At 69.9% G+C, this 114172-nt stretch carries 101 protein-coding genes, 3 tRNA genes, 1 pseudogene and 1 riboswitch (2 of these 106 only partly in view); of the genes and pseudogenes, 47 read left to right on the top strand and 58 right to left on the bottom strand.

Features of this window, described 5'->3' with window-relative positions:
• The 3 genes from ACIQ6Y_RS13725 to pknB form a co-directional block, all read left to right on the top strand.
• Positions 1 to 261, top strand: the final stretch of a protein-coding gene (locus tag ACIQ6Y_RS13725) for an FtsW/RodA/SpoVE family cell cycle protein (protein WP_404037054.1). It extends 1176 nt beyond the left edge of the window; 261 of the gene's 1437 nt are visible here — the last part of the coding sequence; its start codon lies off the left edge, out of view; the stop codon is at positions 259 to 261.
• Entirely contained in the window at positions 258 to 1730 is a 1473-nt protein-coding gene (locus ACIQ6Y_RS13720) for a peptidoglycan D,D-transpeptidase FtsI family protein (RefSeq protein ID WP_404037051.1), read from the top strand. The genes ACIQ6Y_RS13725 and ACIQ6Y_RS13720 overlap by 4 nt, the downstream gene beginning before the upstream one ends.
• 170 nt (positions 1731 to 1900) lie before the next feature.
• On the top strand, positions 1901 to 3907 hold the full coding sequence (pknB, locus tag ACIQ6Y_RS13715) for a Stk1 family PASTA domain-containing Ser/Thr kinase (RefSeq protein ID WP_404037048.1): 2007 nt from the start codon (positions 1901 to 1903) through the stop codon (positions 3905 to 3907).
• 71 nt (positions 3908 to 3978) lie between these two features.
• On the opposite strand, the gene ACIQ6Y_RS13710 is transcribed toward pknB, so the two are convergent.
• From ACIQ6Y_RS13710 to ACIQ6Y_RS13685, 6 genes and pseudogenes are all read right to left on the bottom strand, one after another.
• Positions 3979 to 4746, bottom strand: a complete 768-nt coding sequence (locus ACIQ6Y_RS13710) for a class E sortase (RefSeq protein WP_404037045.1) — start codon at positions 4744 to 4746, stop codon at positions 3979 to 3981.
• 13 nt (positions 4747 to 4759) lie between these two features.
• The gene (locus ACIQ6Y_RS13705; protein WP_404038315.1) at positions 4760 to 5881 is read right to left on the bottom strand and encodes a class E sortase; all 1122 of its coding nucleotides are present in this window, start codon (positions 5879 to 5881) and stop codon (positions 4760 to 4762) included.
• Positions 5800 to 6438, bottom strand: a complete 639-nt coding sequence (locus tag ACIQ6Y_RS13700) for an aminodeoxychorismate/anthranilate synthase component II (protein WP_404037042.1) — start codon at positions 6436 to 6438, stop codon at positions 5800 to 5802. Before ACIQ6Y_RS13700 ends, ACIQ6Y_RS13705 begins: the two co-directional genes overlap by 82 nt.
• Positions 6435 to 6633, bottom strand: a pseudogene (locus ACIQ6Y_RS13695) (hypothetical protein). The gene ACIQ6Y_RS13700 and the pseudogene ACIQ6Y_RS13695 overlap by 4 nt, the downstream one beginning before the upstream one ends.
• Positions 6634 to 6648: 15 nt before the next feature.
• Positions 6649 to 7320, bottom strand: coding sequence for a class E sortase (locus tag ACIQ6Y_RS13690; RefSeq protein WP_404037039.1), 672 nt, complete (start codon positions 7318 to 7320; stop codon positions 6649 to 6651).
• Positions 7321 to 7345: 25 nt separating this feature from the next.
• On the bottom strand, positions 7346 to 8149 hold the full coding sequence (locus tag ACIQ6Y_RS13685; protein ID WP_404037037.1) for a DUF881 domain-containing protein: 804 nt from the start codon (positions 8147 to 8149) through the stop codon (positions 7346 to 7348).
• Between the two features lie 152 nt (positions 8150 to 8301).
• On the opposite strand from ACIQ6Y_RS13685, the gene crgA reads away from it, so the two are divergent.
• A complete protein-coding gene (crgA, locus tag ACIQ6Y_RS13680) occupies positions 8302 to 8556 on the top strand; it encodes a cell division protein CrgA (protein WP_404037034.1) in 255 nt (84 codons plus the stop codon).
• A 269-nt stretch (positions 8557 to 8825) separates the two neighbouring features.
• On the opposite strand, the gene ACIQ6Y_RS13675 is transcribed toward crgA, so the two are convergent.
• Together ACIQ6Y_RS13675 and ACIQ6Y_RS13670 are read right to left on the bottom strand one after the other, a co-directional pair.
• Positions 8826 to 9704, bottom strand: a complete 879-nt coding sequence (locus ACIQ6Y_RS13675) for a rhomboid family intramembrane serine protease (RefSeq protein ID WP_404037031.1) — start codon at positions 9702 to 9704, stop codon at positions 8826 to 8828.
• A 134-nt stretch (positions 9705 to 9838) separates the two neighbouring features.
• The gene (locus ACIQ6Y_RS13670) at positions 9839 to 10363 is read right to left on the bottom strand and encodes a peptidylprolyl isomerase (protein ID WP_404037029.1); all 525 of its coding nucleotides are present in this window, start codon (positions 10361 to 10363) and stop codon (positions 9839 to 9841) included.
• Positions 10364 to 10633: 270 nt separating this feature from the next.
• Here ACIQ6Y_RS13670 and ACIQ6Y_RS13665 point away from each other — a divergent pair, with 270 nt between their 5' ends.
• Positions 10634 to 11329 carry a DUF5324 family protein gene (locus ACIQ6Y_RS13665; RefSeq protein ID WP_404037026.1) on the top strand — a complete coding sequence of 232 codons (696 nt, stop codon included), beginning with the start codon at positions 10634 to 10636 and terminating at the stop codon, positions 11327 to 11329.
• A gap of 104 nt (positions 11330 to 11433) precedes the next feature.
• Here the strand turns inward: ACIQ6Y_RS13665 and ACIQ6Y_RS13660 are convergent.
• A tRNA-Ala gene (locus ACIQ6Y_RS13660) sits at positions 11434 to 11506 on the bottom strand.
• A gap of 180 nt (positions 11507 to 11686) precedes the next feature.
• On the opposite strand from ACIQ6Y_RS13660, the gene ACIQ6Y_RS13655 reads away from it, so the two are divergent.
• Together ACIQ6Y_RS13655 and ACIQ6Y_RS13650 are read left to right on the top strand one after the other, a co-directional pair.
• A complete protein-coding gene (locus ACIQ6Y_RS13655) occupies positions 11687 to 12235 on the top strand; it encodes a helix-turn-helix domain-containing protein (protein WP_404037024.1) in 549 nt (182 codons plus the stop codon).
• Between the two features lie 225 nt (positions 12236 to 12460).
• Positions 12461 to 13966 carry a serine/threonine-protein kinase gene (locus tag ACIQ6Y_RS13650; RefSeq protein WP_404037022.1) on the top strand — a complete coding sequence of 502 codons (1506 nt, stop codon included), beginning with the start codon at positions 12461 to 12463 and terminating at the stop codon, positions 13964 to 13966.
• 61 nt (positions 13967 to 14027) lie between these two features.
• On the opposite strand, the gene ACIQ6Y_RS13645 is transcribed toward ACIQ6Y_RS13650, so the two are convergent.
• Together ACIQ6Y_RS13645 and ACIQ6Y_RS13640 are read right to left on the bottom strand one after the other, a co-directional pair.
• Positions 14028 to 15425, bottom strand: coding sequence for a hypothetical protein (locus tag ACIQ6Y_RS13645; RefSeq protein WP_404037020.1), 1398 nt, complete (start codon positions 15423 to 15425; stop codon positions 14028 to 14030).
• 102 nt (positions 15426 to 15527) lie between these two features.
• On the bottom strand, positions 15528 to 15656 hold the full coding sequence (locus ACIQ6Y_RS13640) for a DLW-39 family protein (RefSeq protein WP_003999697.1): 129 nt from the start codon (positions 15654 to 15656) through the stop codon (positions 15528 to 15530).
• A 338-nt stretch (positions 15657 to 15994) separates the two neighbouring features.
• Between ACIQ6Y_RS13640 and ACIQ6Y_RS13635 the strand changes: the two genes are divergently transcribed.
• The 3 genes from ACIQ6Y_RS13635 to ACIQ6Y_RS13625 all read left to right on the top strand — a co-directional run bounded on the left by ACIQ6Y_RS13635 (position 15995) and on the right by ACIQ6Y_RS13625 (position 18063).
• Complete coding sequence (locus ACIQ6Y_RS13635) at positions 15995 to 16555, top strand: DUF6344 domain-containing protein (protein WP_404037018.1); 561 nt, start codon at positions 15995 to 15997, stop codon at positions 16553 to 16555.
• A gap of 142 nt (positions 16556 to 16697) precedes the next feature.
• Positions 16698 to 17306, top strand: coding sequence for a UTRA domain-containing protein (locus ACIQ6Y_RS13630; RefSeq protein ID WP_404037016.1), 609 nt, complete (start codon positions 16698 to 16700; stop codon positions 17304 to 17306).
• 7 nt (positions 17307 to 17313) lie between these two features.
• On the top strand, positions 17314 to 18063 hold the full coding sequence (locus tag ACIQ6Y_RS13625) for a glycosyltransferase family 2 protein (RefSeq protein WP_404037013.1): 750 nt from the start codon (positions 17314 to 17316) through the stop codon (positions 18061 to 18063).
• 13 nt (positions 18064 to 18076) lie between these two features.
• Here the strand turns inward: ACIQ6Y_RS13625 and ACIQ6Y_RS13620 are convergent, their stop codons facing one another.
• The 12 genes from ACIQ6Y_RS13620 to dnaA form a co-directional block, all read right to left on the bottom strand.
• Complete coding sequence (locus ACIQ6Y_RS13620) at positions 18077 to 18265, bottom strand: ferredoxin (protein WP_404037011.1); 189 nt, start codon at positions 18263 to 18265, stop codon at positions 18077 to 18079.
• 23 nt (positions 18266 to 18288) lie between these two features.
• On the bottom strand, positions 18289 to 18768 hold the full coding sequence (locus tag ACIQ6Y_RS13615) for a hypothetical protein (protein ID WP_404037008.1): 480 nt from the start codon (positions 18766 to 18768) through the stop codon (positions 18289 to 18291).
• 192 nt (positions 18769 to 18960) lie between these two features.
• Entirely contained in the window at positions 18961 to 23001 is a 4041-nt protein-coding gene (locus ACIQ6Y_RS13610) for an AAA family ATPase (protein ID WP_404037006.1), read from the bottom strand.
• Positions 23002 to 23348: 347 nt separating this feature from the next.
• Positions 23349 to 23422: transfer RNA gene (locus ACIQ6Y_RS13605), tRNA-Ile, on the bottom strand.
• A gap of 111 nt (positions 23423 to 23533) precedes the next feature.
• Entirely contained in the window at positions 23534 to 24205 is a 672-nt protein-coding gene (locus tag ACIQ6Y_RS13600; protein ID WP_404037003.1) for a DUF3566 domain-containing protein, read from the bottom strand.
• An 18-nt stretch (positions 24206 to 24223) separates the two neighbouring features.
• Positions 24224 to 26818 (bottom strand): DNA gyrase subunit A, encoded by a 2595-nt coding sequence (gene gyrA, locus ACIQ6Y_RS13595; RefSeq protein ID WP_404037000.1) that lies wholly within the window; start codon positions 26816 to 26818, stop codon positions 24224 to 24226.
• Positions 26819 to 26860: 42 nt separating this feature from the next.
• Positions 26861 to 28933, bottom strand: coding sequence for a DNA topoisomerase (ATP-hydrolyzing) subunit B (gene gyrB / locus ACIQ6Y_RS13590; RefSeq protein WP_404036997.1), 2073 nt, complete (start codon positions 28931 to 28933; stop codon positions 26861 to 26863).
• Between the two features lie 428 nt (positions 28934 to 29361).
• Entirely contained in the window at positions 29362 to 29892 is a 531-nt protein-coding gene (locus ACIQ6Y_RS13585) for a DUF721 domain-containing protein (protein WP_404036994.1), read from the bottom strand.
• A complete protein-coding gene (gene recF / locus ACIQ6Y_RS13580) occupies positions 29889 to 31010 on the bottom strand; it encodes a DNA replication/repair protein RecF (RefSeq protein WP_404036991.1) in 1122 nt (373 codons plus the stop codon). The genes ACIQ6Y_RS13585 and recF overlap by 4 nt, the downstream gene beginning before the upstream one ends.
• Positions 31011 to 31070: 60 nt before the next feature.
• Positions 31071 to 31946 (bottom strand): phosphogluconate dehydrogenase (NAD(+)-dependent, decarboxylating), encoded by an 876-nt coding sequence (gnd, locus tag ACIQ6Y_RS13575; protein WP_404036988.1) that lies wholly within the window; start codon positions 31944 to 31946, stop codon positions 31071 to 31073.
• Between the two features lie 187 nt (positions 31947 to 32133).
• Positions 32134 to 33264 (bottom strand): DNA polymerase III subunit beta, encoded by a 1131-nt coding sequence (gene dnaN / locus ACIQ6Y_RS13570; protein ID WP_404036985.1) that lies wholly within the window; start codon positions 33262 to 33264, stop codon positions 32134 to 32136.
• A gap of 881 nt (positions 33265 to 34145) precedes the next feature.
• Positions 34146 to 36068, bottom strand: a complete 1923-nt coding sequence (gene dnaA, locus ACIQ6Y_RS13565) for a chromosomal replication initiator protein DnaA (protein ID WP_404036982.1) — start codon at positions 36066 to 36068, stop codon at positions 34146 to 34148.
• 398 nt (positions 36069 to 36466) lie between these two features.
• Between dnaA and rpmH the strand changes: the two genes are divergently transcribed.
• The 9 genes from rpmH (at position 36467) to ACIQ6Y_RS13520 (ending at position 43310) form a co-directional block, all read left to right on the top strand.
• On the top strand, positions 36467 to 36604 hold the full coding sequence (gene rpmH / locus ACIQ6Y_RS13560; protein WP_016644655.1) for a 50S ribosomal protein L34: 138 nt from the start codon (positions 36467 to 36469) through the stop codon (positions 36602 to 36604).
• A 21-nt stretch (positions 36605 to 36625) separates the two neighbouring features.
• Positions 36626 to 36997 (top strand): ribonuclease P protein component, encoded by a 372-nt coding sequence (gene rnpA, locus ACIQ6Y_RS13555; RefSeq protein ID WP_404036979.1) that lies wholly within the window; start codon positions 36626 to 36628, stop codon positions 36995 to 36997.
• Positions 36994 to 37365, top strand: a complete 372-nt coding sequence (yidD, locus tag ACIQ6Y_RS13550) for a membrane protein insertion efficiency factor YidD (RefSeq protein ID WP_404036976.1) — start codon at positions 36994 to 36996, stop codon at positions 37363 to 37365. The genes rnpA and yidD overlap by 4 nt, the downstream gene beginning before the upstream one ends.
• A 3-nt stretch (positions 37366 to 37368) precedes the next feature.
• On the top strand, positions 37369 to 38658 hold the full coding sequence (gene yidC, locus ACIQ6Y_RS13545) for a membrane protein insertase YidC (RefSeq protein WP_404036973.1): 1290 nt from the start codon (positions 37369 to 37371) through the stop codon (positions 38656 to 38658).
• Between the two features lie 15 nt (positions 38659 to 38673).
• Positions 38674 to 39186, top strand: coding sequence for a protein jag (locus ACIQ6Y_RS13540; protein ID WP_404036970.1), 513 nt, complete (start codon positions 38674 to 38676; stop codon positions 39184 to 39186).
• Positions 39187 to 39313: 127 nt separating this feature from the next.
• Positions 39314 to 40030 (top strand): 16S rRNA (guanine(527)-N(7))-methyltransferase RsmG, encoded by a 717-nt coding sequence (gene rsmG, locus ACIQ6Y_RS13535; protein ID WP_404036967.1) that lies wholly within the window; start codon positions 39314 to 39316, stop codon positions 40028 to 40030.
• A 312-nt stretch (positions 40031 to 40342) separates the two neighbouring features.
• The gene (locus ACIQ6Y_RS13530; protein ID WP_404038312.1) at positions 40343 to 41416 is read left to right on the top strand and encodes a ParA family protein; all 1074 of its coding nucleotides are present in this window, start codon (positions 40343 to 40345) and stop codon (positions 41414 to 41416) included.
• Positions 41413 to 42513 (top strand): ParB/RepB/Spo0J family partition protein, encoded by a 1101-nt coding sequence (locus ACIQ6Y_RS13525; RefSeq protein ID WP_404036965.1) that lies wholly within the window; start codon positions 41413 to 41415, stop codon positions 42511 to 42513. The genes ACIQ6Y_RS13530 and ACIQ6Y_RS13525 overlap by 4 nt, the downstream gene beginning before the upstream one ends.
• A gap of 179 nt (positions 42514 to 42692) precedes the next feature.
• Complete coding sequence (locus tag ACIQ6Y_RS13520) at positions 42693 to 43310, top strand: GNAT family N-acetyltransferase (protein ID WP_404036962.1); 618 nt, start codon at positions 42693 to 42695, stop codon at positions 43308 to 43310.
• A gap of 76 nt (positions 43311 to 43386) precedes the next feature.
• Here ACIQ6Y_RS13520 and trxA read toward each other — a convergent pair whose 3' ends face one another.
• The 7 genes from trxA to ACIQ6Y_RS13485 form a co-directional block, all read right to left on the bottom strand.
• The gene (gene trxA, locus ACIQ6Y_RS13515) at positions 43387 to 43719 is read right to left on the bottom strand and encodes a thioredoxin (RefSeq protein WP_404036959.1); all 333 of its coding nucleotides are present in this window, start codon (positions 43717 to 43719) and stop codon (positions 43387 to 43389) included.
• 44 nt (positions 43720 to 43763) lie between these two features.
• Entirely contained in the window at positions 43764 to 44732 is a 969-nt protein-coding gene (gene trxB / locus ACIQ6Y_RS13510) for a thioredoxin-disulfide reductase (protein WP_404036956.1), read from the bottom strand.
• Between the two features lie 157 nt (positions 44733 to 44889).
• Positions 44890 to 45918, bottom strand: coding sequence for a hypothetical protein (locus tag ACIQ6Y_RS13505; protein WP_404036953.1), 1029 nt, complete (start codon positions 45916 to 45918; stop codon positions 44890 to 44892).
• On the bottom strand, positions 45915 to 46634 hold the full coding sequence (sigM, locus tag ACIQ6Y_RS13500; protein WP_404036950.1) for an RNA polymerase sigma factor SigM: 720 nt from the start codon (positions 46632 to 46634) through the stop codon (positions 45915 to 45917). Before sigM ends, ACIQ6Y_RS13505 begins: the two co-directional genes overlap by 4 nt.
• A gap of 18 nt (positions 46635 to 46652) precedes the next feature.
• Positions 46653 to 48347, bottom strand: a complete 1695-nt coding sequence (locus tag ACIQ6Y_RS13495) for a protein kinase family protein (RefSeq protein ID WP_404036946.1) — start codon at positions 48345 to 48347, stop codon at positions 46653 to 46655.
• Between the two features lie 117 nt (positions 48348 to 48464).
• Positions 48465 to 50789, bottom strand: coding sequence for a murein biosynthesis integral membrane protein MurJ (murJ, locus tag ACIQ6Y_RS13490; RefSeq protein WP_404036943.1), 2325 nt, complete (start codon positions 50787 to 50789; stop codon positions 48465 to 48467).
• A 44-nt stretch (positions 50790 to 50833) separates the two neighbouring features.
• Positions 50834 to 53242 carry a DUF6049 family protein gene (locus ACIQ6Y_RS13485; RefSeq protein ID WP_404036940.1) on the bottom strand — a complete coding sequence of 803 codons (2409 nt, stop codon included), beginning with the start codon at positions 53240 to 53242 and terminating at the stop codon, positions 50834 to 50836.
• 331 nt (positions 53243 to 53573) lie between these two features.
• On the opposite strand from ACIQ6Y_RS13485, the gene ACIQ6Y_RS13480 reads away from it, so the two are divergent.
• Entirely contained in the window at positions 53574 to 55019 is a 1446-nt protein-coding gene (locus ACIQ6Y_RS13480; protein WP_404036937.1) for a CCA tRNA nucleotidyltransferase, read from the top strand.
• A gap of 129 nt (positions 55020 to 55148) precedes the next feature.
• Here the strand turns inward: ACIQ6Y_RS13480 and ACIQ6Y_RS13475 are convergent, their stop codons facing one another.
• From ACIQ6Y_RS13475 to ACIQ6Y_RS13460, 4 genes are all read right to left on the bottom strand, one after another.
• Positions 55149 to 55616, bottom strand: coding sequence for a hypothetical protein (locus tag ACIQ6Y_RS13475; RefSeq protein ID WP_404036934.1), 468 nt, complete (start codon positions 55614 to 55616; stop codon positions 55149 to 55151).
• A 124-nt stretch (positions 55617 to 55740) separates the two neighbouring features.
• Entirely contained in the window at positions 55741 to 57003 is a 1263-nt protein-coding gene (locus ACIQ6Y_RS13470) for an MFS transporter (RefSeq protein ID WP_404036931.1), read from the bottom strand.
• 81 nt (positions 57004 to 57084) lie between these two features.
• On the bottom strand, positions 57085 to 58167 hold the full coding sequence (locus ACIQ6Y_RS13465; RefSeq protein ID WP_404036928.1) for an inositol-3-phosphate synthase: 1083 nt from the start codon (positions 58165 to 58167) through the stop codon (positions 57085 to 57087).
• A gap of 47 nt (positions 58168 to 58214) precedes the next feature.
• Entirely contained in the window at positions 58215 to 58898 is a 684-nt protein-coding gene (locus ACIQ6Y_RS13460) for a helix-turn-helix transcriptional regulator (protein ID WP_404036925.1), read from the bottom strand.
• A 385-nt stretch (positions 58899 to 59283) separates the two neighbouring features.
• Here ACIQ6Y_RS13460 and ACIQ6Y_RS13455 point away from each other — a divergent pair, with 385 nt between their 5' ends.
• Both ACIQ6Y_RS13455 and ACIQ6Y_RS13450 read left to right on the top strand, forming a co-directional pair.
• Positions 59284 to 62004, top strand: coding sequence for a transglycosylase domain-containing protein (locus tag ACIQ6Y_RS13455; protein ID WP_404036922.1), 2721 nt, complete (start codon positions 59284 to 59286; stop codon positions 62002 to 62004).
• Positions 62005 to 62154: 150 nt separating this feature from the next.
• Complete coding sequence (locus ACIQ6Y_RS13450) at positions 62155 to 63651, top strand: glycosyltransferase family 87 protein (protein WP_404038309.1); 1497 nt, start codon at positions 62155 to 62157, stop codon at positions 63649 to 63651.
• A 104-nt stretch (positions 63652 to 63755) separates the two neighbouring features.
• On the opposite strand, the gene ACIQ6Y_RS13445 is transcribed toward ACIQ6Y_RS13450, so the two are convergent.
• The 3 genes from ACIQ6Y_RS13445 to ACIQ6Y_RS13435 form a co-directional block, all read right to left on the bottom strand.
• Entirely contained in the window at positions 63756 to 64787 is a 1032-nt protein-coding gene (locus ACIQ6Y_RS13445; protein ID WP_404036919.1) for an alanine racemase, read from the bottom strand.
• A 110-nt stretch (positions 64788 to 64897) separates the two neighbouring features.
• Complete coding sequence (gene femX / locus ACIQ6Y_RS13440) at positions 64898 to 66019, bottom strand: peptidoglycan bridge formation glycyltransferase FemX (RefSeq protein ID WP_404036916.1); 1122 nt, start codon at positions 66017 to 66019, stop codon at positions 64898 to 64900.
• Positions 66020 to 66206: 187 nt separating this feature from the next.
• Positions 66207 to 66518, bottom strand: a complete 312-nt coding sequence (locus ACIQ6Y_RS13435; RefSeq protein WP_404036913.1) for a hypothetical protein — start codon at positions 66516 to 66518, stop codon at positions 66207 to 66209.
• A 265-nt stretch (positions 66519 to 66783) separates the two neighbouring features.
• On the opposite strand from ACIQ6Y_RS13435, the gene rpsF reads away from it, so the two are divergent.
• The 4 genes from rpsF to rplI all read left to right on the top strand — a co-directional run bounded on the left by rpsF (position 66784) and on the right by rplI (position 68496).
• Positions 66784 to 67074, top strand: a complete 291-nt coding sequence (gene rpsF, locus ACIQ6Y_RS13430; RefSeq protein WP_009189556.1) for a 30S ribosomal protein S6 — start codon at positions 66784 to 66786, stop codon at positions 67072 to 67074.
• 77 nt (positions 67075 to 67151) lie between these two features.
• Positions 67152 to 67736 (top strand): single-stranded DNA-binding protein, encoded by a 585-nt coding sequence (locus tag ACIQ6Y_RS13425; RefSeq protein WP_404036909.1) that lies wholly within the window; start codon positions 67152 to 67154, stop codon positions 67734 to 67736.
• A gap of 58 nt (positions 67737 to 67794) precedes the next feature.
• Positions 67795 to 68031, top strand: coding sequence for a 30S ribosomal protein S18 (rpsR, locus tag ACIQ6Y_RS13420; protein WP_003949403.1), 237 nt, complete (start codon positions 67795 to 67797; stop codon positions 68029 to 68031).
• 18 nt (positions 68032 to 68049) lie between these two features.
• Positions 68050 to 68496 carry a 50S ribosomal protein L9 gene (rplI, locus tag ACIQ6Y_RS13415; protein ID WP_386377860.1) on the top strand — a complete coding sequence of 149 codons (447 nt, stop codon included), beginning with the start codon at positions 68050 to 68052 and terminating at the stop codon, positions 68494 to 68496.
• Positions 68497 to 68664: 168 nt separating this feature from the next.
• Here the strand turns inward: rplI and ACIQ6Y_RS13410 are convergent, their stop codons facing one another.
• On the bottom strand, positions 68665 to 70011 hold the full coding sequence (locus ACIQ6Y_RS13410) for an MATE family efflux transporter (protein WP_404036905.1): 1347 nt from the start codon (positions 70009 to 70011) through the stop codon (positions 68665 to 68667).
• Between the two features lie 451 nt (positions 70012 to 70462).
• On the opposite strand from ACIQ6Y_RS13410, the gene dnaB reads away from it, so the two are divergent.
• Both dnaB and ACIQ6Y_RS13400 read left to right on the top strand, forming a co-directional pair.
• Entirely contained in the window at positions 70463 to 71932 is a 1470-nt protein-coding gene (gene dnaB, locus ACIQ6Y_RS13405) for a replicative DNA helicase (RefSeq protein WP_404036902.1), read from the top strand.
• A gap of 58 nt (positions 71933 to 71990) precedes the next feature.
• Positions 71991 to 73376, top strand: coding sequence for a serine hydrolase domain-containing protein (locus ACIQ6Y_RS13400; protein ID WP_404036899.1), 1386 nt, complete (start codon positions 71991 to 71993; stop codon positions 73374 to 73376).
• Between the two features lie 100 nt (positions 73377 to 73476).
• Here ACIQ6Y_RS13400 and ACIQ6Y_RS13395 read toward each other — a convergent pair whose 3' ends face one another.
• Positions 73477 to 73929: a GNAT family N-acetyltransferase gene (locus ACIQ6Y_RS13395; RefSeq protein WP_404036896.1), complete on the bottom strand. Its 453-nt coding sequence runs from the start codon at positions 73927 to 73929 to the stop codon at positions 73477 to 73479.
• Between the two features lie 9 nt (positions 73930 to 73938).
• Positions 73939 to 74397 carry a MarR family winged helix-turn-helix transcriptional regulator gene (locus ACIQ6Y_RS13390; protein WP_404036894.1) on the bottom strand — a complete coding sequence of 153 codons (459 nt, stop codon included), beginning with the start codon at positions 74395 to 74397 and terminating at the stop codon, positions 73939 to 73941.
• A gap of 137 nt (positions 74398 to 74534) precedes the next feature.
• Between ACIQ6Y_RS13390 and ACIQ6Y_RS13385 the strand changes: the two genes are divergently transcribed.
• The gene (locus ACIQ6Y_RS13385) at positions 74535 to 75743 is read left to right on the top strand and encodes an MFS transporter (RefSeq protein ID WP_404036891.1); all 1209 of its coding nucleotides are present in this window, start codon (positions 74535 to 74537) and stop codon (positions 75741 to 75743) included.
• 118 nt (positions 75744 to 75861) lie between these two features.
• Here the strand turns inward: ACIQ6Y_RS13385 and ACIQ6Y_RS13380 are convergent, their stop codons facing one another.
• Positions 75862 to 76728, bottom strand: coding sequence for a GNAT family N-acetyltransferase (locus ACIQ6Y_RS13380; protein ID WP_404036889.1), 867 nt, complete (start codon positions 76726 to 76728; stop codon positions 75862 to 75864).
• 213 nt (positions 76729 to 76941) lie between these two features.
• Between ACIQ6Y_RS13380 and ACIQ6Y_RS13375 the strand changes: the two genes are divergently transcribed.
• The gene (locus ACIQ6Y_RS13375) at positions 76942 to 77574 is read left to right on the top strand and encodes an HAD family hydrolase (RefSeq protein ID WP_404036886.1); all 633 of its coding nucleotides are present in this window, start codon (positions 76942 to 76944) and stop codon (positions 77572 to 77574) included.
• 4 nt (positions 77575 to 77578) lie between these two features.
• On the opposite strand, the gene ACIQ6Y_RS13370 is transcribed toward ACIQ6Y_RS13375, so the two are convergent.
• The 5 genes from ACIQ6Y_RS13370 to ACIQ6Y_RS13350 form a co-directional block, all read right to left on the bottom strand.
• Positions 77579 to 78061: an NUDIX domain-containing protein gene (locus ACIQ6Y_RS13370; protein WP_404036883.1), complete on the bottom strand. Its 483-nt coding sequence runs from the start codon at positions 78059 to 78061 to the stop codon at positions 77579 to 77581.
• Between the two features lie 85 nt (positions 78062 to 78146).
• Positions 78147 to 79052 carry a LysR family transcriptional regulator gene (locus tag ACIQ6Y_RS13365; RefSeq protein ID WP_404036880.1) on the bottom strand — a complete coding sequence of 302 codons (906 nt, stop codon included), beginning with the start codon at positions 79050 to 79052 and terminating at the stop codon, positions 78147 to 78149.
• A gap of 222 nt (positions 79053 to 79274) precedes the next feature.
• A complete protein-coding gene (locus tag ACIQ6Y_RS13360; protein ID WP_404036878.1) occupies positions 79275 to 80408 on the bottom strand; it encodes a cystathionine gamma-lyase in 1134 nt (377 codons plus the stop codon).
• A complete protein-coding gene (locus ACIQ6Y_RS13355) occupies positions 80405 to 80896 on the bottom strand; it encodes a low molecular weight protein-tyrosine-phosphatase (protein WP_404036876.1) in 492 nt (163 codons plus the stop codon). Before ACIQ6Y_RS13355 ends, ACIQ6Y_RS13360 begins: the two co-directional genes overlap by 4 nt.
• A gap of 6 nt (positions 80897 to 80902) precedes the next feature.
• Complete coding sequence (locus tag ACIQ6Y_RS13350; RefSeq protein WP_404036874.1) at positions 80903 to 81280, bottom strand: phage holin family protein; 378 nt, start codon at positions 81278 to 81280, stop codon at positions 80903 to 80905.
• Between the two features lie 57 nt (positions 81281 to 81337).
• Here ACIQ6Y_RS13350 and ACIQ6Y_RS13345 point away from each other — a divergent pair, with 57 nt between their 5' ends.
• From ACIQ6Y_RS13345 to ACIQ6Y_RS13330, 4 genes are all read left to right on the top strand, one after another.
• Entirely contained in the window at positions 81338 to 81655 is a 318-nt protein-coding gene (locus ACIQ6Y_RS13345; RefSeq protein ID WP_404036871.1) for a cupin domain-containing protein, read from the top strand.
• Positions 81656 to 81811: 156 nt separating this feature from the next.
• On the top strand, positions 81812 to 82024 hold the full coding sequence (locus ACIQ6Y_RS13340) for a DUF5326 family protein (protein ID WP_404036868.1): 213 nt from the start codon (positions 81812 to 81814) through the stop codon (positions 82022 to 82024).
• Between the two features lie 369 nt (positions 82025 to 82393).
• Complete coding sequence (locus ACIQ6Y_RS13335; protein WP_404038306.1) at positions 82394 to 83128, top strand: IclR family transcriptional regulator; 735 nt, start codon at positions 82394 to 82396, stop codon at positions 83126 to 83128.
• Positions 83129 to 83224: 96 nt separating this feature from the next.
• Positions 83225 to 83662, top strand: coding sequence for an SsgA family sporulation/cell division regulator (locus tag ACIQ6Y_RS13330; protein WP_404036865.1), 438 nt, complete (start codon positions 83225 to 83227; stop codon positions 83660 to 83662).
• A 151-nt stretch (positions 83663 to 83813) separates the two neighbouring features.
• Here the strand turns inward: ACIQ6Y_RS13330 and ACIQ6Y_RS13325 are convergent, their stop codons facing one another.
• Positions 83814 to 85055 carry a YibE/F family protein gene (locus tag ACIQ6Y_RS13325; RefSeq protein WP_404036862.1) on the bottom strand — a complete coding sequence of 414 codons (1242 nt, stop codon included), beginning with the start codon at positions 85053 to 85055 and terminating at the stop codon, positions 83814 to 83816.
• Between the two features lie 599 nt (positions 85056 to 85654).
• A riboswitch (TPP riboswitch) is annotated at positions 85655 to 85832 on the top strand.
• Here ACIQ6Y_RS13325 and thiC point away from each other — a divergent pair.
• Entirely contained in the window at positions 85825 to 87624 is a 1800-nt protein-coding gene (gene thiC, locus ACIQ6Y_RS13320; protein ID WP_404036859.1) for a phosphomethylpyrimidine synthase ThiC, read from the top strand. It overlaps the preceding riboswitch by 8 nt.
• Before the next feature lie 100 nt (positions 87625 to 87724).
• On the opposite strand, the gene ACIQ6Y_RS13315 is transcribed toward thiC, so the two are convergent.
• The 3 genes from ACIQ6Y_RS13315 to ACIQ6Y_RS13305 all read right to left on the bottom strand — a co-directional run bounded on the left by ACIQ6Y_RS13315 (position 87725) and on the right by ACIQ6Y_RS13305 (position 91192).
• A complete protein-coding gene (locus tag ACIQ6Y_RS13315; protein WP_404036856.1) occupies positions 87725 to 88591 on the bottom strand; it encodes a hypothetical protein in 867 nt (288 codons plus the stop codon).
• A gap of 192 nt (positions 88592 to 88783) precedes the next feature.
• Entirely contained in the window at positions 88784 to 89884 is a 1101-nt protein-coding gene (locus ACIQ6Y_RS13310) for a metallophosphoesterase (protein WP_404036854.1), read from the bottom strand.
• Between the two features lie 195 nt (positions 89885 to 90079).
• Entirely contained in the window at positions 90080 to 91192 is a 1113-nt protein-coding gene (locus tag ACIQ6Y_RS13305; protein ID WP_404036851.1) for a LacI family DNA-binding transcriptional regulator, read from the bottom strand.
• Positions 91193 to 91698: 506 nt separating this feature from the next.
• Here ACIQ6Y_RS13305 and hisC point away from each other — a divergent pair.
• Positions 91699 to 92778, top strand: coding sequence for a histidinol-phosphate transaminase (gene hisC, locus ACIQ6Y_RS13300; RefSeq protein WP_404036848.1), 1080 nt, complete (start codon positions 91699 to 91701; stop codon positions 92776 to 92778).
• A 97-nt stretch (positions 92779 to 92875) separates the two neighbouring features.
• On the opposite strand, the gene ACIQ6Y_RS13295 is transcribed toward hisC, so the two are convergent.
• On the bottom strand, positions 92876 to 93277 hold the full coding sequence (locus tag ACIQ6Y_RS13295) for a cyclophilin-like fold protein (RefSeq protein WP_404036846.1): 402 nt from the start codon (positions 93275 to 93277) through the stop codon (positions 92876 to 92878).
• A gap of 208 nt (positions 93278 to 93485) precedes the next feature.
• Between ACIQ6Y_RS13295 and ACIQ6Y_RS13290 the strand changes: the two genes are divergently transcribed.
• The 4 genes from ACIQ6Y_RS13290 (at position 93486) to ACIQ6Y_RS13275 (ending at position 100818) form a co-directional block, all read left to right on the top strand.
• On the top strand, positions 93486 to 94994 hold the full coding sequence (locus tag ACIQ6Y_RS13290) for a cytochrome ubiquinol oxidase subunit I (RefSeq protein ID WP_404036843.1): 1509 nt from the start codon (positions 93486 to 93488) through the stop codon (positions 94992 to 94994).
• Between the two features lie 20 nt (positions 94995 to 95014).
• The gene (gene cydB / locus ACIQ6Y_RS13285; protein WP_404036841.1) at positions 95015 to 96022 is read left to right on the top strand and encodes a cytochrome d ubiquinol oxidase subunit II; all 1008 of its coding nucleotides are present in this window, start codon (positions 95015 to 95017) and stop codon (positions 96020 to 96022) included.
• Positions 96023 to 96107: 85 nt separating this feature from the next.
• Positions 96108 to 99620, top strand: a complete 3513-nt coding sequence (cydD, locus tag ACIQ6Y_RS13280) for a thiol reductant ABC exporter subunit CydD (protein ID WP_404036838.1) — start codon at positions 96108 to 96110, stop codon at positions 99618 to 99620.
• 136 nt (positions 99621 to 99756) lie between these two features.
• Positions 99757 to 100818 carry a peptidoglycan DD-metalloendopeptidase family protein gene (locus tag ACIQ6Y_RS13275; protein WP_404036835.1) on the top strand — a complete coding sequence of 354 codons (1062 nt, stop codon included), beginning with the start codon at positions 99757 to 99759 and terminating at the stop codon, positions 100816 to 100818.
• Between the two features lie 26 nt (positions 100819 to 100844).
• Here ACIQ6Y_RS13275 and ACIQ6Y_RS13270 read toward each other — a convergent pair whose 3' ends face one another.
• The 5 genes from ACIQ6Y_RS13270 to ACIQ6Y_RS13250 form a co-directional block, all read right to left on the bottom strand.
• Positions 100845 to 101747 (bottom strand): HAD hydrolase family protein, encoded by a 903-nt coding sequence (locus ACIQ6Y_RS13270; protein WP_404038303.1) that lies wholly within the window; start codon positions 101745 to 101747, stop codon positions 100845 to 100847.
• 54 nt (positions 101748 to 101801) lie between these two features.
• Positions 101802 to 102704 carry an LLM class flavin-dependent oxidoreductase gene (locus ACIQ6Y_RS13265; protein ID WP_404036832.1) on the bottom strand — a complete coding sequence of 301 codons (903 nt, stop codon included), beginning with the start codon at positions 102702 to 102704 and terminating at the stop codon, positions 101802 to 101804.
• A gap of 163 nt (positions 102705 to 102867) precedes the next feature.
• Positions 102868 to 103416, bottom strand: a complete 549-nt coding sequence (locus ACIQ6Y_RS13260; protein WP_404036829.1) for an RNA 2'-phosphotransferase — start codon at positions 103414 to 103416, stop codon at positions 102868 to 102870.
• A 198-nt stretch (positions 103417 to 103614) separates the two neighbouring features.
• Positions 103615 to 105372, bottom strand: a complete 1758-nt coding sequence (locus tag ACIQ6Y_RS13255) for an SDR family oxidoreductase (RefSeq protein WP_404036827.1) — start codon at positions 105370 to 105372, stop codon at positions 103615 to 103617.
• Positions 105369 to 106211 (bottom strand): M24 family metallopeptidase, encoded by an 843-nt coding sequence (locus ACIQ6Y_RS13250; protein ID WP_404036824.1) that lies wholly within the window; start codon positions 106209 to 106211, stop codon positions 105369 to 105371. The genes ACIQ6Y_RS13255 and ACIQ6Y_RS13250 overlap by 4 nt, the downstream gene beginning before the upstream one ends.
• A 228-nt stretch (positions 106212 to 106439) precedes the next feature.
• On the opposite strand from ACIQ6Y_RS13250, the gene ACIQ6Y_RS13245 reads away from it, so the two are divergent.
• From ACIQ6Y_RS13245 to ACIQ6Y_RS13215, 7 genes are all read left to right on the top strand, one after another.
• On the top strand, positions 106440 to 107414 hold the full coding sequence (locus ACIQ6Y_RS13245) for an ABC transporter ATP-binding protein (protein ID WP_404038300.1): 975 nt from the start codon (positions 106440 to 106442) through the stop codon (positions 107412 to 107414).
• Positions 107404 to 108318: an ABC transporter permease gene (locus ACIQ6Y_RS13240; RefSeq protein WP_404036821.1), complete on the top strand. Its 915-nt coding sequence runs from the start codon at positions 107404 to 107406 to the stop codon at positions 108316 to 108318. Before ACIQ6Y_RS13245 ends, ACIQ6Y_RS13240 begins: the two co-directional genes overlap by 11 nt.
• On the top strand, positions 108315 to 109226 hold the full coding sequence (locus ACIQ6Y_RS13235) for an ABC transporter ATP-binding protein (protein ID WP_404036817.1): 912 nt from the start codon (positions 108315 to 108317) through the stop codon (positions 109224 to 109226). Before ACIQ6Y_RS13240 ends, ACIQ6Y_RS13235 begins: the two co-directional genes overlap by 4 nt.
• 9 nt (positions 109227 to 109235) lie before the next feature.
• Positions 109236 to 109955 (top strand): ABC transporter permease subunit, encoded by a 720-nt coding sequence (locus ACIQ6Y_RS13230; RefSeq protein WP_404036814.1) that lies wholly within the window; start codon positions 109236 to 109238, stop codon positions 109953 to 109955.
• Positions 109956 to 110059: 104 nt separating this feature from the next.
• A complete protein-coding gene (locus ACIQ6Y_RS13225; RefSeq protein WP_404036811.1) occupies positions 110060 to 110293 on the top strand; it encodes a hypothetical protein in 234 nt (77 codons plus the stop codon).
• A 246-nt stretch (positions 110294 to 110539) separates the two neighbouring features.
• Positions 110540 to 110624: transfer RNA gene (locus ACIQ6Y_RS13220), tRNA-Ser, on the top strand.
• A gap of 279 nt (positions 110625 to 110903) precedes the next feature.
• Entirely contained in the window at positions 110904 to 112250 is a 1347-nt protein-coding gene (locus ACIQ6Y_RS13215) for a delta-60 repeat domain-containing protein (protein WP_404036808.1), read from the top strand.
• 35 nt (positions 112251 to 112285) lie between these two features.
• Here the strand turns inward: ACIQ6Y_RS13215 and ACIQ6Y_RS13210 are convergent, their stop codons facing one another.
• A complete protein-coding gene (locus ACIQ6Y_RS13210) occupies positions 112286 to 113089 on the bottom strand; it encodes an HAD family hydrolase (protein ID WP_404036805.1) in 804 nt (267 codons plus the stop codon).
• Positions 113086 to 114172, bottom strand: the 3' portion of a protein-coding gene (gene serS / locus ACIQ6Y_RS13205) for a serine--tRNA ligase (protein ID WP_404036802.1). 191 nt of this gene lie beyond the right edge of the window; the window shows 1087 of its 1278 coding nt (coding positions 192-1278); its start codon lies off the right edge, out of view — the gene reads right to left on this strand; its stop codon occupies positions 113086 to 113088. Before serS ends, ACIQ6Y_RS13210 begins: the two co-directional genes overlap by 4 nt.

The raw sequence follows: 114172 nt of genomic DNA, 5'->3' as shown, positions 1-114172 counted from the left end.
CGCGACCCCTTCGGCAAGCTGCTCGCCATCGGCCTGTCGGGTGCCTTCGCCCTTCAGGTGTTCGTCGTCGCCGGTGGCGTCATGGGCCTGATCCCGCTGACCGGTATGACGATGCCCTTCCTGGCGTACGGCGGTTCCTCCGTCATCGCCAACTGGGCGCTGATCGGCATCCTGCTCAGGATCAGCGACACCGCGCGCCGCCCGGCGCCGTCCCCCGCCCCCAACCCCGACGCCGAGATGACCCAGGTGGTCCGACCGTGAACAAGCCCCTGCGACGCATCGCGATCTTCTGCGGGCTGCTCATCCTGACCCTGCTGATCCGCGACAACTGGCTGCAGTACGTCAAGGCGGACGACCTGGCCACCGACAGCGAGAACCGCCGCGTCAACATCGCGCGCTACGCGACCCCGCGCGGCAACATCATCGTCGACGGCAAGCCCATCACCGGCTCGGTGGAGAGCAAGTCCGGCGACTACAAGTACAAGCGGACCTGGGTCAACGGCCCCATGTGGGCGCCGGTCACCGGCTACTCCTCGCAGGCGTTCGGCGCCAACCAGCTGGAGAAGCTCCAGGACGGCATCCTCACCGGCACCGACGACCGGCTGTTCTTCCGCAACACCCTCGACATGCTCACGGGCAAGGAGAAGGAGGGCGGCAGCGTCGTCACCACCCTCAACGCGGCCGCGCAGAAGGCCGCCTTCGAGGGACTCGGCGACAAGAAGGGCGCCGTCGCCGCGATCGAGCCGTCCACCGGCAAGATCCTCGCGCTGGTCTCCACGCCGTCGTACGACCCGTCGAAGTTCGCCGGCACCTCCGACGACGACGCCGAGGCGTGGAAGGCCGTCCAGAAGGACAACAACCCCGACGACCCGATGCTGAACCGCGCGCTGCGCGAGACCTACCCGCCGGGCTCCACCTTCAAGGTGGTCACCGCGGCGGCGGCCCTGGAGCACGGCGTGGTCTCCGGCATCGACGAGAAGACCAAGACGCCGGACCCGTACCAGCTGCCGCAGACCACGACCGACCTGACCAACCAGCACGGCGAGTGCAAGAACGCCAGCCTGCGGTACGCGCTCATGGTCTCCTGCAACACCGTCTTCGCGAAGCTCGCCGACTCCGTCGGCAACGAGGGCATGATCGAGCAGGCGGAGAAGTTCGGCTACAACAACAAGGAGCTGGACACCCCCGTCCGCGCCTCGGAGAGCGTCTACCCCGAGGACAACGCGCCGCAGAACGCCATGGACGGCATCGGCCAGGCCTCCAACCGGGCCACCCCGCTGCAGATGGCCATGGTCGTCGCGGCGATCGCCAACGACGGCAAGCTGATGAAGCCGTACATGGTCGACCAGCTCAAGGCCGCCAACCTCGACACCATCGAGACGACCGAGCCCGAGGAGCTGTCCCAGGCCGTCTCGGGCGAGACCGCCCAGAAGCTCCAGGAAATGATGGAGACGGTCGTCAACGACCCGCAGGGCACCGGCGGCAAGGCGAAGATCGACGGCGCCACGGTCGGCGGCAAGACCGGTACCGCCCAGCACGGCCTGAACAACAGCGAGAAGCCGTACGCCTGGTTCGTGTCGTACGCCAAGCTCAGCGACGGCAGCGCACCGGTCGCCGTGGCCGTGGTCGTCGAGGACGGCGCCGCGAACCGTGACGACATCACCGGTGGCGGTCTGGCCGGCCCCATCGCGCGGGATGTGATGCAGGCCGTCATCGACAGCAAGAAGTGACCCCGATCACGTCCCCTTCACATCGGCGCACGTTGCGATACCGGTCCTGTATCGGGTGACGGGCTTGGCCAGGTCGCACAAGGAGAGCCGGGTACGGTAGGGCCCGGACGGCAGCCTCCACCCGCACGGATGTGCGGGTCGGGACCGACGGAGAGGGCTGGTAGGTAGCTATGGAAGAGCCGCGTCGCCTCGGCGGCCGGTACGAGCTGGGCCAGGTGCTCGGCCGTGGTGGCATGGCGGAGGTATACCTCGCGCATGACACCCGCCTCGGCCGCACCGTGGCGGTGAAGACGCTGCGCGCGGACCTCGCGCGCGACCCGTCCTTCCAGGCCCGGTTCCGCCGGGAGGCCCAGTCGGCCGCCTCGCTCAACCATCCCGCGATCGTGGCGGTCTACGACACGGGCGAGGACTACATCGACGGGGTCTCGATCCCGTACATCGTCATGGAGTACGTCGACGGCTCCACGCTGCGTGAGCTGCTGCACAGCGGCCGCAAGCTGCTGCCGGAGCGCTCCCTGGAGATGACCATCGGGATCCTCCAGGCCCTGGAGTACTCGCACCGCAGTGGCATCGTCCACCGTGACATCAAGCCCGCGAACGTCATGCTGACGCGCAACGGCCAGGTCAAGGTGATGGACTTCGGCATCGCCCGCGCCATGGGCGACTCCGGCATGACGATGACCCAGACGTCCGCCGTCATCGGCACCGCCCAGTACCTCTCCCCGGAGCAGGCCAAGGGCGAGCAGGTCGACGCGCGCTCGGACCTCTACTCCACGGGCTGCCTGCTGTACGAGCTGCTGACCGTCCGGCCGCCCTTCGTGGGCGACTCCCCGGTCGCGGTGGCGTACCAGCACGTCCGCGAGGAGGCCCAGCCGCCGTCGGTCTTCGACCCCGAGATCACGCCCGAGATGGACGCGATCGTGCTGAAGGCCCTGACCAAGGACCCCAACTACCGCTACCAGTCGGCCGACGAGATGCGCGCCGACATCGAGGCCTGCCTCGACGGCCAGCCCGTCGCCGCGACGGCCGCCATGGGCGCGGTCGGCTACGGCGGCTACCCCGACGAGCAGCCGACCACGGCCCTGCGCTCCACGGACGCCGGCGCCACCTCGATGCTGCCGCCCATGAACCCGGACGACGGCGGCTTCGGCTACGACGACCGCCCCGACCGGCGCCGCCAGAAGAAGTCCAACACCTCCACGATCCTCCTCGTCCTCGCGGCCGTCCTGGTCCTGGTGGGCGCGATCCTGATCGGGAAGTGGATCTTCAGCGGGGACGGAGTCGGCAACAGCACCGCCAAGGTGCCCAACTTCGTCGGGCTCACCGAGAAGCAGGCCCGGGAACAGGCCGACAACGTCAGCCTCGTGGTGGCCTTCGATCCCAAGCCGTGCGAGGAGATGGCCAAGGGCAAGGTCTGCGAACAGGACCCGAAGCCGAACGCCACGGTCGACAAGGAGTCGACCGTCAACCTCGTCCTGTCGACGGGCGCGCCCAAGGTGGCGGTCCCGAGCGTGACAGGAAAGAGCCTGGACGAGGCGAAGTCGATCCTCGAGGACGACAAGTACAACTTCACCGTCAAGGTGACGTACGAGGAGTCCTCCACGGAGGAGGCGGACACCGTCCTGGAACAGGACCTCGCGCTGGGCGACGAGGTGGAGAAGGGCTCCACCATCACCCTCACGGTCGCCAAGGAGCAGGAGAAGGAGACGGTCCCGGACCTCACCGGCCAAGACTGCAACGCGGCCCTCGCCCAGCTCCAGGCCAACAACCTCACGGGCACCTGCACGAACGTCCCGACCGAGGACGACAGCCAGGTCGGCAAGGTCATCAACACCACGCCGGGACGGGGCGAAGAGGTCGAACCGGGCTCCAGCGTGACGATCAACATCGGTGAGAAGAAGAAGACCGAGGTCCAAGTCCCGGACGTGCGCAACCGCACGGTCGCCGAGGCCAAGCAGATCCTGAACGCCGCGGGCTTCACGAACATCCAGTTCGACGGCGACGCCAGCGACACGGCGTTCGTCATCGACCAGGACCCGAAGCCGGACAAGAAGACCGACGACCCGGCAGGGACGACGATCACCCTGAAGACCGTCAGCTTCGGCCAGAACCAGAACGGCGGCAACGGCAACGGAGGCGACGGCGGCACAGTCGTCTTCGGCGGTACGACGGGCTAGCCCCCGGCCGCACCGGACATGACGGAGCCCCGGCTCCCCTGGAAAGGGGGGCCGGGGCTCCGTACGTGCGGTCAGCCGCGCAGCTCCTTCGGCGGAGTCCGCTCGTCGTTCACCTTCTCCACCCGGACCAGTTCCCCCCACACGACGTACCGGTAGCGGGAGGTGTACACCGGCGTGCAGGTGGTGAGGGTGATGTACTTGCCGGCCTTCTTCCTGCCCGACTCCTTCGGGACCGCCGACAGGACGTCGACGTTGTACTTCGAGGTCTCGGGGAGGGTCGCGAATACCTTGTAGACGTACCAGCGGCTCTTGGTCTCGAAGACGACCGGGTCGCCCACGTCGAGCTTGTCGATGTTGTGGAACTTGGCGCCGTGGCCGTCGCGATGGGCGGCGAGGGTGAAGTTGCCGTTGCGGCCCGACATGGGGAGGGTCGCCTTGACGGGGTCGGTGTAGTAGCCGGCGACGCCGTCGTTGAGGAGCTCGGTCGAGGTGCCCTTCTTGACGAGGATCTCGTGGCTGCTCATCGCGGGGACGTGCAGGAAGCCGATGCCGTCCTTGGTGTCCAGGGTGCGGGGGCCGGTCTGCCGGGACTCGGCCCAGTGGTCGCGGACCTTGTCGCTCTCCTTGTCCGCCTTGCGGTCGGCGAGGACGTTGGTCCACCACAGCGAGTAGACGACGAAGAGGCCGAGGACCAGGCCCGCCGTGATCAGCAGCTCGCCGAAGACGCTGATCGCGGTGGCGATCCGGCCGGGGCCTCGGCGGCGCGGTGCGGAATCGGGAGCGGGGTCCGGCAGGTCCGCGCCGGTGTGCTCTTCGGTGTCGTCGGTGGTCGCTGCCACTGTTCTTCCGCCCTTAACTGACTAGCGCATCGGGCTTGCCCTTGCTGCGCGGCCGTTCCTCGACCATCTTGCCCCAGACGATCATCCGGTACTTGCTGGTGAACTCCGGCGTGCATGTCGTGAGGGTGATGTAACGCCCCGGCCCGGTGAAGCCCGAGCCCTTCGGCACGGGATCGAGGACGCTGACGTTCCCCGGCGAGGTGACCGGCAGGATCGAGGCCATCTTGTAGACGTAGTACGTGTCCTGCGTCTCGACGACGATCGCGTCCCCGGGCTGGAGCCGGTTGATGTACCGGAACGGCTCCCCGTGCGTGTTGCGGTGCCCGGCCAGCCCGAAGTTGCCCGTCTTCGCGCCCGGCATCGCGGTCTTCAGCGGCGCCTCGCCGTAATGCCCCACCATCCCCTTGTCGAGCACCTTCTTGCTGCTGACGCCCTCCGCTATCGGCACCACCACGTCCAGCTCGGGGATGCGCAGGATCGCGAAGCCCTCGCCCGGCTCGAACACGTCCGGCCTGCGCTTGCCGCTGGCCCAGTCGTCCTGGAGGTCCCTGGCCTCGGCGCCGGCCTGCGCGTGGGCGCGGACGTTGGTCCACCACAGCTGGTAGGTGACGAACAGCAGCATCAGCACGCCGGTGGTGATGAACAGTTCGCCGATCACCCGGCTGGCGACGACGGCCGGGCTGGGCTTGCGGGCCCGCGCGAGCCGGCGGGCCTCCACCCGCGAGAGCGGCCGATCGGGCGCCGCCGTCTCCGCCGTCCGCGTGGCGTCGGGCGTCGCTCCGCCGCCGTGACGCCCGTGACGGCGCTTGGCGGCCTTTCTGCGGGCCGCACGGCCACCGGTCGGGGTTCCGCCCGCCCGGGGCGTCTCGGAGGCGCCCAGAGAACCCGGTATGGACTCGCCGGACGCGGCCGGTACCCGCAGCGCCACCGTCTCGTCGTCCCGCCGAGGCTCGTAGGGGGCCTCGTACGACTCCTGGTACGGCTCCTGAGACGGGTACGGCGCATACGGCTCCTGCGCCGGCGCGTACCCCTCCGAGCCGTACCAGTCCGAGGTCACGCCGTGGCCCTGCCCACCACCGGGGCGAGCCCCGCGGACCGCGCCACCGCGCCCTCGTCGCCGCACTCCACCAGCCAGTTGGCCAGCATCCGGTGGCCGTGCTCGGTCAGCACCGACTCGGGATGGAACTGCACGCCCTCCACCGGCAGTTCGCGGTGGCGCAGGCCCATCACGATGCCGTCGCGTGTCCGCGCGGTGACCTCCAGCTCGGCCGGGACGGTGGCGGGCTCGGCGGCCAGGGAGTGGTAGCGGGTCGCGGTGAAGGGCGAGGGCAGACCGGCGAAGACGCCCTTGCCCTCGTGCTCCACCGGCGACGTCTTGCCGTGCAGCAGCTCGGGCGCGCGGTCCACGACACCGCCGTACGCCACCTGCATCGACTGCATGCCCAGGCACACGCCGAAGACGGGGACACCGGTGTCGGCGCAGTGCCGGACCATGTCGATGCAGACGCCGGCCTGCTCGGGGGCGCCGGGGCCGGGCGAGAGCAGGACCCCGTCGAAGCCGTCCTGGGCGTGCGCGGTCGACACCTCGTCGTTGCGCAGCACCTCACACTCGGCGCCCAGCTGGTACAGGTACTGGACCAGGTTGAAGACGAAGCTGTCGTAGTTGTCGACGACGAGAATGCGCGCGCTCAATGGTTGTCCACCGTCACATCGTTGAAGGGAAGCAGCGGTTCGGCCCACGGGAAGACGTACTGGAACAGGACGTAGACCACGGCCAGGACCAGCAGGAGCGAGACCAGCGCCTTCACCCACACGTTGCCCGGCAGATGCCGCCAGATCCAGCCGTACATGCCGTCCCTTCCGTCCGTCCCACGGCACCACGCTCACGCCGCCCGAACCAGATTAACGGCGCAGCGCCTCCGGTTCGCCTTCGTCCACAGGCTGGGTCTCGTCCAGGTGTGCCCAGACGATCAGCCGGTGGCTGTGGCCCCACTCCGGGTCGCAGGTGGTGAGGGTGAGATAGCGGCCGGGACGGTCGTAGCCGGACGCGCGCGGGACGGGGTCGACGACCGCCACATCGGTGGGCACGGTCCGGTAGGGCCCCTGGTCGATCCGGTACGTGAACCAGGTCGTACCGTCGGTCAGCACCACCGCGTCCCCGCGGCGCAGGCGCGGGAAGTCCTTGAAGGGGTCGCCGTGGGTGCGCCGGTGCCCGGCGACGGCGAAGTTCCCCTGCTGCCCGAGCCGCGCGGTGCCCGCGTAATGGCCGAGGCCCTTCTTCAGGGTGCCGGCGGCGGTGCCCTCCAGAACCGGCTTGTTCCACGTGAAACCGAGTCGCGGAACGTACATCACCGCGAAGGGCTGCCCGCTCCTGTACGGCGCCGGCGGCCGGGGGGTCCCGGCGGCGGGGCGCGCCGGCTCCTGGGCCCACCTCTCCTGGAGCCGGTCGATCTGCTCGGCCATCGCGTCGTCGGCCTGGACGCCGGTCCAGAAGAACACGTAGCCGACGAACAGCACGATCAGGGTGCCGACGGTGATGCAGAGCTCGCTGAGGGTCCTGACGACGACGCGCACCGGCGGCTCCAGAGGGGCGTGCGAGTCACTCCACGGGCTTGGCGTAGTGCAGATCCACTGTGCCCGAGTAGCCCGGCAGAGTCACCGTCCCGTTCTCCTCCACTTTCCAGCCGAGACCGTAGACATTGACGTACACCATGTAGTTCTGGATCGCCGGGCTCGCGCTGAGCGCCTTCTGGAGCTTCTCGGGGTCACCCACAGCCGTGATCTTGTACGGCGGTGAGTAGACGCGGCCCTGGAGGATCAGGGTGTTGCCCACGCAGCGCACGGCGCTGGTGGAGATCAGCCGCTGGTCCATGACCTTGATGCCCTCGGCGCCGCCCTGCCACAGCGCGTTCACCACGGCCTGGAGGTCCTGCTGGTGGATGACCAGGTAGTCGGGCTGCGGCTCGGGGTAGCCGGGCAGCTTGGCGGTGGCGTCCGGCGGGGCGTCGTTCAGGGTGACCGTGATGGCCTCGCCCTTGAGCTTCTGGGTGCCGGCGTTCTCCTCCAGGGCGGCGAGCTTGGCGTCCTCGGCCGCGGTGGAGCCGTCGTCGCCCTCGGCGAGGGATTCGACCCGGTCGCGCAGGGCTGCGTTCGACTCGTCCAGTTCGCCGTTCTTGTGGCTGCGTTCCTGGATCAGGTCGGAAAGCTTGAGCAAGGACGTGTCCGTGCGGATATTGGTGCCCTTGGCCGTATTGAAACTGGTGAAGAAAAGCAGGCCCGCGAGAGCGAAGACGGCGACCGTGAGCACGCGCACGGGGCGGAAACCGCCCCTGCGGCCGCCCAGGGGTGCCGTCCCGGGTCCCGTACTGGATCCCGGCTGGGGAGAGTCGGCAGAATTGCTCAACGTACCCTTATCTCCTTCGGCGCCACGGAAGCACTACGCTAACGGACGCCCGGGGGAGCACTCAGATTCGCATCGGCGGACCCTTGTACGCTGCCCCGAGCCCGACCCAGTTCCCTGCGCGGCCACGCAGCGCATCGACAGGAGAGACCCTCGTGCCGAAGTCACGTATCCGCAAGAAGGCCGACTACACGCCGCCGCCCGCCAAGCAGGCACAGGCCATCAAGCTCACCAACCGCGCATGGGTCGCGCCGGTCATGCTGGCCATGTTCCTCATCGGCCTCGCCTGGATCGTCGTCTTCTATGTGACCGACGGATCGCTGCCGCTCGACAGCCTCGACAACTGGAACATCGTCGTCGGCTTCGGGTTCATCGCGGCCGGATTCGGCGTCTCGACGCAGTGGAAGTAACGGCGTCCGGCCGCTGAACACAGCTCTGCCCAGGGCTATCCACTGAGTTATCCACAGCCACTTTCCACATGCTGGGGAAAAGAAAAGACGATCTGTGGATAACCCCTGGGAGGTTGACGCCGGTGTGACGGAACGACCGGCCGAAGCCTCCACTCGAAAACCTGTTCGCCCCCTGCCTGACCTGCGGAAACGCGAGTCAGTGACAGGGGGCACAGTTGTTCGCGCACACTGTGCACAAGCTTGGCGACAGGGTGTGGACAACAGGCCGCTCAGGTGAGCTGGACCGTCCTCAACAGGGTGGCCACGACGAGCACGACCGCGACCAGCGCACAGGCCCCGTACTGCACCAGCGCGCGCCGCTCACGCGGGGCGTGGACCATGGCGTAGGCGATCGCCGTACCGGCCACCAGGCCGCCGATGTGGGCCTGCCAGGAGATGTTGGTCCCCGGGCTGAAGGTGAAGACCAGGTTGATCGCCAGCAGCACCAGCACCGGACGCATGTCGTAGTTCTGCCGGCGCAGCAGCACGGCGAAGGCGCCGAACAGGCCGAAGACGGCGCCGGAGGCCCCGAGCGTGGCGGTGGCCGGGTCCGTCAGCAGATAGGCGAGGGTGCTGCCGGCCAGGCCGGAGAGCAGATAGAGCGTGAGATAGCGGGCCCGGCCGAGCGCGGCCTCCACCTGGCTGCCCAGCAGCCACAGGTTGAGCAGGTTGAAGCCGATGTGCCAGAACTCCTGGTGGGTGAACGTCGAGGTCAGCAGCCGGTACCAGTCGCCCTCCGCGACGCCTTCCGTCGCGATCCAGGGCGCGGGCGGCCAGGCGCCGATCAGCACGAGATCGTTCAGGAGCGATTCCCGCAGGCTCACGGCGACGAACACCGCGAGGTTGATCGCGATCAGGATCTTGGTGATCAGCCGGGTGTCGCCGACGACGGTCGCGCCCGCGATGGTGCGGGGCGCGGCGGCGCGGGCCACCGGTCCGCTGCCGTCGGTGGCGCCCCGGACGCACTCGGGGCACTGGAAGCCCACCGAGGCGCTGATCATGCACTCGGGGCAGATGGGGCGCTCGCAGCGGGTGCAGCGCACGCCGGTCTCGCGGTCCGGGTGGCGGTAGCACACGGGGACCTGCTGTGCGTCCGGCACCTGCTGCATGCGCGTCACCCCGTCCTCGTAGACATCTGCGGAGGCGATTCGTGGACGAAAAGCCCCGCTCATCCCTACGGACGAGCGGGGCGATTGGTTCCCGGCGGGAGAAGACAGGCGAAGCCGGTCGGCGCCGGGGCCGGTCAGCGCTTCTCGACGACGACCGACTCGATGACGACGTCCTGCACCGGGCGGTCGTTGCGGGCGGTGTCGGTGGTCGCGATGGAGTCGACGACCTTCTGGCTCGCCGCGTCGGCGACCTCGCCGAAGATGGTGTGCCGGCGGTTCAGATGCGGCGTCGGGGAGACGGTGATGAAGAACTGCGAGCCGTTGGTGCCCGGACCGGCGTTGGCCATGGCCAGCAGGTAGGGCTTGTTGAAGGAGAGGTCGGGGTGGAACTCGTCCTCGAACTCGTAGCCGGGGCCGCCGACGCCGTTGCCCAGCGGGTCACCGCCCTGGATCATGAAGCCCCTGATGACCCGGTGGAAGACCGTGCCGTTGTAGAGCGGGTCCGACGTCTTCGCACCGGTCTCGGGGTTCGTCCACTCCCGCTGTCCCTGAGCGAGTTCGACGAAGTTCCTGACCGTCTTCGGAGCGTGGTTCGGGAACAGTCGGACCACGATGTCGCCGCGGTTGGTCTTGAGGGTGGCGTAGAGCTGCTCGGCCACGGTGTGCCTTCCGTTGTCTTCCTGTGATCCCCCCGATCCTCGCACGCCGGGCACCCTGCGTCGTACGGCGTGGGTCTTGCGTCGTCCGGTGCGGGTGTTGCCCAGCGCGGCCGGGCAATCCGTGGCATTGTCGACGACAAGCCCTGTTGCTCCCTGTTAGTCCCCTGGACCCGAATGCCCGCCCCCACATGCCGCGAGGCGTGCCGGTAGGCATGATCCGTAAAAGGGTGGAAAGTCGAAATACCGTACGCCACCGAGGAGGAGGATCCCGTGACCCGCATCGACAGCGTGCGCGCCGCGACCGGCTCGGCGAAGGACAGCGTGCTGCACGCCGCGGAAGTGGTGGCGCCCTACGCCGACACCGCCAAGGAAAGGGCCGCGCAGTACGCGCAGGAGGCGCGCCTACGGCTCGCGCCCAAGGTCTCCCAGGCCGCCGGGCAGGCACGTGTGCAGTACGCGTCCCATGTCGCGCCGCTGCTGGCCGAGGCAAGGACGCATGTGCCACCCAAGGTCGACCACGCAGCGCAGGAGGCCGCCGCACGCACGCGTGTCGCCGCGCGGCAGGCCGCCGAATACTCCAGGCCGATGATCGAGCAGGCCGTGGCCGCGGCCGGGCCCGCTAAGGACGAGGCCGCGGCGCGCGGTGCCGCGGCGCTGGCCGCGCTGCGCGGTCAGGTCACGCCGGAGGAGATCCGCAAGCTGGTCCGCAAGCACGAGCGGCGGTCCCGCGCGGGCCGTGCCGTGAAGTTCGTGGCGATCTTCGGCATGGTCGCCGGCGGCGCCTTCGCCGCATGGAAGTGGTGGGACAAGCAGGCCAACCCCGACTGGCTGGTCGAGCCTCCCGCCGCCACCGAGGTTCCCGAGCCGACGCCGCTGACCTCCGTCGACGGCAGCGGCTCCCTCGACCCGGAGGTCCAGGCCAAGGAGGCCGAGGAGGAGGCCGCGCACCGCGACGATCAGCGCTGATTGCTCCGGCGGTCCCCGCGGCACGACGTCGCGGCGCGGCACGACGCGACGTAAAAAATGCCCTCCGAACTGCGTTTCCGCAGTTCGGAGGGCATTTTTGCGAGTGGAGCCTAGGGGAGTCGAACCCCTGACATCTGCCATGCAAAGACAGCGCTCTACCAACTGAGCTAAGGCCCCGCGACAAGCGTCCCGCCGAAAGTACCTCGCACCGGCAGGCGCCGCAGACCAGAGTACCGGGTCACCCGGGGGATCTCGCAAAAAGATTGGGGCTCCCTGCGGCCGACCACTCTCCGTAAGATGCTCGGCGTGGTTCGCTACAGCGAACCGCGGTTTTTGGGGAAGCGATGGGGAGACGCAATGGACGCCGCACAGCAGGAAGCCACCGCGAGAGCGCGGGAACTGCAGCGGAACTGGTACGGGGAGCCGCTGGGGGCGCTCTTCCGTAAGCTCATCGACGATCTTGGCCTCAACCAGGCTCGTCTCGCGGGGGTACTGGGACTGTCGGCACCGATGCTGTCGCAGCTGATGAGTGGTCAGCGGGCGAAGATCGGCAACCCTGCCGTCGTCCAGCGCGTGCAGCTGCTCCAGGAGCTGGCCGCGCAGGTCGCCGACGGCAGCGTGAGCGCCGCCGAGGCCACCGAGCGCATGGACGAGATCAAGAAGTCGCAGGGGGGCTCCGTGCTGAGCAACGTGACGCAGACGACGAACACTTCGGGTGCCCCGACCGTCAAGCGGGTCGTCCGCGAGATCCAGTCGCTGCTGCGCTCCGTCGCCGCCGCCGGTGACATCATCGACGCCGCCGACACCCTCGCCCCCACGCACCCGGAACTCGCCGAGTTCCTCCGCGTCTACGGCGCCGGCCGCACCTCCGACGCCGTCGCCCACTACCAGTCCCACCAGAGCTGACCGCCCGGCCCGGCCGACCGAGGGGGTTCGGCGGCCGGGCCCGGACCGACCACCCCGGGCACGACACCGACCACTCCGGGCCCAGCACTGACCACCCCGGACCCGGCACCGACCACCCGGGCACGTGCCGGGGGAGTACTGACGAGTTGCCGGGGGAGTAAAGGGGAGCGAGGGACTCGGGGCCGGGCCGGGCATCGGTCGCAGGGGGAGGAGCAACGCACAGCGATGGGTGAGGTGTTCGCCGGCCGGTACGAACTGGTCGACCCGATCGGACGCGGCGGCGTCGGCGCCGTCTGGCGTGCCTGGGACCACCGCCGACGGCGCTATGTGGCGGCCAAGGTCCTCCAGCAACGCGACGCCCACTCACTGCTGCGCTTCGTCCGCGAACAGGCGCTGCGGATCGACCACCCCCATGTCCTCGCTCCCGCCAGCTGGGCCGCCGACGACGACCAGGTCCTGTTCACCATGGACCTCGTCGCGGGCGGTTCGCTGGTCCACCTCGTCGGCGACTACGGCCCTCTGCCGCCCGCCTTCGTCGCCACACTTCTGGATCAACTCCTGTCCGGCCTCGCCGCCGTGCACGCCGAAGGCGTGGTGCACCGCGACATCAAGCCTGCCAACCTGCTGCTGGAGGCCACCGGCACGGGGCGCCCCCGGCTGCGCCTGTCCGACTTCGGCATCGCCATGCGGCTGGGCGAGCCGCGCCTGACGGAGACCAACCTCGTGGTGGGCACGCCCGGCTATCTCGCGCCCGAGCAACTGCTCGGCTCGGAACCGGACTTCCCCGCCGACCTGTTCGCCGTCGGGCTCGTCGCGCTGTATCTGCTGGAGGGCGCCAAGCCTGACGCCAAGGCGCTCGTCGAGTACTTCACGGCGCATGGCACACCGAGTGCGCCCAAGGGCATTCCCGAGCCTCTGTGGCAGGTCGTGGCGACCTTGCTGCAGCCCGACCCGCAGGCCCGTTTCCGTACGGCCACGGGGGCGCGCAAGGCACTCGCCACCGCGGTGGAGCTGCTGCCGGAGCCGGGGCCCGACGACGAGTTGATCGAGATCTTCGACCAACTCGGGCCGCTGCCGCCGGGGTTCGGCCCCGAGGGACCGCTGAAGCGGGCGCCCGGAGTGAAGGAGTCTTCGGGGGAGGGCACCGGCGCATCTCAGGGAACCGGCGCATCTCAGGGCACCGGCTCCTCCGGCTCGTACCAGTCCTCGGGCCCCCCGGTCCGCCAGGCCCCCGAGGCTCCCCAGATCTCCATGTCGGACACGGGCAGTTTCCCGCTGCCTCCGCCGCTGCCGTCCGGTTCCCAGCCGCAATCCCCGCCCGGCGTACGACAACCCCGCGTGCAACCTGCCCACGGGCAGCCCCACAGACAGCCCCAGGTACCACCTCAGACGCCGCCCCACGATCCAGCAGACACCGAGGATCGCAGGCCACAGGCTCCCCTGGCCCCGCCGCAGCCCCACCTCGCGCCGTCGCCCTACACACCCACCCACGTCCCGTACTCCCCCCAGCCGCGTATCGATGCCTCTACTGCTTCGTACACCGCTCGGGACGCGCAGGTTCCCACCCCCGCGCAGGAAATCCGGCAGCCGGTGCTCCCGGCACGGGCCGAAGGACGCCAGCACCGACGGCGCCGGCGCCGCCCGGGACCGTCCGCCAAGGTGACCGTCCCGGTCCTGCTGCTGGCCCTGGCCTGCTACGCCGTGGGCTTCTGGGCGCTCGCTCACCTGTGACGAACGAGGCTCCGGCTCCGCCGACCGAGGGTCCGCCTCCGCCGCGCCGCGTATCCGCCGCTCACCCTGCTCGCGCTCGCCTCCGCGCCACCGCGGTCCACACGCCGAGCCCTGCCACCAGCGCGCTTCCCCCGCCGATGCCGCCCACCGCCAGCGCCCGCATCACGGCCTCGTCCTGCGCGCCCCCACCGGAGGCCCCCGCTCCCGGCCCACCGCCCGGCAGCGAGGCCGGGCCGCCGGCCACGTCGAAGATCCCCCGCGGCAGGGGCTCCCCCGCGTACCCGGGTCCGGAACGGGCCGCTCCCGAGACGCGCAGGCGCAGGGTCAGCCCCAGCGGCCCGTCGCCGAAGCGCTCCGCCACCTGGGCCGAGAGATGGACGGCGAGGTAGTACGACCCGGCGAACCGCATGCCGCTGACCCGGTCGGCGACGGCGAACCGGTTCTCGTGGCCGACCGGCGGCAGCGGATCAAGGTCGGCGGACTGCTGCCGCCCGTAATAGCCGGTGCTCGTGTCCTCGATCGGACCGCGTGCCGGGTTGTAGAGGGTGAGGTCCAGCGCCCCCGCGGTCGCCCCGGACCGCCCGGGCGAGCTGCCCAGCTCGGCGGTGACGTACACCTGCTGGCCCCAGCCCAGCGGAACCTCGTAGTACAGGGTCTGCCCCGGCCGGATCCCGTCCTGCCAGACTCCGTGGCCGAGACGGGTGGCCCGGGAGAAGCCGGCGCCGCCGGTGCGGGCGACGGGGTCCCCGGTGAGGTCGGCGGGCGGGGCGGAGTTCCAGCTCTCGGGTGCCTCGGTCGCGCCGGTCCGGGACAGCCCCGGTTCCGAGACGGTGGTCAGCTCCAGGCCCCACTCCCCCGACGCGAACGCATCCGGGGCTGCGGAGTCGTCCGAAGCCCCGGAGCCCCCCGACGCCCCGCCCCTCCCCGTCTCCACCACCACGTAGTACGTCCCGGCCTCCTGGCAGCGCGACCTCCGCGAGGTCAGCTCCCGCATCCCCCACGCCGTGAGGGGACGCGCACTGCGGACACTGCCGAAGGTCTCGGTGTCGACGGAGCAGATGCCTCCGTCGACGTCCTGGACGGACACCTTGACGCCGTCGAGGGCGGAGACGGTGGTGCCGGGCGGTGGGACGACCGTGGCGGAGACATAGGCGTTGGCGGCGGAGTCGAGTTCGAGGCGGTAGTAGGCCTTCGTGCCGTGCGACAGGGAGCTGCGGTAGATGCCGCCGAGCTCGAGGCGCTCGGCGTCGGTGGTGCTGCTCGCCGCGGGGAGCAGCCGTGCGTCCTCGGCGTAGGCGAAGGGGTGGTCGTCCGAGCGGCCGGCAGCCCGCGCGGGCCACGCCCAGAGTGCCGGGACCAGGCTCAGCGCGGTGACCCCGCACAGCAGGGCCGCGCCCACGCGCGCGTGCACCCGGGTCCGCGCCCGTCGCCGTACCCACGCCGTACGTCGCCGCCCCATCGCGCGCCACCCCTCCCGTCGGCCGGGGCCCATCCTGCCGCGCGCCCCGGACACACAAAACCCCGACCGCGCATGCGGCCGGGGTCTGTTCGAATCAGGAACTCACGAACCCGTGGGCACGGAGTCAGTCGCCTCCGTCCACAGATCCTGCTCGGCGCGATCCGCCTGGATCTGGCGGTACACGAGGAGCCCGCCGATGGCGGCCAGTGCGACCAGGAGAAGCTTCTTCACCGCGCGACCTCGTCTTTCGTTGACGTAGGGGACCTCTGGCGCCCGACTATACACACCGTCCGATATCGATCGGTGACCTGCGCCGGGCCCTCAACTCCGGCCCCGAGCACCGCAATAGACGGTGGTTCACCACTGTGATCTGAGGGTGATCACACCCCCACGGAACGTGACCATTCGCCCGCCTTCTTCCCTCTCAGGGGTTTTTCAGGGCTCTTGCACCCATCCGTGTGGTGTTCATCTGAAGATCGACGCGCCGGGGGCGTCGGTCCACCACTTCGCGACCCGCATACACATCATGAGGAAAGTACGCAAATCGCCCAACCCGAAAGTGAGGGATCATGGCCCGGAACAAGGTCATGCAGTTGTGGACCGCCTTCGTCACCGCCTTCCTCGCGCTGTGCACGGCGCTCGGTCTCGTCACCACCACCGCCGCCACGGCCGCCGCCGCGCCGGTACCGCAGACCGAGCCCGCCCGCAACACCAGCGCCCCGCTCGCCGCGCCGGCCGCGATGTCTCTGTGGGCCTGGTCCCACGCCAAGTCACTGCCTCCCACGATGAAGCAGCGCATCCACGCCGAGGCCCACGGCAAGAGCCCGAGCTGCCGTCACCTGCCTCTGACCGACACCGAGGACGCCACGGCCGCGCTGACCGACTCCTGCGCCGAGGGCGCTGAGGGCGCAGAGTCCGCAGAGAGCGCCGAGAACGCATGGGGCACCGAGAGCGCCCAGGGCACCCACGGAGCCCCTGCCCTCCAGGCAGCCCCCGCAGGTGAGGCAGCCCAGGGCACGCCCGCCCACCCGGCCAACGAGGCTCACACGGCCAACGAGGCTCAAGCGGCTCCCGCGGCCCACGAGCCCCACACGCCCTACGCGCCCCACACCGGGCTCCTCCACCGTTGACCAGGACAGTCCCCCTGACGACCGCCCTGACCAGAACCCTCACAACAAGCATGGCGAAACACCTGAAGCCACCCCCGAGCCCCGCCCCCGAGCCCCACCCCTCGCCCCCACACCCCCGGACCCCCTCCGTAGGCTGAAGCCGATGAGCAGCAGCCCCGAGCCACCCCCTCCCCGGACCCGCGCCGTGCGTGACAACCGGCGCCACCAGTGGGAGAAGGACCGTGCCCGGCAGCCCCTCGCCAAGAGGGCGAGCACCGGAGCCACCGAGCACGAGACCGGGCTCACCCCCCAAGACCTGATCTTCCACGCCGAGTACGACGATGTGACGGCCTCCGAGGAACTCGCCGAGGCCTTCGGCGTGCCGGAAGGCACGCCCCTGCTGCGCCGCTCCTACCGGACCCGCTGTGCCCGGGAGCAGGCGCCCCTGAGCCTTGTCACGTCGTATTTGTTGCGGGAGACGATCGCCGCCAACCCCGAGCTCCTGGACGTCTCCAGGGAGCCGTGGCCGGGCGGCACGCATCACCAGCTGCACACGGTCGGCATCGAGATCGACCGCATCGAGGAGCGCCTGACCGCCCGCCCGCCGACCGCGCGTGAGGCGGCAGAGCTGTGTCTGCCCGACGGCGCCTGCGTGATTCTGCTCCGCAAGACGTCGTACGACCTCCATGGCCGTGTCGTGGACGTCTCCCATGTGACGCTGCCGGGCGACCGCACGGAGCTGTTGTTCACCACTCCTCTGGAAAGGTGGTGAAGGCGCCGTGCTCCGGCGTATCACCGTCGTCACCGCGGTCCACGCCCCCTCCGCGCCCTTCCTCCGGGACGCCTACGACTCGCTGTGCGCGCAGGAGCTGCCCGAGGGCTGGGACTGGCACTGGCTGATCCAGGAGGACGGCAGCACGGACGCGGTCGCCCACCATGTGCCGGACGACACGCGCGTGACGTTTCGTCAGGGCCGGCCCGGCGGTCCCGGAGTGGCCCGCACCCTGGCGCTGGCGCACGCGGACGGCGCGTATGTGAAGGTCCTCGACGCCGACGACCGGCTCACCCCGGGCGCCCTCGCCCGCGACCTGGCCGCGCTGGAGGCGGACCCCACGATCGGCTGGGCCACCTCACGCGTCCTCGACGCGCTGCCGGACGGCTCCACCGTGGGCTTCCCGGGCGACCCGGAGCCCGGCCCGATCGAGCGCGGCACGGTCCTCGCCGCCTGGAAGGCAGCCGGCTTCCGCGCCCCGGTCCACCCGGCCAGTCTCTTCGTACGACGGGATCTGCTGCTCGCCCTGGGTGGCTGGATGGCGTTGCCCGCCTCCGAGGACACCGGGCTGCTGCTGGCGCTCGACGCCGTGAGCCGGGGCTGGTTCACCGCGGAGGTCGGGCTGCTCTACCGCAAGTGGGACGGGCAGGTGACCGGCCAGGCGGCCCATGTCGACCCGGTCGAGCGGGCGGCCCGGATGGCCGTCGCGGAAGCACGCGCGCGTGCGTTGACCGACCTGCGCTGGCAGACCGGCTGACACCGCAGGTCCGTCAGCCCTCGATCCGTATCGCCTGCGACGGGCACTTCTCCGCCGCCTCCCGCACCAGCGCGTCCGCCCCGGTGTCCTCGCGGCCCGGCAGGACGGCGCCGAACCCGTCCACGACCGTGAAGACGGACGGCACGCGGTACACGCAGTCGCCGGAGCCGTAGCAGAGGTCCTGGTCGATGGACACCTTCATGCGCACTCCTGCCCGAGAGGTCGTCACGAGGGGTGACTGCCCAGCGGCCGCGGTGCTGAACCGGCGGACGTCAGCCAGTGCGCGACCCGCCGCAGGGTGGCCTCGTCGAGCCGGTCGACCAACGTCTCGACGGCGGTCTGGTCCTCCGTGGTCAGGTCGTACAGGCCCGCCCCGCTCAGGCCCGCCAGGAGCACCTGCTGCCGGCGGTCGCTCATCCGCTCGTCCAGCCGGCTGGGCCCGGAGGCCTCTTGCCGTACGGCGGCCGGGGGCTCGACCGGCCCGGTGAACCGCTGCCAGTCGCCGTCGCGCGGCCCCCACACCTCCAGCTCCGCCGCGGCGCCGCGCGCCCGCAGGGTCTGGGCCATCTGGCCGGCGGCGTAGAGCACGGGAGCCCGGTACGGCGACTCGGCGGCCACCGTCCAGGAGCCGTCACAGGGCCGGTGGACCATCGCCACCCACCGGGGCGCACCCGGTGGCCGCGGGCTGGAAGGACGCGTCTGCATGGCACACCCCTTCAAAAGGACGTACGGCAGGAGAAGCAGCATCCGGACCGTAGCTGACGGTCCGTCAGATGACCAGCGGCGCACACGAAAAGGGCCCGATCGCTGGCGACGGGGGATGCACCAGCGATCGGGCTGACACCAACCCTAACAAGGCTGTCAATGCCCCGGAACAGTGCCTTTCCGGCCGGGGCCTCAGTCGTCCCCGCACGGCGCCGAGTACGACAGCCGGGGCAGGTACTCCCGCCACTTCTCCGGCGTCAGCACCCCGCGCGTGACCCGGCAGATCCGGTCCACCGCCGCGTCGACGTCCAGGTCCCACAGCCGTACGGTGTCGGTGCCGCTGGAGACGCCGAGCATATGGCTGGTGGGGCTGAAGGCCAGGAACGTGCCGGTGCGGGCGTTGGGGCTCATCGACTGCCCGATCGCGGAGGCGTGGGCCGGGTCGGTCACGTCCCACAGCCGGACCGTGTCGTCGTTGCCGCCGCTGGCCAGCCTGCGGCCGTCCCGGCTGAACGTCAGGGACACGATCGCCTCGCTGTGCCCGCGCAGCGCGGACAGCGCGGTCGCCTGCAGCGGGTCGGCGATGTCCCACAGCCGGACCGTGTTGTCGTCGCTGCCGGCGGCCAGCGTCCGGCCGTCGGGGCTGAACGCCAGCGCGTTCACCGGCCCCGAGTGCCCGGTCAGGGGCACCCCGAGCCGCTCGGCGCGGCGCGGGTCGGCCACCCGCCACAGCCGGATCGTGCCGTCGGCGCCGCCGCTGGCCAGGGTGTTCCCGTCCGGGCTGAACACCAGCGCGTTCACATAGCCGGAGTGGCCGGTCAGGGACGGCCCGTAGGGGCGCGGGTGCGCCGGGTCCCGCAGGTCCCACAGCCGTACGGAACGGTCGTCGTAGGCGGTCGCGAGCGTACGGCCGTCCGGGCTGAACGCCAGCGTGCTGGGCCCGGCGAACCGGGTGCGCAGGGGCAGGGACCTGCCGTAGGGGACGGGGTGGGAGGGGTCGGAGACGTTCCACAGCTGCACCGCGCGGCTGCCGGTGACCACGGCGAGGGTACGGCCGTCGGGCGAGAAGGCCAGGGACTGCGCGTCCCCGTCGGCCGGCAGGAACGGCGTGCCCAGCAGGACGGGCCGGGCGGGGCGCCGGATGTCCCACAGCCGGACGTGCTCGTCGCGCGAGGACGTGGCGAGCACCCGCCCGTCGGGGCGGAACGCGCCGATCCGGCCGACCATGTCGGACGTCGGGATGGACCACAGCCGTACGAGGCTGTCGCCGCTGCCGGTCGCGAGGGTCCGCCCGTCGGGGCCGAAGCCGACCGCGTACATCTCCCCGCTGCTGCCCGCGAGCGGCTCGCCGACCTGCGAGGGAAAGGCGGGGTTGCGGACGTTCCACAGGCTCGCCGTGGAGTCGGCGCTGCCGGCCGCGAGCATCGTCCCGTCAGGGCTGAACGCCACCGACCACACGGGGCCGGTGTGCCCGGTCAGCGGCGCGCCCAGCGCCCTGCCCCGGCGCGCGTCCCAGAGCTGGACGGTGTCGTCCGAGCTGCCGGAGGCCAGGGTGTGCCCGTCCGGGCTGAAGGCCACCGAGTGCACGGTGCCCCGGTGCCCGGCCAGCGGCCCGCCCATCTGGTGCCAGTCGGCCGTGCTCCACAGCCGTACGGTGTCGTCGTCGCCGCCGGAGGCGAGCACACGGCCGTCCGGGCTGAACGCGACGGCCCGCACGGCGTCCTCGTGCCCGGTCAGCACGCCGAGGCGGCGCGGGCGAGCGGGGTCCGCCACGTCCCACAGGCGGACGACGTGTTCCTCGGTGGCGGCGGCCAGCGTACGGCCGTCGGGGCTGAAGGCGAGCAGGTAGACGGTGCCGTCGTCGCCGGTGACGGGCTCGCCGAGCGGGCGCGGATGCGCGGGGTCGGACACGTCCCAGCGGCGGATCGTGCCGTCGTCGGAGGCGCTGGCGAGCGTGCGGCCGTCGGGGCTGAAGACGGCGGTGCTGACCCAGCTGGTGTGCCCGGTCAGCGGCTCGCCCAGCGGCTCGGGCCGGGTCGGGTCGGACACGTCCCACAGGCGGACCGTGCGGTCGTAGCTGGCGGTGGCCAGGACCTTGCCGTCGGGGCGGAAGCTGGTGAGGTAGACGGCGCCCTTGTGGCCCGCGAGCGGCGTGGCCAGCGGGGCGTTGACGATCGAGACCAGCCGGTTGCCGGTGCCCTCGTCGCCGGGGCGCAGCCGGTGCGCGACCAGGTCCAGTTGGGCGGACAGCGACGGGTCGGTGTACTGCACCCGGTCCGCCTCGGCCAGGACGTGCTCGAACACCGCGTCGTCGCGCTGCTGCCACGCCACGACGGCCGCGCCGACGGCCACCACCGCGAGGACGAGCAGCGCCGACACCGCGGCCCGGCCGATCCACACCGTGCGCCGGCGCAGCCGGACCGAGGCGGCCAGGAACTCCACCGCGCTGCGGGTCAGCAGGGTGCCCCCGGCCGACTTCGCCCAGCCGTGGGCGTGTTCCAGCCGCGAGCCCCGGTAGAGCAGGGCGGCATCGCGCCGGGACTCCTCCCAGGCGCGGCCGTCCTCCTCCAGGCGCTGGCGCAGCAGGTTGCCGGTGCGGTCCTCGTCGATCCAGTCGCGCAGCCGGGGCCAGGCGTGCAGGAGTGCCTCGTGGGTGATCTCCACCGTCTCGGCGTCCAGCGTCACCAGCCGGGCGCGGACCAGCGCCTCCAGGGACTCCTCGGTCTTGTCCGGGTCGGTCGACTCCTGCGCCAACTGGCGCCGGGTGCCGCGGCGGCGCGTGGCCTGGGTGTCCTCGCCGAGCCGGACGAGCCGGAGCAGCAGCAGCCGGGCGGCCGAGCGTGCCGCGGGGTCCAGGCCGGACCAGGCCCGCTCGGCGGTCGCCGCGACCGCGCCCTGGATGCCGCCGGCCGCGCGATAGCCGGCCAGCGTGAGCCGGCCTACCTTGCGGCGCTGCCAGGTGGCGAGCAGCGCGTGGGACAGCAGCGGCAGCACCCCGGCGTCGTGCGCGCCGCGCGGCCCGTCGGCGCTCACCTCCCGCACGATCAGCTCCGCGAGACCGGGCTCCAGCTCCAGGCCGACCGCCTTGGCGGGGCCGGTGACCGCCGCGCGCAGCTCGGCCGTGGTCAGCGGGCCGAGCACCATGTGCCGGTGCTGCAGCGCGTCGGCGAGTTCGGGGTGGCTCAGGCACTGCTCGTAGAAATCGGCCCGGATGCCCAGCACGACCAGCACGGGTGCCGGTTCGCCGGCGGGCCCGGGCGCGGCCGCGGCATGCAGCATCCGTACGAACGTGCGCCGCACCGACTCGTCGGGGCAGAGGGTGAAGGCCTCCTCGAACTGGTCCACGATGACGACGGGCCGCCCGCCGGGGGAAACCTCCCTGCCGGCCCATGCCCTGACGGCCGCTCGGACGGCCTGGGCGAACCCATGGCCGTCGGGGTCGGGTACGGGGCGGGGGCCGAGGACCGCGCGGGGGTCCGGCGACGTCGCGTCGGGGGTGGCGCCCTCACCCACGGGGTCCGTGGTGTCCGGCACGGCCACGGCCGCGAGGTCCGGGATCCACCGGATCAGCTCGGCCGTCGGGTCGGCGCCGGGGACGAGCTGGAGCACCGTACGCGCCCGGTCGGTGTTCTCGCGCCCCCGGTCGGCGTTCTCGCGCAGGGCGGGCACCAGACCGGCGCTCAGGAGCGAGGACTTGCCCGCGCCGGAGGCGCCGACCAGCATCACCAGGCCGCCGGTGTCCTCCACCTCGCGCAACTGGGCGACGAGGGCGTCCGTGCTGCGCTCGCGGCCGAAGAACCAGCGGGCGTCCTGCTGCCGGTAGGAGGCGAGCCCGCGGTAGGGGCAGACCCCCAAGGCGGGCTGCTGCTGCTCCGGCTCCTCCCCCGGCTCGGCCGGGCCGGCCACCGCGCTCTCCCACAGCCGCTGCCACTGCGCCAACTCGTACAGACCCGGCGACACCGGGGTGGGCCGCAGGCGGCGCGCCTGGGGTATCAGCACGTGCAGCACGGCCGCGAGCGCGGCGAACTGGGCGGGGACGTTCCGGGCGCGCCGCCAGTCGCTGATGCGCTGCGCGGAGACCCGTACGGGCCGCCCCCGTTCGTCGACCCGCTGCAGCCGTGTCACGGCCTCGGACACCCGCTTCAGCGGCGGGTTGCCGGCCTCCCGGTACAGCAGCGCAAGACGTTCGGCGAGGGCTGTGCGCGGCCCTGAGTCGGCACTCAAGGTGTCCACCCCTTGCTTCCCTCCGCACTTGGACGTCCGGACCGGAAAACTCACTTTATACGGCTGACCTGCAACAAAGCCCCGGTCCGGACACCGGACGCTCCTCCCGGCAGGCCTCACCAGGCAGGATCATGCTGCGGCCGCGCACGCGCCGACCAGGCCCGAGGGCGTCCGCTCGATCCACGCCGACAGGATCGACCCGAACCCACCGTCCGGCACCGGTCCCCGCGAGGGGAGGGACCGGTGCCGGACGAGGGGAACCGGCCCGTCGAACCCGTCCGCCGCCCGGCCCACCGTAAGGCCGCACAAACGCCGATCGGGCGCCTCCCGTAGGGGAGACGCCCGATCTTTTGCTGTGGGGCTAACAGGATTTGAACCTGTGGCCTCATCCTTATCAGGGATGCGCTCTAACCAACTGAGCTATAGCCCCGCCGCGCTCTGCGGTGTGTGTCCCGCGCGCTGACTCCTGAAGATTAGCGCACGACAGGCGCAGTCCCAAAATCGGTATCCCGCAGGCCCGCGGGGGCCGCGGGGGATCCGCTCACTCGTCCTCGGCGAGCGTCAGCTCCACACCGCCCACGAAGCCCGCGGACAGGTTGTAGATGAACGCGCCCAGCGTGGCCAGCGCCGTCGCCAGGACGACGTCGATGACCGCGATGATCGTCGTGAACAGCAGGACGTTCGGCAGCGACAGGAACGACTGCAGGTCGAAGCCGTTGGACTCGTTCGACCCGGTCGCCTCGGAGATGGTGCCGCCGACCGTGGAGAAGACGCCCATGGCGTCCATGACCATCCACAGCACCGCCGCGGCGACGATGGTGCAGATGCCGAGCGCGATGGAGAGCAGGAAGCTGACCTTCATCACCGACCACGGGTCGGCCTTCGCCACCCGCAGGCGCGCCTTGCGCACCCGCGGCGTGGTCCGTGCGCCGGTGCGCGGCTTGCGCATGGCCCCGGCGGTCCCGCCCTGGGTCTGGTAGGCCTGCGGCGGGTGGTAGGGCCCTGCCGGCTGCTGCGGCTGCCGCTCGCCGGGCAGCGGTGAAGCAGCCTGCTGGGTGTCCGTCACAGTTCCCCCCTGGGATCCATGAGTGCCGTACGAGGAAGTGTGTCCGCCACTGGTGGCGTGCGCGGCGGAGCCACGGCCGCCGCCGTCCGTTCCGGCAGAGGTGCCGGTCGACGTACCGGACGATCCGGCGCCCGTGGCTCCGCTCACGTGACTCACTCCTCGTGCCTACTCGGCCGAGGGCGCCTCACCCTCGTCCGTGCCGGTGACCGCGGCGCCTTCGGCGGTCTCGTCGACGGCCACGTCGCCGTCGACCTCCTCCGCCTCGCGCCCCGCCTCGGCGTTGCGTGCGATGCCGACCACGGCATCGCGCTTGCCCAGATTGATCAGTTGGACGCCCATGGTGTCACGGCCCGTCTCCCTGACCTCGTTGACTCGCGTACGAATCACACCGCCGCCGAGCGTGATGGCGAGGATCTCGTCGGTCTCCTCGACCACCAGCGCGCCGACGAGCGAACCGCGGTCCTCCACGATCTTGGCGGCCTTGATGCCGAGGCCGCCGCGGCCCTGGACGCGGTACTCGTCGACAGCGGTGCGCTTCGCGTACCCGCCGTCTGTGGCAGTGAACACGAACGTACCCGGTCGAACAACATTCATCGAGAGCAGCTCGTCGCCCTCGCGGAAACTCATGCCCTTCACACCGGAGGTGGCGCGGCCCATGGGGCGCAGGGCGTCGTCCGTGGCCGTGAACCTGATGGACTGCGCCTTCCTGCTGATGAGCAGCAGGTCGTCCTCGGCGGAGACCAGCTCGGCGCCGATCAGCTCGTCGTCGCTGCCGTCCTCGCGCTCGCGGAGGTTGATGGCGATGACGCCGCCCGCGCGCGGGGAGTCGTAGTCCTTCAGCGAGGTCTTCTTCACCAGGCCCGCCTTGGTGGCGAGGACCAGGTAGGGCGCGGCCTCGTAGTCGCGGATCGCGAGGATCTCGGCGATCGCCTCGTCCGGCTGGAAGGCCAGCAGGTTGGCGACGTGCTGACCGCGCGCGTCCCGGCCGGCGTCGGGCAGCTCGTAGGCCTTGGCGCGGTAGACGCGGCCCTTGTTGGTGAAGAACAGCAGCCAGTGGTGCGTGGTGGAGACGAAGAAGTGGTCGACGATGTCGTCTTCCTTCAGCTTCGTGCCGCGCACGCCCTTGCCGCCGCGCTTCTGGGCGCGGTAGTCGACCGTCTTGGTGCGCTTGACGTAGCCACCGCGCGTGACGGTAACGACGATGTCCTCCTCGGCGATGAGGTCCTCGATGGACATGTCACCGTCGTAGGGGATCAGCTGGGTCTTGCGGTCGTCGCCGTACTTCTCGACGATCGCGGCGAGCTCCGCGCTGACGATGCCGCGCTGGCGGACCGGGGAGGCCAGGATCTCGTTGTACTCGGTGATCTTCGCCTGGAGTTCGTCGTGCTCCTGGACGATCTTCTGCCGCTCCAGGGCCGCGAGGCGGCGGAGCTGCATCTCCAGGATCGCGTTGGCCTGGATCTCGTCGATCTCCAGGAGGTCCATCAGGCCGGTGCGGGCGATGTCGACGGTCTCGCTGCGCCGGATCAGCGCGATGACCTCGTCGATGGCGTCCAGGGCCTTCAGCAGACCGCGCAGGATGTGCGCGCGCTCCTCGGCCTTGCGCAGCCTGAAGCGCGTACGGCGGACGATGACCTCGATCTGGTGCTGCACCCAGTGGCGGATGAAGGCGTCCAGGGAGAGGGTGCGCGGCACGCCGTCGACCAGGGCCAGCATGTTGGCGCCGAAGTTGGTCTGCAGGTCGGTGTGCTTGTAGAGGTTGTTCAGCACGACCTTGGCGACCGCGTCCCGCTTGAGGACGATCACCAGGCGCTGGCCGGTGCGGGAGGAGGTCTCGTCGCGGACGTCGGCGATGCCGCCGATCTTGCCGTCCTTGACGAGGTCGGCGATCTTCTGCGCGAGGTTGTCCGGGTTGACCTGGTAGGGCAGCTCGGTGACCACCAGGCACTGGCGGTTCTGGATCTCCTCGACCTCGACGACCGCGCGCATGGTGATCGAGCCACGGCCGGTGCGGTAGGCCTCCTCGATGCCCTTGCGGCCCACGACCAGCGCGCCGGTCGGGAAGTCCGGGCCCTTGATGCGCTCGATGAGCGCGTCGAGCAGCTCCTCGTGGCTGGCCTCGGGGTTCTCCAGGTACCACTGGGCGCCGGAGGCCACCTCGCGCAGGTTGTGCGGCGGGATGTTGGTCGCCATGCCGACCGCGATACCGGCGGAGCCGTTGATCAGCAGGTTCGGGAAGCGGGCCGGCAGGACGGTCGGCTCCTGGGAGCGGCCGTCGTAGTTGTCCGTGAAGTCGACGGTCTCCTCGTCGATGTCGCGGACCATCTCCATCGACAGCGGCGCCAGCTTGCACTCGGTGTAGCGCATCGCCGCCGCCGGGTCGTTGCCCGGGGAGCCGAAGTTGCCGTTGGAGTCCACCAGCGGCATCCGCATCGACCACGGCTGGGCGAGGCGGACCAGGGCGTCGTAGATCGACGAGTCGCCGTGGGGGTGGTAGTTGCCCATGACGTCGCCGACGACACGGGCGCACTTGTAGAAGCCGCGCTCGGGGCGGTAGCCGCCGTCGTACATGGCGTACAGCACGCGGCGGTGGACGGGCTTGAGACCGTCCCGGACGTCGGGCAGCGCACGGGACACGATGACGGACATCGCGTAGTCCAGATACGAGCGCTGCATCTCCGTCTCGAGCCCGACGGGCTCGACACGCTGGGCGATGACGCCGTCACCTTCGGGAGTGACGGGGGTGTTCTCGTCGGCCATTGCTGGTGAAGATCCTTCCTGGTGCGGTCAGCTGAGACCGACTCAGATGTCGAGGAAGCGGACGTCCTTGGCGTTGCGCTGGATGAACTGGCGACGGGCCTCGACGTCCTCGCCCATCAGGACCGAGAACAGGTCGTCGGCCTGGGCGGCGTCGTCGAGGGTGACCTGGCCGAGGACGCGGTGCTCCTGGTCCATGGTGGTCACGCGCAGCTCCTCGGCGTTCATCTCGCCGAGACCCTTGAAGCGCTGGATGGAGTCCTCGCGCACGCGCTTGCCGCGCTGGCGGCCCATCTCGATCAGGGCGTCGCGCTCACGGTCCGAGTAGGCGTACTCGATGTCGTCCCGGCCCCACTTGATCTTGTAGAGCGGCGGACGGGAGAGGTACACGTGCCCGGCCTCGACCAGCGGCCGCATGAAGCGGAACAGGAAGGTCAGCAGCAGGGTGGAGATGTGCTGGCCGTCGACGTCGGCGTCCGCCATCAGGATGATCTTGTGATAGCGGAGCTTCTCGATGTCGAAGTCCTCGTGCACGCCCGTGCCGAAGGCGGAGATCAGCGCCTGGATCTCCTGGTTCTGCAGGATCTTGTCGATCCTGGCCTTCTCGACGTTGAGGATCTTGCCGCGGATCGGGAGGATCGCCTGGTACTCGGGGTTGCGGCCGGACTTGGCCGAACCGCCGGCGGAGTCACCCTCGACGATGAAGATCTCGCACTTGGTGGGGTCGTTCGACTGACAGTCGGACAGCTTGCCCGGCAGGGACGCCGACTCCAGCAGGCCCTTGCGGCGGGTCAGGTCGCGCGCCTTGCGGGCCGCCACGCGCGCGGTGGCCGCCTGGATGCCCTTGCGGACGATGTCCGCCGCCTCGACCGGGTTGCGGTCCAGCCAGTCGCTGAGGTGCTCGTAGACGGCCTTCTGCACGAAGGTCTTCGCCTCGGTGTTGCCCAGCTTGGTCTTGGTCTGGCCCTCGAACTGCGGCTCGCTCAGCTTCACCGAGATGATCGCCGTCAGACCCTCGCGGATGTCGTCACCCGTGAGGTTGTCGTCCTTCTCGCGCAGCAGCTTCTTGTCACGCGCGTACTTGTTGATCAGGCTGGTGAGCGCCGCGCGGAAGCCCTCTTCGTGGGTGCCGCCCTCGTGCGTGTGGATGATGTTGGCGAACGAGTACACGCCCTCGCTGTAGCCGGTGTTCCACTGCATGGCGACCTCGAGGGACAGGCTCTTGTCCTTGTCCTCGCCCTCCAGGTCGATCACCGTCGGGTGCACCATGTCTCCCTTGCGGGAGTTCAGGTACTTCACGAAGTCGACGATGCCGCCGTCGTAGCGGTACGTGACCGTCTTGGCCTCGTCCAGCTCGTCGGCGCCCGCCTCGTCCGCGCCGGCCGTGGCCTTGGCCGACTCGCGCTCGTCGGTGAGCCGGATGGTCAGGCCCTTGTTGAGGAACGCCATCTCCTGGAAACGCCGGGAGAGCGTCTCGAAGGAGTACTCGGTGGTCTCGAAGATGTCCGGGTCCGCCCAGAACGTCACCGAGGTGCCGGTCTCCTCGATGGCCTCGTGCTGGGCCAGCGGGGCGGTCGGGACGCCCATCTTGTAGTCCTGCGTCCAGCGGTGGCCGTCGGTCCTGACCTCGACGGACACCTTCGACGACAGGGCGTTCACCACGGAGACGCCGACGCCGTGCAGACCGCCGGAGACGGCGTAGCCGCCGCCGCCGAACTTGCCGCCCGCGTGCAGCACCGTCAGCACGACCTCGACGGCCGGCTTGCCCTCGGAGGGGACGATGCCGACCGGGATGCCACGGCCGTTGTCGACGACCCGGACGCCGCCGTCGGCGAGGATCGTGACGTCGATGGTGTCCGCGTGCCCGGCCAGCGCCTCGTCGACGGAGTTGTCGACGACCTCGTACACCAGGTGGTGCAGTCCTCGCTCGCCGGTCGAGCCGATGTACATGCCCGGGCGCTTGCGGACCGCGTCCAGACCCTCGAGGACGGTGATGGCACTGGCGTCGTACGACGACACCGCTGAGGCCTCAGCGGCTGCGGCCGGGGCCTCGGTGGACGGGATGTTCTCGTTGGGGTTGCCGGAATCGGCCACGAAGCGCCCTTTCTGGCACAGCACGAGCCGAGCTCGTCGGCGATTGCCGGAGCGGCTGCGGCATGTTGCGTGGGTAAGCCTTGATCAGCGTTGCTCAGCTTCTCCCGGGCGTCCCCGCGTCGCGGGGCGGGATTGTCTTCCAGTCTACCGGTAGCACTGACACTGATGGGGGTTTGCCGGTACCTGAGTCCGCATGTGCCGCCCTGAACCTGCCTCGGCCGACTCCCGATATACGGATGGGGGCTCCAAGAGGCTCACAGCGCCACCTAGCGCTTCCGGTCGTCAACCCTTCGCTACTCCCGGGTCAGGTGGCGATTCGCACCCGCGTGCGGTTGTACGACAAAGGGCGGGAGCCTGTGGAAAAGGCAGGCAAACGGGAGCACCGATGTGAGGTCGCTCACTTCGATGCCCTGCACGGCCTGTCGGCCGCTCGATGCTCTTCAGGGGGCCTGTCAGCCGTAGGTGTCGCCGGGACCCGAGCTGCCCGGCGCCCGCAGCGGCCCGTAGCGGCGGGGCGCGCTGCCGGGCCCCATCACTTTCAGCAGGCGCACCGCTCCGTGCCCGAGGTCCTCGTTCAGCCGGGCGACGAGGGTGGGCGCCAGAAGCCGCAGGTTCGTCGCCCACGCGGTCGAGTCGCAGCGCACCACGAGCACCCGCTCGTCCTCGTCGTACCGGTCGGGCACACAGTGCTTGGCCACGTCGTCGCCGACGATCTCCGGCCAGCGCCCCATCACCCCGCCGACCGCCGCCGGCGTCTCCCAGCCGCGGTCGCTGAGCAACCGGTTGATGGCCGCGCCGAGCGCCATCGGGTCCCGCCCGTCGGCGCGCGCGCCGGAGCGCAGTCCGCCGCCCCGCCGCGCCTGCTTCTTCTGCTGGGCCGCGTCCCCACGCGCGCGTGCCGCCTCCTTCGCCGCCCGCAGCGCCACCCGCGCGAGGTCGACTCCGGAGGGCTCGGCGCCCTTCTTGGGTTCCTGTGCGCTCATACGCGTTCCACCGTCCCACCGGACACCGCGTACCGCGCGCCGGTCAGCACATGCGGTACGTCGTCGTCGACCGCGGCCGTCACCAGCACCTGCTCGCCCGGCGCCACCAGCTCCGCCAGCCGCTCCCGGCGCCGCGCGTCCAGCTCGGCGAACACGTCGTCGAGGATCAGCACCGGCTCGTTGCCCTCGGCGCGCAGCAGGTCGTAGGAGGCGAGCCGCAGCGCCAGCGCGTACGACCAGGACTCGCCGTGGGAGGCGTATCCCTTGGCGGGCAGCTGACCGAGTTTGAGAACCAGATCGTCTCGGTGGGGGCCTACGAGGGTGACGCCCCGGTCGACCTCCTGCTTACGGGCGTCCGCGAGCGCCGCCATCAGCTGGGCGTAGAGATCCTCGCGCGTGTGTGCCTCGCCGGGCGCCGACGGCTTGTACTCCAGGGCGACGGGCCCGCCCCCGGGCGCCAGCTGCTCGTACGCCTTGTCGGCCAGCGGCTGGATCGCCGCGATCAGATCGAGCCGCTGCGCCAAAAGCTCGGCACCCGCGCGCGCGAGGTGCTGGTCCCATACGTCGAGCGTGGACAGGTCCATCGACCGTCCGCCGTGCCTGCGTGCGAGCGCGGCCGTCTTCAGCAGGGTGTTGCGCTGCTTGAGCACCCGCTCGTAGTCGGAGCGCACCCCTGCCATGCGCGGGGAGCGCGCGGTGATCAGCTCGTCCAGGAAGCGCCGCCGCTCACCGGGATCGCCCTTGACCAGCGCGAGATCCTCCGGCGCGAACAGCACCGTCCGTACGATGCCCAGCACGTCACGCGGTCTGACCTGCGAGGACCTGTTGATGCGGGCGCGGTTGGATTTGCCCGGGTTCAGCTCCAGCTCGACCAGCTGCTGGCGCTCGCCCTGCCGGATCTGGGCGCGGATCACCGCACGGTCGGCGCCCATGCGGACCAGGGGCGCGTCGGAGGAGACGCGGTGGCTGCCGAGGGTGGCGAGATAGCCGACGGCCTCGACGAGGTTGGTCTTGCCCTGGCCGTTGGGGCCGACGAAGGCGGTGACGCCCGGGTCGAGCGGGACCTCGACCCGGGCGTAGGAGCGGAAGTCGGCCAGCGACAGATGCGTCACGTGCATGTCGTTCGCCGACCTCCCCCGGCGTGCAGGATGTGGCCCGGGGTTTCCCCAGGCTGTGGACTACTTCTTCTCGACCGCGTGGCCACCGAACTGGTTGCGCAGCGCGGCGATCATCTTCATCTGCGGGGAGTCCTCCTGGCGGGAGGCGAACCGCGCGAACAGCGAGGCCGTGATCGCGGGCAGCGGCACGGCGTTGTCGATCGCGGCCTCCACGGTCCAGCGTCCCTCACCGGAGTCCTGTGCATAACCGCGCAGCCCGTCCAGGTGCTCGTCCTCGTCGAGGGCGTTGACCGCGAGGTCCAGCAGCCAGGAGCGGATGACGGTGCCTTCCTGCCAGGAGCGGAAGATCTCGCGGACGTTCTCCACGGAGTCGACCTTCTCCAGCAGCTCCCAGCCCTCGGCGTAGGCCTGCATCATGGCGTACTCGATGCCGTTGTGGACCATCTTCGCGAAGTGGCCCGCGCCGACCCGGCCCGCGTGCACCGCGCCGAAGTCGCCCTCCGGCTTGAGCGCGTCGAAGACCGGCTGCACCTTGGCGACGTTCTCCGCGTCGCCGCCGTACATCAGCGCGTAGCCGTTCTCCAGGCCCCAGACGCCGCCGGAGACGCCGCAGTCGACGAAGCCGATGCCCTTGGCCGCCAGCTCCTCGGCGTGCTTCTCGTCGTCCGTCCAGCGGGAGTTGCCGCCGTCCACGACCACGTCGCCGGGCTGAAGCAGCTCGGCCAGCTCGTCGATCGTCGACTGGGTGGGGCCACCGGCCGGAACCATCACCCAGACCACGCGCGGGCCCTGGAGGCTGTCCACAAGCTCTTTGAGGCTGTGGACGTCCGCGAGGTCCGGGTTGCGGTCGTAGCCGATGACGGTGTGGCCCGCGCGACGGATGCGCTCGCGCATGTTGCCGCCCATCTTGCCGAGGCCGACGAGACCAAGCTCCATCAGTTGTTCCTTAGGTTGCTGTGGCGTGTGAGGCACCTTCGTACCCACGTCCGAGCCTAAACCCGGACGGTCACGCACAGCTGTGGGCATACGCGCTCATACGTACACCCCCGGCCGCGCCCTCACCTGCGGTTTCCCCACAGGCCGGGGATGGTTTTCCCACGGCCTGTGGACAACTCCGCACGCGTCAGCCGCTGAGGCGCACCGGCATGATCAGGTACTTGTACGCGTCGTCCGCCTCGGCATCCAGCGCCGGCTTGCCGCTGAGCAGCGCCGGCTTCGTGGAGGTCGTGAAGGACAGCTGCGCCACCGGGGAGTCGATCGCGCTGAGGCCGTCCAGCAGGAAGGTCGGGTTGAAGGCGATGGAGATGTCGTCGCCCTCCAGCTGGGCGTCGACCCTTTCCACAGCCTGTGCGTCGTCGCTGGAGCCGGCCTCCAGGATCAGCACGCCCTGCTCGAAGCTGAGCCGCACCGGGGTGTTGCGCTCGGCGACCAGGGCCACACGCTTGACGGCCTCCACGAAGGGGGCGGTCTCGATCACGGCGACGGAGTTGAACTCGGTCGGGAACAGCGTGCGGTACTTCGGGAGGTCGCCCTCCAGCAGCCGGGTCGTCGTACGACGGCCGGCGCCCTCGAAGCCGATCAGGCCCTCGCCCGCACCCGAGCCGGACAGCGCCAGCGTGACGCTGTCGCCGCTCGTGAGGGCCTTGGCGGTGTCCAGGAGCGTCTTGGCGGGCACCAGGGCGACCGCGGAGGCGTCCGGGTTCTCCGGCTTCCACAGGAACTCGCGGACCGCGAAGCGGTAGCGGTCGGTGGAGGCCAGCGTGACGGTGTCGCCCTCGATCTCGATGCGCACACCGGTCAGCACGGGCAGCGTGTCGTCACGGCCGGCGGCGATGGCCACCTGGGAGACGGCGGAGGCGAAGACCTCGCCGGGAACCGTGCCGGTCGCGGTCGGCATCTGCGGCAGCGCCGGGTACTCCTCCACAGGCAGGGTGTGGAGTGTGAACCGCGAGGAGCCGCAGACCACGGTCGCCCGTACACCGTCTGTGGAAATCTCCACCGGCCGGTTGGGGAGGGCGCGCGAGATGTCGGCGAGCAGCCGGCCGGAGACGAGGACGGTGCCCTCCTCCTCGACCTCCGCCTCGACGCTGACCCGCGCCGAGACCTCGTAGTCGAAGCTCGACAGGCTCAGCTGGCCGTCCTCGGCCTTCAGCAGCAGGCCGGCGAGGACAGGCGCCGGCGGACGGGCCGGGAGGCTGCGCGCCGCCCAGGCCACTGCCTCCGCGAGTACGTCGCGTTCCACCCGGATCTTCACGGTTAGCCGCCTCCTGCTGTTGCCGGCGCTTCTCGCCCTGCTTCGCTTCGTCGTCTGTCTCGGTGTCGCTGACCCCTGGGACGGGAAGGACACCGGGGACCAGTCTGACGTACGGCACTGACAGTCGGTGCCCCTCGGGGTCAAGTCGTGACGGGGCGCGGACAAGCGCCGGAGAGCGAGTTGTGCACAGCCCCCGCTTCAAAACGGTTTCCGAGCTCTCTCTAGTCGTTCGTAGTAGTAGGGGCTGTGGATACCGTGGATAACTTCGTTTCCGCAGGTCAGAGCCGAAATTTTGTCCCCAGGTCCTGTGGGCGGAGCCGGTGGACAACTGGGGCGGTCTGTGGAGAACAGAAAGTTCTGCACACCTCATCCCCAGGGAGGGCGGAGTTCTCCCCAGACTCGTCCCCAGCTTTACCCGTCTTTCCCACAGGGCAACCCGGCAACTTCGTGTGACGCCTTTCACTCGACCCGGTGGGCGGGTGCGTCGGGTTGCCGAACAGTGGACAGCCATGTGGAGAAGCCGGGGATCATTGGGGACAACCGGCCTCAGCCTGTGGGTTGTCGGTGGAAAACTCCGTACACAGCCTGTGGATACTTTTTTCGTCCACACCCTGTGGACAGTCTTCGTCCACGAATCCACAGCCATGTGACCTGGTCTGATGGTCCTTCAACAGGGTGGCCTGTGGACAGAGTTCGGGACAACTTCACCGTCCCCACCCTGGGGACGGAAGAAAGTCGCCGAATCTGTGGAGAGTGGCCGTAACCTCGCCCGGATTCGAACAGAGGATGACTCCGGGGAAACGACAAGGGCGCCCCGGGAATCGTTCCCGAGGCGCCCTGGAGCGTCATACGAGGGCCATGAAGGGCCCTGAAGGGGGCTGTCAGCCGGCCTTGATGCGGTTGGTGAGCTCGGTGACCTGGTTGTAGATCGAGCGCCGCTCGGCCATCAGATTGCGGATCTTCCGGTCGGCGTGCATGACCGTGGTGTGGTCGCGGCCGCCGAACAGCGCGCCGATCTTCGGCAGCGACAGATCCGTCAGCTCACGGCACAGGTACATGGCGATCTGCCGGGCCGTGACCAGCGCGCGGCCGCGGGAGGTGCCGCACAGGTCCTCCACGGTCAGCCCGAAGTAGTCCGCCGTGGCGCTCATGATGGCCGTGGAGGTGATCTCCGGTGCGGAGTCGTCCCCGCCGGGGATCAGGTCCTTCAGGACGATCTCCGTCAGGCCCAGGTCCACCGGCTGCCGGTTGAGCGACGCGAACGCCGTCACCCGGATCAGCGCGCCCTCCAGCTCACGGATGTTCCGCGAGATCCGGGACGCGATGAACTCCAGTACCTCCGGCGGGGCGTTGAGCTGCTCCTGCACCGCCTTCTTGCGCAGGATCGCGATCCGCGTCTCCAGCTCGGGCGGCTGCACGTCGGTGATCAGACCCCACTCGAAACGGTTCCGCAGCCGGTCCTCCAGGGTGACCAGCTGCTTGGGCGGCCGGTCGCTGGAGAGCACGATCTGCTTGTTGGCGTTGTGGAGCGTGTTGAAGGTGTGGAAGAACTCCTCCTGCGTCGACTCCTTGTCCGCGAGGAACTGGATGTCGTCGACGAGCAGGATGTCCATCTCGCGGTAGCGCTTGCGGAAGCTGTCGCCCTTGCCGTCGCGGATGGAGTTGATGAACTCGTTGGTGAACTCCTCCGAGCTCACGTACCGCACGCGCGTGCCGGGGTAGAGGCTGCGCGCGTAGTGCCCGATCGCGTGCAGCAGGTGCGTCTTGCCCAGGCCCGACTCCCCGTAGATGAACAGGGGGTTGTAGGCCTTCGCGGGTGCCTCGGCGACGGCCACCGCGGCCGCGTGCGCGAAGCGGTTGGACGCGCCGATCACGAACGTGTCGAAGAGGTACTTGGGGTTCAGCCGTGCGGTCGGCTCGCCGGGGCCGCCGGCCGACGCGGACTGCCCGCTCATCGAGCCGAGCGAGGACGGTCCTGCGGAGGCCGGCGTCGCCGGGGCCCCCGGGTTCGTGCCGCCGCGGTGCGCCGGCCCGGAACCGGGCTGGGGCTCGGGCAGTTCACGGCGGCCTTCGCGCTGGTCGTAGTCGCCGCGCCCGCCGTCGTAGTCCCCGCGCTGCTGCTCGTACGACGGACGCTCCGGCGGCTTCGGGCGGTAGTCCTGGCCGCCGTAGGTCTCGTGGCCGCCCTGCCCGTGGCCGCCCTGCCCGTAGCTGTCCTGCGAGGAGGGCGAGGCGTACGGGTCGCGGTCGGCGTAGGAGTCCCGGTCCGCGTACGGGTCGCGCTCGGGGAAGCCGAGGCGCGGCTGCTGCCAGCTGTACTCGTCCTGCGCGGGGCGCGGCCAGGCGCCGGGTTCGGGGCGCTGGTACTCCGAGGGGTAGGCCGGGCGGGCCGACGGCAGCTGCTCTCCGGTGCCCGGGAGCGGCTCGGCGCGGTGACGGCCGTAGCCGCCCTCGTAGGGAGCCGGCTCGGGCTCGTCGTAGCGCGACGAGGGCTGCGCGGGGGTGGGGCCCGGGGCCGGGGGCTCGCCCGCGGAGTCGTCGACGGTGATCGCGATACGGATGGGGCGGCCGCACTCGCGGCTCAGCGTCTCGCTCACGATCGGCGCGAGACGGCCCTCGAGGACGTTCTTCGCGAACTCGTTCGGCACGGCCAGGAGCGCGGTGTCGGCGACCAGCGCGAGCGGCTGGCAGCGGCGGATCCAGTGCTCGTCCTTGGACTCCACACCCTGCCCGCGGCCCTCACCGAGAAGCTGCTCGAGTACTCGTGGCCACACTGCGGCAAGATCGGCAGGTACGTCAGCCACAGGGCACGCTCTCTCACAGGTCCCACGAACGTGTGGTTCACGAGACGGATCGGGATGTAGATCAAGGTGGCCGGCGGGGACGAACCCGCTGGGCCGGGGACAAGGGAACGAATCGGAGTCCAGCCACGGTAGTCAGCGCGACGGGTACGGTTCAAGTTGTTGTCCCCAGGCTGTGGACAGTGTCTCCCGTACGTCGCTGGTTTGACCGGATGGCGTAGCCCCGCGTACCGTAACCAGGTCGAGTTGTCGATGGCTGCTGCCGCCTGCCTCCGATGGGCACAGATCGCGTCAAGGTGATCGGAAAGCGGTGCACTCGGGCGTAACGCGAGCTACTCGTGGGCGCACGGTGACAGCCAGGACGGCACCCCGCAACTACTGATTCTTTCTGGAGCCCCCGAGTGAGCAAGCGCACCTTCCAGCCGAACAACCGTCGTCGCGCGAAGACCCACGGCTTCCGGCTGCGGATGCGTACCCGTGCCGGCCGCGCCGTTCTGGCGTCCCGCCGCAGCAAGGGTCGCGCCCGTCTGTCCGCCTGATCCCGGTCAGGTCATGACGTCGTGCTGCCCACCGAGAACCGGCTGAGGCGGCGCGAGGATTTCGCGACCGCGGTACGACGAGGACGCAGGGCCGGTCGCCCTCTGCTCGTCGTCCATCTACGCAGCGGTACTACGGACCCGCACGCGCCTGGGGAGAGCGCTCCTCCGACGCGTGCGGGTTTCGTCGTGAGCAAGGCAGTGGGTGGCGCGGTCGTGCGCAACAAGGTCAAGCGCAGACTTCGTCATCTGATGCGTGACCGGGTGGCCCTGCTGCCCCCCGGTAGCCTGGTAGTGGTACGAGCGCTGCCCGGTTCGGGCGACGCCGACCATGAACAGCTGGCCCAAGACCTGGACGCCGCCCTGCAGCGGCTTCTGGGAGGGGGCGCGCGATGAAGTACCCGCTGCTGGCATTGATCAAGCTGTACCAGTGGACGATCAGTCCACTGCTCGGGCCGGTGTGCAAGTACTACCCGTCGTGCTCTCACTACGGCTATACGGCCATCGACCGGCACGGTGCGATCAAGGGCACGGCCCTGACCGCCTGGCGCATCCTCCGCTGCAATCCGTGGTCGCTGGGCGGTGTGGACCATGTCCCGCCGCGCAAGCGCCCGCGATGGCACGAGATGGTGCGCACTGCCTGGCGCGCACGCAAGGGCGGGCCCTCCTCCGCCGAACCGGCCACCGAGGGACAGAATGCGTTGAGCTCTACGAGTCCTTCGAGCCCGGCCGCAGAGACCCCGTCCCATGCCCAAGGAGCATGATTAGTGGACACGATTGCCAGCCTCTTCAGCTTCATCACCACGCCCGTCGCATGGATCATCGTCCAGTTCCACAAGCTGTACGGTGCGATCTTCGGTCCTGATACGGGCTGGGCCTGGGGCCTGTCCATCATGTCCCTGGTGATCGTCATCCGGATCTGCCTGATCCCGCTCTTCGTGAAGCAGATCAAGGCGACCCGGGCCATGCAGACGCTCCAGCCGGAGATGAAGAAGATCCAGGAGCGCTACAAGAACGACCGGCAGCGCCAGTCCGAAGAGATGATGAAGCTGTACAAGGAGACGGGTACCAACCCGCTCTCCTCGTGCCTTCCCATTCTGGCGCAGTCGCCTTTCTTCTTCGCCCTGTACCACGTGCTCAACAACATCGCCAACGGCAAGACCGTCGGCAAGGTGATCAACCAGGATCTGCTGGAGAGCGCGCAGCAGGCCCACATCTTTGGTGCCCCGCTCGCCGCGAAGTTCACCAACAGCGCGGAGAAGGTCCAGTCGCTCGGCGCCACGCTCACCGACGTCCGTGTCGTCACGGCCATCATGATCATCCTGATGTCGCTGTCGCAGTTCTACACGCAGCGCCAGCTGATGACGAAGAACGTCGACACCACGGTGAAGACGCCGTTCATGCAGCAGCAGAAGATGCTGATGTACGTCTTCCCGGTCATCTTCGCCGTCTTCGGCATCAACTTCCCGGTCGGTGTCCTCGTCTACTGGCTGACCACCAACGTGTGGACCATGGGCCAGCAGATGTACGTGATCCACAACAACCCGACCCCGGGTTCCAAGGCTCAGGCCGCCTACCTGGAGCGCCTGACCAAGCACGTCACGCACCACGGCAAGGTCCGCCGGCGCAGCGAGCGCACGATCATCAAGGCCATCGTCGCCAAGGGCCGGGACCGCAACGAGTTCGAGCGCAAGTTCATCAACGGCCTCAGCAAGGCGGGCTTCGCCGCCCAGCCCGACGGCACCGTGGTGAAGGGCGAGAGCGCTGTCGCCGTCGAGACCGCCGAGGACGGTACGCCCACGACGGCGTCCGGCACCGCCCGGCGCCAGCAGCCCAAGCGGCAGACCAAGGCGCAGCGCCAGTCCGGCGCCGCCAAGGCGGCCGATGAGGCCACGTCGCTGGAGAAGACCTCGCTGGAGAAGTCCGACGAGCCCGAGGACGCCGCTCCGGCCGCGCAGAAGAAGGCCGCTCCCAAGCAGCCCGGCTCCGGCCGCAGCAAGGCGCAGTCCGGTCAGCGCAAGGGTCCGCAGCGTCCCAAGTCCCCGTCCAAGAAGTAAGAAGGAGTCCATCCCGTGACGGAAGGCACCACCTCCGCCGCTGCCGAGGGTGCAGACACCCTGACCCGCCTGGAGCAGGAGGGCGAGATCGCGGCGGACTACCTCGAGGGTCTGCTGGACATCGCCGATCTCGACGGCGACATCGACATGGACGTCGAGGGCGACCGCGCCTCTGTCTCGATCATCAGTGACTCGGGCGCCCGCGATCTGCAGAAGCTGGTCGGCCGTGACGGAGAGGTGCTCGAGGCCCTCCAGGAGCTCACGCGTCTCGCGGTGCACCGGGAGACCGGGGACCGCAGCCGTCTGATGCTGGACGTCGCCGGCTATCGGGCCCGCAAGCGCACCGAGCTGGCCGAGCTGGGCGCCAAGGCCGCGGCCGAGGCCAAGAGCACCGGCTCGCCCGTGAAGCTGAAGCCGATGACGCCGTTCGAGCGCAAGGTCGTGCACGACGCGGTGAAGGCGGCGGGCCTGCGCAGCGAGTCCGAGGGCGAGGAGCCGCAGCGCTTCGTCGTCGTGTTGCCCGCCTGAGCGGTCCATACGTTCCACCGGCCCCGTCTGTAGCGCAGGCGGGGCCGAATTTTGTCAGCCTGATAGTTCTGGTGGTTCTGGTGTCGGCGCCTGGTCGCGCTGACGCGGTACGGAAGGACGGTCCCCCGTGACGGAGGCAGCGGAGCTCCCCCCTGCGCCCGAGCAGGCACGTGCGGTGTTCGGCGATCGCTTCGCGGATGCGGTCCGGTATGCGGAGCTGCTCGCCGAGGCGGGCGTGCAGCGCGGCCTGATCGGCCCACGTGAAGTGCCACGCCTGTGGGAGCGGCATCTGCTGAACTGCGCGGTGCTCTCCGAGGTCGTGCCCGAGGGTGTCACGGTCTGCGACGTCGGTTCGGGGGCCGGCCTGCCCGGCATTCCGCTGGCGCTGGTCCGTGAGGACCTGAAGATCACGCTGCTCGAGCCGCTGCTGCGACGTACGACCTTCCTGACCGAGGTCGTGGAGCTGCTGGGCCTGGACCATGTCACGGTCGTGCGCGGCCGCGCCGAGGAGGTCATGGGCAAGCTCACACCGGTGCATGTGGTCACCGCCCGTGCCGTTGCCCCGCTGGACCGCCTCGCCACCTGGGGCATCCCGCTGCTGCGGCCCTACGGCGAGATGCTCGCGCTCAAGGGCGACACCGCGGAGGAGGAGCTGAAGAGCGCGGCCACCGCGCTGAGCAAGCTGGGTGCCGTGGCCACCTCCGTCCTCCAGGTGGGCGAGGGCATCGTCGATCCGCTGTCCACGGTGGTGCGGGTGGAGGTCGGCGAGAGCCCGGGTGGTGTGCGCTTCGCAGCCAAGCGAGCGAAGGCGGCGCGCACCGGGCGGGCGCGCCGGCGGCGTTGAGCCGTACTCCACACAAGCTGCCGAACCTCCTCATGACGGAGTGTCGCGCCAGTTGGGCCCCGGCTGCTGTGCATCGTGTTTCACGTGAAACGTCGCTCACTGCTGCACGGCATCATCAGTCGGGGCCGCGCTGCGGCCGAACCCCGCGACCGTAAGCCGCTCGGATCACTGGACAAGCCCACGAAGGCGCCCGGGAAGCGCGCCGGATCCCTCGATGAGCCCGCCGGTTCACCCGATGCGGGAGCGGAGTTGTCCACAGAGGTGGATTTCTCCACAGAAGCACCGGCCTCACTGGTTCACGACCCCGAAGACATGGGAGGCTCTGTTCATTGCGAGCCTGAAGTCGAGGAGAGTGAATCCTTGCGGTCCGACGCCAACATCGCGGGACCGATGACCGATCCGGTCCCCGGTCCCCGTACCGAGTCGCCGGGGATGGATGTTTCACGTGAAACACCGCCCCCGATGGACGACACACCTATCGGTCGTGCTGCCCAACTGGCGGTCGAGGCTCTGGGACGAGCCGGTGAGGGCCTTCCACGGCCCGAGCAGACGCGGATCATCTGCGTGGCCAACCAGAAGGGCGGGGTCGGCAAGACGACGACGACCGTCAACCTCGCCGCATCCCTGGCTCTGCACGGCGGCCGGGTCCTCGTGATCGACCTCGACCCACAAGGCAACGCCTCCACCGCTCTGGGCATCGACCACCACGCCGAAGTGCCGTCGATCTACGACGTGCTCATCGAGGGCAAGCCCCTTGCGGAGGTCGTGCAGCCCGTTCCCGACGTCGAGGGCCTCTTCTGTGCTCCCGCCACGATCGACCTCGCCGGTGCGGAGATCGAGCTCGTGTCCCTCGTGGCTCGGGAGAGCCGGCTTCAGCGGGCCATCCAGGCCTATGAGCAGCCGCTGGACTACATCCTCATCGACTGCCCGCCCTCCCTCGGGCTGCTGACGGTCAACGCGCTCGTCGCGGGCCAGGAGGTCCTCATCCCCATTCAGTGCGAGTACTACGCGCTGGAGGGTCTGGGGCAGCTGCTGCGTAACGTCGACCTGGTGCGGGGGCACCTCAACCCCGCCCTGCATGTGTCGACGATCCTGCTCACCATGTACGACGGCCGGACGCGTCTGGCCTCCCAGGTGGCGGACGAGGTGCGCAACCACTTCGGCGACGAGGTCCTGCGGACGAGCATCCCGCGCTCGGTCCGTATCTCCGAGGCGCCGAGCTATGGACAGACGGTGCTGACCTACGATCCCGGATCGAGCGGTGCTCTGTCCTACCTTGAAGCAGCCCGAGAGATCGCGCTGCGGGGCGTGGGCATCAGCTACGACCCGACCCGCGCGCACATCGGCGCGCAGAACAACCCGAACATGGTGGAGGGGATCCAGTGAGCGAGCGACGGAGGGGACTGGGCCGTGGCCTCGGCGCGCTGATCCCATCTGCCCCGACGGAGAAGACACCTGCTGCTACGGCGGTGGGAGGTGCGGCCTATCCCTCGACTGTGGGGGGTTCGGTGCTGACGTCCGAGCGAGGCGTGGCCGCCGGCAAGGTGATCGAGGCTCCGCCTGTTTCACGTGAAACGGAGGAGCCGGTCGCTCCCGCCGTTCCGGAGCTGCCGGCGCCTCCCATCGGCGCCCACTTCGCCGAGATCCCGCTCGACGCCATCACGCCGAACCCCCAGCAGCCGCGTGAGGTGTTCGACGAGGACGCGCTTCACGAACTGGTCATCTCCATCCGTGAGGTCGGTCTCCTCCAGCCCGTCGTCGTGCGGCAGGCCGCTCCCGGTCGCTATGAGCTCATCATGGGTGAGCGGCGCTGGCGTGCCTCCCGTAAGGCGGGGCTCGAGGCGATCCCGGCGATCGTGCGGGACACGGACGACGACAAGATGCTCGTCGACGCCCTGCTGGAGAACCTCCACCGGGCCCAGCTGAACCCGCTGGAGGAGGCAGCCGCCTACGACCAGCTGCTGCAGGACTTCAACTGCACGCATGAGCAGCTCGCTGAGCGCATCGGCCGCTCCCGCTCGCAGATCTCCAACACACTGCGGCTGCTGCAGCTCTCGTCGAAGGTCAAGCTCCGTGTCGCGGCCGGTGTGCTGTCCGCGGGCCACGCGCGTGCGCTGCTGAGCGTCGAGGACCAGGACGAGCAGGATCAGCTCGCCCACCGGATCGTCGCCGAAGGACTCTCGGTGCGTTCGGTCGAGGAGATCGTGCGGCTGATGGCGTCGCGGGAGCACCAGGCCCCGCGGGCCAAGAAGCCCCGTGCCGGTGCCCGGCTGTCCCCGGCGCTCTCCGATCTCGCCACGCGCCTGTCGGACCGCTTCGAGACCCGGGTGAAGGTCGACCTGGGCCAGAAGAAGGGCAAGATCACCGTCGAGTTCGCCTCGGTGGAGGATCTGGAGCGCATCCTCGGCACGCTGGCCCCGGGCGAGGGCCCCGTGCTGCAGAAGAGTCTGCTGGACGGCGGTTCCGAGGACTCGCAGGACTGAGTCGAGGAGCGCGTCGAACGCCGAGAGAGCGAGCCGTGTCCGGTGTGTACCGGAACACGGCTCGCTCTTTGCTTTCTGCCGGTATCGAGCGAATCGCAGGGTGGTTACGATGCGAACGGGAAGGATCATCCACCTGCCGTCCGCGGTGCCGCGGGCGAAGGAAGCGAGGAACAGCCTTCATGGGGCGTCGGCTCGTACCGCTCACGCTGGACAACCTTGAGGACCTTCCCCGGCGCTGCCGCTCGTGCGTCTTCTGGGAGCTGGACACCGTCAGTGGCGAGGCCGCGGTGAAGGGCGGTACGGCTGCGCTGGAGAAGGAGGCGTGGATCTCCGCCGTGCTGCTGGACTGGGGTTCCTGCGGCAGGGTCGTCTATGTCGATGACGTCCCCGTGGGGTTCGTGCTCTACGCCCCTCCGGCCTATGTCCCGCGCTCCTCCGCGTTTCCCACGAGCCCCGTCTCGCCGGACGCCGTGCAGTTGATGACGGGGTTCATCCTGCCCGGCTTCCAGGGGCAGGGGCTGGGCCGGGTGATGGTGCAGACGGTGGCCAAGGATCTGCTGCGGCGCGGCTTCAAGGCGATCGAGGCGTTCGGTGACGCCCGCTGGAAGGAGCCTGCCTGTCTGCTGCCTGCCGACCATCTCCTCGCCGTCGGCTTCAAGACGGTCCGGCAGCATCCCACCCATCCCCGGCTGAGGCTGGAGCTGCGGTCGACCCTCTCCTGGAAGGAAGACGTGGAGATGGCGCTGGACCGGCTGCTGGGGGCGGTGCAGAAGGAACCGGCGCTGCGACCTCTGTGACATGACGATGGGGCCGACCCTTGCGGGCCGGCCCCTTCGTGTTTCACGTGAAACGTTGCTTCGTCTCACCCGCGCGTCACTCGGCGATGAACTCCGCGAGGTCGCGCTCGATCGCGGCCTTCGGCTTGGCGCCGACGATGGTCTTGGCGACCTCGCCGTGCTGGTACACGTTCAGGGTCGGGATCGACATGACGCCGTACTTGGCAGCCGTGGCCGGGTTCTCGTCGATGTTCAGCTTGACGATCTCGATCTTGTCGCCGTACTCCTGGGCGATCTTCTCCAGCGACGGCGCGATCTGGCGGCACGGTCCGCACCAGGCGGCCCAGAAGTCCACCAGGACGGGCTTGTCGCTCTTGAGGACGTCCTGCTCGAAGGAGTCGTCGGTCACATTCTTCAGGGTGCCGGCCACTGGGGGCTCCTTAACTGATGGTGCGTGGGGCGGGTGGGAGAGGGTCAGACAGCGGTCTTCTCGGGCTCGGCCTTGTCGCCGTCCGAGAGGGCAGCGAGGAAGCGCTCGGCGTCGAGAGCGGCGGAGCAGCCGGTGCCGGCCGCGGTGATCGCCTGGCGGTAGGTGTGGTCCACGACGTCACCGGCGCCGAAGACACCCGTCAGGTTCGTCCGCGTGGAGGGGGCCTCGACCTTCAGGTAGCCCTCCTCGTCCAGGTCCAGCTGCCCCTTGAACAGCTCCGTGCGCGGGTCGTGGCCGATCGCGATGAAGAGGCCGGTCACCGCAAGCTCCGAGAGCTCGCCGGTCTTGAGGTTCCGCAGCTTCAGGCCGGACAGCTTCTGCTCGCCCTGGACCTCGGCGACCTCGCTGTCCCAGACGAACTTGATCTTCGGGTCGGCGAAGGCGCGCTCCTGCATGGCCTTGGAGGCCCGCAGGGTGTCCCGGCGGTGGACGATCGTCACGGACTTGGCGAAGCGCGAGAGGAAGGTGGCCTCCTCCATCGCGGTGTCGCCACCACCGATGACGGCGATGTCCTGGTCCTTGAAGAAGAACCCGTCGCAGGTGGCACACCAGGAGACACCGCGGCCGGAGAGGGCGTCCTCGTTCGGCAGGCCGAGCTTGCGGTGCTGGGAGCCGGTGGCGACGATGACGGCCTTGGCGTGGTGGACCGTACCCGCGGTGTCGGTGACCGTCTTGATCTCACCGGTCAGGTCGACGGAGACGATGTCGTCCGGGATGAGCTCGGCCCCGAAGCGCTCGGCCTGGGTGCGCATGTTGTCCATGAGCTCGGGGCCCATGATGCCGTCCTGGAAGCCCGGGAAGTTCTCCACCTCGGTGGTGTTCATCAGCGCACCGCCGGCGGTGACGGCGCCCTCGAACACCAGGGGCTTCAGCGACGCGCGCGCGGTGTAGAGCGCCGCCGTGTAGCCGGCGGGCCCGGAGCCGATGATGATCACGTTACGGACGTCGCTCACGGCTTGTTTCCTCGTCTCTGGACTGCGTCGTTCGACCGGGGAGAGCGTCTTTCGGAACTCTCACCCCACCCAACGGATCCTAAGGGGCGCGCATTCCCGCTGTGTCCGGGCACACGAAGGGGAGACCCACCGGTGACACAAGAGACGAGGTGACGGCTCAGGGACGGGCGTAGGAGTCCTTCAGCAAAACCTCCGCCTTGGCGGTGGAATCCTGCTCCACACAGCGCGCGTCCACGATGTAGACGGTGACGCGGTTGCTGTCGGAGGTGTCCGGCAGCACGACGAGCAGCGCCTCACGGCCCTTGTAGGTGCCTTCCTCGGTGGCAAGTGCCGCGTCGTTGCTGCCGATGCCCTGCTGGACGCAGTCGGGGACCACGGGCTGCTGGAAGACCCTGGGCCTTCCGGTGTCGGGTCCGCCTTCCACGCCGAAACTCTGCGGGGTGCGGGAGCCCTCGCGCACGCTCTCCTTCGCGGAGAGGAGGTCGGTGACCTCCCGCTGGAGCGTTGCCGTGGCGAAGGTGTCCGAGGCGGAGGTCTGCTCATCGTGCTCGGGAGAGGACGACGGTGAACCGCCGCCCCACGACGACAGCAGGACCGAACCGAGCCCCAGGGCGGCCGCGGTGAAAGCGGCGCCCAGGACGGCGACCCTGCGCCTGCTGCCTGGACGGCGGTTCTTTCGGCCGGGGCCGGTGGTGGCGTTGCGGGCATTGCCTGCGGGCCGGTCGGCCGATGTTTCACGTGAAACACGCACGCTGCCCGCCGACACGGAAGCAGCGTGGTCGGCAGAGGCAGAGGCTTCGCCGGGTGCGGTGTGCTCGGCGGCTTGGGCGTCTGCGGTGGCTTGGGCGTCTGCGGTGGCTTCGGTGTGTGCGGTGGCTTCGGTGTGCTCGGCGGCCTCGGTGTGTGCGGCGTCCTCGGGCGTCGGTGTCGTGGAGCTCAGAAGCGCTTCCGCGGCCAACGCCGCGTCGATCCGGCCGGCGACGTCGGAGGGCATCCGGCTCGGGCCGGGCAGCGTGCCGAGCAGGCCCCGGATCTCCTCCAGGGACGCGTAGACGTCCGCGCAGAGCTCGCATCCCTCCAGGTGCTGTCGTACGTCGGTGCTGCGGGACGGTGGGAGCAGTCCCTCGGTGAGGTCGGAGATCTCGGCGACGTCCGGGTGCCCGGCCGTGTCCGTCGTGGAAGTCACGCTCGCCCACCTCCGCCCTTCACTGCAGCTGAGTCGCTTGGCCCGGGATCTTGGGGACCGGCTGGGCGTGGTCCCGCTGCGGGTGGGACGGATGTCCCCTGCGTCCGGTTCCGTCCTTCGTCCTTCTGCTTCGCCTCACCGGGTCTTTCCGGCCGCAGATGGGTGAGGAGCGGCTGCAGTCTGGCTCTGCCGCGGGCGCAGCGGCTCTTCACCGTCCCGGTCGGTACATCGAGGATGCGGGCGGCCTCGGCGACCGGGTAGCCCTGCATGTCCACCAGGACCAGGGCGGCCCGCTGGTCGGGCGGCAGGGTGCCGAGCGCCTCGATGAGCTGCCGGTGCAGGTCGTTGCGCTCGGCCGGGGCCGAGGCCGACTCGTGCGGCTCCAGCAACTGCTCCAGGCGCTCGGTGTCGTCGACCGGGGCGGTCTTGCGTGAGGCGGCCTTGCGGGCCCGGTCCAGACAGGCGTTCACCGTGATGCGGTGCAGCCAGGTCGTGACGGCCGACTTGCCCTGGAAGGTGTGCGCGGCCCGGTAGGCGGAGACCAGCGCGTCCTGAACGGCGTCCGCGGCCTCCTCGCGGTCGCCCAGCGTCCGCAGGGCCACCGCCCACAGCCGGTCGCGGTGGCGCCGCACCAGCTCACCGAAGGCGTCCGGGTCGCCGGCGACATGCCGGGCCAGAAGAGCCTCGTCCGGTGCTTCCTGCCGGTCGCTGCACACGCCGCCGCCCCCGCTTCCTCAGCTGGTCGCCTTGATGTCGACGACACGGCCGCGGTACTCGCCGTTCGACTGCAGCGGCGCGTCGGTGAGCCAGACCAGTACGTAGCGGGCCTTGAGGGCTTTGGTCGGCTTGAGGTCGACCGTGGTGCCCTCGCCCTGGGCGACCTTGGTGAAGCCTTCGAAGGTCTGCGGCTCGACGTCCCCGTCCGCGGCGAGGAGTTCGACGGAGGTGCTGCCCTCGAAGGTGACCGTGACCTTGCCGACGTCCTGGACCTTGCCCAGGTCGAGGATGACCCCCACACCTCTCTTGAGGTTGGCGAAGTTGGGACCGTAGTAGTGGTCCGTCTGCCAGTAGGTGCCCGGAGCGTTGTCGTAGGCCTTGTCTATGTCGCCGGGCTTCTCGGATTGGTCCTGGCCGAACGGGTCGAAGTCCCGAGCGTCCTGGATGGCGATGGGCAGGGACGGCTTCGGCTTGTTCTTGTCGCCGCCCTCCGTCGTCTGCGTCTGGTTCGTGTCGTCGGACTTGCCGCCCCGCTCCATCAGGGCTTCCGCGAGCTGCCAGCTGCCCAGGCCCAGGGCTGCGATCAGGAGCGCGGAGACCGCCCACTTCAGGGCCTTGCCGGGGCGGCTCTGCAACGGGGGCGGCGGGGCCGCTACCGGCTGGGTGACGCCGGGATGCGGCGCCGGGCGGCCGTAGTTGCCCTGCTGGTACGTGGTGCGCTGGTACTCGGGCGGTGCGGTGAAGGCCGGCTCCGGCGGGCGGATGCGGGGCATCTCGCCGATCGCCTTCACCAGTTCCTCGGGCGTGGTGCACGCGGCCTCGTGCCGGGAGGCCGTCGCCCCGTCGTTGGCCAGCGCTCGCATGGCCAGCTCGGACAGCCCGCGGTGCACGCCCGCCCGCACCTGGTCGGGAGCGATCAGCCCGATGTCCTTGGGCAGCCCGGACAGGCCGTACGCGTCGTTCTCGTACGGCCAGCGCTGGGTGAGGGAGGCGTACAGCAGGGCGCCGATCGCCTCGGTGTCGGTGCGCTGCGGGGAGTCGGAGCTGATGCCGCGCAGCGCCGCGTTCACCGCAAGGCCGCGGATGCGCCACTGGCCGCTGGAGGTGCGCAGGACGGCGTTGGGGTTGAGGCGCAGATGGGCCAGGCCCTCGCGATGGGCGGCCGCCATCGCGGCGGAGATCTGGCTGACCAACTGGTAGGCGTCGTGCGGCTCCAGCGGGCCGGCGGCGAGCAGCGCCGTCAGCTCGGTGGCGTCGGGCAGCCACTCGTGCACCACGTAGACGAGGTCGTTCTCCTCGACGGCGTCGAGGACCTGGACGAAGCGGGGATCGCCCAGCAGGGCCGCGGAGCGGGCCGCGGCGAGGACGGAACGGGCGCGGGAGTGGTCGGCGGGCAGGATGTGGACGCCGACGGCACGGCGGAGCTTCTCGTCGACCGCGCGCCAGCTGCTGAAACCGTCCAGACGGGTGACGCACTCCTCGAGGCGGTAGCGTCTGGCGAGCTTGTGACCGCTGTGCAGTTCGGGCGGTGAGGCCTTTCCGGGACCTTCGGTCCCGCCGCTCCCCTGTGCCTCGTCGTTGTCCGTGGTCCGCTCCCCGGTCTGGTCCGCCCCGTCGGCCGTGGACTGGTCCGCCTGGTCCGCCTCGGCGGTCAGCGGCTTCTCGCCGCTGGTGTCTGCCACGTCGACGGCAGCCCTGCTCCGTTCCGCCACCGTCGTCCTGCCTCCCCGATCCGTTGCGCGCCGTCCGACGCCGAAACCAATTGTGCCCACAGTCCGCCCCTGTGCACGACACACAAGGGCCGACGATGGTTGTGCGCCTACCCCGTCTCAGCGCCCCAGTCGTCCGCGCACCATGCCGACCATCGAATTCAGCTCCTCGATGCGCATGCGGCGGGCCGCGACGTAGAAGACACCCAGCAGTACGGCACCGCCGAGCAGCAGTGCGGCGAAGGAGCCGAGGACGCCGAGGCCGAGGGCCTGGGTGATGCCGTAGCAGGCCGCTCCGCTGAGGAGGGCCGCCGGGACGGAGGCGATGCACAGTCGCGCGTAGGTGCGCAGTACGCGGGCGCCGTCCAGGTCGCCACCGAGCCGCTTGCGCAGCCGCTGCCAGGCGACGCCGACGCCGATGACGTAGGCCAGGCCGTAGGAGGCGGCCATGCCGATCACGGCCCAGCGGGCCGGCAGCAGGAGGTAGCACAGGGCCGAGGCGCCCGCGTTCACGGCGGCCACGATGACCGTGTTGTAGAAGGGGGTCCGGGTGTCTTCGTAGGCGTAGAAGGCGCGCAGGACGACGTACTGGACGGAGTACGGGATCAGGCCGAGGCCGAAGGCCATCAGCATGTAGCCCATGTTGGTGGCGGCGGCGGTGCCCGAGGAGCCGAAGATCAGGGTGCACATCGGAACGCCGAGCGCGACGAGCCCGAAGGCGATCGGGACGATCGCTACAGCCGTGGTGCGCAGACCCTGCGAGATGTCGTCCCGGACGGCGCCCGCGTCCTCCTCGGCGGCCGAACGGGAGATGCGCGGCAGCAGAGCGGCCATCAGCGAGACGGTGATGATCGCCTGCGGCAGACCCCAGATGAGCTGGGCGTTGGCGTAGGCGCTGTAGCCGGTGCCGCCGATGTTGCCGTCGACGATGGAGGCGGTGGCGAGCTGGGAGACGACCAGCGCACCGGCCTGGTTGGCCAGTACGAACAGGATCGTCCACTTGGCGAGCACCGCGGCCTTGCCGAGGCCGTGGCCCTTCCAGTCGAAGCGCAGCCGCAGCTTGAACCCGGTCTCGCGCAGGTACGGGATCATCGCCAGGGCCTGGACGACCAGTCCGAGGAGGATGCCGATGCCGAGCAGGCGCTGGCCCTCCGGCGGGATGCTGTCGACGGTCATGTGCGAGTTGGCCGCACTGCCGTACACCCAGATGAACATTCCGAGGGTCACGATGATGACGATGTTGTTCAGGACCGGGGTCCACATCATCGCGCCGAAGCGGCCGCGGGCGTTGAGGATCTGCCCCATCACCACGTGGATGCCCATGAAGAAGATCGAGGGCAGGAAGTAGCGGGTGAAGGTGATGGCGACGTCGTTGGCCGCGGCGTTGGAGGCGACGGGGTTCGACAGGGCGCGGACCAGGAAGGGCGCCGCGAGCATGCCGGCCACGGTGAGCACACCGAGGGCCACCATGACCAGGGTCAGCAGCCGGTTGGCGTAGGCCTCGCCGCCGTCCTCGTCGTCCTTCATGGCCCGCACGAGCTGCGGGACGAAGACGGAGTTGAGGCCGCCGCCGACGGTCAGGATGTAGATCATCGTCGGCAGCTGGTACGCCACCTGGAAGGTGTCGCCGAGGAGGGCGGTGCCCAGTGCCGAGACGATGAGCACCGAGCGGATCAGGCCGGTGAGCCGGGACACCATCGTGCCCGCCGCCATCACCGCGCTGGACTTCAGCAGACCCGCCGCGCGGCCGCTCTTCTTCGCCGAGGAAGCGGCGGGAGAGGCGGTGGCGGCGGCAGGAGCGGCGGGCGCCGGCACAGGTGCGGCCGGCTCGACGGGGGACGGCACGGGCGCCTGGTACTGCTGCGCGGCCGGGTACTGCTCAGGTGCCTGGGGCGCGCCGTAGGGGGCCGCGGGGCCGCCCTGGCCCGGGTACGGTGCCGCCGCGGGGCCGGGCACGGACGGCTGGTCGGCCGGGTTGACGCCGCCCTGCTGCTGGTCGCGGAAGAGATGCGCGAAGGCGTCCGGCTCGTGGTGCTCCTCGCCGGCCTGGCTCACCAGGTCGTCGATGCCCACGTACTGCGTGGTGCGCGGGTCGTCGCCGTAGGGCAGGTACTGGGTCGCGCCGTCCGGCTCGGGGGCCGGCGGCTGGGCCCAGACTCGCGGATCGGGCGCGTACGGCGACTGCGGCGGCTGGGCGTACAGCGGCTGCTGCGGGTAGGTGCCCGGGGGCGGCGGCGGGTGCGCGGCGCGGTCGTAGAGCGCCTCGGAGACCGGGTCCTGGGCGGCGAGGTCCTGCGCCTGGTAGGGGTCCTGGTCGTAGGCGTCCTGGAGGTACATGTCCGCCGGGTGCTGCGGCGGCACCTGGCCGTGCTCGGGCGGCGGGCCCTCGGGGTGACCCGGGTCGCCCACGGCCCGGCCGCGGTCACCGTCGTACGGCGCGTTCATGGTTACCCCACCTCATCGTCCCGGGCCCACCGGCCACGACATCCTCAACGGTCCACTCTCTCACCCGTGCCGGACGGGTCCGTGTTTTCCGCTGCGGTGTCCGGTGTCGGGTCACTCGGCTGCTCCGGCTCGTCTGCCCCAGGGCGAACGTCCGACTCCTCGGACGCCTCGGTCTCCTCGGTGAGACGGTCCTCGGTGCCGTCCGGGTTCACCGGGCCTTCGGCGGACTCGGCCGCCTCGTCGGGGCCGTCCTCCTCCGCGTCGCGGGCAGCGGCACGCTTGCGCTGGGTGTACATCCGGAAGCCGGCCAGGACGAGCAGCAGTACGCCGCCGCCGATGACGAGCATGACCGTGGCGGTGATCTCGGTGACCCGCACGTCGAAGGTGACGGGAGAGCCGTAGGGCTGGCCGTCCTCGGTGAACAGCTGGGCGATCACCGTGACCTTGCCGTTGGCGTTGGCGGAGGTGGTGAACTTCACCGACTGGCTGTGTCCGCCGGAGACGGTGACCGCCTGCTCGTCGTAGGCCTCGCCGCCGATCTCCAGGCGGGTCGGGCTGGTGGAGGTGAGCCGCAGGACGAGATGGTCGACGCCCTGCACCAGGTTGTTCTGCACCGTGACCGGGATGGTGGCGCTGCGTCCGGAGAGCTTGGTCTCCGACTTGTCGATCAGGCTGACCTGCTGAGCCAGGTCGTCGAGGTAGACCTCCACGCCGTCGCGGAAGTTGCGCGCGGCGACGGCGTGGCCGCGCCAGGACGTGGACATCTCGCGGTTCATCGCCCGGCCGAACGGGGTCACCACACGGGACTCGTCGCTGAGGATCACCTTGAAGTTGTCGAGCTTCTCCTGGGTGACGGCGATCTGCTGGAAGGCCGTACGCGGCAGCTCCCGCTTGCGCAGGGAGGACGGGTAGCTCGACGCGGAGGGCACGTCGGTGGTGGCGTCCGGGTCCGGCCTGGCCGCGGCGGCGTCGGTGAGGCTCTGGGACTCGTTCCAGGGGCTGCCCTGGAGGGCGGCGACGGCCTCGGCCATCGTGTGGGCCTGGCTGGCGCTCGGCGTGCGCTGCGGGGCCACCACGATGCTGCGCTGCTTGTCCGTCTGGAGGTTCAGGGCGAGGCTCTGTGCGAGGAAGCGCTGCACGGCGAGTGTCCCCGCCGACGCCGTCGTCAGGTCGCCCTGGAAGGCGGTCGACAGCCGGGCGTCCGCGACGACCGCGGTGGTGCCGCCGCCGATGGGCCGCGGCGCCGACGGCGTGTACGTCAGTCCGCTGGTCTCCTGGAGGCTGTCGTTGCGCGCGATGATCTTGTCGGCGCCGGCGGAGGTGGCGACCTTGACGATCGACGGGTCGACGGCGCCGTTCACCGGCCAGGCGAAGTCGGTGGAGGGCTTCACGTGGAGGACCGTGTCCACCGTCCGCGAGGCGACCTCGGTGGCTTCCTTGAGGTGGCTGAGCGAGCCGGTGACGCTCGTGCCGCTGTGCGCCAGGGACGCCAGGTCGACGTCGCCGAAGGGCAGGGCGACGACCTCCTTGCCCGCGACGGCCTCCTGCAACTCGGCCAGCCATCGCCGGGCGACGCCCTGGCTGCGGCCCGGGGTGGTCGTGTCGCCCTCGCCCTGGATCTCGTAGTTCTCCGTCATGGCGTCGACGGACGCCAGCAGGTCCGGGTCGATCACCCAGGTGACGTCGAGTTCCTTGCCGAGCGCCACCATCTGTTCCAGGCGGCCGCCGGGCGCGAGGTCCTCGGCGAGGCTGTCGTCGAGGAAGACCGGAGTCTGCTTTTCGTTGGAGCCGGTCCGCGCGGTCATGTGGGCGTCGGAGATCAGCGGCCACAGGAACGTCGTCCTGGTGGTGCTGTCCGCCTCGCCGGGCTGCCAAGGCAGGAAGGTCCGCCGGAAGCCCAGCACCTGGTCCCACTGCTGCGCGGACGTCTCCCCGGAGAGCGCGACCCCGAGCTGGTAGACGCCGGCGCTGCCGAGGTCGAGGTCCTCCATGGGCACGGAGATGCTGAAGTGCTCCGCGACACCGGGAGTGAGCTCGGGCAGTTTCTCCGCGTACTCGTCGCCGATCCCGGAGCCGTCCGAGCCCGCCGTGTACTCGCCGCCCGCGGCGGCGTCGTCGATCCCCGAGCGGGTGTCCAGCTCGGGCCCGAGGAGCAGGTCCATGTGTGCGTCCGTGATCGTCTGGCGGCCGTTGTTGGTGACGGTGCCGGAGACGGTCAGGGTGTCGTCCTCGGTGGGGACGGCGGGGGTGAGCGAGTCCAGGGAGACGGAGACCGTGCGCGAGCCGGAGGCGGCCTTCGGCGCGGTGGGGGCGGCGGCCTGCGCGGAGGAGCCGACGGTCAGCTGGAGCAGTCCGGCCAGCAGAGGGGCGGTGGTCAGCACGGCCGCGGTGCGCCGCAGACGGCGGCGGGCAGGTGAGGGACTGGTCCCCTGGAAGTCTGCCGCCTCGGCCACGCGCTCGCCCGTCCCTCGTCGTCGTCAGTGGTCGTTCCCATGTGCGTCCACGCATGGTAACGATGCGCGCTGAGAGGAAGTGCCGCGGACTGCTCCACAAGATCAGCCGGTGGCCGTCGTCCGCTCTATATGGGCGCTTGGCCTGCACGGGTGCCGAATGCGTTGAGTTACGTCACAACAGAGGGCTTTGGGCGTGTACCGCACCATGCGCTCGGTGGACACCCTGCGTCACCGCGCGTCACCGGCGAAGGGCCGGTGCCGTGTAATGCAGGCGCTGGTGCCGTGTAATGCAGGCGCTGCCCCCGGCTTCGGCCACGTACCCTCTTCTGTTGTGCCGAACGCCAACGAAGACCACCTCATTGCCCCGGAGCGCGACCACGCGGTGACCGAGCCGCTGCAGGTCGCGCCAGTCGCCGACGACCTCGCCCGCCGTTTCCAGGCGGCCGGGTTCTCGCTCGCCCTGGTCGGCGGCTCGGTACGGGACGCGCTCCTCGGCCGGCTCGGCAACGACCTGGACTTCACCACGGACGCGCGCCCCGAGGACGTCCTGAAGATCGTGCGGCCGTGGGCGGACGCCGTCTGGGACGTCGGCATCGCCTTCGGTACGGTCGGTGCCCAGAAGGACGGCTACCAGATCGAGGTCACCACCTACCGGTCCGAGGCCTACGACCGCACCTCGCGCAAGCCCGAGGTGTCGTACGGCGACTCCATCGAGGAGGACCTCGTCCGGCGTGACTTCACCGTCAACGCGATGGCCGTCGCGCTGCCGGAGAAGAAGTTCATCGACCCGCACGGCGGCATGGACGACCTCGCAGCGCGGGTGCTGCGCACTCCGGGGACGCCCGAGGCGTCGTTCTCGGACGACCCGCTGCGGATGATGCGCGCGGCACGGTTCGCCGCGCAGCTCGACTTCGAGGTGGCTCCCGAGGTCGTCACGGCCATGACGGAGATGGCCGGGCGTATCGAGATCGTCTCCGCCGAGCGCGTGCGGGACGAGCTGAACAAGCTCATCCTGTCCGCGCACCCCCGCAAGGGCCTGACCCTGCTGGTCGACACCGGGATCGCCGACCATGTGCTGCCCGAGCTGCCGGCGCTGCGCCTGGAGAGCGACGAGCACCACCGGCACAAGGACGTCTACGACCACACGCTGATCGTGCTGGAGCAGGCGATGGCGCTGGAGGAGGACGGCCCCGACCTCACGCTGCGGCTGGCTGCGCTGTTGCACGACATCGGCAAGCCGCGTACGCGCCGTTTCGAGAAGGACGGCCGGGTCTCGTTCCACCACCATGAGGTGGTCGGGGCGAAGATGACCAAGAAGCGCATGACCGCGCTGAAGTACTCCAACGAACTGGTCAAGGACGTCTCGCGCCTCGTCGAGCTCCACCTGCGCTTCCACGGCTACGGCACCGGCGAGTGGACCGACTCCGCCGTACGCCGCTACGTCCGCGACGCCGGCCCGCTCCTCGACCGCCTCCACAAGCTGACCCGCTCGGACTGCACCACGCGCAACAAGCGCAAGGCGGCCGCGCTCTCACGGGCGTACGACGGCTTGGAGGAGCGCATCGAGCAGCTCAAGGAGCAGGAGGAACTGGACTCCATCCGGCCCGACCTCGACGGCAACCAGATCATGGAGATCCTCGGCGTCCAGCCGGGCCCTGCCGTCGGCCGCGCCTACAAGCACCTGCTGGAGCTGCGCCTGGAGCACGGCCCCATGGGGCACGAGGCTGCGGTGGAGGCCCTGAAGGAATGGTGGGCCAAGGAGGAGCAGGGCTCCTGAGTCTCCGCCTTCACGACACGAGAAGGGGCGCTGTGTTTCACGTGAAACACAGCGCCCCTTCTGGCGTTCCACGGGCCACCTTGTCGGTTGTTTCACGTGAAACGCAGCGTCTTCATGACAGGTCGTGCCTTACTTGACTTCCTTCAGGCACAGGACGAGGTTGTGGCCGTCGCCCGTCTGGTAGTACGCGATCTCGGTACCCGTGACCGTGTTGCACTTGTCGGTGTCGCTGGTGTCGTCGAACTTCTCGATCACCTTGTACTGGGCGTCAGTGGACGAGCAGTCGACGGTCTCGAGGTCGGCCGAGGTCATCGAGCCCTTGTTGTGCATGCAGTCGCCGACGGCGGTCGTCTCCGCGTCGGTCTTTCCCATCTGCCACTTGACCACCGCGATGATGATGGCGATGACGATGAAGCCGCCGATGCGCAGCAGCTTCTTGCTGAAGGGCTTGCCCTGCGCGGGCGGCGGAACGGGCGCGCCCTGCTGCGGGAAGCCCGGCTGGCCCGGCTGGCCCGGCTGGGCCGGCACCGGCGCCTGGGCGTAGGGGTTCTGACCCTGGGCGAACGGGTTCTGTCCCTGGGGCGGCGGAGTGGACATGCGGGGATCCCCCTTGAAGCGCGCTCGTGTGACGCACATAAGAAGCGAATAAGACCCACGTAAGGTAGCGGCCTCCTCTGACAACGCCAGAGGCAGGAGGGGCTCTGTGGCACTGATGTGACACTCAGCGGCGTTCAAAATGGGCCATAGCCATCGCAACCGCGCCGTAGACAGCAGCCACGGTCAGCACGAGCGGCACCGAGCGGCCGTCGGCCGGGAGCATCAGCGCGGCCATCCCCGCCGCGCCGACGAAGGCGATGTTGAACAGGACGTCGTAGACGGAGAAGACACGGCCGCGGAAGCCGTCCTCGACCGAGGACTGGACGATGGTGTCGGTGGAGATCTTGGCGCCCTGCGTGGTGAGCCCCAGGACGAAGGCGGCCGCCAGCAGCGGGCCGGTGGCGAACAGCAGCCCCAGGGCGGGCTCCAGCACCGTGGCGATGGCCGCGCACACGGCGATCCACCGCCCGGCCCCCAGCCGACCCGCCGCCCAGGGCGTCAGCACGGCCGCCGCGAAGAACCCCGCCCCGGACACCCCGAGCGCCAGTCCGAGGAGCGCGAGCCCGTCGTCGGCCTCGGACGTCAGGGCGTACCGGCACAGCATCAGCACCATGACCGTCAGGGCGCCGTAGCAGAACCGCATCAAGGTCATCGCGCCGAGTGCCCAGGCGGCCTCGCGGCGCGGCGGCGCGGCCAGGTGCCGGACACCCGCGGCCAGGTCCCGGGCCGTGCCGGACAGGGCCGTAGCCAGCCGCGGCCGGACGAGGGCGAGGTCGGGGCCCAGCAGCTCCCGTGGGATGCGCAGCGCGGCCAGGGACCCGCACAGATACAGCGCCGCCCCGAGGAACACCACGGCCGCGTCGGAGTCGGCCACCACCAGCCGTAGCCCGAAGGCGAGGCCACCGCCCGCGGTCGCGGCGAGGGTGCCGGCGGTCGGGGACAGGGCGTTGGCCATGACCAGGCGCTCGCTGTCCACCACACGCGGCAGCGCGGCCGACAGCCCCGCAAGGACGAAGCGGTTGACGGCGGTGACGCACAGGGCGGAGACATAGAACAGCCAGTCGGGGGCGCGGCCGACGATCAGCAGCGCGGTCACCGTCGCCAGCAGCGCGCGCAGCACATTGCCGTGGACGAAGACCTGACGGCGCCGCCAGCGGTCCAGCAGCACACCGGCGAAGGGGCCGACGAGGGAGTAGGGCAGCAGCAGGACGGCCATCGCGGAGGCGATGGCGGCCGCGGAGGTCTGTTTCTCCGGGGAGAAGACGACGTAGGTGGCGAGGCCGACCTGGTAGACGCCGTCGGCGCCCTGGGAGAGCAGTCGTACGGCGAGCAGGCGCCGGAAGTTCCCGAAGCGCAACAGGACCCGAAGATCACCTACGACGGCCATGGGGCACAGCCTCACATACGGCGAGGGCCCCCGGGGCGCAATGCCTCGGGGACCCTCACAGAGCCCAGGGAAAGAGCGGTCTTAGCGCTCGACCTCGCCCTTGATGAACTTCTCGACGTTCTCGCGGGCCTCGTCGTCGAAGTACTGCACCGGCGGGCTCTTCATGAAGTAGCTCGACGCGGACAGGATCGGGCCGCCGATGCCGCGGTCCTTGGCGATCTTCGCGGCGCGCACGGCGTCGATGATGACACCCGCGGAGTTCGGGGAGTCCCAGACCTCGAGCTTGTACTCCAGGTTCAGCGGGACGTCACCGAAGGCGCGGCCCTCGAGGCGGACGTAGGCCCACTTGCGGTCGTCCAGCCACGCGACGTAGTCGGACGGGCCGATGTGGACGTTCTTCTCGCCGAGGTCCCGGTCGGGGATCTGCGAGGTGACGGCCTGCGTCTTGGAGATCTTCTTGGACTCCAGGCGCTCGCGCTCGAGCATGTTCTTGAAGTCCATGTTGCCGCCGACGTTCAGCTGCATCGTGCGGTCCAGGATGACACCGCGGTCCTCGAACAGCTTCGCCATGACGCGGTGCGTGATGGTGGCGCCGACCTGGGACTTGATGTCGTCACCGACGATCGGGACGCCCGCCTCGGTGAACTTGTCCGCCCACTCCTTGGTGCCGGCGATGAAGACCGGGAGGGCGTTGACGAAGGCGACCTTGGCGTCGATGGCGCACTGGGCGTAGAACTTCGCCGCGTCCTCGGAACCGACGGGCAGGTAGCAGACGAGGACGTCGACCTGCTTGTCCTTGAGGATCTGGACGATGTCGACCGGGGCCTCGGCGGACTCCTCGATGGTCTCGCGGTAGTACTTGCCGAGGCCGTCGAGGGTGTGGCCGCGCTGGACGGTCACGCCCGTGTTCGGCACATCGCAGATCTTGATGGTGTTGTTCTCGGAGGCGCCGATGGCGTCGGCGAGGTCGAGGCCGACCTTCTTCGCGTCGACGTCGAAGGCCGCGACGAACTCCACGTCACGGACGTGGTACTCGCCGAACTGGACGTGCATCAGGCCCGGGACCTTGGACGCCGGGTCGGCGTCCTTGTAGTACTCGACGCCCTGCACCAGCGACGCGGCGCAGTTACCCACGCCGACGATGGCTACGCGAACCGAACCCATTCCGGTTGCTCCCTGTGTGTGTACTCGGTGAAGCCCTTTTGGGACCTTCACGTGGCGGTGTCGTCGGGCGTATCCGGCCGGGGCGTGTCCCCGGACCGGGGCAGGCCGCCCGTCGCTCCATATGTGGTGTCCTGCTGAGCGGGCTCCCCGGTGGCGGAACCCCGAAGGTCCCGTCCGGCCCGCTCGCTCTCGATGAGCTCGTTCAGCCAGCGCACTTCGCGCTCCACGGACTCCATTCCGTGGCGCTGGAGCTCGAGGGTGTAGTCGTCGAGGCGTTCCCGGGTGCGCGTCAGCGAGGCGCGCATCTTCTCCAGGCGTTCCTCGAGGCGGCTGCGGCGTCCTTCGAGCACGCGCATGCGTACGTCGCGCGAGGTCTGCCCGAAGAAGGCGAAGCGGGCGGCGAAGGTCTCGTCCTCGTACGCGTCGGGCCCCGTCTGCGACAGCAGCTGCTCGAAGTGCTCTTTGCCTTCCGCGGTCAGCCGGTAGACGATCTTTGCGCGCCGGCCGGCGAGGGACGCAGCCAGGGCGTCCTCGGGGGCGCTCCCCGGCTCCTCGATCAACCAGCCGTTGGCGACCAGCGTCTTCAGGCAGGGGTAGAGCGTCCCGTAGCTGAACGCACGGAACACACCCAGTGACGTATTGAGTCGCTTGCGCAGCTCATAGCCGTGCATCGGAGATTCGCGGAGCAGGCCGAGTACGGCGAACTCGAGGATCCCGGAACGCCGGCTCATCGTCGCCTCCTCTCTGCCGCGACCCGTGTGACGGGCCCCTTTGACGGTCCTTATGTCGCGCTGATGTATCGACTCGATACATCACGACGATAGAACGACGGTGCTGGTGCGACAAGAGGGGGGATCGTGAGCGGCGTCACATCACTGATTCGTCGGTGGCAAGTTGCCTGATTTGGGTTGAACTTCGGGGCTAGGCAGGTTTTGGCGGTGCGTAGTCTGTGCGGCATGCATACCGCCGGGAACCGCGTGACGCCTGGGGACGTCCTGGTCCCCGGTGCAGTACGGGTGAATGCGGAACAGACCGCGTCCGTACTTCGGGGGGACCGGAAACCAGCTGCCGTTTCCAGGCGCGCAGGGGTGCGCCTGCCCGAGGAGTAGTCGTTCGATGAGCGAGCACCGTCGCAAACCGCCGCAGCCGCAGGGAGGCGGACGGGCCGCGGCCAGACGCGGCCCGTCCGCCTCGTCCTCCGGCCGCCGAGCGGCACCGCGAGGCGCCACCGGGTCTTCCTCCGACGCGTACGGGCCGGGAGGCGAGGAGCCTACGTACGGCGGCCGCGCCGAGGCCCGGCGCGCGGCGCAGCGCAGCGGAGGCGGACGCCGCCGGGCTGCCGAGCCCGGCCGTGGCGGCCGGCGTGCCGCACCTGGTCCGGGCGGTCCCGGGCGGGGCAGGGGGCGGGCGGTGGATCCCGGCCGCAGGCGGATCATCGACTACCCGCGCGCGGGCCGGTACGGCTGGAAGCGCTGGATGCCGTCCTGGAAGCTCGTCTCCGGCCTGAGCCTCGCCTTCTTCGGTGGCCTGGTCGCCATCGCGGGCGTCGGCTACGCGTTGGTGACCGTCCCGAACGTGCAGGACACGGCGACCGCGCAGAACAACGTCTACTACTGGTCCGACGGCACCGAGATGGTCGCCACGGGCGGTGAGACGAACCGGCAGATCATCAGCCTGGCGCAGATCCCGGAGGAGATGCAGAACGCCGTCATCTCCCAGGAGAACAAGACCTTCCGCACCGACAGCGGCGTCGACCCCAAGGGCATCGCCCGCGCCATGTTCAACATGGCCCGCGGTGGCAACACCCAGGGCGGCTCGACCATCACCCAGCAGTACGTCAAGAACGCGATGCTGGACGACCAGTCGCAGACGGTCTCCCGGAAGTTCAAGGAGCTCTTCGTCTCGATCAAGGTGGGCGCCAAGCTCTCCAAGGACGAGATCATGGAGGGCTACCTCAACTCCGCCTACTACGGCCGTAACGCCTATGGCATCCAGGCGGCAGCCCGCGCGTACTTCAACAAGGACGCCATCGACCTCAACCCGGGCGAGTGCGCCTTCCTCGCGGCCACCCTGAAGGGCGCTACGTACTACGACCCGGCGGGCGCCCCGCAGATCGACCCCGCGGAGGCCACGCGGGAGAAGAACCAGCGCCGGGCCCTGCGCCAGCAGCAGGACACCCTCGACAAGATGGTCGAGTACGGCCACCTCGACCCGACCACGCGCGACAAGTACAGGGAGCTCCCCAAGATCCAGAACCCGCGCTTCAACACCGCCCTGAGCGGCCAGATCGGTTACCTGGTCGACCTCGCCAACGGCTACATCGTGAGCCACAGCGAGGAGACCCACATCAGCCAGGACGATCTGCAGCGGGGCGGCTACTCCATCTACACGACCTTCGACAAGAAGAAGGTCAAGGCGCTGGAGGCCGCGGTCAAGAAGGTCCGCAAGGAGAACATCGACCCCAAGAAGCGCCCCGACAAGGACTCGCACGTCCAGTTCGGCGGCGCCTCCGTGGATCCGGCGACCGGCGCGATCAAGGCCATCTACGGCGGTGAGGACGCGACCAAGCACTTCACCAACAACGCCGACGAAACCGGTGCCCAGGTCGGTTCGACCTTCAAGCCGTTCGTGCTCGCGGCGGCGATGACGTGGGGTGTCCGGGATCCCGACGGCCCGGAGACCCAGGCGCAGGACGAGCGCACGGTCGTCTCCCCGAAGAGCCTGTACAGCGGCCAGAACGACCTCAAGATCAAGAACTACGACGGGTCGGTCTGGACGAACGAAAAGGGCAAGGAGTGGCTGCAGGAGAACGACGGCAAGCAGTCGGTCGGCAAGGCGCCCAAGTACATGATCGATCTGCGTGAGGCGATGCGTGAGTCGGTGAACTCCGCCTTCGTGCAGCTCGGCATGGACGTCGGCCTGGACAAGGTCAAGGAGGCCGCGATCGCCGCGGGCCTGCGTGAGGACAGCCTGGCGGGCACCAACTACCCGTCGTTCTCCATCGGCATCTCCGACCCCAGCGCCATCCGTATGGCCGGCTCGTACGCCACCTTCGCGGCCAGCGGCAAGCAGCGCGAGCCGTTCTCGGTGCAGAAGGTCACCAGCAAGGACGGCCCGGTCTTCACGCACAAGACGCAGACGGAGCAGGCGTTCACCTCGGAGGTCGCCGACAACGTCACCGACGTGCTGAAGACCGTCGTCGAGGAGGGCACGGGTACCAACGCGGCACTGCCCGGCCGGGACGTGGCCGGCAAGACCGGTACCACCGACGAGAACAAGTCGGCCTGGTTCGTGGGCTACACGCCGCAGCTGTCGACCGCGGTCACCATGTTCCGTTACCCGGACGACGAGAAGCTCAAGAACCGTACGTTCCTCCCGATGTACGGCACCGGTGACCAGGACTCGATCCACGGTGCGTCGTTCCCGTCGGAGATCTGGCACGACTACATGGACGAGGCTCTGAAGAACCTGCCGGCCGTGAAGTTCCCGGAGCCCGAGCCCATCGGCGAGGTCGTCAACGCCGAGCCGACACCGACGCCCACCCCCTCGCCGAGTGAGTCGGAGGAGGAGCCGAGCCCGACACCGTCGCCGAGCAAGGACAACAAGCCCGACCCGTCGCCCACGCCGTCGCCGTCCGACTCCTGCAACAACTGGTGGAAGTGTGACGAGACCACCACGGGCGGCACGGACACCGGTGGCACGGACACGGGCGGCCTGGACACGGGCGGAACGGACGGCGGAGTCAGTACCTCGCCGACGCCCTCACCGACGGACGGCGGTCCCGGCAACGGCAACGGGAACGACGGCGGAGGCATCTTCGAAGGAACAACTGGTTAGTCACCGCTAGCCGCCGTTTCGCCCGGAGCGGGTGTTTCACGTGAAACACCCGCTGTTCCGCCGAAGCAGGTGTTTCACGTGAAACATCGGGCCGCCGCACCCCACCCGGGTGTGGCGGCCCTCGGCGTTTTCCCAGACATGTACGGCAGGATGTGCCCCATGCCCAGTGCAGAAGGAACGCAAGCCCGCCCGACCGACCCGGTGGCGCCGACCCGGGCCGACTCGGTCGCTGCGAGCGGCAGCGAGCTGATCGGCGGTCCCCTCGGGCGGCACGCCCTGCTCGGTACGTCTTGGTGGACGCCCGTGCGGATCATCGCGCTCGTGGCGATCGGCATGTTCGCCATCGGCCTGGTCCAGAAGGCGCCCTGCTACAACGGGGGCTGGTTCTTCGGCGCCAGCTCGCAGTACACCCACGCGTGCTACTCCGACATCCCGCACCTCTACAACGGTCGCGGCTTCGCGGACGGACTCGTGCCGTACTTCGACCGGCTGCCCGGTGACATGGAGTACCTCGAATACCCGGTGCTGACCGGTGTGTTCATGGAGGTCGCCGCCTGGCTGACACCCGGCAGCGGCAGCATCCAGCACCAGGAGAAGTGGTACTGGATGGTCAATGCCGGGATGCTGATGGCGTGCGCGGCGGTCATCGCCGTCTGCGTCGCCCGCACACACGCACGCCGCCCCTGGGACGGTCTGCTGGTCGCCCTGGCCCCCGCCTTCGCACTCACCGCGACCATCAACTGGGACCTGCTGGCGGTCGCTCTGACGGCCTCGGCGATGCTGATGTGGTCGCGGGGGCGCTCCCTCGCCTTCGGCGTCCTGCTGGGGCTCGCCACGGCCGCCAAGCTGTATCCCTTCCTGCTTCTGGGACCGCTGCTCGTGCTGTGCTGGCGCGCGGGCAAGTGGCGGGAGTTCGGCACGGCGCTGGGAGGCGCCGCCGGGGCCTGGGTGGTGGTGAACCTGCCCGTGATGGTCTTCGCCTTCGACGGGTGGTCGAAGTTCTACACCTTCAGCCAGGAGCGGGGCGTCGACTTCGGCTCCTTCTGGCTGATCATGGCCCAGAACTCGAAGGACCCGCTGGAGACCGAGACCGTCAACACCCTCGCGACCCTGCTGATGCTGCTGTGCTGCGCGGGGGTCGCCGCGCTCGCGCTGATGGCTCCGCGCCGGCCTCGCTTCGCGCAGCTGGTGTTCCTGATCGTCGCGGCGTTCATCCTCACCAACAAGGTCTACTCGCCCCAGTACGTGCTGTGGCTGGTGCCGCTGGCCGTGCTGGCTAGGCCCCGGTGGCGGGACTTCCTGATCTGGCAGGCGTGCGAGGTGGCCTACTTCCTCGGGATCTGGCTGTACCTCGCGTACACGACCAGCGGAGACGCCCACAAGGGCCTGCCCACCGACGGCTACCACTGGGCGATCGGCGTGCACCTGGCGGGGACGTTCTACCTGTGCGTCGTGGTCGTCCGCGACATCCTCATGCCGCAACGGGACGTGGTCCGCAGGGAGGGCGACGACGACCCGTCGGGCGGAGTCCTCGACGGCGCGGAGGACGTCTTCACCCTCGGCCGCGCGGCTCATCCCCCGCGGCACGCGGCCCACTTCGAGGGGCCGCAGGTGGAGTGGGGCACCACGGAGAAGAGTTCGCCCTGAGCGAACAAGGCTCGGAGCCGACATGCAGAAGGCCGTACACGGAGGTCCGTGTACGGCCTTCTGCATGCCCTGCGTGATCCAGCGGGGACCTGGCCCCGCGAGGCTCAGTGGTCGACGAGGCGGTCGAACTGCGTGGTGGTGTGCCGCAGATGGGCCACCAGCTCGTCACCGACCTTCGGCTCGGGGGCGTCGGCCGGCACGAACAGGATCGACACCTGCATGTGCGGCGGCTCCGCGAACCAGCGCTGCTTGCCGCCCCAGACGAACGGAGAAAGGTTCCGGTTGACCGTGGCCAGGCCGGCGCGTGCGACGCCCTTGGCGCGCGGCATGACGCCGTGCAGCGCCTTGGGGGCCTCCAGGCCCACTCCGTGCGACGTACCGCCCGCCACGACCACCAGGAAGCCGTCCGAGGCCGTCTTCTGCTGGCGGTAGCCGAAGCGGTCGCCCTTGGCCACCCGAGTGACGTCCAGGACCGCGCCGCGGTACTCGGTCGCCTCGTGGTCGCCCAGCCACAGCCGGGTGCCGATCCGCGCGCGGAACCGGGTCTGCGGGAACTGCTGCTGGAGCCGGGCGAGTTCGTCGGCCTTGAGATGGCTGACGAACATCGTGTGCAGCGGCAGCCGGGCCGCGCGCAGCCGGTCCATCCAGCCGATGACCTCCTCGACGGCGTCCGAGCCGTCGGTGCGGTCCAGCGGCAGGTGGATGGCGAAGCCCTCCAGCCGGACGTTCTCTATGGCGGCGTGCAGCTGCGGCAGGTCCTGCTCGCTGATGCCGTGCCGCTTCATCGAGGACATCACCTCGATGACCACCCGGGCGCCCACCAGGCCGTACACGCCGTCGATCGACGACACCGAGCGGATCACCCGGTCCGGCAGCGGCACCGGCTCCTCGCCGCGCCGGTAGGGCGTCAGCACCAGCAGGTCACCGCCGAACCAGTCCTTGATGCGCGCGGCCTCGTACGTCGTGCCGACGGCGAGGACGTCGGAGCCGAGCCGCGTGGCCTCCTCCGCGAGCCGTTCGTGCCCGAAGCCGTAGCCGTTGCCCTTGCAGACCGGCACGAGTCCCGGGAACTGCTCCTGCACGTGCTTGTGGTGCGCCCGCCAGCGCGCGGTGTCGACGTAGAGCGTGAGCGCCATGGCCGGACCTGGAACCTTTCTCGTGGCTGCGGTGTATCAGAGGTATGGGAGCTATCGACGGTACCGAAGCGCGTGACGCCCGGTCAGCGACGCGGCTGGTGAAAGCGCGGTCAGCGGCGCGACATGTAGATGTCCAGCGCCTTGTGCAGCAGCTTGTTCAGCGGGAAGTCCCACTCGCCGAGGTACTCGGCGGCCTGGCCGCCCGTGCCCACCTTGAACTGGATCAGGCCGAAGAGGTGGTCGGACTCGTCCAGCGAGTCGGAGATGCCGCGCAGGTCGTAGACGCTCGCGCCGAGCGCGTAGGCGTCGCGCAGCATCCGCCACTGCATCGCGTTCGAGGGCCGGACCTCGCGGCCGATGTTGTCGGAGGCGCCGTAGGAGTACCAGACGTGCCCGCCGACGATCAGCATCGTCGCCGCGGACAGGTTCACACCGTTGTGGCGGGCGAAGTACAGCCGCATCCGGTTGGGGTCCTCGGAGTTGAGGGCCGTCCACATGCGCTGGAAGTACGACAGCGGGCGGGGCCGGAAGTGGTCGCGCACCGCGGTGATCTCGTACAGCCGCTGCCATTCCTCGAGGTCGTGGTAGCCGCCCTGGACGACCTCCACGCCGGCCTTCTCGGCCTTCTTGATGTTGCGGCGCCACAGCTGGTTGAAGTTCTTGTGGACCTCTTCCAGCGACCGGTTGGCCAGCGGCACCTGGTAGACGTAACGGGGCTGTACATCGCCGAAGCCGGCCCCGCCGTCCTCGCCCTGCTGCCAGCCCATACGGCGCAGCTTGTCGGCCACCTCGAAGGCGCGCGGCTCGATGAAGTCGGCCTCGATGTCGCGCAGCCGCTTCACATCGGGGCTCTGGATGCCCGCCTTGATGGAGTTGGCCTCCCAGCGCCGGATGATCACCGGCGGGCCCATCTTCACGGAGAAGGCGCCCTGCTGCTTGAGGTGGGCCAGCATCGGCTGGATCCAGTCGTCGAGGTTCGGCGCGAACCAGTTGATGACCGGGCCCTCGGGCAGATAGGCGAGGTAGCGCTTGATCTTGGGCAGCTGCCGGTAGAGGACCAGACCCACGCCGACCAGCTCGCCGGTCCGCTCGTCGAACCAGCCGAGGTTCTCCGAGCGCCACTCCGCCTTGACGTCGGCCCAGGCCGGGACCTGCATGTGACTCGCCGCCGGCAGGCTCTGGATGTAAGCCAGATGCTGCTCGCGGCTGATGGTCCTCAGGGTCAGGCTCATTCGGGGCGCTCCTCGGGCTGGTGTGTCCCCATGGGTACAGGGGCTCCGGCTCTCGCGCCGAAGCCTACTGCGCCTTGCGAGCGCCCTGCCTGGGCGCACGGCGGCAACGCCCCGGTCCAAGGGCGGCCGGGGCGTGCCACGCCGTGTCGTTCAGCGGTCTCTCAGCGCCGGGGCGGCGCCGGTGCTCTCACCACAGGCCGCCGAAGAGGCCCCCGTGCGCCATGCCGAGGAAGAAGCCGACGGCGCACGCACCGAGGCCCAGGATCAGCCCGAAGCGCTCACGGGTGGTCTCGGAGATCCACTGTCCGTAGGCGCCGGTGATGATCCCCACCAGACCCGTCCAGGAGCTGAGCAGATGGAGGTTGTGGAACATCGCCGTGATGAAGGAGATCGCCCCGAGTACGACGGTCACGGCGAGCAGCGTGTCCTGGAGAGGATGGGCCTTGTCGTCAGTGGCGAACAGGGATCCGGCGGTGTTGGGTCGCAATGCTTGTGCCATGGGGCACCTCCTGCGGAAGGCGGCGCATCGTAGCGCCATACACACCCGATGTGTACAGATTGACGGTCCTGGCGGCCTGATTTCAACCGGAAGCCGGTGTGCGGGTAGTCTGTACCGTCTGCACCGGTGTCTGCCCAGACCGCGGCCCGGGATCTCCCAGTGAGACCCCCGATTGTCAGTGGTGGCCGATACCGTTGTCTACGCATCACAACCCTCCTGCCACGGAACGACCGTGGCCGCTGAGTCCAAAGGAGGTGGGTTCCACATGCGTCACTACGAGGTGATGGTCATCCTCGACCCCGATCTCGAGGAGCGCTCTGTCTCCCCGCTGATCGAGAACTTCCTTTCTGTCGTCCGTGACGGTGGCGGAAAGGTCGAGAAGGTCGACACCTGGGGCCGTCGTCGTCTCGCGTACGAGATCAAGAAGAAGCCCGAGGGCATCTACTCGGTCATCGACCTGCAGGCCGAGCCTGCGGTCGTCAAGGAGCTCGACCGCCAGATGAACCTGAACGAGTCGGTCCTCCGGACCAAGGTCCTCCGTCCCGAGACCCACTGAGCTTCCTCGCTCAGCTGATCTCGGGTTTCGAGTAGCACCGCAAGCAGCCAGCAGCAAACCCGCCGAGAGGTTCCCCCATGGCAGGCGAGACCGTCATCACGGTCGTCGGCAATCTTGTCGATGACCCCGAGCTGCGCTTCACCCCCTCGGGTGCGGCGGTCGCGAAGTTCCGTGTCGCGTCCACCCCCCGCACCTTCGACCGTCAGACCAACGAGTGGAAGGACGGCGAGAGCCTGTTCCTGACCTGCTCGGTCTGGCGTCAGGCGGCGGAGCACGTCGCCGAGTCGCTCCAGCGAGGCATGCGCGTCATCGTGCAGGGCCGGCTGAAGCAGCGGTCGTACGAGGACCGTGAGGGTGTCAAGCGCACGGTCTACGAGCTGGACGTCGAGGAAGTCGGTCCCAGCCTGCGCAATGCCACGGCCAAGGTCACCAAGACCGCCGGCCGCGGTGGCCAGGGTGGTGGCGGCGGCTTCGGCGGCGGTGGCGGCCAGCAGGGCGGCGGCTGGGGCGGCGGCTCCGGTGGCGCCCCGCAGGGCGGCGCTCCCGCCGAGGACCCCTGGGCGACCGGCGCTCCCGCCGGTGGCCAGCAGGGCGGCGGTGGCGGTGGCTGGGGCGGTGGCTCCGGCAACGGCGGCGGCTACTCGGACGAGCCCCCCTTCTAGACCCTCGGGTCAGGGGTGGGGTCGTACCCAAACTTCTTGATCACACAGGAGAAACACCATGGCGAAGCCGCCTGTGCGCAAGCCTAAGAAGAAGGTCTGCGCGTTCTGCAAGGACAAGGTCACGTACGTGGACTACAAGGACACGAACATGCTGCGGAAGTTCATTTCCGACCGCGGCAAGATCCGTGCCCGCCGCGTGACCGGCAACTGCACGCAGCACCAGCGTGACGTCGCCACGGCCGTGAAGAACAGCCGTGAGATGGCGCTGCTGCCCTACACCTCCACCGCGCGATAAGGGAAGGGTGACCGAAACATGAAGATCATCCTCACCCACGAGGTCTCCGGCCTCGGTGCCGCGGGCGACGTCGTCGACGTCAAGGACGGTTACGCTCGCAACTACCTGATCCCGCGGAAGTTCGCGATCCGCTGGACCAAGGGTGGCGAGAAGGACGTCGAGCAGATCCGTCGTGCTCGCAAGATCCACGAGATCCAGACCATCGAGCAGGCCAACGCTGTGAAGGCCCAGCTCGAGGGCGTGAAGGTCCGTCTGGCCGTTCGCTCCGGCGACGCCGGCCGTCTCTTCGGCTCCGTCACCCCGGCCGACGTCGCTTCGGCGATCAAGGCCGCCGGTGGCCCCGAGGTCGACAAGCGTCGCATCGAGCTCGGTGCGCCGATCAAGACCCTGGGCGCCCACGAGACGTCCGTGCGTCTGCACCCCGAGGTTGCCGCCAAGGTCAACATCGAGGTTGTCGCGGGCTGATGCTCGCGATCGGCTGAACAGCTGACAGAAGGGGCCGCACCCGCTGGGTGCGGCCCCTTCTGTGTGTTTCACGTGAAACGTCGGCCCCGTGCTGGGGTGCTCAGAAACGTCGGCCCTGGGTCGGGGCGCTCAGAAACCTCGGCCCTGGCCAGCCCTGGGCAGCCGGGATCAGCGTGTCGCGCCCGTGACGAGCCAGCGGCCCGAGCGGGTGCGCAGCCACAGGGTCGCCATCCGCACGGTCATCATCAGGGTCATCGCGGCCCACAGCGCGGTGAGGCCGCCGCCCAGGGCGGGCACGAGCAGAGCGACCGGGGCGAAGACCGCCAGGGTCAGCAGCATGGCCCAGGCGAGATACGGGCCGTCTCCGGCGCCCATGAGCACCCCGTCGAGGGTGAAGACCACTCCACAGACCGGCTGGGACAAGGCGACGACGATGAGCGCGGGCAGCGCGGTGTCCGTCACGGTGGAGTCGCTGGTGAACAGCGGCAGGAACACCGGCCGGGCCGCGACGACCAGGGCGCCGAGCACCACTCCGACCCCGATGCCCCACTGCACCATGCGACGACAGGCGTCGCGGGCACCCTGGGGATCATCGGCACCGAGGTAGCGGCCGATGATGGCCTGTCCCGCGATGGCGATGGCGTCGAGGGCGAAGGCCAGCAGGCTCCACAGCGACAGGATGATCTGGTGCGCGGCGACCTCGGCGTCTCCCAGTCGGGCGGCGACCGCCGTGGCGATCATCAGGATCGCCCGCAGCGACAGTGTGCGCACGAGCAGCGGCACTCCCGCGTGCGCGGAGGCCTTTATCCCGGTGGCATCGGGGCGCAGAGAGGCCCCGTGCCGCCGGGCTCCGCGGATCACGACGACGAGGTAGGCGACGGCCATGCCCCACTGGGCGATGACCGTGCCCCAGGCGGAGCCGGCGATACCGAGGTCGGCGCCGTAGACCAGGCCCGCGTTCAGGGCGGCGTTGGCGACGAAGCCCGCGACGGCCACGTAGAGCGGTGTCTTGGTGTCCTGAAGTCCGCGGAGCACTCCGGTGGCGGCGAGCACGACGAGCATGGCGGGGATGCCGAGTGCCGAGATCCGCAGATAGGTGGTCGCGTGGGGAGCGGCTGTCTGGGAGGCGCCGAAGAGGTCGACCAGGGATGCAGCGGTCGGCAGGACGAGGGCGATGACGCCGGCTCCGAGCAACAGGGCCAGCCAGATGCCGTCCATGCCCTGGCGTATGGCGGCCTGGAGGTCGCCGGCGCCGACCCGGCGGGCGACGGCGGCTGTGGTGGCGTAGGCGAGGAAGACGAAGACGCTGACGGCCGTCGCGAGGAGGGCGGCGGCGATGCCCAGTCCGGCGAGCTGTGCGGTGCCGAGGTGGCCCACGATGGCGCTGTCGGCCATGAGGAAGAGGGGCTCGGCGACGAGCGCGCCGAAGGCCGGGACGGCCAGCGCGAGGATCTCGCGGTCGTGCTGTCGTCGGGTGGCCCTGAGGGTCGTGGGAGCCTGCGTCATGACTGTCAATGTAATCGTCCACAGGTAAGAGATGCAAAGCATTTGCGCCCCTTACCCATCGTCACTGTGAGTGTGCTTCCCCACAGGTTCGGAACTGATCTTGGCCCGACTGGGGAAGTTTTTCTTCTGCACAGCCGGTGGATGGGAAAGTCGCAGGTCAGGGCCATGGCCGCAGAGACTGTGGGGGCTTGTTCACAGGGCTGTCCACCGGGTCGTGCACAGGTTTCACGGAGTTCTCCACAGCATCTGGGCCGTCGTCCACATGGCCTGTGGATAACCAGATTGGCTGACGGTGCCCGGGGGCCTACCGTGGTCCGGCGCCCGCTCCGTCCGTCGCTCGTGAAAACGACACAAAAACGACGCGCTAGAAACGGAGTTGGGCTTCTCGTTTTGTCAGTGCCGTGCCGTAGAAAAGAGAGGCACGGCGAGGTCCGCTCGGCGGACGGGAGGAGGTGGCTCGGTGAGCATTTCCGAGCCCTTGGACGACCCGTGGGCCGACAGCGGGCCGGGTGATCGTCTGCCCGCCTCCCGTAGGCGTAGCGACGGCGGCCGAGGCCGCGAGGAGCAGCACGACCGCGATGACTGGGAGGGCGGCGGAGGCCCGACCTTCGAGCGGGTGCCGCCGCAGGATCTGAACGCCGAGCAGTCCGTGCTCGGCGGCATGCTGCTGTCCAAGGACGCCATCGCCGACGTCGTCGAGATCCTCAAGGGCCACGACTTCTACAAGCCCGCCCACGAGACGATCTACCAGGCGATCCTCGACGTCTATGCCAAGGGCGAGCCTGCCGACCCCATCACGATCGCCGCCGAGCTCACCAAGCGCGGCGAGATCAACAAGGTCGGCGGCGCATCGTATCTGCACACCCTCGTCCAGACGGTCCCGACGGCCGCCAACGCCGAGTATTACGCCGAGATCGTCCATGAGCGGGCGGTGCTGCGCCGCCTGGTCGAGGCGGGCACCCGCATCACCCAGATGGGATACGCGGCCGACGACGACGTCGACGAGATCGTCAACCGCGCCCAGGCGGAGATCTACGCCGTCACCGAGCAGCGCACCAGCGAGGACTATCTGCCGCTCGGCGACATCATGGAGGGCGCCCTCGACGAGATCGAGGCGATCGGCTCGCGCAGCGGCGAGATGACCGGTGTCCCCACCGGCTTCACCGACCTCGACTCGCTCACCAACGGCCTGCACCCGGGCCAGATGATCGTCATCGCCGCGCGTCCCGCTATGGGTAAGTCCACGCTCGCGCTGGACTTCGCCCGCGCCGCGTCGATCAAGCACAACCTGCCGAGCGTCATCTTCTCCCTCGAAATGGGCCGCAACGAGATCGCGATGCGTCTGCTGTCCGCCGAGGCCCGTGTCGCCCTGCACCACATGCGGTCCGGCACGATGACGGACGAGGACTGGACCCGGCTTGCCCGCCGGATGCCGGAGGTGTCCTCGGCGCCGCTCTACATCGACGACTCCCCGAACCTGTCGATGATGGAGATCCGCGCCAAGTGCCGCCGTCTGAAGCAGCGCAACGACATCAAGCTCGTGATCATCGACTACCTCCAGCTGATGCAGTCCGGCGGCTCCAAGCGCTCCGAGAGCCGCCAGCAGGAGGTCTCGGACATGTCCCGTAACCTCAAGCTGCTGGCCAAGGAGCTCGAGGTCCCGGTGATCGCCCTGTCGCAGCTCAACCGTGGTCCCGAGCAGCGCACGGACAAGAAGCCGATGGTGTCCGACCTGCGTGAGTCCGGCTCCATCGAGCAGGACGCCGACATGGTCATCCTGCTGCACCGCGAGGACGCGTACGAGAAGGAGTCACCGCGCGCCGGCGAGGCCGACATCATCGTCGGCAAGCACCGTAACGGCCCCACGGCCACCATCACGGTGGCCTTCCAGGGCCACTACTCCCGTTTCGTGGACATGGCCCAGACCTGATCCACGCCCTCGGTGAAATGGGCTCGACGTCGGCCGCCCCGACGGGTGGACTGGGCGCATGACACCAGCTCAGGAAGACCTTCTGCCCGCCACGCGCCGGGCGCTGCTGCATCGCGTCGCCGTGGCCCAGGCCGAAGGGCGGACCCCCTCGCTCGTGGCGGCCGTCGTACGGGGCGGGCGGGCCGTGTGGCACGGGTGGCGGACGTCGGTCGACGGCCATGGCCCGGACGAGAATGTGCAGTACAGGATCGGCTCGATCACCAAGACCTTCACTGCGGTGCTCGTCCTGCGGCTGCGCGACGAGGGGATGCTCGACCTCGGCGACCCGCTGGAGAAGCATCTGCCGGGCACCGGCGCCGGAGAGGTGACGATCCGCGAACTGCTCGCGCACACCAGCGGACTGGCCGCGGAGTCCCCGGCGCCGTGGTGGGAACGCACTCCGGGCTCGCTGCGGCCCGAGCTCTCGGACGTGCTGGGAGAGCGACCCGTCCTGCACCCGGCAGGTTCGCGGTTCCACTACTCCAACCCCGGCTATACGTTGCTCGGCGCGCTCGTCGAGAAGCTGCGCGGGGCACCCTGGGAGGACGTGCTGCGCAGCGAGGTGCTCGAACCCCTCGGCCTCAAGCGCACCAGCGGACAACCGCAGGCACCGCATGCGGGCGGCTGGGCGGTTCACCCCTGGGCCGATGTGATGATGCCGGAACCTCTCGAGGACCTCGGCCGGATGGCCCCGGCCGGGCAGCTCTGGTCCACCAGTGGCGACCTGGCCCGCTTCGCGGCCTTTCTGGCCCAGGGCGACGAGCGGGTGCTGAGCGCGGAGAGCCTTCGGGAGATGCGGACCCCCGCGGCTCCTGCCGAGGCCGCCGATCTCGCGGACGGGGCCGCATACGGGCTCGGTCTGCAGATCCAGCACCGGGACGGCCGGCTGCTCGTAGGCCACTCGGGATCACTGCCGGGCTTCCTGGCCAACCTCACGATCAGCGTGGCGGACGACGTGGCTGCGGTGGTCCTCACCAACTGCACCTCGGGCCCGCAGATTTCTGCGGTGGGCGCCGATCTCGTCCGTATCGTCGCCGAGGCCGAACCCCGCATCCCCGAGCCCTGGAAGCCCCTGCCTGAGGCCCACGAGGCTCCGCTGGAGCTGGCCGGGCCGTGGTACTGGGGGACCAGCGCCTTCGGGCTGCGACTGACGGCCGACGGACTGCTCTGGCTGGGGCCGCTGTCCGGCACGGGCCGCCGCTCGCGGTTCCGGGCGAACGGCGACGGCACCTGGACCGGCCTGGAGGGCTACTTCGCGGGCGAGATTCTACGAGCCGTACGCCGGCCCGACGGCTCGGTGGGTCATCTCGATCTCGGCTCGTTCGTGTTCACCCGTAAGCCGTACGACGAGACCGCCGACGTCCCTGGCGAGGTGGACCCGGACGGCTGGCGGGGGATCGGCTAGCGGACCGGCGCGGAGCGAGGGGCTGTGTTTCACGTGAAACCGGGAGCGGCCTGTTTCACGTGAAACATCGCCGCCCCGAGCCCCTCGATGTCGCTGAGCCTCAGAGCGAGAGCTTGAAGCCCACGTGGGAGGCGGCGAAGCCCAGTCGCTCGTAGAAGCGGTGGGCATCGGTCCGGGTCACGTCCGAGGTCAGTTGGACCAGTTGGCACCGCTGGCGCCGTGACTCCTCGATTGCCCACTCGATGAGCCGGGTACCGAGCCCGCTGCCGCGCTCGTCGGCGTGGACCCGGACAGCCTCGATGATCGACCGGGTGGAGCCGCGCCGGGAGAGCCCGGGGATGACCGTCAGTTGAAGCGTGCCGACGATCCTGCTCTCACGCACGGCCACGACCAGATGCTGGTTCGGGTCGGCCGCGAGCCGCTGGTACGCGGTCAGATAGGGCGTCAGGTCGTCGGGTGACTCCCGCTGGGCCCCCAGCGGGTCGTCCGCGAGCATCGCGACGATCGCTGGGATGTCCTCGGCCGTGGCCCGGCGTATCTCAAGATCTTCCATGCCCGCAGCCTAGGCGGGCACCTTCAGCGACTCCACGACCCGTACCAGCGGGGCCAGTTCGGGGTTCTTGGCCGCCTCGTCGAGCGCCTCCCGCAGAGCGCTGTCGTTGGTCGGGCGCGCCTCCTCGAGCAGCTCCAGACCGGCCGGGGTGACGTTGGTGTAGATGCCGCGTCGGTCGGTGGGGCACAGATAGCGCTCGAGCAGTCCGCGGTCCTCCAGCCGGGTGACCAGGCGCGTGGTGGCGCTCTGGCTGAGGACGACCGCGTCGGCGACCTGCTTCATCTGCAGATGGCCGCCCTCGCCGTCGTGCTGGCGGCTGAGGACGTCCAGCAGGGAGTACTCCCGCACGCTCAGGTCGTGCCCGGCCTGCAGGGCGCGCTCGATGTGCGCCTCGATCCTGCCGTGCAGCAGGGAGAGGGCGCACCAGCCCTGGGACAGGGCGGTGAGCGCGGGGTCCGTCGCTGTCATGGGTGTTCCTCCTCCAGAGCGGCTGCTTCCAGGGTAGAGCAGAGGCGCAATTGCCCGCTCTTGCAATTATCAGGCGTCTGCAACTATTGTGATGACACGTAAAGCGCACCTGCAAACATCTGGGAAGGTCTACCCCCATGCCTCTCGCGCTTCTGGCCCTCGCGATCGGGGCCTTCGGAATCGGCACGACGGAGTTCGTGATCATGGGCTTGCTGCCCGAGGTCGCGAGCGACTTCGGGGTCTCCATCCCCACCGCCGGCTTCCTCGTGACCGGCTACGCGCTGGGCGTGATGTTCGGCGCTCCGCTGCTGACGGTCCTCGGCACCAAGATCCCGCGCAAGCGGATGCTGATGGTCCTGATGGGCCTGTTCATCGCAGGCAACCTGCTCTCGGCCCTGGCTCCGGCCTTCTCCCTGATGCTGGCCGGGCGCGTGGTCGCCTCGCTCGCCCACGGAGCCTTCTTCGGCATCGGCGCGGTCGTGGCCGCCGAACTGGTCGCGCCGGACAAGAAGGCCGGTGCCATCGCGATGATGTTCACCGGTCTGACCGTCGCCAACGTCGTCGGCGTCCCGCTCGGCACCCTCGTCGGACAGTCCGTCGGCTGGCGCGTCACCTTCGCTCTCGTCGCCGCGCTCGGTGTGGTCGGCCTCGTCGGCATCGCCCGGCTCGTCCCCGACATGCCCAAGCCGGAAGGGGTCCGGCTGCGTCACGAGCTGGCCGCGTTCAAGAACGTCCAGGTGCTGCTCGCCATGGCGATGACCGTCCTCGGCTTCGGCGGCGTCTTCGCGGCCATCACCTACATCGCGCCGATGATGACCCACGTCACCGGCTTCGCCGACGGCTCGGTGACCTGGCTGCTGGTCCTCTTCGGGCTCGGCATGGTCGGCGGCAACCTCGTCGGGGGCAAGTTCGCCGACCGGGCGCTGATGCCCATGCTGTACGTCTCCCTGGGAGCCCTCGCCGTCGTCCTCGCCCTGTTCACGTTCACCGCGCACGACAAGATCCTGTCGGCCATCACGATCACCCTGATCGGCGCCCTGGGCTTCGCCACCGTGCCGCCCCTGCAGAAGCGTGTCCTGGACCAGGCGCACGGCGCCCCCACGCTGGCCTCGGCCGTGAACATCGGCGCCTTCAACCTGGGCAACGCCCTGTCCGCCTGGCTCGGCGGTCTGGTCATCGCGGCCGGCCTCGGCTACACCGCCCCGAACTGGGTCGGCGCCGTCCTCGCCGCCTCGGCTCTGGTCCTCGCCGTCCTCTCCGCCGCCCTGGAGCGCCGGAGCGGCAACCGGAGCACCGTGGTCGCCGGGTCCGCTGCCGAGCAGGAGCGGGTCGCCGTACACAGCTGACCCTGCAGAAAGACACGTGAGCGCCGGTCCCCGCGAAGGGACCGGCGCTCAGTCGTGCGCCAGCTCAGCCGACGAGCGCTGGTCTCCTCCGAGCCCGGCGCTCACGGCGTGCCCGAGGTCAGCCCGCCGCCACCGTCAGCGGAGCGAACCGTCGGCTCCAGTCACCGGGCAACTCCCCGATGCCGTACGTCATGACGGCGTTGAAGGCGACCGACTGCAGGCCGCGCTCCTTGGCCCAGTCGATCAGCTCGCTGTGCCGTACGTCGATGTCGGTGCGCAGCGGCCGGTCGGTGCGCCCGGCGAGCGAGGCGATGAGAGCCTTGGCCGTCTCGGTGTCACGGGCGATCAGCGGACCCACCACATGGGTGTCCATGTTGGGCCAGGCGGCGGCGTAGCCGATGATCCGGCCGTCCTCCTCGGCGACATGGAGCAGATCGGCGAAGGCCGGCAGCCGGGTGATCATGTGCGTGCGGTCGGTCCCGAAGGCCGGCTCGTCGAGCCGCAGGAGCGAGGTGACGTCCTCGGCGGTGGCCGCCCGGGTCGAGATGCCGGTTCCCGCGCTCTCGGGGCTGAAGCGGCCGCGCAGCATCTCCGCCTGCCCGACGACCTTGAACCCGAGCTCCTCGTACAGCGGAAGGCCGTTGGGGGTGGCGTGCAGGGTCAGGGGGGTGGTGCCCATGGCCGCGACGACATGCCGCATCAGCCGGCGTCCCACGCCCTGCCGGGCGTACCGCTCCGCGACCAGGACCATGCCGATGGCCGCCAGATCGGGGCGGTCCTGAGGGCCGTACTCGGTGACGACGCAGGCGCTCATCAGCCCGCCGTCGGGGTCGTCGATGCCGTACCCCCTCCCGGCCGTGAGGAGAAGGCCCCACTTGTGCTCCTCGCGCGGCCACCCCCTGTTCTCGGACAAGTCGGCGCAGGCGGTGAGATCGCGGAACGTCAGACGGCGGATGGGCAGAGCGGAGAGGGAAGGTGTCGGCACGCAGGTCAGGCTGTCCGACGGGGACCCTCGGCGTCCACCTGTTTGGGCCGAGACGTAGGCCCTTTTGGCCACGCTGTGGCGCACTGCACGGCGGGCCGGCGGATATGCGGTGTTTCACGTGAAACAACGGCGAACGCCGGGCGACGGGCAGCTGCCGCCCAGGGAGCGGACGCCCCGGCACATCGATCACCGCCCCCATTAGCCTCAGGGCCCATGGCACGCCTTCATCTCTTCGATCTGGACGGCACCCTGCTCCATGGCACGAGCGCGCCCCGGGAGATCTCGCGGCAGCTCGGCCTGGAGGCCGAGACGGTCGCCCTGGACCGCGCGGTCTCCACGGGGCTCATCGAGCCGCCGGAGTACGCGGTGCGCGTGCACACCCTGTGGGCGAATCTGACCGAAGATCATGTGGCCGCGGCTTTCGAGGGCGCGCCCTGGCTGTCCCGTATCCGTGACGTGTGGGCCGAGATCAGGAGCCGGGGCGAGTACTGCGCCGTCGTCTCGCTGTCTCCGTCGTTCTTCGTGGAGCGGCTCACCGGCTGGGGCGCCCATGCGGCCTACGGCTCCCGGTTCCCCGCTGTGCCGTTCACCGAGCCGATGGACCCGGCCGGGGTGCTGAGCGCGGCGGCCAAGGTGGTGATCGCCGACCGGCTGTGCGCGGAGTTCGGTGTGAGCCGGTCCGCGTGCGTGGCGTACGGAGACTCGCTGTCGGACAAGGACCTGTTCGCCGTGGTGCCGACGTCCGTCGCGGTCAACGCGGACGACCACCTCGCGGGCCTCGCCACCCACGCGTACGCGGGCAGGGATCTGTGGGACGCCTACGAACTGGTCCGGCACTCCAGCTAACGGCTCAGCCCAGATCGGGCGCGTGCATCGCCCGCACTCCCTCGATGTTGCCGTCCAAGTAGTGGCGCAGCGACAGCGGTACGAGGTGGACGGAGGCGATGCCGACGCGGGTGAAGGGCACCCGGACGATCTCGTACTCACCCGTGGGTTCCTCGATCTCGGGGCCGTGGCGCAGCGCCGGGTCCATCGACTCGAGACGGCAGACGAAGAAGTGCTGCACCTTTACGCCGGTCGCGCCGCCGTCCTCGCCGATGTGCTCGACGGTGTCGACGAAGCAGGGCACGACATCGGTGATCTTGGCGCCGAGTTCCTCGTGCACCTCGCGATGCAGGGCGTCGACGACGGTCGGGTCCTCGGGCTCCACGCCGCCGCCGGGGGTGACCCAGTAGGGATCCATGCCGGGCTTGGTGCGCTTGATCAGGATCAGGTCGTCGCCGTCCAGGAGGACTGCACGGGCGGTGCGCTTGACCACGGGTCGGACGGTCATGGGAGAAATGTGGCCCCGCTTGTTCCACGTGAAACATTGCGAACCGTCACCAACCAAGCTCATGTGGTGACGGGCCTGATGGCCCTCAGGACCAGTCCGCCGCCGCGTGCAGCAGCCACTCGTGCGCCCGGGCGATGTGTGGCATCGCCAGCGTCCCGGTGCGGACGACCAGGAAGTACGTCCGCAGCGGCGGAACGGCGGGCTCGTGCAGGGCGACGACGTCCCCCTGCTCCAGGGCGGCCGCGCACAGATAGCGAGGCAGCACCGCGAGCCCGGCGCCCGCGATCGCGCAGGTGAGCACCGCGCGAAGGTCCGGGACGACGACCGTGCCGGAGGCTGCGGGACGGCAGTCGAAGACGGAGGCCCAGTAGCGCGAGACGAAGGGCAGCGACTCGTGCACCTCCACGACCGGGAGGTTTGCCAGGGCGGAGGCGTCCTTGTCGCTCAGGGCACCAGGGGTGATCCACTCCGCCCAGCGCGGGGCGGCCACCAGCACATGCTCCTCGTCACACAGCGCAGTCGCCGTGAGCAGGGCGCCGCGCGGCTGGGCCGTACTGATGGCCAGATCGTGATGCCCGGCGGCCAGGCCCTCCATGATCTCGTCGGCGTTCCCGAAGGAGACGCGCAAGGCGAATCCCTGGCCGTCGTCGCCGGTGAGTTCCACCAGCGCGGGCAGTGCGCGCTCGGCGATGAACTCGGGCGGCCCCGCCAGATGCAGGGTCCTGAGCGAGGACTCGTCGTCGATCCCGCTCTCCGCGATCTCCACCAGGGCGTCGAGATGCGGCGCGGCCTTGTGGGCGAGTTCGTCGCCGATGGTCGTCGGCGTCACCCCACGGGCCTGCCGCAGGAACAGCGGGCGGCCCAGTTGCCGTTCCAGCGTGCGGATCTGGGAGGTCACGGCCGGCTGGGACAGTCCGAGCAGGGCGGCGGCGCGGGTGAAGGAACCGGCCCGGTGCACGGTCACGAACGTGCGCAGCAAGGCCAGATCCATGGCACGCCCTCTCTTTCGCTGCCCCCGCGGCTCGGGAAGGGACCAACTATAAATTTGTCGATAGGGCTCTGTCGCTACCGTGATTGGACTCTGACACAGAGTCAACTAGCCTTGTCCGAGCGGTTCTTCGCGCGCGGAACCGAGGACGGTCCGAGCCACGAGGGGGGAGGCTCGGACCGTCCGATCGACGTAGGGCACCCCGTGCGGGTGTCTCCCAGCCGGCTACTTCGCCGACTCCGCCAGCGCCCGCAGTACATCCGCCACCAGATCCTCGGCGTCCTCCGCGCCCACCGACAGCCGGACGAAGCCCTCCGGCACCGCGTCGCCTCCCCAGCGCCCGCGCCGCTCGGCGGTGGACCGTACGCCACCGAAGCTCGTCGCGTCGTCCACGAGCCGCAGCGCCTGAAGAAAACGCTCGGCACGCGCACGCGTGGGCAGGGTGAACGACACCACGCATCCATAGCGGCGCATCTGCCGCGCGGCGATCTCGTGCGAAGGGTCGCCGGGCAGCCCCGGATAGCGCACGCCCAGATCCTCGGGCCAGTCGCGCAGCGCCTCGGCGACCGCGAGGGCGGTGGCGCTCTGCCGGTCGACGCGCAGCTGAAGCGTGGCGAGCGAACGGTGCGCGAGCCAGGCCTCCATCGGCCCCGGAATCGCTCCGACGATCTTCCGCCAGCGCCGCACGGCCGTCATCGCCTCGCCCGCGCGGCCGACCACATAGCCGAGGAGGACGTCCCCGTGCCCGGTCAGCTGCTTGGTGCCGCTGGCCACCGCGAAGTCCGCGCCCAGCTCCAGCGGACGCTGCCCGAGCGGAGTGGCGAGGGTGTTGTCCACCGCCACCAGAGCGCCACGCGCGTGTGCCGCCTCCACGAGCCGGCTCACATCGCACACGTCCAGCCCCGGATTGGAGGGCGTCTCCAGCCACAGCAGGCGCGCCCCGTCCAGGACGCCGAGCTGCGCGTCCCCGCCGGTCGGCGCGGTGCGTACCTCGATGCTGTACGCCTCCAGCTGGGCGCGCACCAGCGGCAGCGCCTGGTAGCCGTCGCTGGGCAGCACGACCGCGTCCCCGGCACGCAGCTGCGAGAAGAGCACCGCGGAGACGGCCGCCATCCCAGAGGCGAACACGAGCGTCTCGACGCCGTCGCGCCCGGGCGCCTCCAGCTCGCCGACGGCCCGCTCCAGAAGGGTCCAGGTCGGGTTCTCGTCACGGCCGTAGGTGTACGGCCCCGTCGGCTCGCCCGGCAGATGGAAGTGCGCGGCGAACACCGGCCCCGGCACGGTCGGCTCGTGCTTGACCGGCTCCGGGAGCCCGGCCCGCACCACGCGCGTGCCCTCGCCCTGTCCCGGACCGGTCATGCCGCCCGCCCTTCCAGTTGCTCACGGACCGCGTGGAGCAGGCCGGTGCTCGCCGACTGCACCATCTCCAGACACTCCTCGAAGCCGTCCATGCCGCCGTAGTACGGGTCGGGTACGTCGAGGTCGCCGCCGGCGGTGGGGTCGTACGACCGCAGCAGCCGTACCTTCGCCGCGTCCTGCTCCGTCGGGGCGAGGCGGCGCAGGGCCTTGAGATGGCCGGCGTCGAGGGCGATCACGAGGTCGAGCCGGGAGAACCAGGAGACCTGGAACTGCCGGGCGACATGGTCGCCGTCGTAGCCGTGTTCCTCCAGGACGGCCACCGTGCGCGGGTCGGCGGGGTCGCCCTCGTGCCAGCCGCCCGTGCCGGCGCTGTCGACCTCCACCTCGCCGTCCAGCCCGGCCTCCGCGACCCGCGCGCGGAAGACGGACTCGGCCATCGGGGAACGGCAGATGTTGCCGGTGCAGACGAAACAGACGCGGTACGTCATGGCTGCTCAGTCCTTGTCGGGCAGGATGACGTTCAGCGCCCAGGAGACGATCGAGATGATCAGGGCACCGACGACAGCGGTCCAGAAGCCCTCGACGTGGAAGCTCAGGTCCAGCTTGTCGGCCAGCCAGGACGTCAGCAGCAGCATCAGCGCGTTCACGACGAGGGTGAACAGGCCGAGCGTCAGGATCAGCAGGGGCAGGCTCAGCAGCTTCACCACCGGCTTGACCAGGAAGTTCACCAGGCCGAAGAGCAGCGCCACGAGCAGCAGCGTGCCGACCTTCTTGCCGGTGCTGCCCTCGGTCAGGGTGATCTTGTCCAGCAGCCACACGGCGACTGCGAGGGCGCCGGCGTTGGCGAGTGTCTTGACTAGGAAATTCATCATGTGTCTGATCGTGGCAGACCAGATCCGCTACGAGCAGGGGCGCGAGGCAACAACGCGATGAAGGCATTCCGGCTGGACGAACTGGAGGCGGAGCGCGCCGCCAACGATGGCGCCTACCTGCAGTTCCTGCGGGAGCGGAACATGTCGGTCGGTCTGTACGCGCTCGCCGCGGGCGAGCACGATCCGCAGCAGCCGCACAACCAGGACGAGGTGTACTTCGTCGTCAGCGGCCACGCCTCGATCACCGTGGGCCTGGAGACCACCCAGGTGGCCCGCGGCAGCGTCGTCTACGTCCCGGCCGGAGTGCCGCACAAGTTCCACCACATCAGCGAGGACCTGCGGGTTCTCGTGGTGTTCTCTCCGCCCGAGAGCTGAGGCCGGACCCTGGATTCCCTAGGGGACCGGTCAGGGGAGGACAAGGGGTGCGAGACCCCCGCCGGGCCCCTCCTCCGCCCTAGCATCGAAGCAGGACATCGGAAGATCCCGAAGGGCGGCAAGAGCCCGGAGGGACGGGAGAGAAGGACGAGGGCGATGCGAGAGATCTTCGCGGGACTGCCGTGGTGGGTGAAGTGGGTCGCGGTGCCGATCATCGCCCTGGTGGTGTTCGGCGGGCTGATAGCCGCGGTCGCCAAGTTCGTCGTCGCCCTGCTGTTCAAGCTGCTGATCTTCGTGGCCCTGGTGGGTGGACTCATCTACGTCGTACGGAAGTTCACCGCGGGCTCCTCCTCCCGCGGCGACTGGTGACCGTACGAGGAGCCGGTGGAGGGCAAAGCCGGTGAACGACAAAGCCGGTGGGCGGCAATAGGAACCACCGGTTCCCTCGGGCGAGGGAAGTTTTGCGGGCGGGCCGTCCGCAGGCGGTGACGGGCCGTTAGAGTCCGGAAATCGACGCGGGAATCCCCCGCGAACGGCGTACACCCCCGTACACCCCTCCCGTGTCCCCCCGCACGGGCAGCACCCTCGCGCTTCGGGAGTGACCCCTTGGCCACGGCTGACACCACCGCCCCCGCTTCCCCCCACGCACCCCCCGACCCCGCCCGGATCCTCACCAGGCCCCCGGAACAGCCGGCCCCGGCGGGAGCACGGCCTCCGCACCCGGCCACCACCACCCTCATCGGCTCCGTCCAGCGAGCGATGCGCCTGCTGGAGTGCGCCGCCGGACACCAGCACGGAGCCCCCGCCAAACAGCTCGCCAGGGAGACCGGCCTGGCCCTGCCGACCGCCTACCACCTGCTGCGCACCCTGGTGCACGAGGGCTATCTGCGCCGGGACAAGGGCCTGTTCTTCCTGGGCGAGGCAGCCGAGCGGCTGAGCAGCAGCGGAGCACAGCAGAAACGTCGCAGCACGGTGGTCGAGGCCCTCGCGCAATGGCGCGATTCGATCGGTGTGCCGGTGTACTACGCCCAGTACCGCGACGGCGAGATCAACGTCGTCTGTGTTTCCGACACCCCGGGCAACCCCGCCGTGGAGGAGTGGGCCGACTTCCGCGAGACCGGACATGCGCACGCCATCGGGCAGTGTCTGCTGTCCCAGCTGGACCATGAGGCCCGTCGCGACCACCTGGAGCGCTATCCGGTCCAGGCCGTCACCCCGTACAGCGTGCGGGACACGGATGCCATGCTGCGCCGGCTCGACCGGATGGAACGGATGGCTCCGGTGATCGAGCGTCAGGAGTACGCGTTGGGCACGGTCTGCGCGGCTATTCCGATCACTGTGGGTAGCAGCGCAGCCACGATGGCCATCTCCCTGCCGCTCCAGCACGAGGCCCGTCTGCACTCCGCAGCCCGGCAATTGCAGGGTGAAGTCGAGCGTCTGCTGGGTTCGCTGGCGATCTCTATCAGTATCTGAAAACTCACTCCTTGTGATCTGGTGTGCACGTTGAGCAAGATGCCACCACGATCAGGGTTCATTCCCGGCCAGTCCACGGCAAAGACGGGGTAGGCGATGCGCGAGTCGGTGCAGGCAGAGGTCATGATGAGCTTTCTCGTCTCTGAGGAGCTCTCCTTCCGGATCCCGGTCGAGCTGGGCTACGAGACCTGTGATCCCTACGCCATTCGGCTGACTTTCCATCTGCCGGGGGATGCCCCCGTGACATGGGCGTTCGGGCGCGAGCTGCTCATCGACGGAGTCGGTCAGCCGAGCGGCGAGGGCGACGTGCGGGTCGCGCCGGTCGAACCCGAGTCCTTGGGCGAGGTGCTGATCCGACTTCAGGTCGGCAGCGACCAGGCGCTGTTCCGCTCCTCGACGGCACCGCTGGTGGCGTTCCTCGACCGCACCGACAAGCTGGTGCCGCTCGGTCAGGAGACCTCGCTCGCGGACTTCGACACGCATCTCGACGAGGCTCTGGATCGCATCCTGGCCGAGGAGCAGAGCGCGGGGTGAGGTGGGACGTGCACTGAGGTGGCGTAACGCTTCATCAGGGTCCGTGCGCGCAGACGCATGACGCTGTGCCTCGCTTTGAGGCGCATGACGCTGTGCCTCGCTTTGAGGCACATGACGCTTCCGGGCACATGGCGAGGCACGGCGGCAGCCCTCAGCGCTTGCGGCGGCGGCCCCTGCCGGTCCGGGCCGCCGCGGCGGGAGTCGGACTGGCCTCCGAGGGTGAGAGGGCCGGACGGTCGGCGGAGACCATCAGCGCCGCCAGGGCGGTCGTGACCGGCACCGAGGCCACCAGGCCGATCGAGCCCACCAGCGTACGGACGATCTCCTCCGCGACCAGCTCGCTGTTGGCGACCGCTCCCACACTGCTCTGCGCGATCGAGAAGAGCAGCAGCAGCGGCAGGGCCGCGCCCGCGTAGGCGAGGACGAGGGTGTTGACGACCGACGCGATGTGGTCGCGGCCGATTCGGATGCCGGCGCGGTACAAGCCGCGCCAGCCCATCGTCGGATTGGCCTCGTGCAGCTCCCAGACCGCCGACGTCTGGGTGACCGTGACATCGTCCAGCACACCGAGCGAGCCGATGATGATGCCCGCCAGCAGCAGACCGCTCATGTCGATCGACGGATACAGCCCGTGGATGAGGCCGGTGTTGTCGTCCGTGTTGCCGGTGAGTGCCGCCCAGTCGATGAACCACGAGCCGAGCACGCCGATCAGCAGCAGCGAGATCAGCGTGCCGAGCACAGCCACCGAGGTCCGCGCGGACAGTCCGTGGCACAGATACAGCGCGATCAGCATGATGGCGCTCGCCCCGACCACCGCCACGACCAGCGGGTTCGAGCCCTGCAGCACCGCGGGCAGGATGAAGAAGTTGAGCACCAGGAAGCTGATGGCCAGCGCCACCAGCGCCATCACGCCGCGCATCCGGCCCACGAGGACGACGGCGATCGCGAAGATCCCGGCGAGTACGCCCAGCGGCAGCCGCCGGTTCACATCGGCGACGGAGTACTGCAGGTCCTTCGGGGCGGAGGGCTCGTAGGCGACCACGACCTCCTGGCCCTCGTGCAACTGCCGCGACTGGTCGGGCTGCACGATCTCGGTGAACGTACGCCCGCTGTCCTTGCCCGAGTCGACCCTGATCGTCGCCCGCTTGCAGCTGCCGTTCTCCTGCTGCTGCGCGGAGGAGCCCTCCGCCGTGGAGGTGTCGCCGGTCGGGGGGACGCCGGAGGCGTTGACCGACTTGCAGTCCACCCGCTCGACCTTGGTGACCGTCGCCTGTTCCGTCTGCCGGTCGAAACCGACACCCGTGCGCTCGTGCTGCGGCGCGCCGCCGGGCCACAGCACGGCGAGGCCCACGACCACCGCGGCCGCGAACGGGACGAGGATCGCCGCGATCACCTTGCGCAGATGCTTGGAGACCGGCGCGGCAGGCCCATGACTGTGACTGTGCCCGTGCGAGTGCCCCCCACCGGCACTGTGGCCTCCACCGGCACCGTGGCCGCCGCCGGAACCGTGACCACCCCCAGCACCGTGGCCGCCGCCGGAACCGTGACCAGTCCCAGCACCGTGGCCGCCGCCGGAAGCAGGGCCGCCGCCCCGTCCGCTGTCGGCCCCGTAGCCACCCCCGGCTCCCCATCCGCCGTCAGCCCCGTGCCCGCTTCCGGGTCCACGCCCGCCGCCGGCCCCAGGGGCTTCGCCGTTTCCACGCCCGTGACCCGAGGCGTGGCCACCATCGGTCCCGCGGCCCTGCCCGGTCCCGTAGCCCCCTCGGGCCCGTTGCCCGGCTCCGGCGCTGCTGCCGTACCCCGTTCCATCGGCGGGGTACCCGGCCTCGTGGCCGCCCTCGTGGCTGTCACCGTGGCCCCCGAGGGGTTCGTCACGGCGCGGTTCGGGCGGCGGAAACGGGGGCTGCTGTGTCGTGGTCACCGACCGATCATCGCAAGAACGGCAGGGGCCCCCTGTTCACCGCGCCCGAAGTGACGCTAGCGTGGAGTCACCTTTGTACACGCGGGAGCTCGGAGCACCGGGCTGAGAGGGCGCTGACCTTCGTCTTCGCGATGTTTCACGTGGAACACGTCGTGTTCCACACGAAACACCGGGAGACGGCGAACGCTGCGTCGACCGCCGAACCTGTTACCGGGTAATGCCGGCGTAGGGAGTAGGTCTCATGACCAGCAAGGACGTACGCACGCCTGCCTCCGCGCAGCCGCAGACCTCTGTGGTCTCCGACAGCGACGACGTCAGGAAGTCCATCGGATGGCACAAGGGGTATGTCGAGGGCTCCCGCCCCGACATGCGCGTGCCAGTCCGTCAGGTGCACCTCACCAACGGCCAGTCGGTCACGTTGTACGACACGTCAGGCCCTTACACCGATCCAGCCGTCGATACGGACGTCCGCAGGGGCCTGGCGCCGCTGCGGGAGAACTGGATCATCGCCCGCGGCGACACCGAGGAGTACGCGGGCCGCCCGGTCCGCCCCGAGGACGACGGCCTCAAGCACACCTCGCCGCGCGGCGGTCTGCGCAACCTCGACGCGGTCTTCCCGGGCCGCCCCCGGCTGCCGCGCCGGGGCCGTGACGGGCAGGCCGTCACCCAGCTCGCATACGCGCGCCGGGGCGAGATCACGCCCGAGATGGAGTACGTGGCCATCAGGGAGAACGTTTCCCCCGAGGTGGTGCGCGAGGAGATCGCGGCGGGTCGGGCCGTGCTGCCGGCGAACATCAATCACCCGGAGATCGAGCCGATGATCATCGGCAAGCGGTTCCTGGTGAAGGTCAACGCCAACATCGGCAACTCGGCGGTGACGTCCTCCATCGAGGAGGAGGTCGAGAAGATGACCTGGGCGACCCGCTGGGGAGCCGACACGGTCATGGACCTGTCCACCGGCCGCAACATCCACACCACCCGCGAGTGGGTGCTACGCAATTCCCCCGTGCCCATCGGCACCGTGCCGCTCTACCAGGCCCTGGAGAAGGTCGATGGCAGGGCCGAGGAGCTGACCTGGGAGATCTACAAGGACACGGTCATCGAGCAGGCCGAGCAGGGCGTGGACTACATGACCGTCCACGCGGGCGTCCGGCTGCCGTATGTGCCGCTGACCGCCAACCGCAAGACGGGCATCGTCTCGCGCGGCGGCTCGATCATGGCCGCGTGGTGCCTGGCGCACCACAAGGAGAGCTTCCTCTACGAGAACTTCGAGGAACTCTGCGAGATCCTCGCCGCGTACGACATCACGTACTCGCTCGGCGACGGCCTGCGCCCGGGCTCGATCGCGGACGCCAACGACGAGGCACAGTTCGCGGAGTTGAGGACGCTCGGGGAACTCAACCAGATCGCCAAGCGTTTCAATGTACAGACGATGATCGAGGGCCCCGGTCACGTCCCGATGCACAAGATCAAGGAGAACATCGACCTTCAGCAGGAGATCTGTGATGAAGCTCCGTTCTATACGCTCGGCCCGCTGACCACGGACGTCGCGCCCGCGTACGACCACATCACCTCCGGCATCGGTGCCGCGATGATCGCCTGGTGGGGCACGGCCATGCTGTGCTACGTCACGCCCAAGGAGCACCTGGGCCTGCCCAACCGTGACGACGTCAAGACCGGCGTCATCACCTACAAGATCGCTGCGCACGCCGCCGACCTCGCCAAGGGGCACCCGGGGGCTCAGGAGTGGGACGACGCGCTGTCCGACGCCCGGTTCGAGTTCCGCTGGGAGGACCAGTTCAACCTGGCCCTCGACCCGGACACGGCACGGGAGTTCCACGACGAGACCCTCCCGGCCGAGCCCGCCAAGACGGCTCACTTCTGCTCCATGTGCGGGCCGAAGTTCTGCTCGATGAAGATCTCCCAGGACATCCGCCGTGAGCACGGCGGCACCAAGGTGGAGATCGAGGAGGGCATGGCCCAGAAGTCGAAGGAGTTCGCGGAGGCCGGCAACCGGGTGTACCTGCCGCTCGCGGACTGAGACCGACACATGGGCGGCCCGCCGCAGGGTGCGGGTCCGCCGAAGCCGTCGGTGGCCCGGTGTGCGGCTTGCGCTCCCCGCGTGGGGGCGCAAGCCGGGGTCAGTCCGGCTGGTGCTCGGGGCCTCCGAAGTCGGGGCTGCTGAAGTCCGGGCTGCTGTAGCTCGGGCGAGGGCTCCTGGAGGGTCCCTCCCCGGGGCTGGTGAAGCCCGGGCGGTCGTAGCCGAGGTGGGGCATGCGGCCGGCGGGTGCCGACGGAGTCGTGCGGGGCAGGGGGACAGGGCTGGACGCGGCGAGCGCGTCGCGCAGGAACGGCACGATGCCGCGCTCCAGCAGGGCCTCCCGCCAGGCCTGCCTGGCCTGGTCCAGTTCCCCGCCCGGATCGTCGTAGGAAGTGGGGGCCGGTGTGGGCCTGTTGCGCAGGGCGGTGAGCAGCAGTCCGACGGCGGCGACCAGGATCGCGAGGGCGGTCAGGGCGCCGAACACCCACCCGGTCGTGAGCAAGGTGTCGGCGAACGACCGATCGGGATCGAGCATCTTCAGGAGGTAACCGACGAGCAGGAAGATCGCCGCGGCGGTTCCGGCCAGGACCGGGGCGAGGACGGCGACGACCGCGACGGCCCCCGCGCCGGCGGTCTCGGTGACCTCCCCCATGACCGAGGCGAGTCCCACCGCGCCCGAACCGGGCTCGGCGGAGCCGGACTCGCGCAGGGACGACGAGGCGGACGGTGCGGGCCGGCGCAGTTCGTCGCGGACCTTCACATAGTGCTGGTACTCGGTCGCCGCGGCCGTGGTGATGAGTGCGGTGGCGCCCAGCGCCATGGTGCGCAGTTGTTCGGGGTTGAGCCGCTGTCCCACAGCGGCCAGTTCAGGACGGTGCGGGGCGGAGCGCAGCGCCTCATCGAGGATCCGCTCGTATTCCTGGCGGTCCTCGCTCAGCAGATGCTGCGGAACGCTGTTCATGTGCATCCCCGATGCTCCGTAGGGCTTGGGGCTCGCATGCTGACGAGCCGTCGGGCAGAAACGGAGGGGAGCCTGCTACGGATAAGGCGATGGTAGAGCGGTGACGGCACACGGTGACAGGGGGTTTGCAGAAATTGGCCCCTGGCCCGCGCCGTCGCTTTCCGGGCCTGCGACGGGGTACGCCTGCCCGGTGAAGGCTCAGCTATCCAGCGGGAGTTGCTGCACCAGCAGCTTTCCGGCCATGGTCACTCCGCCGTCCATGGCGATGGCCAGGCCGTCGGCATAGACATGCGGTCCCTCGACCACGGGGCCGGAGCGGTCCTCGCCGTCCTCGGAACCGACCTCGCCGAGGAGGTAGGGGATGGGGCTGTGGCCGTGGACGATGCGGCTGCCGCCGAAGACGTCGAGCAGGGAGCGCACATGGTCGGCGCCGCCCTCGTCGCGGAAGGAGAAGCGCTTGGTGAACTTGCGGAACAGATCCCAGACCTCGTCCGCGTCGTTGCGGGTGAGGGTCTCGCGGATGGTGTCGTTGACTTCTTCGATGGAGCCGCCGTAGTCGAGATAGGCGGTGGTGTCGGAGTGCACCAGCAGATGGCCGTCGACCTGCTCGAGGGCGTCGAGGCGGGACATCCACTGCAGGTGGTGGTCCTGGAGGCGGTCCATGTCGGTCTTCTGGCCGCCGTTGAGCAGCCAGGCCGCCTGGAAGGTGGCGGTGCCCGCGCCGGAGTTGACGGGGGTGTCGCCGAACCGTTTGGCGCCGATGAGCAGCAGCTCGTGGTTGCCCATCAGGGCCTTGCAGTAGCCGCCGGCCGCGGCGGCCTCGGCGGACAGCCGCATCACGAGGTCGATGACGCCGATGCCGTCCGGACCGCGGTCGGTGAAGTCGCCGAGGAACCACAGCCGGGCGGTGCCCGCGCACCACTGACCGGCGGAGTCGATCAGGCCCTTCTCCTGAAGGGCGGCGATCAGCTGGTCGAGATAGCCGTGCACGTCGCCGACCACGAACAGCGGGCCGGGGCCTGCCGTGGGCTGGGGGGCGGGCGCGGGGGCCGGGTCGACGGTGACCTGCAAGGTGTCACCCCGATTGATGACAGGCAGATCGCGCTGCGTGGGGGTGTACCCCTCCGGGTAGTCGGCCGGCTCCGGGGCAGGGGCGGCCGGCTCGCCGGGGTGGCTGCCTTGGGCGGGGTAGGGGCCGGTCTCGTGGACGTACGCGGGCACCCGGAAGTCGCGCAACGTCGCCGTCCGCTCCACCTCGGGTCCCTGACCGGCCCCCTGAGTCATCGACCCCTCCACCATCGCGCCGCATCTGCACCGATCGGACTGCCTGGTCGCAGCGGCCCGTGATGCCGTGGGCCCATCATAGGAATGCGGATCGTGCCATGTGATGACCCAGGGGTGGTGAAAAGGAGCGGAACTCCGGTTCACCGTGGCTTTCGCCCCGATTGCGCCGGGCTTCGCCCGGGCCGTTGCCCGGTCCCGCGCCGACCCGCGCTATCCCTTCTCGGGGGAGCGCGGGGGGCTGACGGTCCGCCGCGGCGGGCGCCGCTGCGAGGAAGTGCGCACGATCAGCTCCGTCGGTATCACCTGCTCGACGGGATGGTCCGACTCGACCCCCTCGATGGCGTCGATGAGGAGCTGGACCACGGCTGTGCCGATGCGGCGCGGCTTGAGGGACAGGGTGGTGATGGGCGGCTCGGTGTTGGCGTACACGGTGGACTCGCTGCAGCACACCAGCAGCAGGTCCTCGGGCACGCGCAGCCCGTAGCGGCGGGCGGCGGCGAGCAGGTCGGTGCCGTTGGGGTCGAACAGTCCATAGACGGCGTCGGGGCGGTCGGGCCGGGCGAGCAGCCGGTCGGCGGCGACGGCGCCGGCACAGGGGTCGTGCGCCGGGTAGGCCTCGTAGACCGGGTCCTGGCCGACGCGTTCGCACCAGCGCAGATAGGCCGTGGTCGACAGGTGGGTGTAGGTGTCGGTGGTCGTGCCGGTCAGCAGGCCGATACGGCGGGCGCCGGCGTCGGCCAGATGGTCGAGGATGCCGAGGACGGCGGCCTCGTGGTCGTTGTCGACCCAGGCGGTGACGGGAAGCGAGCCGGCGGGGCGGCCGTCGGAGACGACCGGTAAACCCTGCCGGACGAGCTCGCTGACCACCGGGTCCTGGTCGGAGGGGTCGATGACGACCGTGCCGTCCAGGGCGACGTTGGACCACACGTCGTGGCGGGAGGTCGCGGGGAGGATGACGAGGGCGTAGCCGCGGGCGAGCGCGGCGGAGGTGGCGGCACGTGCCATCTCCGCGAAGTACGCGAACTCGGTGAAGGTGAAAGGTTCATCCCCGTACGTCGTCACGGTCAGGCCGATGAGTCCCGACTTGCCGGTACGGAGGGTTCGGGCGGCGGCCGAGGGGCGATATCCCAGCCGGTCGGCGACCTCGCGGACGTGGCGGCGGGTGGCGTCCGGGAGCCGGCCCTTGCCGTTGAGGGCGTCGGAGACGGTTGTGATGGAGACTCCGGCGGCGGCGGCCACGTCTCTGATGCCCGCCCGTCCCGGCCGGCTGCCTCGCCGTGAGGTTTCCGCGCGGCTCACCTGGTGCTTCCCTGCTGCTGTCATGGCGTGCCGATAGTAGGGCTCTTGCGGTGGGGTAGTGCGGACGCATATGCACCCGTTGACAGGCACGTTTCTGCAAGGCGGCGATGGGTGAAATGCCTTTGAAAGCAAGGGAGTTGACGGACTCTGCTGTAGTACGTGGCTTGTCGGCGCGCACCCGCCTGCCAAGTGCCCGATGTCTCGAAGAGGTCTCAACTCACCTTCACGAGGGACGCGCGCCACGGCGCAAGCCACCGGCGCATAGATATATGTATGGTGCGCCCCCGATTCATGGCTCTTCGTGCGGTGATGCCCCTGATGTCGGTGGGGCTCCTGGGGCGGTCCGTCCTCCGGTCAGGCTCCGCTTCGGCTCCGCTCCGGCTGAGCGCCGGCTCGATGCCGCTCGCTGCCGACTCCGGCCCATGAGGTGTGCCCGGACCCATACGCAGCGAGGCCGAATCCTCTTAAGGTGAGAAGCATTGGAAGCCGGCGGTGCTGATGGTCCGCCGGTGATCGCGAGGAGGACTGCGGTGAGCGAGACGAGCCCGAAGCTGCGCGCCGAGCTGGAGGGTATCCCCACCTACAAGCCGGGCAAGCCTGCCGCGGCCGGGGGGCCGGTGGCGTACAAGCTGTCCTCCAACGAGAACCCCTATCCCCCGCTGCCGGGCGTCATGGAGAGCGTCACCGCGGCGGCCTCCTCCTTCAACCGCTACCCGGACATGGCCTGCACGGGCCTGATGGCGGAGCTGGCCGAGCGCTTCGGTGTGCCGGTCTCGCACGTGGCCACCGGCACCGGTTCGGTCGGTGTCGCCCAGCAGCTGCTCCAGGCCACCTCCGGCCCCGGCGACGAGGTCATCTACGCCTGGCGGTCCTTCGAGGCGTACCCGATCATCACCCAGATCAGCGGCGCGACCTCGGTGAAGGTGCCGCTGACGCCCGGCGATGTGCACGACCTGGACGCCATGGCCGACGCCATCACGGACAGGACCCGGCTGATCTTCGTCTGCAACCCCAACAACCCGACCGGCACGGCCGTACGCCGGGCCGAGCTGGAGCGCTTCCTGGACCGGGTGCCCGGCGATGTGCTGGTGGTGCTGGACGAGGCCTACCGCGAGTTCGTCCGGGACAGGGAGGTGCCCGACGGCGTGGAGCTGTACCGCGACCGGCCGAACGTCTGCGTCCTGCGGACCTTCTCCAAGGCGTACGGCCTCGCCGGGCTGCGCGTCGGGTTCGCGATCGCGCACGAGCCGGTCGCCGCGGCGCTGCGCAAGACGGCCGTCCCGTTCGGAGTCAGCCAGCTCGCGCAGGACGCGGCGGTGGCCTCGCTGCAGGCGGAGGACGAGCTGCTCGGCCGGGTCGGCTCGCTGGTGTGCGAGCGCACGCGTGTGGTCGACACGCTGCGCGCCCAGGGCTGGACGGTGCCCGACACCCAGGCCAACTTCGTGTGGCTGCGGCTGGGGGAGCGCACGGCGGCGTTCGCGGCTGCCTGTGAGCAGGCGGGGGTCGTGGTGCGGCCGTTCCCCGGCGAGGGTGTGCGGGTCACGGTCGGCGAGACCGAGGCGAACGACATCCTCCTGAAGACGGCCGAGGGCTTCCGCAAGGAGGTCTAGTCGGTCCTGTCGAAGGAGTTCCAGTCGGTCCCGGTCGAAGGAGTTCCGCTCAGTCCTGGCCGAAGACGTCCTGGGCCGTTCTGGCCAAGGGGTCCGGTCAGTCCTGGCCGTTGATCACTTCGACCCGGATCGGGTCGCCGGCTCGTACCGTCGCCAGCAGGCGGGGGTCGCCGTCGAGGCGGCCGAGGACGTTGCACGGGCTCGCGAGGCGACATTCGTCACCTCGCGAGATCGGCGTGGGGCCGTAGGGGAGTGCGAGGGCGTCGCCGTCGGTCCAGAAGGCGACCGTGCCTGGCTCGACGACCTGTCGGGCGTCCGTTTCACGTGAAACCGACACGCTTGTGTCGAAGTAGACCTCCTCGCCCCATGTCTGGGCTGTGGAGGTGAAGGGGAGCGCCTTGACCAGGGCCTGTGTGGTCGGGGTGCTGTCCAGGGTCGCGGTGAGATGACCCGCGGGCCAGGAGATCCGTATACGGGTCGGTGAGTGCTGCGTCTGCATGGCGCGCAATTCAACAAGACGTTGAAGTCTCTGCCAAGGGGTTGACGCGAAGGCCAAGGAGGGACCCCCCCTCCCGGGCTGAAAATCAGTGCGTCATAATTGCTTGTGAATGTGAACGCGTTCACAAGCGTGTCCCGGTTGCTCCATGTTGTGTGCGGCAAAAGGGGCAAACCGCCGCTGTATCCACGGCGAGTAAGGAGACGACGACGTGGAATTGGCTCTGGCGCCGGAGACTTTGGCGCGTTGGCAGTTCGGCATCACCACCGTCTACCACTTCCTGTTCGTTCCGCTGACGATCTCGCTCGCCGCCCTCACGGCCGGCCTGCAGACCGCCTGGGTCCGGACGGAGAAGGAGAAGTACCTCAGGGCCACCAAGTTCTGGGGCAAGCTGTTCCTGATCAACATCGCCATGGGCGTGGTCACCGGCATCGTGCAGGAGTTCCAGTTCGGCATGAACTGGTCCGACTACTCGCGCTTCGTCGGTGACATCTTCGGCGCCCCGCTCGCCTTCGAGGCGCTCATCGCCTTCTTCTTCGAGTCCACCTTCATCGGCCTGTGGATCTTCGGCTGGGACAAGCTGCCCAAGAAGATCCACCTGGCCTGCATCTGGATGGTGTCGATCGGCACGATCCTGTCGGCGTACTTCATCCTCGCGGCCAACTCGTGGATGCAGCACCCGGTCGGTTACCGGATCAACGAGGCCAAGGGCCGGGCGGAGCTCACCGACTTCTGGCTGGTTCTCACCCAGAACACCGCGCTCGCCCAGGCCTTCCACACCCTCTCCGCGGCCTTCCTCACCGGCGGCGCGTTCATGGTCGGCATCTCCGCCTTCCATCTGCTGCGCAAGAAGCACATCCGCGAGATGAAGACCTCGCTGCGGCTCGGCCTGGTCACGCTGGTCATCGGCGGCATGTTCACCGCGGTCAGCGGAGACGTGCTCGGCAAGATCATGTACGAGCAGCAGCCGATGAAGATGGCCGCGGCCGAGGCCTTGTGGGACGGCGAGTCCCCCGCTCCCTTCTCCGTCTTCGCCTACGGCGACGTCGAGAAGGGCCACAACAAGGTCGCCATCGAGATCCCGGGCCTGCTGTCCTTCCTGGCCAAGGACGACTTCACGTCGTACGTGCCCGGTATCAACGACGTGCAGAAGGCAGAGCAGGAGCGGTTCGGACCTGGTGACTACCGGCCCAACGTGCCAGTCGCCTACTGGGGCTTCCGCTGGATGATCGGGTTCGGCATGAGCTCCTTCACCCTCGGAATGGCCGGGCTGTGGCTGACCCGCAAGAAGTTCCTGCTCCCCCAGCACCTGAGGGTCGGCGAGGACGAGGTGCCGCAGCTGGTGCTGTTCAAGAACAAGGCCCTCGGCCCGAAGCTGACCACCTGGTACTGGCGCATCGCGCTCTGGACCATGGCCTTCCCGCTGATCGCCAACTCCTGGGGCTGGATCTTCACCGAGATGGGCCGCCAGCCGTGGGTCGTCTACGGCGTGCTCCGGACCCGTGACGCCGTCTCCCCCGGGGTGTCCCAGGGCGAGGTGATCACCTCGATGATCGTCTTCACCACGCTCTACGCGATCCTCGCCGTCGTCGAGGTCAAGCTGCTGGCCAAGTACATCAAGGCCGGCCCGCCCGAGCTGACCGAGGCCGACCTCAACCCGCCCACGAAGATCGGCGGCGACTCCCGAGACGCCGACAAGCCGATGGCCTTCTCGTACTAGGCCGAGGGAGCTGCACAGTCATGGAACTGCACGACGTCTGGTTCGTCCTGATCGCCGTCCTGTGGACCGGTTACTTCTTCCTGGAGGGCTTCGACTTCGGGGTCGGCATCCTCACCAAGCTGCTGGCCCGCAACCGGCTCGAGAAGCGGGTGCTGATCAACACGATCGGCCCGGTCTGGGACGGCAACGAGGTCTGGCTCCTCACGGCAGGCGGTGCGACCTTCGCCGCCTTCCCCGAGTGGTACGCCACCCTCTTCTCCGGCTTCTACCTGCCGCTGCTCGTCATCCTGGTCTGCCTGATCGTCCGGGGCGTCGCCTTCGAGTACCGGGCCAAGCGGCCGGAGGAGAACTGGCAGCGCAACTGGGAGACCGCGATCTTCTGGACCTCGCTGATCCCCGCGTTCCTGTGGGGCGTGGCCTTCGCCAACATCGTGCGCGGCGTGGAGATCGACGCCGACCTCGAGTACGTCGGCGGCCTGCTGGATCTGCTCAACCCGTACGCGCTGCTCGGCGGTCTGGTGACGCTGACCCTCTTCACCTTCCACGGCACGGTGTTCACCGCGCTGAAGACCGTCGGTGAGATCCGGGAGCGGGCGCGGGGGCTGGCCCTCCGGCTGGGTCTGGTGACCGCCGTGGTCGCGCTGGGCTTCCTGCTGTGGACGCAGGCCGACAGCGGTGACGGCAAGAGCCTGGTCGCACTGGTCGTGGCGGTGGCAGCGCTGGTCGCCGCGCTCGTGGCGAACCAGGCCGGGCGGGAAGGATGGTCGTTCGCCCTCTCCGGCGTCACCATCGTCGCCCTAGTGGCGATGCTCTTCCTGTCGCTCTTCCCGAACGTCATGCCGTCCTCGCTCGACGAGAACTGGAGCCTGACGGTCACCAACGCCTCGTCGAGCCCCTACACCCTGAAGATCATGACCTGGTGCGCCGCGATCGCCACACCGATCGTCCTGCTCTACCAGGGGTGGACCTACTGGGTGTTCCGTAAGCGGATCGGCACGCAGCACATCGCTGTCGACGCCACGCACTGAGTCCGACCGGGAGGGTGTTTCACGTGAAACAACCTGTGGTGTTTCACGTGAAACACCGTCAAACACCCTCCCTGGACCGAAGGGCATGTTTCACGTGAAACCGATCGATCCCCGTCTCGTACGTCACGCCCGAGCCACGCGGCTGTTCCTGGCGGCGGTCATCGCCCTGGGCGCCATGGGGGCGGGGCTCGTCATCGCCCAGGCGATGCTCGTCGCCGAGGTCGTGGTCGGCGCGTTCCAGCGCGGGCTGGCGGTCGGTGAACTCCGCACTCCCCTGCTGCTGCTCGTGGCCGTGGCGGTCGGCCGCTCCCTGGTCGCCTGGCTTACCGAGCTCGCTGCTCACCGGGCCAGCGCCGCCGTGAAGTCCGAGCTGCGCGGGCGGCTGTTGGAGCGTGCCGTCCGGCTCGGGCCGGGCTGGCTCGGCGGGCAGCGGACCGGCTCGCTGGTGGCGCTCGCCACGCGGGGCGTGGACGCGCTCGACGACTACTTCTCCCGCTATCTGCCGCAGTTGGGCCTCGCGGTGGTCGTGCCGGTGGCGGTGCTGGCCCGGATCGTCACCGAGGACTGGGTGTCGGCCGCGATCATCGTCGGCACCCTGCCGCTCATCCCGGTCTTCATGATGCTGATCGGCTGGGCCACCCAGGCACGGATGGACCGCCAGTGGCGGCTGCTGTCCCGACTGTCCGGCCACTTCCTGGACGTGGTCGCGGGGCTGCCGACGCTGAAGGTGTTCGGACGGGCCAAGGCCCAGGCCGACTCGATCCGGCGGATCACCGGCGAGTACCGCCGGGCGACGATGCGGACCCTGCGGATCGCCTTCCTCTCCTCCTTCGCCCTGGAGCTGCTCGCCACGATCTCGGTGGCCCTGGTCGCCGTGACGATCGGCATGCGGCTCGTCCATGGCGAGATGGACCTCTACACCGGCCTGGTCATCCTGGTCCTCGCCCCGGAGGCGTATCTGCCGCTGCGGCAGGTGGGCGCGCAGTACCACGCGGCGGCGGAGGGTCTCGCGGCCGCCGAGGAGATCTTCGAGGTGCTGGAGACACCGGTCCCGGATTCCGGGAGCCGCCCGGTGCCCGCCGGGGCGCTCTCCTTCGAGGGCGTCTCCGTCCGCTATCCCGGACGGTCCGAGGACGCCGTCGCCGATGCCACCTTCACCGTCGAGCCCGGGGAGACGGTCGCGCTCGTCGGACCCAGCGGCGCAGGCAAGTCGACGCTGCTGAACGTCCTGCTGGGCTTCGTGCGGCCGACCGCGGGCCAGGTGCGGATCGGTGGCACGGACCTCGCCGACGTCGACCTGAAGCAGTGGCGTGCGCAGGTCGCCTGGGTGCCGCAGCGGCCTCATCTGTATGCCGGGACGATCGAGGAGAACGTCCGGCTCGCCCGGCCCGACGCCGACGCCACGGCCGTACGACAGGCCCTGCGGGACGCCGGGGCGCTGGAGTTCGTGGACGCGCTGCCCCTCGGTGCCGACACCCTGCTCGGCGAGGACGGGGCCGGGCTCTCGGCCGGGCAGCGGCAGCGGCTCGCGCTCGCCCGGGCCTTCCTCGCCGACCGGCCCGTGCTGCTGCTCGACGAGCCGACGGCCGCGCTCGACGGAGAGACCGAGGCGGAGGTCGTGGCCGCGGTACGCCGGCTGTCGGCCGGACGCACGGTCCTGCTGGTCGTCCACCGCCCGGCCCTGCTGTCGGTGGCGAACCGGGTCGTACGGCTGGAGTCGACGGGAGAGGCGCCCATGGGCCCTGCGCGACCCGCCTCCACCGAACCGGTGAAGCCGGCTCCCGCCCGTCAGGCGGAATCGGCCCGGGCTCAGAAGACCGAAGAAGCTCCCGCGGAAGCACACTCGCGCCACCCGCTCGCCCGGGTCCGGGCCATGGCTGCCCCCCGGCGCGGTCGGCTGCTTCTCGCGCTGCTGCTGGGCAGCCTGGCGCTGGGCAGTGCCGTGGGGCTGATGGCGACGTCCGGGTGGCTGATCTCGCGGGCGTCGCAGCAGCCGCCGGTGCTGTATCTGATGGTGGCCGTGACGGCGACGCGGGCCTTTGGGATCGGCCGGGCCGTGTTCCGGTACGGCGAGCGGCTCGTGTCGCACGAAGCGGTGCTGCGGATGCTGGCCGACACCCGGGTCGCGGTGTACCGGCGCCTGGAACGGCTGGCGCCCGCCGGGCTGCGCGACACACGCCGGGGTGATCTGCTCAGCCGTCTGGTGGCCGACGTGGACGCGCTGCAGGACTACTGGCTGCGGTGGCTGCTGCCTGTCGGCGCGGCGACGCTGGTGTCGGCCGGGTCCGTCGCCTTCATGGCCTGGCTGCTGCCGGAGGCGGGCGCGGTCCTCGCGGCCGGACTGCTGGCGGCCGGTGCCGGGGTCCCGCTGCTCACGGGCGCGGTGGCGCGGCGTGCCGAACGCCGGCTCGCCCCCGCCCGAGGGAGGCTCGCCACGCACGTGGCCGACCTGCTCACCGGCACCGCCGAACTGACCGTCGCGGGCGCCCTGCCCACCCGTACCGCCGAGGCCCGTAGGGCGGACGCGGAGCTGACCCGGATCGCCTCGCGCACCGCCACCGCGACCGCGCTGGGCGACGGGCTCACCGCGCTGATCTGCGGTCTGACCGTCGCGGGGGCGGCTCTCGTCGGCACCCAGGCGGTCGCGGCCGGGCGGCTGAGCGGTGTGGCCATGGCCGTCGTCGTACTGACCCCGCTGGCCGCCTTCGAGGCCGTCCTCGGGCTGCCGCTCGCCGTGCAGTTCCGGCAGCGGGTACGCAAGAGCGCCGAGCGGGTGTACGAGGTGCTGGACGCCCCCGAGCCCGTGCAGGAGCCGGGCCAGCCGCGGAAGGCGCCCGCCTCGCCGTTCCCGGTTGTCGTCAAGGCGCTGACCGCCCGGCACGCGGGGCAGGACCGCGATGCCCTGGCCGGCCTGGACCTGCGGCTGGAGAAGGGCCGCCGGGTGGCCGTGGTCGGCCCGTCCGGGTCCGGCAAGACGACCCTGGCACAGGTGCTGCTGCGCTTCCTGGACGCCGAGTCCGGCTCGTACTCCCTGGGCGGCGTGGACGCCTACGCGCTGGACGGCGACGACGTACGACGGCTAGTCGGCCTGTGTGCGCAGGACGCGCACCTCTTCGACAGTTCCGTGCGCGAGAACCTGCTGCTGGCCCGGCGGGAGGCGACCGATACCGAACTGCGTGAGGTGCTGCACCGGGCGCGGCTGCTGGACTGGGTCGAGGGCCTGCCGGACGGGCTCGACACGCTCGTGGGGGAGCACGGGGCCCGGCTGTCCGGCGGACAGCGGCAGCGGCTGGCGCTGGCCCGCGCGCTGCTCGCCGACTTCCCGGTGCTCGTCCTCGACGAGCCGGCCGAGCATCTCGACCTGCCCACCGCTGACGCGCTCACCGCCGACCTGCTGGCCGCCACCGAGGGCCGTACGACGCTGCTGATCACGCATCGGCTGGCCGGTCTCGACGACGTCGACGAGGTGATCGTGCTGGACCGCGGGCGGGTGGTGCAGCGGGGCGGCTTCGCGGAGTTGACCGCCGTAGAGGGGCCATTGCGGGAGATGGCGGCGCGCGAGGAGGCGACGGAGGCCCTTCTGGCGGAGGCGCGTTAGGCCGTTCACGTTGCTCGGCGGGACGTCCCGTCGACACGGTCGTCGGGCCGCGCAGCACCCCATTCGCAGCAAGGTGTCCCCCAGCCGTACGACGTGAACAGGACGCGGGACACCCGGGCGGGCCACGATCGCTGACATGCCCTCATTTCGCCGTCGCCCGCTGCTCGTTCCGGCGCTGCTGTGTGCGCTCGCGGTGCTCGCGGCCCGCCCGCACGCGGACGCGGACGCGGGCGGGGGCGGGGGCGGTGCCGACGGCGGTACGGCGGCGGAGGTGGCGCGGCTGTACGCGGACGCGGCGGTGGCCACCCAGCAGTACGAGGAGGGGCGGCGCGAGGCCGACACGCAGCGGGCGCGCGCCCAGCGCTACGAGGAGCTGCTGGACCGTCAGCGGCGCGAGATCGCGGTGCTGCACGAGGACCTGGGCCGGATCGCGCGCGCCCAGTACCGCGAGGGCGGCGGGCTCCCGGTCGCCGCGCAGATCGTGCTGGCGGGCAGCCCCGAGCAACTCATGCGCGGCCAGCATGTGTTCTCCCAGGCCAACATGGCGGTCGACAATGCGATCGGCAAGAGCCGCCGGGCACAGGAGCGGCTCGTGGCGGACGAGGCGAAGGCCGCGGCGGCGTGGCAGGAGCTGGAGAAGCGGAACGGCGAGCTGGCCCAGCTGAAGCAGTCCATCGAGCACAAGCTGGAGGAGGCGCGCACGCGGCTGCAGGGGGAGGCGGACGCGTCGGCTCTGGCGGGCTCCTGCCGGGGCGTGGCACGGCTGGAGCAGCCGCCGGCCTCGTACGCACAGGGCTGGGTCGCGCCGGTGGAGACGTACGAGCTGTCGGCGGGCTTCGGCAGCGGCGGCGAGCGCTGGGCGAACCGGCACACCGGGCAGGACTTCGCGGTGCCGATCGGTACGCCGGTGCGGTCGGTCGGCGAGGGCCGGGTGGTGGCCGTGTCCTGCGGGGGCGCGTTCGGCATCCAGATCGTCATCGAGCACCCGGGCGGCTACTACACGCAGTACGCGCACCTCGCCTCGGTGGCTGTGGACCAGGGCGAGCGGGTGACGGCCGGGCAGTGGATCGGGCAGGCGGGAACGACCGGCAACTCCACCGGCCCGCATCTGCACTTCGAGGTGCGGGTCACGCCGGAACTGGGCTCGGGAGTGGACCCGGTGCCGTGGCTGGCGGCGCGCGGGGTGCCCCTGGGATAGCCCCTGACCTGGTCCTTGGCCGGAGGTCAGGCCCTCTGCGCCTCCGCGAGCAGTTGCTCGATCACCACGGCCACGCCGTCCTCGTTGTTGGCGACCGTGCTCCCGGACGCCGCGGCGATCACATCCGGGTGGGCGTTGCCCATGGCGTAGGAGCGGCCGGCCCAGGTGAGCATCTCGACGTCGTTCGGCATGTCACCGAAGGCGACGACCTCCTCGTGCGAGATGCCGCGCTCGGCGCAGCACAGGGCGAGGGTGCTGGCCTTGGAGACCTCGGGGCCGCTGATCTCCAGCAGGGCGCTGGGACTGGAGCGGGTGACGTTCGCGCGGTCGCCGATCGCGGTGCGGCCCAGGATGAGGAAGGCGTCGGGGTCCAGCGTGGGGTGGTAGGCGAGGATCTTGAGCACGGGCTCGTCGGCCCCGGGCGCGTCCGGCCCCAGCAGTTCCTCGGCCGACGCCAGGGTGTCCGGGACCTCCATGTGCAGCTTGGGATAGTCCGGCTCCTGGTTGAAGCCGTACGTCTGCTCGACCGCGTACACCGTGCCGGGCGCCGCGTCCCGCAGCAGGCGTACGGCGTCCAGCGCGTTTTTGCGCGGCAGCTCGCGCACCTTGACGAACCGGTGGGCGCCCGGGCCGCCGTGCAGGTCGACCACGGCGGCGCCGTTGCCGCAGATGGCCAGGCCGTGGCCGTGGACGTGCTCACTGACGACGTCCATCCAGCGGGCGGGTCGGCCGGTGACGAAGAAGACCTCGATGCCGGCCTCCTCGGCCGCGGCCAGTGCGGCGACCGTCCTCGGGGAGACGGACTTGTCGTCGCGCAGCAGCGTGCCGTCGAGATCGGTGGCGATCAGCCGCGGGCGGATCGGGGCGTCGGGGGAGGCCGGGGGCTCGGGCTTTCTCGTCGCTGAGGTCACCGGGCCATTCTCGCGCATATGCCCGCACGGGCGTGCGGGCATCCGCACATCTGAGGCCTCCCTCGTCGAGGATCAGCCCAGCTCCGCGACCGCATCCATCGCGATCTGCTCGAACACCTTCTGCTCGGCTGCGAAGACCGAGTCCGGGATCGGCCAGTGGATCACGATCTCGGTGAAGCCCAGCTCCTGGTGGCGACCCGCGAAGTCGACGAACGCGGACAGCGACTCCAGCGGGCGCCCCCGGTCCGGCGTGAAGCCGGTCAGCAGGATCTTGTCGAGCTGGTTCACGTCCCGCCCGATGGCCGCACACGCGTCGGCCAGCTTCTCGGCCTGTCCGCGGATGGCCTGCACGGACTGCTCCGGCGTGCCGTTCTCGTACAGCTTGGGGTCACCGGTCGTCACCCACGCCTGCCCGTACCGCGCGGCCAGCTTCAGCCCGCGCGGGCCGGTCGCCGCCACCGCGAAGGGCAGCCGGGGCCGCTGCACACAGCCAGGGATGTTGCGGGCCTCGTGCGCCGAGTAGTAGTCGCCCTCGTACGACACCGAGTCCTCGGTCAGCAGCCGGTCCAGCAGCGGCACGAACTCGCCGAACCGGTCGGCCCGCTCGCGCGGGGTCCACGGCTCCTGGCCCAGCGCGGTGGCGTCGAAGCCGGTGCCGCCCGCCCCTATGCCGAGGGTGACCCGGCCACCGGAGATGTCGTCGAGGGAGATCAGTTCCTTGGCCAGCGTCACGGGGTGCCGGAAGTTCGGCGAGGTGACCAGCGTGCCCAGCCGCAGGCGCTCGGTGACCGCTGCGGCAGCGGTCAGCGTAGGAACGGCGCCGAACCAGGGCCTGTCACGGAAGCTGCGCCAGGACAGGTGGTCGTAGGTGTAGGCGGTGTGGAAGCCGAGCTCCTCAGCACGCAGCCACGCCTCACGACCTCCCTCGTGCCACCGGCGGTACGGAAGGATCACAGTGCTCAGACGCAGACTCATGCATCGAGCGTATGCGGCTGCGCTGTTTCACGTGAAACAGTCACCGAACGCGGTCGGCGCGCCACGGGTCAGTGGCGATCACCCAGGGCAGTGGCGATCATCCCGGTCAGCGGTGATCACCCCGGTCAGAGGCGCTCAACCCGGTCAGTGGCGATCATCCCGGTCACTGCGACGCGGGGAAGCGCAGATACCGCGGCGGCACCGCCTTCGTCAGCCACACCCCGTTGGCGCTGACGTGGAAGACATGGCCGTCGCGGTGCATGGCGGCCGCGTCCACCGAGAGCACGACGGGGCGGCCGCGACGGGCGCCGACCCGGGTGGCGGTCTCACGGTCGGGGGACAGATGCACGTCGTGGCGGTTCATGGGCCGCAGCCCCTCGGCGCGGATCGCGTCCAGGTTGCGGGCCACGGTCCCGTGATAGAGGTGCGGCGGCGGGACCGCCGCCGCCAGTCCGAGGTCGACCTCGACGCTGTGGCCCTGGCTGGCGCGGATGCGGGTCCCCTCGACGGCGAAGCGCTTCTTGTCGTTCGAGGCCACCACATGGTCCAGCTCCTCGCGCGTGAAGCGGAACCCGTGCGTGGCGGCCGCCTCGATCAGGGTGTCGATCTCCACCCAGCCGCCCTCGTCCAGCGTGAGCCCGATCCGCTCCGGCTGATGGCGCAGATGCTTGGAGAGGTACTTCGACACCTTCACGGTGCGTTGTTCGTTCATGCGACTCAGCATGACGACCGAGACGCGGATCACGCGACGAGTTTTGCCGGGCAGGTTTGATCCACAACCAACTCAGGTTACCCACAGCCCACTTGGCAGAACTGTGGACAACCCGAGCCCGATATTGGATAGTTCGCGAAATTGCCTGTGCCGACCGGGAAGTTGATCAACAGCCACGGCCGAAGGGCCCCTTCAACGTCAGAGCTTCGGCTCGACGCGGGCAAGCCTCCTCAACAGGCCTGGAGCGAAACGGGACAAGGCGTGTGCGCCCCGCGCCTCAGGGGTGACCGGGACGACCGCCTCGTTGCGCACAACGGCACGCAGGATCGCCTGGGCGACCTTTTCCGGCGGGTAGTTGCGCCTGCCGTACAGCCGCGTGCTGCTCTTCTGGCGGCGCCTCTCCTCGTCCTCGCCGACACCGACGAACCGCGCCGTGGAGGTGATGTTGGTGTTGACCAGGCCGGGGCAGATCGCGCTCACCCCGATTCCCTGGCCCGCGAGTTCGGCGCGCAGGCACTCGCTGAGCATCAGCACGGCGGCCTTGGAGGTGCTGTAGGCGGGCAGGGCACGCGAAGGCTGGAACGCGGCGGCGGACGCCGTATTGACGATGTGGCCGCCCTGGCCGCGCTCGGCCATCTGCCGTCCGAAGAGGCGGCAACCGTGGATGACGCCCCACAAGTTGACGTCGAGGACTTTCTTCCAGTCCTCCGGTGTGGTGTCGAAGAAGGAGCCGGACAGTCCGATGCCGGCGTTGTTCACGAGTACGTCGACCACGCCGTACTCCAGCGCGACCTTCTCGGCGAGCTTCTCCATGGCCTGCGCGTCGGAGACGTCGACGGCCTCGGCCCAGGCGGCCGGTGCGCCGATCAGCTGGGCCAACTCGGCGGTGCGGGCGGCGCTTTCCGCGTCGCGGTCGACGGCGATCACACGGGCGCCCGCCTCGGCGAACGCGAACGCCGTGGCCCGGCCGATGCCGCTGCCTGCCCCGGTGACCAGGACCAACTGGCCGCCGAAGCGGTCGAAGTGGCGGCCTGTCGGCTCGACCTCTGTGCGACCGCCCTCGATGCCGTTGACGAACTCGGTGATCCAGCTGGCCAGTTGCTGGGGACGAGTGCGGGGGACCCAGTGCTTGGCGGGCAGTGTGCGACGGGTGAGCTGCGGCGCCCACAGTTCCAGTTCGTCGTAGAGCCGCTCGGACAGGAAGGCGTCGCCCAGCGGCGTGATGAGCTGCACGGGCGCGTGGGCGTAGGCGTCGGGGCGTGGCCTGCGCAGTCGTGCCCGGACGTTGTCGCGGTACAGCCAGGCGCCGTGGGCCGCGTCCTGGGGCAGCGACGAGGTCGGGTAGCCGTCGGCGGGCACCCGCTCGACCCGCTCCAGGATGCCCGGCCAGTGCTTGCCGAGCGGTCCGCGCCAGGCCAGCTCGGGCAGGACGGGGGTGTGCAGGAGGTAGACGTACCAGGACTTGGCGCCTTGGCCGAGGAGTTGGCCGATCCGGCGCGGAGTGGGGCGCTTCATCCGCCGCTGGATCCAGTGGCCGAAATGGTCGAGGGACGGGCCGGACATCGAGGTGAAGGAGGCGATCCGTCCCTCGGTGCGCTTGACGGTGACGAACTCCCAGGACTGCACCGAGCCCCAGTCGTGGCCGACCAGGTGCACGCGCCGGTCGGGGCTCACCGCGTCTGCGACGGCCAGGAAGTCGTCCGTCAGCTTCTCCAGCGTGAACCCGCCGCGCAGGGGCTGCGGGGCGGTGGAGCGGCCGTGGCCGCGGACGTCGTAGAGGACGACGTGGAAGCGGTCGGCGAGGCGCGGCGCGACCTCGGACCACACCTCCTTGCTGTCCGGGTAGCCGTGCACGAGCAGCACCGTCGGCTGCTCCGGGTCACCGAGTTCGGCGACGCACAGTTCGACGCCGCCGGTCCGCACCCAGCGCTCACGCGCGCCTTCGAGCATGGTCACTTCTCCTCCGCCCAGCGCCGCACGTGCGGCAGATCGTCGTCCAGCCAGAAGGCGCTCTCCTCGGGGTCCCGCGAGTCGGTGACCACCAGGATCTCCTCGAACTTCGCGCCGGTGCCCCGGAAGCCGAGATGGGGCTCGACCGCCCACAGGCCCGGCTGCGGCGGATGGTCGGAGAAACGGTACGGCGACCACAGCGGCGACCACCCCTCGCGATGGCCGTGCAGCGCGTCCGAGGCGAGACCCTTGAGGGACTGGGTGCCGAAGCCGAAGATGTGCGGCGAGAAACGGCGGGGCTTGACCCGGTCGACCTTGTGCGCGATCACTCCGAAGGGGTAGGCGCGGTGCCGGTTGGCGTAACCCTGGCGGACCATGAGGCGCTCCACGTCCTCATAGATCTCGCGCAGCGAGCGGCGTTCGCGCACCTCGCGCAGGATCAGCTCGCGGTGTGCCTGGAGGTCGTCCATCAGCCGGTTCTGGACGGGGTTGAGGCCGAGCGAGCCGGAGTAGCCGATGTCCGCGGTGCAGCCCTCGTAGACCGGGGCCATGTCGAGGATGAACGGCATGCCCGGCTCCAGGGCCCGGTCGGTGGGGAAGAACTGCAGGGGGATGCGGAAGTTCGCGAACGCCGTGCGGTCGCCGAACCAGGCGAAGGGCAGGTGGAACCAGTCCCTCACGCCCCGCTCGCGCAGCCATGCCCGCTGCATCCGGGCCGCCTCACGCTCGGTGACGCCCGGCTGAAGCTGGGCCGCCACCGCTTCCGCGCACTCGTAGGCCAGCCGCTGCACGGTCCTGAATCCGTGCAGCTCCGTGGATATCTCGCCTGCCACTGCCGTCGTCATGCCGCCCCGTCCCACCCGGTCCACACTGACTGCGGTACGTGTCCGTAACTTGACACCGCCGAATCTCGCACCTTGTTAGAGCTGGCGTCAATAGGGCGGCCATGGTGCTGTGTGCCACCCGACCTCAGGGTGACCCTGAGTTCCCCGTACGACTCCAGGGTGACCCCAAGACGGCTCTGGAGTCTGACGACGTCCGTGGCCCACGTCACTACTGTCGAAGACGTGACTGTGATCGCGACCGAAAGCCTGAGCAAGCGGTTCCCCAGGGTGACCGCGCTCGACCGGCTGTCCGTGGACATCGGAGCCGGTGTGACCGGACTCGTCGGAGCCAACGGCGCCGGCAAGTCCACCCTCATCAAGATCCTCCTGGGCCTGTCCCCCGCCTCCGAGGGCCGTGCCGCCGTGCTCGGACTGGACGTCGCCACCGAGGGCGCCGCCATCCGCGAGCGCGTGGGCTACATGCCGGAGCACGACTGCCTGCCGCCCGACGTCTCGGCCACCGAGTTCGTCGTGCACATGGCCCGCATGTCCGGCCTGCCGCCCACCGCCGCCCGCGAGCGCACCGCGGACACGCTGCGCCATGTCGGGCTGTACGAGGAGCGCTACCGCCCCATCGGCGGCTACTCCACCGGCATGAAGCAGCGCGTCAAACTTGCCCAGGCCCTGGTGCACGACCCGCAGCTGGTGTTCCTGGACGAGCCGACCAACGGCCTCGACCCGGTCGGCCGGGACGACATGCTGGGCCTCATCCGCCGCATCCACACCGACTTCGGCATCTCGGTCCTGGTCACGTCCCACCTGCTGGGCGAACTGGAGCGCACCTGCGACCACGTCGTCGTCATCGACGGCGGCAAGCTCCTGCGCTCCAGCTCCACCACCGACTTCACCCAGATCACCACCACCCTCGCCATCGAGGTCACCGACACCGACGAACACCCCGACGGCACCCGCGCGGTGCGCGAGGCGCTCCACGCGCGCGGGGTCACCGTCCAGGACGGCAGCGGCCTGCCCGGCGCCGGACACCTGCTGCTGCTCACCGCGCAGGGCGAGGAGACCTACGACCTGGTCCGCGACACCGTCGCCGACCTCGGCCTCGGCCTGGTCCGCATGGAACAGCGCAGGCACCACATCGCCGAGGTCTTCAGCACCGCTGACGAGAACAGCGACGAGCACCGGAAGGAGGCCGTCGGCCATGGCAGTTGAGCAGTCCCTGTCACAGCCCCTGGCAGCGGGCGACCAGACCCGCATCCACAACATCGGCTACCGCAGCTACGACGGCCCCCGCCTGGGCCGCTCCTACGCCACGCGATCCCTGTACTCGCAGTCCCTGCGCGGCGCCTACGGCCTCGGCCGCTCGGTGAAGTCCAAGGTGCTGCCGATGCTGCTGTTCGTGGTGATGTGCGTGCCGGCGGCCATCATGGTCGCCGTCGCGGTCGCCACCAAGGCCAGCAAGCTGCCCGTGGACTACACGGAGTACGCGATCTTCCTCCAGGCCGTCATCAGCCTGTTCGTCGCCTCCCAGGCGCCCCAGTCCGTCTCGCGCGACCTGCGCTTCAAGACGGTCCCGCTGTACTTCTCGCGGCCCATCGAGACCGCCGACTACGTCCGCGCCAAGTACGCGGCCCTGGCGTCGGCGCTGTTCATCCTCACCGCGGCCCCGCTGCTGGTGCTCTATGTGGGCGCGCTGCTGGCCAAGCTCGACTTCACCGACCAGACAGAAGGATTCGCGCAGGGTCTCGTGTCCGTCGCACTGCTCTCGCTGCTCTTCGCCGGGCTGAGCCTGGTGATCGCCTCCGTCACCCCGCGCCGCGGCTTCGGCATCGCCGCCGTCATCGCCGTGTTCACCATCTCCTACGGCGCCGTCTCCGCCCTCCAGGGCATAGCCGAGCTCCAGAACAGCAGCGACGCGATCGCCTGGATCGGCCTGTTCTCGCCGGTCACCCTCATCGACGGCGTGCAGACCGCCTTCCTCGGCGCGACCTCCTCCTACCCCGGAGGCCTCGGCCCGTCCAGCGGGGAGGGCGCGGTGTACGTGCTGTTCACCCTCGGCCTGATCGCCGCGAGCTACGGCCTCCTGATCCGCCGCTACAAGAAGGTGGGCCTGTGACCACCCTCAAGATCGACCACGTCTCCCGCTGGTTCGGCAACGTGGTCGCCGTCAACGACATCACCATGTCCATCGGCCCCGGCGTCACCGGCCTGCTCGGCCCCAACGGCGCCGGAAAGTCCACCCTCATCAACATGATGGGCGGCTTCCTCGCCCCCTCCACCGGCACGGTCACCCTCGACGGACAGCCGGTGTGGCGCAACGAGGCCATCTACCGGCACATCGGCATCGTCCCCGAGCGCGAGGCGATGTACGACTTCCTCACTGGGCGTGAATTCGTCGTCGCCAACGCCGAGTTGCACGGCCTGGGCGCCAAGGCGGCCCAGAAGGCGCTGGCCACGGTCGAGATGGAGTACGCGCAGGACCGCAAGATCTCCACCTACTCCAAGGGCATGCGCCAGCGCGTGAAGATGGCCAGCGCCCTGGTGCACGAGCCCTCGCTGCTGCTGCTGGACGAGCCGTTCAACGGCATGGACCCGCGCCAGCGCATGCAGCTGATGGACCTGCTGCGCCGCATGGGCGACGAGGGCCGCACGGTGCTGTTCTCCTCCCACATCCTGGAGGAGGTCGAGCAGCTCGCCTGGCACATCGAGGTCGTCGTGGCGGGCCGGCACGCGGCCAGCGGTGACTTCCGCCGCATCCGCCGCCTGATGACCGACCGCCCGCACCGCTACCTCGTGCGCTCCAGCGACGACCGCGCCCTCGCGGCCGCGCTGATCGCCGACCCGTCCACGTCCGGCATCGAGGTCGACCTCGCCGAGGGCGCGCTGCGCATCCAGGCCGTCGACTTCGGGCGCTTCACGGCGCTGCTGCCCAAGGTGGCCCGGGAGCACGGCATCCGGCTGCTGACGGTCTCGCCGTCCGACGAGTCGCTCGAGTCCGTCTTCTCTTACCTGGTCGCGGCGTAGGAGGCCAAGATGTACGACCCCACAGTCGCCCGGCTCACCTATCGGGCCCTGCTCGGCCGTCGCCGGGCCCTTGTCCTCGGCGCGCTGCCGCTGCTGCTCATCGGGATCTCCGTGGTCGTCCGCGGGCTCGCCGGAGCCGACGACCAGACCGCGTCCGACCTGCTGGGCGGGCTCGCGCTCGCCACCATGGTGCCGATCATCGGTGTCATCGCCGGTACCGGCGCGATCGGTCCGGAGATCGACGACGGTTCTGTCGTCTACCTGCTGTCCAAGCCGGTGAAACGGCCCACGATCATCTTCACCAAGCTGATCGTGGCGGTCGCGGTGACGATGGTCTTCTCCGCACTGCCCACCTTCATCGCCGGGTTCATCCTCAACGGCAACGGCCAGCAGATAGCGGTCGCCTACACGGTCGCCGCCCTGGTGTCCTCCATCGCCTACGCGGCCCTGTTCCTGCTGCTGGGCACGGTGTCGCGGCACGCGGTGGTCTTCGGGCTCGTCTACGCGCTCGTCTGGGAGGCCCTGTTCGGCTCCCTGGTGCCGGGGGCACGCACCCTCAGCGTCCAGCAGTGGTCGCTGGCCGTGGCCCACAAGGTCGCCGGCGGTGAGCTCGTCACCTCCGACGTCGGACTGACCACGGCGACGGTGCTGCTGGTCGCGGTGACCGTGCTCGCCACCTGGTACGCCGGGCAGAAGCTGCGGTCGCTGACGCTGGCGGGTGAGGAGTAGACGCGGCGCCTACTGACGGGGGCTTCACCCGCTTACTGACGGGGGTTTCACCCCCGTCCCCGCACACTGGGCACAACGTGGGGCGTACGGCTGGGAGGAAGGGCATGGCAGACGCGCAGTACGACGGCCGCGAACAGCGTGCTGATGTGTGGGACGACCTCGTCCTGGACGAGGACTTCGTCCGCGCCGCCGAGACCACCGAGCCGTCCGCCCGCGCCCGTATGCTCGCCGCACGCTGGCGCCGCGAGCAGCCCGAGCCGCAGCCCTGGCGCTCCGACGAGCCGCCGGCCGGATGGTTCTTCAGCAAGGCGCGCAGGTGGAGGTGGCGGCGGCGCTAGCGGTCGTACGCCTGTTTTATTCGGTGGCGCCCAACTCCCCGACGCGGCACAGTGGTCGGTGACCGGCACCACGATCTGGGAGAGGAGCGAGGCGATGTCCATGCACGGCAGTACGCCGCGCTCCCGACAGGGCAGCCGGCGGCAGGCTCCGGTGTAGTTACCCCACCGTCGAGCCGACCGCATCTGTGTTGCCCGGGGCGGCCGCTTCGAGCACGCGAATCCCACTTCGCGTGAGGCCGCCCACCCGGAGGATTGGCCGAGTGGTAAGGCACCGGCTTGCTAAGCCGTGGTCGGGGGAGACCCCGCGCACGTTCGATCCGTGCATCCTCCGCGAGACGTTGCCACTGGGGGTTGGTGGGACTCCGGTAGTCACACCCCGCGTGCGTCGGCGATCTGGTCCAGGTCGTAGGCGCGTGATCGGATGGCCGCCGAATGTAGCAACCGGCGTGGACCGAGGCCGTCCGGGGCGGGCCGGGTCGGACCGAAGTATGAGCGTATTTGCAGCACGGGATGGCCTGGCCCAGGCATGTCGGGCGAGAGAGCACTCGTGTGGCCGTATGGTCAGTGTGTCCTGATACGGGAAGAGTTGTCGCTTCTAGCATGTGCGGGCATGTTCTCCCTCCTCCATGGCCCGCTCCATGACCCTCTTCATGGCTCTCTCCGCGGCCGTCTTCATCGCCTTCGGCAGCTGCCGGTCCGGGCCGGTGCCGCGGCCGCTGCGGCGCTGGCGCTCCTGCTCGCCTCGCCCGGTCCCGCGCATGCCGCCTCCGGCGACCTCGATCCCTCGTTCGGCGGCAACGGAAAGGTGGTCAACCTCGACATCTCCGCCCCGGAGGACGGGCACGGTCTCGCCGTACAGGACGACGGCAAGCTGGTCGTGCTCGGAAGCTTCTACGGTGAGGGCACCGGCCCCGACTTCGCGATGGTGCGGTACAACCCCGACGGCACCCTGGACAGCGGCTTCGGTAACCAGGGCATTGTCACCACCGACTTCCAGCAGGGCGAGGAGGTGTCCCGCGGCGTCGCGCTGCAATCGGACGGCAAGATCGTCGTCGTGGGCACCTCGCAACGGCCCGGGTCCGAGGGCTGCTGCTGGTTCACGGTGGCGCGCTTCCAGCCCAACGGGGCTCTGGACACAGGCTTCGGCGACGGCGGTCGTACGATCACCGACTTCGGCGACGACGGCGCCGCCGACGCCTACGCGGTCACCGTCCAGTCCGACGACCGGATCGTCGCCGTCGGCCAATCCGGCGGTGACATCGCGGTGGCCCGCTATGACTCCGGCGGCAACCCCGACCCCACCTTCAGCGGGGACGGCCGGCTGAAAACGCACTTCTCGGGAGGCGACATCTCGATCGCCCAGGATGTAGCGGTGCAGTCCGACGGCAGGATCGTCGTCGCCGGAGGTGTCGGACTCGGCAACCCCGGTTATCGGCCAGGCTTCGCGCTCGTCCGCTACAACACGAACGGCAGCCTCGACACCGGCTTCGACGGTGACGGCAAGCGGGTCGTCAGCTTCAGCGGAGAGGCTCAGGGGTACGGGCTGGTCCTCGTCCCGGGCGGCGACATGGCGGTCGCCGGATACGTCACTCCCTCCGGCGGCAACAGCCGGTTCGCGCTGGCCCGGCTCAACTCCGACGGCTCCCTGGACACCGGATTCGATGGCGACGGCAAGGTGACGACGCCGTTCTCGGCCAGCGCCCGCGCCCACGACCTGGCGCTCCAGTCCGACGGCAAGCTGGTCGCCGCCGGCAGCCGCGGTGGTGACTGGGCGTTGGCGCGCTACAACACGGACGGCAGCCTCGACACCGGTTTCGCCGGTGACGGCAAGGTGGTCACCGACTTCACCGTCGGCCTCTCCGACCATGCGCGCGACGTCGCGGTGCAGCCCGACGGCCGGATCGTGGCCGCCGGGGACGCCGAGACGTACCTGGCCCTGGCCCGCTACCTGCCCTGACGGCACGCCTGACGCGGCAACCTGAGGCGGGCCCGCTAGCCGAGCAGCCGCTCCAGGACCACCGCGATCCCGTCCTCCTCATGGGACGACGTCACCTCGTCGGCCACGGCCTTCAGCTCCTCGTGGGCGTTGGCCATGGCCACTCCCCGGGCCGCCCACGCGAACATCGGGATGTCGTTGGGCATATCGCCGAAGGCGATCGTCTCCGCGGCCTTGATGCCCAGTCGACGGGCCGCCAAGGACAGCCCCGTCGCCTTCGACAGCCCCAGCGGCAGCAGTTCGACGATGCCCGCGCCGGCCATGGCGACGGTGACGAAGCCACCGGCGGCCTGTCGGGAGGCCGCCGCCAGCTCGTCGTCGGACAGCTCCGGATGCTGTATGTAGATCTTGTTCAGCGGGGCCGACCACAGATCGGCCGCGTCCGTGAACGGCGTCGCGGGGAGCTCACCGGTGAGGGCGTAGCCCGGTCCCACCAGTACGTCGCCGTCCAGACCGTCACGGCTGGCGGCCAGATACAGCGGGCCGACCTCCGCCTCGATCTTGGCGACGGCGACCCCGGCCAGCTGCCGGTCCAGGGTCACCGATGTCAGCAGGCGGTTCTCCCCGGCGTGATAGACCTGCGCGCCCTGCCCGCACACCGCGAGGCCCTGGTAGTCCAGGTCGTCGAGGATGTGCCGCGTCCAGGGCACGGAACGCCCCGTGACGACGATGTGCGCGGCGCCCGCCGCGGTGGCCGCGGCGAGCGCGTCACGGGTGCGCGCGGAGACCGACCCGTCGGAGCGCAGAAGCGTTCCGTCGAGGTCGGTGGCGATCAGCCGGTAGGGGAACCCGGAGGTCACTTGGCCACCGGCTCCAGCACCTCGCGGCCGCCGAGGTACGGACGCAGCATCTCGGGCACCCGCACGGAGCCGTCGGCCTGCTGGTGGTTCTCCAGGATCGCCACGATGGTGCGCGGTACGGCGCACAGCGTGCCGTTGAGCGTGGCCAGCGGCTTGACCTGCTTGCCCTCACGCACACGCGTCGACAGCCGGCGGGCCTGGAAGCCGTCGCAGTTGGAGGCCGAGGTCAGCTCGCGGTACTTGCCCTGCGTCGGGATCCACGCCTCGCAGTCGAACTTGCGCGAGGCGGAGGCACCCAGGTCGCCCGAGGCCACGTCGATGACCTGGAAGGGCAGCTCGAGGCCGGTCAGCCACTGCTTCTCCCACTCCAGGAGCCGCTTGTGCTCGTTCTCCGCGTCCTCGGGGGCGACGTACGAGAACATCTCGACCTTGTCGAACTGGTGCACACGGAAGATGCCGCGCGTGTCCTTGCCGTAGGTGCCGGCCTCGCGGCGGAAGCAGGGCGAGAAGCCCGCGTAGCGCAGCGGGAGCTTGTCCGCGTCGATGATCTCGTCCATGTGGTACGCGGCGAGCGGGACCTCGGAGGTGCCGACGAGATAGAAGTCGTCCTTCTCCAGGTGGTACACGTTCTCCGCGGCCTGGCCGAGGAAGCCGGTGCCCTCCATGGCGCGCGGGCGGACCAGCGCGGGGGTGAGCATCGGGATGAACCCGGCCTCGGTGGCCTGGGCGATCGCCGCGTTGACGAGGGCCAGCTCCAGCAGGGCGCCGACACCGGTCAGGTAGTAGAAGCGCGACCCGGACACCTTGGCGCCGCGTTCGACGTCGATGGCGCCCAGCGCCTCGCCGAGCTCCAGGTGGTCCTTGGGCTCGAAGCCCTCGGCGGCGAAGTCGCGGATGGTGCCGTGCGTCTCCAGGACGACGAAGTCCTCCTCGCCGCCGACCGGGACGTCGGGGTGCACGAGGTTGCCGAGCGCCATGGCGAGGCGCTTGGTCTCCTCGTCGGCCTCGTGCTGCGCGGCCTCGGCGGCCTTGACGTCGGCCTTGAGCTGCTCGGCCTTCTGCAGGAGCTCGGCGCGCTCCTCG

The sequence above is a fragment of the Streptomyces sp. NPDC096205 genome (assembly GCF_044763135.1).
Lineage (GTDB): Bacteria > Actinomycetota > Actinomycetes > Streptomycetales > Streptomycetaceae > Streptomyces.
The sequence above is the reverse complement of the archived record's forward strand: the minus strand, read 5'-3'. Positions and strand labels throughout refer to the sequence as shown.

Bases quoted from the DNA above. Each gene is read 5' to 3' on its own strand.
- ACIQ6Y_RS13470 (WP_404036931.1), bottom strand. From the start codon at position 57,003: ATGGCCGTCGTAGGTGATCTTCGGGTCCTGTTGCGCTTCGGGAACTTC.
- ACIQ6Y_RS13395 (WP_404036896.1), bottom strand. From the start codon at position 73,929: ATGGAAGATCTTGAGATACGCCGGGCCACGGCCGAGGACATCCCAGCG.
- ACIQ6Y_RS13350 (WP_404036874.1), bottom strand. From the start codon at position 81,280: ATGATGAATTTCCTAGTCAAGACACTCGCCAACGCCGGCGCCCTCGCA.
- ACIQ6Y_RS13365 (WP_404036880.1), bottom strand. From the start codon at position 79,052: ATGGATCTGGCCTTGCTGCGCACGTTCGTGACCGTGCACCGGGCCGGT.
- ACIQ6Y_RS13260 (WP_404036829.1), bottom strand. From the start codon at position 103,416: ATGAACGAACAACGCACCGTGAAGGTGTCGAAGTACCTCTCCAAGCAT.
- ACIQ6Y_RS13645 (WP_404037020.1), bottom strand. From the start codon at position 15,425: ATGGGGCGGCGACGTACGGCGTGGGTACGGCGACGGGCGCGGACCCGG.
- ACIQ6Y_RS13295 (WP_404036846.1), bottom strand. From the start codon at position 93,277: ATGCAGACGCAGCACTCACCGACCCGTATACGGATCTCCTGGCCCGCG.
- ACIQ6Y_RS13620 (WP_404037011.1), bottom strand. From the start codon at position 18,265: ATGAAGGTGTCCATCGACCAGGACCTCTGCTACGGCTCCGGCGACTGC.
- ACIQ6Y_RS13630 (WP_404037016.1), top strand. From the start codon at position 16,698: ATGAGCAGCAGCCCCGAGCCACCCCCTCCCCGGACCCGCGCCGTGCGT.
- ACIQ6Y_RS13265 (WP_404036832.1), bottom strand. From the start codon at position 102,704: ATGAGTCTGCGTCTGAGCACTGTGATCCTTCCGTACCGCCGGTGGCAC.
- ACIQ6Y_RS13370 (WP_404036883.1), bottom strand. From the start codon at position 78,061: ATGACCGTCCGACCCGTGGTCAAGCGCACCGCCCGTGCAGTCCTCCTG.
- ACIQ6Y_RS13250 (WP_404036824.1), bottom strand. From the start codon at position 106,211: ATGACGACGGCAGTGGCAGGCGAGATATCCACGGAGCTGCACGGATTC.
- ACIQ6Y_RS13270 (WP_404038303.1), bottom strand. From the start codon at position 101,747: ATGCGCGAGAATGGCCCGGTGACCTCAGCGACGAGAAAGCCCGAGCCC.
- cydB (WP_404036841.1), top strand. From the start codon at position 95,015: ATGGAACTGCACGACGTCTGGTTCGTCCTGATCGCCGTCCTGTGGACC.
- ACIQ6Y_RS13450 (WP_404038309.1), top strand. From the start codon at position 62,155: ATGTGCCCCATGCCCAGTGCAGAAGGAACGCAAGCCCGCCCGACCGAC.
- pknB (WP_404037048.1), top strand. From the start codon at position 1,901: ATGGAAGAGCCGCGTCGCCTCGGCGGCCGGTACGAGCTGGGCCAGGTG.
- ACIQ6Y_RS13520 (WP_404036962.1), top strand. From the start codon at position 42,693: ATGGGGCGTCGGCTCGTACCGCTCACGCTGGACAACCTTGAGGACCTT.
- ACIQ6Y_RS13305 (WP_404036851.1), bottom strand. From the start codon at position 91,192: ATGACAGCAGCAGGGAAGCACCAGGTGAGCCGCGCGGAAACCTCACGG.
- ACIQ6Y_RS13215 (WP_404036808.1), top strand. From the start codon at position 110,904: ATGTTCTCCCTCCTCCATGGCCCGCTCCATGACCCTCTTCATGGCTCT.
- yidD (WP_404036976.1), top strand. From the start codon at position 36,994: ATGAAGTACCCGCTGCTGGCATTGATCAAGCTGTACCAGTGGACGATC.
- rplI (WP_386377860.1), top strand. From the start codon at position 68,050: ATGAAGATCATCCTCACCCACGAGGTCTCCGGCCTCGGTGCCGCGGGC.
- ACIQ6Y_RS13635 (WP_404037018.1), top strand. From the start codon at position 15,995: ATGGCCCGGAACAAGGTCATGCAGTTGTGGACCGCCTTCGTCACCGCC.
- ACIQ6Y_RS13375 (WP_404036886.1), top strand. From the start codon at position 76,942: ATGGCACGCCTTCATCTCTTCGATCTGGACGGCACCCTGCTCCATGGC.
- ACIQ6Y_RS13435 (WP_404036913.1), bottom strand. From the start codon at position 66,518: ATGGCACAAGCATTGCGACCCAACACCGCCGGATCCCTGTTCGCCACT.
- ACIQ6Y_RS13355 (WP_404036876.1), bottom strand. From the start codon at position 80,896: ATGACGTACCGCGTCTGTTTCGTCTGCACCGGCAACATCTGCCGTTCC.
- ACIQ6Y_RS13455 (WP_404036922.1), top strand. From the start codon at position 59,284: ATGAGCGAGCACCGTCGCAAACCGCCGCAGCCGCAGGGAGGCGGACGG.
- ACIQ6Y_RS13530 (WP_404038312.1), top strand. From the start codon at position 40,343: ATGGGAGGCTCTGTTCATTGCGAGCCTGAAGTCGAGGAGAGTGAATCC.
- gyrA (WP_404037000.1), bottom strand. From the start codon at position 26,818: ATGGCCGACGAGAACACCCCCGTCACTCCCGAAGGTGACGGCGTCATC.
- ACIQ6Y_RS13675 (WP_404037031.1), bottom strand. From the start codon at position 9,704: ATGCAGCAGGTGCCGGACGCACAGCAGGTCCCCGTGTGCTACCGCCAC.
- murJ (WP_404036943.1), bottom strand. From the start codon at position 50,789: ATGAACGCGCCGTACGACGGTGACCGCGGCCGGGCCGTGGGCGACCCG.
- ACIQ6Y_RS13360 (WP_404036878.1), bottom strand. From the start codon at position 80,408: ATGACCGGTCCGGGACAGGGCGAGGGCACGCGCGTGGTGCGGGCCGGG.
- femX (WP_404036916.1), bottom strand. From the start codon at position 66,019: ATGAGCCTGACCCTGAGGACCATCAGCCGCGAGCAGCATCTGGCTTAC.
- recF (WP_404036991.1), bottom strand. From the start codon at position 31,010: ATGCACGTGACGCATCTGTCGCTGGCCGACTTCCGCTCCTACGCCCGG.
- ACIQ6Y_RS13445 (WP_404036919.1), bottom strand. From the start codon at position 64,787: ATGGCGCTCACGCTCTACGTCGACACCGCGCGCTGGCGGGCGCACCAC.
- ACIQ6Y_RS13585 (WP_404036994.1), bottom strand. From the start codon at position 29,892: ATGAGCGCACAGGAACCCAAGAAGGGCGCCGAGCCCTCCGGAGTCGAC.
- ACIQ6Y_RS13650 (WP_404037022.1), top strand. From the start codon at position 12,461: ATGGGTGAGGTGTTCGCCGGCCGGTACGAACTGGTCGACCCGATCGGA.
- ACIQ6Y_RS13465 (WP_404036928.1), bottom strand. From the start codon at position 58,167: ATGGGTTCGGTTCGCGTAGCCATCGTCGGCGTGGGTAACTGCGCCGCG.
- ACIQ6Y_RS13385 (WP_404036891.1), top strand. From the start codon at position 74,535: ATGCCTCTCGCGCTTCTGGCCCTCGCGATCGGGGCCTTCGGAATCGGC.
- ACIQ6Y_RS13390 (WP_404036894.1), bottom strand. From the start codon at position 74,397: ATGACAGCGACGGACCCCGCGCTCACCGCCCTGTCCCAGGGCTGGTGC.
- ACIQ6Y_RS13655 (WP_404037024.1), top strand. From the start codon at position 11,687: ATGGACGCCGCACAGCAGGAAGCCACCGCGAGAGCGCGGGAACTGCAG.
- ACIQ6Y_RS13230 (WP_404036814.1), top strand. From the start codon at position 109,236: ATGTACGACCCCACAGTCGCCCGGCTCACCTATCGGGCCCTGCTCGGC.
- ACIQ6Y_RS13330 (WP_404036865.1), top strand. From the start codon at position 83,225: ATGCGCGAGTCGGTGCAGGCAGAGGTCATGATGAGCTTTCTCGTCTCT.
- gnd (WP_404036988.1), bottom strand. From the start codon at position 31,946: ATGGAGCTTGGTCTCGTCGGCCTCGGCAAGATGGGCGGCAACATGCGC.
- ACIQ6Y_RS13240 (WP_404036821.1), top strand. From the start codon at position 107,404: ATGGCAGTTGAGCAGTCCCTGTCACAGCCCCTGGCAGCGGGCGACCAG.
- ACIQ6Y_RS13400 (WP_404036899.1), top strand. From the start codon at position 71,991: ATGACACCAGCTCAGGAAGACCTTCTGCCCGCCACGCGCCGGGCGCTG.
- ACIQ6Y_RS13615 (WP_404037008.1), bottom strand. From the start codon at position 18,768: ATGCAGACGCGTCCTTCCAGCCCGCGGCCACCGGGTGCGCCCCGGTGG.
- rpsR (WP_003949403.1), top strand. From the start codon at position 67,795: ATGGCGAAGCCGCCTGTGCGCAAGCCTAAGAAGAAGGTCTGCGCGTTC.
- ACIQ6Y_RS13425 (WP_404036909.1), top strand. From the start codon at position 67,152: ATGGCAGGCGAGACCGTCATCACGGTCGTCGGCAATCTTGTCGATGAC.
- ACIQ6Y_RS13460 (WP_404036925.1), bottom strand. From the start codon at position 58,898: ATGAGCCGGCGTTCCGGGATCCTCGAGTTCGCCGTACTCGGCCTGCTC.
- ACIQ6Y_RS13475 (WP_404036934.1), bottom strand. From the start codon at position 55,616: ATGTCCACTCCGCCGCCCCAGGGACAGAACCCGTTCGCCCAGGGTCAG.
- thiC (WP_404036859.1), top strand. From the start codon at position 85,825: ATGACCAGCAAGGACGTACGCACGCCTGCCTCCGCGCAGCCGCAGACC.
- ACIQ6Y_RS13310 (WP_404036854.1), bottom strand. From the start codon at position 89,884: ATGGTGGAGGGGTCGATGACTCAGGGGGCCGGTCAGGGACCCGAGGTG.
- cydD (WP_404036838.1), top strand. From the start codon at position 96,108: ATGTTTCACGTGAAACCGATCGATCCCCGTCTCGTACGTCACGCCCGA.
- ACIQ6Y_RS13315 (WP_404036856.1), bottom strand. From the start codon at position 88,591: ATGCACATGAACAGCGTTCCGCAGCATCTGCTGAGCGAGGACCGCCAG.
- ACIQ6Y_RS13345 (WP_404036871.1), top strand. From the start codon at position 81,338: ATGAAGGCATTCCGGCTGGACGAACTGGAGGCGGAGCGCGCCGCCAAC.
- ACIQ6Y_RS13275 (WP_404036835.1), top strand. From the start codon at position 99,757: ATGCCCTCATTTCGCCGTCGCCCGCTGCTCGTTCCGGCGCTGCTGTGT.
- ACIQ6Y_RS13340 (WP_404036868.1), top strand. From the start codon at position 81,812: ATGCGAGAGATCTTCGCGGGACTGCCGTGGTGGGTGAAGTGGGTCGCG.
- ACIQ6Y_RS13225 (WP_404036811.1), top strand. From the start codon at position 110,060: ATGGCAGACGCGCAGTACGACGGCCGCGAACAGCGTGCTGATGTGTGG.
- rpsF (WP_009189556.1), top strand. From the start codon at position 66,784: ATGCGTCACTACGAGGTGATGGTCATCCTCGACCCCGATCTCGAGGAG.